The sequence below is a fragment of the Photobacterium sp. R1 genome, assembly GCF_054600795.1.
Genome location: NZ_BAAHZP010000004.1, coordinates 1 through 115,343, shown reverse-complemented (window position 1 = coordinate 115,343; position 115,343 = coordinate 1). Strand labels below are relative to the sequence as shown.

At 53.2% G+C, this 115,343-nt stretch carries 95 protein-coding genes and 2 tRNA genes (1 of these 97 running past the window's edge); 50 read left to right on the top strand and 47 right to left on the bottom strand.

From position 1 onward, the window contains the following. From gltB to ACYP03_RS08420, 6 genes are all read left to right on the top strand, one after another. Positions 1 to 1,979 carry the end of a glutamate synthase large subunit gene (gene gltB / locus ACYP03_RS08445; RefSeq protein ID WP_248141411.1) on the top strand. It extends 2,485 nt beyond the left edge of the window, so the window shows 1,979 of its 4,464 coding nt (coding positions 2,486–4,464); its start codon lies off the left edge, out of view; its stop codon occupies positions 1,977 to 1,979. Between the two features lie 13 nt (positions 1,980 to 1,992). Continuing rightward, entirely contained in the window at positions 1,993 to 3,402 is a 1,410-nt protein-coding gene (locus ACYP03_RS08440) for an FAD-dependent oxidoreductase (RefSeq protein WP_459779231.1), read from the top strand. A gap of 167 nt (positions 3,403 to 3,569) precedes the next feature. Continuing rightward, positions 3,570 to 4,274, top strand: a complete 705-nt coding sequence (gene mtnN, locus ACYP03_RS08435; protein ID WP_248141413.1) for a 5'-methylthioadenosine/S-adenosylhomocysteine nucleosidase — start codon at positions 3,570 to 3,572, stop codon at positions 4,272 to 4,274. Further along, complete coding sequence (locus tag ACYP03_RS08430) at positions 4,271 to 5,227, top strand: cobalamin biosynthesis family protein (RefSeq protein ID WP_459779230.1); 957 nt, start codon at positions 4,271 to 4,273, stop codon at positions 5,225 to 5,227. The genes mtnN and ACYP03_RS08430 overlap by 4 nt, the downstream gene beginning before the upstream one ends. Next, a complete protein-coding gene (gene btuF, locus ACYP03_RS08425; protein ID WP_459779229.1) occupies positions 5,224 to 6,069 on the top strand; it encodes a vitamin B12 ABC transporter substrate-binding protein BtuF in 846 nt (281 codons plus the stop codon). The genes ACYP03_RS08430 and btuF overlap by 4 nt, the downstream gene beginning before the upstream one ends. Positions 6,070 to 6,205: 136 nt before the next feature. Further along, the gene (locus ACYP03_RS08420) at positions 6,206 to 6,820 is read left to right on the top strand and encodes a TRIC cation channel family protein (RefSeq protein ID WP_248141416.1); all 615 of its coding nucleotides are present in this window, start codon (positions 6,206 to 6,208) and stop codon (positions 6,818 to 6,820) included. A gap of 10 nt (positions 6,821 to 6,830) precedes the next feature. Here ACYP03_RS08420 and ACYP03_RS08415 read toward each other — a convergent pair whose 3' ends face one another. Beyond that, positions 6,831 to 7,427 (bottom strand): DedA family protein, encoded by a 597-nt coding sequence (locus ACYP03_RS08415; protein ID WP_248141417.1) that lies wholly within the window; start codon positions 7,425 to 7,427, stop codon positions 6,831 to 6,833. Between the two features lie 172 nt (positions 7,428 to 7,599). Between ACYP03_RS08415 and ACYP03_RS08410 the strand changes: the two genes are divergently transcribed. From ACYP03_RS08410 to ACYP03_RS08400, 3 genes are read left to right on the top strand one after another with little or no spacing between them, the layout of a single operon-like run. Beyond that, on the top strand, positions 7,600 to 8,016 hold the full coding sequence (locus ACYP03_RS08410) for a VOC family protein (RefSeq protein WP_248141418.1): 417 nt from the start codon (positions 7,600 to 7,602) through the stop codon (positions 8,014 to 8,016). 25 nt (positions 8,017 to 8,041) lie between these two features. Further along, positions 8,042 to 9,031 carry a questin oxidase family protein gene (locus ACYP03_RS08405; RefSeq protein WP_459779228.1) on the top strand — a complete coding sequence of 330 codons (990 nt, stop codon included), beginning with the start codon at positions 8,042 to 8,044 and terminating at the stop codon, positions 9,029 to 9,031. A 15-nt stretch (positions 9,032 to 9,046) separates the two neighbouring features. Beyond that, positions 9,047 to 9,640 (top strand): flavodoxin family protein, encoded by a 594-nt coding sequence (locus ACYP03_RS08400; protein ID WP_330960493.1) that lies wholly within the window; start codon positions 9,047 to 9,049, stop codon positions 9,638 to 9,640. Positions 9,641 to 9,692: 52 nt separating this feature from the next. Here ACYP03_RS08400 and tyrS read toward each other — a convergent pair whose 3' ends face one another. Further along, positions 9,693 to 10,880, bottom strand: coding sequence for a tyrosine--tRNA ligase (gene tyrS, locus ACYP03_RS08395; RefSeq protein ID WP_248141421.1), 1,188 nt, complete (start codon positions 10,878 to 10,880; stop codon positions 9,693 to 9,695). Positions 10,881 to 11,018: 138 nt separating this feature from the next. Here tyrS and ACYP03_RS08390 point away from each other — a divergent pair, with 138 nt between their 5' ends. Further along, the gene (locus ACYP03_RS08390; protein ID WP_459779227.1) at positions 11,019 to 12,347 is read left to right on the top strand and encodes a peptidoglycan DD-metalloendopeptidase family protein; all 1,329 of its coding nucleotides are present in this window, start codon (positions 11,019 to 11,021) and stop codon (positions 12,345 to 12,347) included. Positions 12,348 to 12,418: 71 nt separating this feature from the next. Here the strand turns inward: ACYP03_RS08390 and erpA are convergent, their stop codons facing one another. Then, positions 12,419 to 12,760, bottom strand: coding sequence for an iron-sulfur cluster insertion protein ErpA (erpA, locus tag ACYP03_RS08385; RefSeq protein ID WP_248141423.1), 342 nt, complete (start codon positions 12,758 to 12,760; stop codon positions 12,419 to 12,421). Positions 12,761 to 12,951: 191 nt separating this feature from the next. Here erpA and hemL point away from each other — a divergent pair, with 191 nt between their 5' ends. The 12 genes from hemL to ACYP03_RS08325 all read left to right on the top strand — a co-directional run bounded on the left by hemL (position 12,952) and on the right by ACYP03_RS08325 (position 31,524). Next, on the top strand, positions 12,952 to 14,247 hold the full coding sequence (gene hemL / locus ACYP03_RS08380) for a glutamate-1-semialdehyde 2,1-aminomutase (protein WP_459779226.1): 1,296 nt from the start codon (positions 12,952 to 12,954) through the stop codon (positions 14,245 to 14,247). A gap of 204 nt (positions 14,248 to 14,451) precedes the next feature. Then, positions 14,452 to 15,534 carry an AI-2E family transporter gene (locus ACYP03_RS08375; protein WP_459779225.1) on the top strand — a complete coding sequence of 361 codons (1,083 nt, stop codon included), beginning with the start codon at positions 14,452 to 14,454 and terminating at the stop codon, positions 15,532 to 15,534. 75 nt (positions 15,535 to 15,609) lie between these two features. Continuing rightward, positions 15,610 to 16,650, top strand: coding sequence for a 16S rRNA (guanine(1207)-N(2))-methyltransferase RsmC (gene rsmC, locus ACYP03_RS08370; protein WP_459779224.1), 1,041 nt, complete (start codon positions 15,610 to 15,612; stop codon positions 16,648 to 16,650). Positions 16,651 to 16,919: 269 nt separating this feature from the next. Next, the gene (locus tag ACYP03_RS08365) at positions 16,920 to 20,351 is read left to right on the top strand and encodes a response regulator (RefSeq protein WP_459779223.1); all 3,432 of its coding nucleotides are present in this window, start codon (positions 16,920 to 16,922) and stop codon (positions 20,349 to 20,351) included. A gap of 749 nt (positions 20,352 to 21,100) precedes the next feature. Continuing rightward, positions 21,101 to 22,774: an ABC transporter substrate-binding protein gene (locus tag ACYP03_RS08360; RefSeq protein WP_459779222.1), complete on the top strand. Its 1,674-nt coding sequence runs from the start codon at positions 21,101 to 21,103 to the stop codon at positions 22,772 to 22,774. Between the two features lie 142 nt (positions 22,775 to 22,916). Then, complete coding sequence (locus ACYP03_RS08355) at positions 22,917 to 23,906, top strand: ABC transporter permease (RefSeq protein ID WP_330960486.1); 990 nt, start codon at positions 22,917 to 22,919, stop codon at positions 23,904 to 23,906. A 2-nt stretch (positions 23,907 to 23,908) separates the two neighbouring features. Continuing rightward, positions 23,909 to 24,937 carry an ABC transporter permease gene (locus ACYP03_RS08350; protein ID WP_330960485.1) on the top strand — a complete coding sequence of 343 codons (1,029 nt, stop codon included), beginning with the start codon at positions 23,909 to 23,911 and terminating at the stop codon, positions 24,935 to 24,937. Then, positions 24,937 to 25,902, top strand: a complete 966-nt coding sequence (locus ACYP03_RS08345; RefSeq protein WP_248141431.1) for an ABC transporter ATP-binding protein — start codon at positions 24,937 to 24,939, stop codon at positions 25,900 to 25,902. The genes ACYP03_RS08350 and ACYP03_RS08345 overlap by 1 nt, the downstream gene beginning before the upstream one ends. 23 nt (positions 25,903 to 25,925) lie before the next feature. Then, complete coding sequence (locus ACYP03_RS08340; protein ID WP_330960484.1) at positions 25,926 to 26,921, top strand: ABC transporter ATP-binding protein; 996 nt, start codon at positions 25,926 to 25,928, stop codon at positions 26,919 to 26,921. A gap of 54 nt (positions 26,922 to 26,975) precedes the next feature. After that, complete coding sequence (locus ACYP03_RS08335; RefSeq protein ID WP_459779221.1) at positions 26,976 to 28,712, top strand: glycoside hydrolase family 9 protein; 1,737 nt, start codon at positions 26,976 to 26,978, stop codon at positions 28,710 to 28,712. Then, positions 28,705 to 29,592, top strand: coding sequence for a glucosamine kinase nucleotide-binding domain-containing protein (locus ACYP03_RS08330; RefSeq protein WP_459779220.1), 888 nt, complete (start codon positions 28,705 to 28,707; stop codon positions 29,590 to 29,592). Before ACYP03_RS08335 ends, ACYP03_RS08330 begins: the two co-directional genes overlap by 8 nt. A gap of 9 nt (positions 29,593 to 29,601) precedes the next feature. Continuing rightward, complete coding sequence (locus tag ACYP03_RS08325) at positions 29,602 to 31,524, top strand: beta-N-acetylhexosaminidase (RefSeq protein ID WP_459779219.1); 1,923 nt, start codon at positions 29,602 to 29,604, stop codon at positions 31,522 to 31,524. Positions 31,525 to 31,675: 151 nt separating this feature from the next. Here the strand turns inward: ACYP03_RS08325 and gntR are convergent, their stop codons facing one another. The 6 genes from gntR to ACYP03_RS08295 all read right to left on the bottom strand — a co-directional run bounded on the left by gntR (position 31,676) and on the right by ACYP03_RS08295 (position 37,860). Continuing rightward, a complete protein-coding gene (gntR, locus tag ACYP03_RS08320; protein WP_330960480.1) occupies positions 31,676 to 32,677 on the bottom strand; it encodes a gluconate operon transcriptional repressor GntR in 1,002 nt (333 codons plus the stop codon). A 122-nt stretch (positions 32,678 to 32,799) separates the two neighbouring features. Beyond that, a complete protein-coding gene (gene gndA / locus ACYP03_RS08315; RefSeq protein ID WP_459779218.1) occupies positions 32,800 to 34,287 on the bottom strand; it encodes an NADP-dependent phosphogluconate dehydrogenase in 1,488 nt (495 codons plus the stop codon). A gap of 26 nt (positions 34,288 to 34,313) precedes the next feature. Continuing rightward, a complete protein-coding gene (locus tag ACYP03_RS08310; protein ID WP_248141438.1) occupies positions 34,314 to 34,820 on the bottom strand; it encodes a gluconokinase in 507 nt (168 codons plus the stop codon). Positions 34,821 to 34,880: 60 nt separating this feature from the next. Further along, positions 34,881 to 36,203, bottom strand: a complete 1,323-nt coding sequence (locus ACYP03_RS08305) for a TRAP transporter large permease (RefSeq protein WP_330960477.1) — start codon at positions 36,201 to 36,203, stop codon at positions 34,881 to 34,883. Then, a complete protein-coding gene (locus tag ACYP03_RS08300; protein ID WP_330960476.1) occupies positions 36,196 to 36,747 on the bottom strand; it encodes a TRAP transporter small permease subunit in 552 nt (183 codons plus the stop codon). The genes ACYP03_RS08305 and ACYP03_RS08300 overlap by 8 nt, the downstream gene beginning before the upstream one ends. Positions 36,748 to 36,843: 96 nt before the next feature. Continuing rightward, positions 36,844 to 37,860 carry a TRAP transporter substrate-binding protein gene (locus ACYP03_RS08295; protein ID WP_248141441.1) on the bottom strand — a complete coding sequence of 339 codons (1,017 nt, stop codon included), beginning with the start codon at positions 37,858 to 37,860 and terminating at the stop codon, positions 36,844 to 36,846. Positions 37,861 to 38,180: 320 nt separating this feature from the next. On the opposite strand from ACYP03_RS08295, the gene ACYP03_RS08290 reads away from it, so the two are divergent. Next, positions 38,181 to 39,092 (top strand): D-alanine--D-alanine ligase, encoded by a 912-nt coding sequence (locus ACYP03_RS08290; protein ID WP_459779217.1) that lies wholly within the window; start codon positions 38,181 to 38,183, stop codon positions 39,090 to 39,092. A gap of 43 nt (positions 39,093 to 39,135) precedes the next feature. Here the strand turns inward: ACYP03_RS08290 and ACYP03_RS08285 are convergent, their stop codons facing one another. Next, a complete protein-coding gene (locus ACYP03_RS08285) occupies positions 39,136 to 39,315 on the bottom strand; it encodes a hypothetical protein (RefSeq protein WP_248141443.1) in 180 nt (59 codons plus the stop codon). A gap of 327 nt (positions 39,316 to 39,642) precedes the next feature. Between ACYP03_RS08285 and ACYP03_RS08280 the strand changes: the two genes are divergently transcribed. Then, on the top strand, positions 39,643 to 41,859 hold the full coding sequence (locus ACYP03_RS08280) for a methyl-accepting chemotaxis protein (RefSeq protein ID WP_459779216.1): 2,217 nt from the start codon (positions 39,643 to 39,645) through the stop codon (positions 41,857 to 41,859). A 73-nt stretch (positions 41,860 to 41,932) separates the two neighbouring features. Here the strand turns inward: ACYP03_RS08280 and ACYP03_RS08275 are convergent, their stop codons facing one another. The 3 genes from ACYP03_RS08275 to ACYP03_RS08265 all read right to left on the bottom strand — a co-directional run bounded on the left by ACYP03_RS08275 (position 41,933) and on the right by ACYP03_RS08265 (position 44,181). Then, on the bottom strand, positions 41,933 to 42,340 hold the full coding sequence (locus ACYP03_RS08275; protein WP_248141720.1) for a GFA family protein: 408 nt from the start codon (positions 42,338 to 42,340) through the stop codon (positions 41,933 to 41,935). A gap of 5 nt (positions 42,341 to 42,345) precedes the next feature. Then, the gene (locus ACYP03_RS08270; RefSeq protein ID WP_459779215.1) at positions 42,346 to 42,921 is read right to left on the bottom strand and encodes a GNAT family N-acetyltransferase; all 576 of its coding nucleotides are present in this window, start codon (positions 42,919 to 42,921) and stop codon (positions 42,346 to 42,348) included. Positions 42,922 to 43,296: 375 nt separating this feature from the next. Beyond that, positions 43,297 to 44,181, bottom strand: a complete 885-nt coding sequence (locus ACYP03_RS08265; protein ID WP_248141721.1) for a mechanosensitive ion channel family protein — start codon at positions 44,179 to 44,181, stop codon at positions 43,297 to 43,299. 264 nt (positions 44,182 to 44,445) lie between these two features. On the opposite strand from ACYP03_RS08265, the gene ACYP03_RS08260 reads away from it, so the two are divergent. After that, complete coding sequence (locus ACYP03_RS08260) at positions 44,446 to 45,669, top strand: hypothetical protein (RefSeq protein ID WP_248141446.1); 1,224 nt, start codon at positions 44,446 to 44,448, stop codon at positions 45,667 to 45,669. Positions 45,670 to 45,695: 26 nt separating this feature from the next. Here the strand turns inward: ACYP03_RS08260 and ACYP03_RS08255 are convergent, their stop codons facing one another. From ACYP03_RS08255 to ACYP03_RS08235, 5 genes are all read right to left on the bottom strand, one after another. Next, entirely contained in the window at positions 45,696 to 46,145 is a 450-nt protein-coding gene (locus tag ACYP03_RS08255) for a cytochrome C (protein ID WP_248141447.1), read from the bottom strand. 96 nt (positions 46,146 to 46,241) lie between these two features. Further along, positions 46,242 to 46,688: an Hsp20/alpha crystallin family protein gene (locus ACYP03_RS08250; protein ID WP_459779214.1), complete on the bottom strand. Its 447-nt coding sequence runs from the start codon at positions 46,686 to 46,688 to the stop codon at positions 46,242 to 46,244. Between the two features lie 184 nt (positions 46,689 to 46,872). Further along, positions 46,873 to 47,508, bottom strand: coding sequence for a MarC family protein (locus tag ACYP03_RS08245; protein ID WP_248141449.1), 636 nt, complete (start codon positions 47,506 to 47,508; stop codon positions 46,873 to 46,875). A 136-nt stretch (positions 47,509 to 47,644) separates the two neighbouring features. Then, a complete protein-coding gene (locus ACYP03_RS08240) occupies positions 47,645 to 48,853 on the bottom strand; it encodes a NupC/NupG family nucleoside CNT transporter (RefSeq protein WP_459779213.1) in 1,209 nt (402 codons plus the stop codon). 365 nt (positions 48,854 to 49,218) lie between these two features. Further along, positions 49,219 to 50,247, bottom strand: coding sequence for an MBL fold metallo-hydrolase (locus tag ACYP03_RS08235; protein ID WP_459779212.1), 1,029 nt, complete (start codon positions 50,245 to 50,247; stop codon positions 49,219 to 49,221). Between the two features lie 179 nt (positions 50,248 to 50,426). Here ACYP03_RS08235 and ACYP03_RS08230 point away from each other — a divergent pair, with 179 nt between their 5' ends. Then, on the top strand, positions 50,427 to 51,020 hold the full coding sequence (locus tag ACYP03_RS08230; protein WP_459779211.1) for a TetR/AcrR family transcriptional regulator: 594 nt from the start codon (positions 50,427 to 50,429) through the stop codon (positions 51,018 to 51,020). Between the two features lie 95 nt (positions 51,021 to 51,115). On the opposite strand, the gene ACYP03_RS08225 is transcribed toward ACYP03_RS08230, so the two are convergent. Further along, positions 51,116 to 51,457, bottom strand: coding sequence for a hypothetical protein (locus ACYP03_RS08225; protein ID WP_248141453.1), 342 nt, complete (start codon positions 51,455 to 51,457; stop codon positions 51,116 to 51,118). Positions 51,458 to 51,867: 410 nt separating this feature from the next. Further along, positions 51,868 to 51,954 (bottom strand) — tRNA-Leu (locus tag ACYP03_RS08220). Positions 51,955 to 52,218: 264 nt separating this feature from the next. Here ACYP03_RS08220 and ACYP03_RS08215 point away from each other — a divergent pair. After that, positions 52,219 to 52,713, top strand: a complete 495-nt coding sequence (locus ACYP03_RS08215; protein WP_459779210.1) for an RDD family protein — start codon at positions 52,219 to 52,221, stop codon at positions 52,711 to 52,713. Positions 52,714 to 52,802: 89 nt separating this feature from the next. Here the strand turns inward: ACYP03_RS08215 and lptG are convergent, their stop codons facing one another. Both lptG and lptF read right to left on the bottom strand, forming a co-directional pair. Further along, positions 52,803 to 53,873, bottom strand: coding sequence for an LPS export ABC transporter permease LptG (gene lptG, locus ACYP03_RS08210; RefSeq protein WP_459779209.1), 1,071 nt, complete (start codon positions 53,871 to 53,873; stop codon positions 52,803 to 52,805). Next, the gene (gene lptF, locus ACYP03_RS08205) at positions 53,873 to 54,973 is read right to left on the bottom strand and encodes an LPS export ABC transporter permease LptF (protein WP_248141456.1); all 1,101 of its coding nucleotides are present in this window, start codon (positions 54,971 to 54,973) and stop codon (positions 53,873 to 53,875) included. The genes lptG and lptF overlap by 1 nt, the downstream gene beginning before the upstream one ends. A gap of 193 nt (positions 54,974 to 55,166) precedes the next feature. Between lptF and pepA the strand changes: the two genes are divergently transcribed. The 3 genes from pepA to ACYP03_RS08190 are packed head-to-tail and all read left to right on the top strand — an operon-like array spanning position 55,167 to position 60,053. Then, complete coding sequence (gene pepA / locus ACYP03_RS08200; protein ID WP_459779208.1) at positions 55,167 to 56,675, top strand: leucyl aminopeptidase; 1,509 nt, start codon at positions 55,167 to 55,169, stop codon at positions 56,673 to 56,675. 49 nt (positions 56,676 to 56,724) lie between these two features. Further along, the gene (locus ACYP03_RS08195) at positions 56,725 to 57,165 is read left to right on the top strand and encodes a DNA polymerase III subunit chi (RefSeq protein ID WP_248141458.1); all 441 of its coding nucleotides are present in this window, start codon (positions 56,725 to 56,727) and stop codon (positions 57,163 to 57,165) included. A 26-nt stretch (positions 57,166 to 57,191) separates the two neighbouring features. After that, a complete protein-coding gene (locus tag ACYP03_RS08190; protein ID WP_459779207.1) occupies positions 57,192 to 60,053 on the top strand; it encodes a valine--tRNA ligase in 2,862 nt (953 codons plus the stop codon). Between the two features lie 106 nt (positions 60,054 to 60,159). Here ACYP03_RS08190 and ACYP03_RS08185 read toward each other — a convergent pair whose 3' ends face one another. From ACYP03_RS08185 to ACYP03_RS08170, 4 genes are all read right to left on the bottom strand, one after another. Further along, positions 60,160 to 63,108, bottom strand: a complete 2,949-nt coding sequence (locus ACYP03_RS08185) for a leucine-rich repeat domain-containing protein (protein WP_459779206.1) — start codon at positions 63,106 to 63,108, stop codon at positions 60,160 to 60,162. A 503-nt stretch (positions 63,109 to 63,611) separates the two neighbouring features. Beyond that, positions 63,612 to 66,662: a leucine-rich repeat domain-containing protein gene (locus tag ACYP03_RS08180; RefSeq protein WP_459779205.1), complete on the bottom strand. Its 3,051-nt coding sequence runs from the start codon at positions 66,660 to 66,662 to the stop codon at positions 63,612 to 63,614. A 313-nt stretch (positions 66,663 to 66,975) separates the two neighbouring features. Then, the gene (locus tag ACYP03_RS08175) at positions 66,976 to 68,004 is read right to left on the bottom strand and encodes a M48 family metallopeptidase (RefSeq protein ID WP_459779204.1); all 1,029 of its coding nucleotides are present in this window, start codon (positions 68,002 to 68,004) and stop codon (positions 66,976 to 66,978) included. Further along, the gene (locus ACYP03_RS08170; protein WP_459779203.1) at positions 68,001 to 69,149 is read right to left on the bottom strand and encodes a YjgN family protein; all 1,149 of its coding nucleotides are present in this window, start codon (positions 69,147 to 69,149) and stop codon (positions 68,001 to 68,003) included. Before ACYP03_RS08170 ends, ACYP03_RS08175 begins: the two co-directional genes overlap by 4 nt. A 273-nt stretch (positions 69,150 to 69,422) precedes the next feature. Here ACYP03_RS08170 and ACYP03_RS08165 point away from each other — a divergent pair, with 273 nt between their 5' ends. Both ACYP03_RS08165 and ACYP03_RS08160 read left to right on the top strand, forming a co-directional pair. Then, on the top strand, positions 69,423 to 69,833 hold the full coding sequence (locus ACYP03_RS08165; protein WP_248141464.1) for a DUF2061 domain-containing protein: 411 nt from the start codon (positions 69,423 to 69,425) through the stop codon (positions 69,831 to 69,833). Positions 69,834 to 69,892: 59 nt separating this feature from the next. After that, a complete protein-coding gene (locus ACYP03_RS08160; protein WP_459779202.1) occupies positions 69,893 to 70,798 on the top strand; it encodes a bifunctional helix-turn-helix transcriptional regulator/GNAT family N-acetyltransferase in 906 nt (301 codons plus the stop codon). A 90-nt stretch (positions 70,799 to 70,888) separates the two neighbouring features. On the opposite strand, the gene ACYP03_RS08155 is transcribed toward ACYP03_RS08160, so the two are convergent. From ACYP03_RS08155 to prs, 3 genes are all read right to left on the bottom strand, one after another. Further along, positions 70,889 to 71,944: a DUF898 family protein gene (locus tag ACYP03_RS08155; protein WP_459779201.1), complete on the bottom strand. Its 1,056-nt coding sequence runs from the start codon at positions 71,942 to 71,944 to the stop codon at positions 70,889 to 70,891. 227 nt (positions 71,945 to 72,171) lie between these two features. Next, a complete protein-coding gene (locus tag ACYP03_RS08150; protein WP_459779200.1) occupies positions 72,172 to 73,767 on the bottom strand; it encodes a nicotinate phosphoribosyltransferase in 1,596 nt (531 codons plus the stop codon). Positions 73,768 to 73,777: 10 nt separating this feature from the next. After that, positions 73,778 to 74,632: a ribose-phosphate diphosphokinase gene (gene prs / locus ACYP03_RS08145; protein ID WP_459779199.1), complete on the bottom strand. Its 855-nt coding sequence runs from the start codon at positions 74,630 to 74,632 to the stop codon at positions 73,778 to 73,780. A gap of 233 nt (positions 74,633 to 74,865) precedes the next feature. Between prs and ACYP03_RS08140 the strand changes: the two genes are divergently transcribed. Then, complete coding sequence (locus ACYP03_RS08140; protein WP_459779198.1) at positions 74,866 to 75,507, top strand: NUDIX hydrolase; 642 nt, start codon at positions 74,866 to 74,868, stop codon at positions 75,505 to 75,507. A 116-nt stretch (positions 75,508 to 75,623) separates the two neighbouring features. Here ACYP03_RS08140 and rraB read toward each other — a convergent pair whose 3' ends face one another. Further along, a complete protein-coding gene (gene rraB, locus ACYP03_RS08135) occupies positions 75,624 to 76,004 on the bottom strand; it encodes a ribonuclease E inhibitor RraB (RefSeq protein ID WP_459779197.1) in 381 nt (126 codons plus the stop codon). 303 nt (positions 76,005 to 76,307) lie between these two features. On the opposite strand from rraB, the gene argF reads away from it, so the two are divergent. From argF to ACYP03_RS08110, 5 genes are all read left to right on the top strand, one after another. Continuing rightward, entirely contained in the window at positions 76,308 to 77,312 is a 1,005-nt protein-coding gene (gene argF / locus ACYP03_RS08130; RefSeq protein WP_330960455.1) for an ornithine carbamoyltransferase, read from the top strand. A gap of 261 nt (positions 77,313 to 77,573) precedes the next feature. Continuing rightward, positions 77,574 to 78,503, top strand: coding sequence for an aspartate carbamoyltransferase (gene pyrB, locus ACYP03_RS08125; protein ID WP_330960454.1), 930 nt, complete (start codon positions 77,574 to 77,576; stop codon positions 78,501 to 78,503). Between the two features lie 15 nt (positions 78,504 to 78,518). After that, the gene (gene pyrI / locus ACYP03_RS08120; protein WP_248141473.1) at positions 78,519 to 78,983 is read left to right on the top strand and encodes an aspartate carbamoyltransferase regulatory subunit; all 465 of its coding nucleotides are present in this window, start codon (positions 78,519 to 78,521) and stop codon (positions 78,981 to 78,983) included. A gap of 248 nt (positions 78,984 to 79,231) precedes the next feature. Then, the gene (locus ACYP03_RS08115) at positions 79,232 to 80,212 is read left to right on the top strand and encodes a trypsin-like peptidase domain-containing protein (RefSeq protein WP_459779196.1); all 981 of its coding nucleotides are present in this window, start codon (positions 79,232 to 79,234) and stop codon (positions 80,210 to 80,212) included. Positions 80,213 to 80,295: 83 nt separating this feature from the next. Next, complete coding sequence (locus ACYP03_RS08110; RefSeq protein WP_211647082.1) at positions 80,296 to 80,685, top strand: RidA family protein; 390 nt, start codon at positions 80,296 to 80,298, stop codon at positions 80,683 to 80,685. Between the two features lie 97 nt (positions 80,686 to 80,782). Here ACYP03_RS08110 and idi read toward each other — a convergent pair whose 3' ends face one another. From idi to nudF, 8 genes are all read right to left on the bottom strand, one after another. Further along, positions 80,783 to 81,319, bottom strand: a complete 537-nt coding sequence (idi, locus tag ACYP03_RS08105) for an isopentenyl-diphosphate Delta-isomerase (RefSeq protein WP_459779195.1) — start codon at positions 81,317 to 81,319, stop codon at positions 80,783 to 80,785. Between the two features lie 76 nt (positions 81,320 to 81,395). After that, positions 81,396 to 82,121 (bottom strand): 1-acylglycerol-3-phosphate O-acyltransferase, encoded by a 726-nt coding sequence (locus ACYP03_RS08100; protein WP_459779194.1) that lies wholly within the window; start codon positions 82,119 to 82,121, stop codon positions 81,396 to 81,398. A gap of 168 nt (positions 82,122 to 82,289) precedes the next feature. Continuing rightward, the gene (gene parC / locus ACYP03_RS08095) at positions 82,290 to 84,557 is read right to left on the bottom strand and encodes a DNA topoisomerase IV subunit A (protein WP_459779193.1); all 2,268 of its coding nucleotides are present in this window, start codon (positions 84,555 to 84,557) and stop codon (positions 82,290 to 82,292) included. Positions 84,558 to 84,630: 73 nt separating this feature from the next. Then, positions 84,631 to 86,520 carry a DNA topoisomerase IV subunit B gene (gene parE / locus ACYP03_RS08090; RefSeq protein ID WP_459779192.1) on the bottom strand — a complete coding sequence of 630 codons (1,890 nt, stop codon included), beginning with the start codon at positions 86,518 to 86,520 and terminating at the stop codon, positions 84,631 to 84,633. 120 nt (positions 86,521 to 86,640) lie between these two features. Next, positions 86,641 to 87,219, bottom strand: coding sequence for an esterase YqiA (yqiA, locus tag ACYP03_RS08085; RefSeq protein ID WP_330960449.1), 579 nt, complete (start codon positions 87,217 to 87,219; stop codon positions 86,641 to 86,643). Next, the gene (gene cpdA / locus ACYP03_RS08080; RefSeq protein WP_459779191.1) at positions 87,219 to 88,043 is read right to left on the bottom strand and encodes a 3',5'-cyclic-AMP phosphodiesterase; all 825 of its coding nucleotides are present in this window, start codon (positions 88,041 to 88,043) and stop codon (positions 87,219 to 87,221) included. The genes yqiA and cpdA overlap by 1 nt, the downstream gene beginning before the upstream one ends. 28 nt (positions 88,044 to 88,071) lie before the next feature. Next, positions 88,072 to 88,521 carry a DUF1249 family protein gene (locus tag ACYP03_RS08075; protein ID WP_330960447.1) on the bottom strand — a complete coding sequence of 150 codons (450 nt, stop codon included), beginning with the start codon at positions 88,519 to 88,521 and terminating at the stop codon, positions 88,072 to 88,074. Next, on the bottom strand, positions 88,500 to 89,144 hold the full coding sequence (gene nudF / locus ACYP03_RS08070; RefSeq protein WP_459779190.1) for an ADP-ribose diphosphatase: 645 nt from the start codon (positions 89,142 to 89,144) through the stop codon (positions 88,500 to 88,502). The genes ACYP03_RS08075 and nudF overlap by 22 nt, the downstream gene beginning before the upstream one ends. Positions 89,145 to 89,558: 414 nt before the next feature. Here nudF and tolC point away from each other — a divergent pair, with 414 nt between their 5' ends. Beyond that, entirely contained in the window at positions 89,559 to 90,854 is a 1,296-nt protein-coding gene (tolC, locus tag ACYP03_RS08065) for an outer membrane channel protein TolC (protein WP_248141482.1), read from the top strand. A gap of 78 nt (positions 90,855 to 90,932) precedes the next feature. Here tolC and hldE read toward each other — a convergent pair whose 3' ends face one another. From hldE to ACYP03_RS08050, 3 genes are all read right to left on the bottom strand, one after another. Beyond that, positions 90,933 to 92,363, bottom strand: coding sequence for a bifunctional D-glycero-beta-D-manno-heptose-7-phosphate kinase/D-glycero-beta-D-manno-heptose 1-phosphate adenylyltransferase HldE (gene hldE, locus ACYP03_RS08060; RefSeq protein ID WP_248141483.1), 1,431 nt, complete (start codon positions 92,361 to 92,363; stop codon positions 90,933 to 90,935). A gap of 96 nt (positions 92,364 to 92,459) precedes the next feature. Next, complete coding sequence (gene glnE / locus ACYP03_RS08055; protein ID WP_459779189.1) at positions 92,460 to 95,318, bottom strand: bifunctional [glutamate--ammonia ligase]-adenylyl-L-tyrosine phosphorylase/[glutamate--ammonia-ligase] adenylyltransferase; 2,859 nt, start codon at positions 95,316 to 95,318, stop codon at positions 92,460 to 92,462. Positions 95,319 to 95,472: 154 nt separating this feature from the next. Beyond that, a complete protein-coding gene (locus ACYP03_RS08050; protein ID WP_459779188.1) occupies positions 95,473 to 97,068 on the bottom strand; it encodes a methyl-accepting chemotaxis protein in 1,596 nt (531 codons plus the stop codon). A gap of 211 nt (positions 97,069 to 97,279) precedes the next feature. Here ACYP03_RS08050 and ACYP03_RS08045 point away from each other — a divergent pair, with 211 nt between their 5' ends. Beyond that, the gene (locus tag ACYP03_RS08045; RefSeq protein ID WP_459779187.1) at positions 97,280 to 98,137 is read left to right on the top strand and encodes a potassium channel family protein; all 858 of its coding nucleotides are present in this window, start codon (positions 97,280 to 97,282) and stop codon (positions 98,135 to 98,137) included. 23 nt (positions 98,138 to 98,160) lie between these two features. Here ACYP03_RS08045 and ACYP03_RS08040 read toward each other — a convergent pair whose 3' ends face one another. Continuing rightward, positions 98,161 to 99,678, bottom strand: a complete 1,518-nt coding sequence (locus ACYP03_RS08040) for a CYTH and CHAD domain-containing protein (protein ID WP_459779186.1) — start codon at positions 99,676 to 99,678, stop codon at positions 98,161 to 98,163. 440 nt (positions 99,679 to 100,118) lie between these two features. On the opposite strand from ACYP03_RS08040, the gene ACYP03_RS08035 reads away from it, so the two are divergent. The 3 genes from ACYP03_RS08035 (at position 100,119) to ACYP03_RS08025 (ending at position 102,867) form a co-directional block, all read left to right on the top strand. Continuing rightward, the gene (locus ACYP03_RS08035; protein WP_248141487.1) at positions 100,119 to 100,799 is read left to right on the top strand and encodes a TIGR00153 family protein; all 681 of its coding nucleotides are present in this window, start codon (positions 100,119 to 100,121) and stop codon (positions 100,797 to 100,799) included. 31 nt (positions 100,800 to 100,830) lie between these two features. After that, positions 100,831 to 102,099, top strand: a complete 1,269-nt coding sequence (locus tag ACYP03_RS08030) for an inorganic phosphate transporter (RefSeq protein WP_248141488.1) — start codon at positions 100,831 to 100,833, stop codon at positions 102,097 to 102,099. Positions 102,100 to 102,246: 147 nt separating this feature from the next. Further along, positions 102,247 to 102,867, top strand: coding sequence for a TIGR04211 family SH3 domain-containing protein (locus ACYP03_RS08025; protein ID WP_371929351.1), 621 nt, complete (start codon positions 102,247 to 102,249; stop codon positions 102,865 to 102,867). A gap of 90 nt (positions 102,868 to 102,957) precedes the next feature. Here ACYP03_RS08025 and ACYP03_RS08020 read toward each other — a convergent pair whose 3' ends face one another. Beyond that, a complete protein-coding gene (locus ACYP03_RS08020) occupies positions 102,958 to 105,204 on the bottom strand; it encodes an AAA family ATPase (protein ID WP_459779185.1) in 2,247 nt (748 codons plus the stop codon). 103 nt (positions 105,205 to 105,307) lie between these two features. Between ACYP03_RS08020 and ACYP03_RS08015 the strand changes: the two genes are divergently transcribed. Further along, positions 105,308 to 106,528, top strand: coding sequence for a multifunctional CCA addition/repair protein (locus ACYP03_RS08015; protein ID WP_459779184.1), 1,221 nt, complete (start codon positions 105,308 to 105,310; stop codon positions 106,526 to 106,528). A 121-nt stretch (positions 106,529 to 106,649) separates the two neighbouring features. Here ACYP03_RS08015 and ACYP03_RS08010 read toward each other — a convergent pair whose 3' ends face one another. The 3 genes from ACYP03_RS08010 to folB all read right to left on the bottom strand — a co-directional run bounded on the left by ACYP03_RS08010 (position 106,650) and on the right by folB (position 108,392). Further along, positions 106,650 to 107,456: an undecaprenyl-diphosphate phosphatase gene (locus ACYP03_RS08010; protein ID WP_248141491.1), complete on the bottom strand. Its 807-nt coding sequence runs from the start codon at positions 107,454 to 107,456 to the stop codon at positions 106,650 to 106,652. Between the two features lie 104 nt (positions 107,457 to 107,560). Continuing rightward, entirely contained in the window at positions 107,561 to 108,043 is a 483-nt protein-coding gene (gene folK / locus ACYP03_RS08005; protein ID WP_248141492.1) for a 2-amino-4-hydroxy-6-hydroxymethyldihydropteridine diphosphokinase, read from the bottom strand. Then, on the bottom strand, positions 108,036 to 108,392 hold the full coding sequence (gene folB, locus ACYP03_RS08000) for a dihydroneopterin aldolase (RefSeq protein WP_459779183.1): 357 nt from the start codon (positions 108,390 to 108,392) through the stop codon (positions 108,036 to 108,038). Before folB ends, folK begins: the two co-directional genes overlap by 8 nt. A 255-nt stretch (positions 108,393 to 108,647) precedes the next feature. On the opposite strand from folB, the gene plsY reads away from it, so the two are divergent. Next, the gene (gene plsY, locus ACYP03_RS07995; protein WP_459779182.1) at positions 108,648 to 109,256 is read left to right on the top strand and encodes a glycerol-3-phosphate 1-O-acyltransferase PlsY; all 609 of its coding nucleotides are present in this window, start codon (positions 108,648 to 108,650) and stop codon (positions 109,254 to 109,256) included. 54 nt (positions 109,257 to 109,310) lie between these two features. On the opposite strand, the gene tsaD is transcribed toward plsY, so the two are convergent. Next, positions 109,311 to 110,327, bottom strand: a complete 1,017-nt coding sequence (tsaD, locus tag ACYP03_RS07990; RefSeq protein ID WP_459779181.1) for a tRNA (adenosine(37)-N6)-threonylcarbamoyltransferase complex transferase subunit TsaD — start codon at positions 110,325 to 110,327, stop codon at positions 109,311 to 109,313. A 217-nt stretch (positions 110,328 to 110,544) separates the two neighbouring features. Here tsaD and rpsU point away from each other — a divergent pair, with 217 nt between their 5' ends. The 5 genes from rpsU to ACYP03_RS07965 all read left to right on the top strand — a co-directional run bounded on the left by rpsU (position 110,545) and on the right by ACYP03_RS07965 (position 115,311). Continuing rightward, positions 110,545 to 110,760, top strand: a complete 216-nt coding sequence (gene rpsU / locus ACYP03_RS07985; protein WP_002537656.1) for a 30S ribosomal protein S21 — start codon at positions 110,545 to 110,547, stop codon at positions 110,758 to 110,760. A gap of 24 nt (positions 110,761 to 110,784) precedes the next feature. Further along, complete coding sequence (locus ACYP03_RS07980) at positions 110,785 to 111,228, top strand: GatB/YqeY domain-containing protein (RefSeq protein ID WP_248141496.1); 444 nt, start codon at positions 110,785 to 110,787, stop codon at positions 111,226 to 111,228. A gap of 95 nt (positions 111,229 to 111,323) precedes the next feature. Continuing rightward, positions 111,324 to 113,078: a DNA primase gene (gene dnaG / locus ACYP03_RS07975; RefSeq protein ID WP_330960439.1), complete on the top strand. Its 1,755-nt coding sequence runs from the start codon at positions 111,324 to 111,326 to the stop codon at positions 113,076 to 113,078. A gap of 92 nt (positions 113,079 to 113,170) precedes the next feature. Then, positions 113,171 to 115,015: an RNA polymerase sigma factor RpoD gene (rpoD, locus tag ACYP03_RS07970; protein ID WP_248141498.1), complete on the top strand. Its 1,845-nt coding sequence runs from the start codon at positions 113,171 to 113,173 to the stop codon at positions 115,013 to 115,015. Positions 115,016 to 115,235: 220 nt separating this feature from the next. Next, positions 115,236 to 115,311 (top strand) — tRNA-Ile (locus ACYP03_RS07965). Positions 115,312 to 115,343: the final 32 nt, after the last annotated feature.

Genomic DNA, 115,343 nt, shown 5'->3' with positions numbered 1-115,343 from the left:
CAACTTTGCGTGACCTGCTGAAACTGAAAGCCTCGGACAATCCGATCGACGTTGCAAACGTCGAAGCAGCCACGGAACTCTACAAGCGCTTCGACTCTGCGGCGATGTCCATCGGTGCGCTGAGTCCGGAAGCACACGAAGCGCTGGCAATTGCCATGAACCGTCTGGGCGGTTTCTCCAACTCTGGTGAAGGGGGGGAAGATCCTCGCCGTTTCGGCAATGAGCGGAATTCACGCATCAAACAAGTGGCTTCCGGCCGCTTTGGCGTCACCCCGCACTATCTGGTCAACGCCGACGTCATTCAGATTAAAGTCGCGCAAGGGGCAAAACCGGGCGAAGGCGGTCAGCTGCCGGGCCACAAAGTGACCACGGAGATTGCCAAACTGCGTTATGCCGTACCGGGCGTCACGCTGATTTCACCGCCACCGCACCACGATATTTATTCGATTGAGGATCTGGCCCAGCTGATCTTCGACCTCAAACAGGTCAATCCGAAAGCCATGGTTTCCGTCAAACTAGTCTCTGAGCCAGGAGTCGGCACCATTGCCACCGGTGTAGCGAAAGCGTATGCCGATCTGATCACTGTCTCGGGTTATGACGGCGGTACAGGGGCCAGCCCGCTGACGTCCGTGAAATATGCGGGCAGTCCATGGGAACTGGGACTGGCCGAAACACAACAGGCGCTGGTCGCCAACGGTCTGCGTCACAAAATCCGCCTGCAAGTGGATGGTGGTCTGAAAACCGGTCTGGATGTGGTCAAAGCCGCCATTCTGGGCGCCGAAAGTTTCGGTTTCGGGACAGCGCCTATGGTGGCACTGGGCTGTAAATACCTGCGCATCTGCCACCTGAACAACTGCGCCACCGGTGTGGCCACTCAGGATGACACCCTGCGCCGTGACTTCTTTAAAGGTCTGCCGGAGCAGGTCATGAACTACTTCATCGGTCTGGGTGAGGAAGTTCGCGGACTGCTGGCAAAACTTGGGGTTGAAAAGCTGACCGATCTGATTGGCCGGACCGATCTGCTGGAAGTCGTGGCTGGTTTCACGGCCAAGCAAAGCAAGCTGGATCTGAGTGGCCTGCTGCATGCGCCAACACCAGTCGAAGGGAAGACCCTGTATTGCAGTGAACCCAATACACCGTTCGATACCGGCGTGCTGAACCAGAAACTGGTGGACGAAGCCCTGTCTGCGGTTGAAACGCAAAGCGGTGCCGATATTTATCTGGATATCCGCAACACCGACCGTTCGTTCGGTGCCCGCCTGTCCGGTGAAATCGCCCAGCGCTATGGCAACCAGGGCATGGCCGCGAATCCGGTCAATGTGTACCTGTCCGGAACCGCAGGACAGTCTTTCGGCGTCTGGAATGCCGGTGGCCTGAACCTGTATCTGACCGGGGATGCCAATGACTATGTCGGGAAAGGCATGACTGGCGGTGTGATCTCGATTCGTCCGCCTGTGGGCTCAGCCTTTAAGTCGCACGAATCAACAATTATCGGCAACACCTGCCTCTACGGTGCAACCGGCGGGAAGCTGTTTGCAGCCGGTAAAGCCGGTGAACGTTTTGCGGTCCGGAACTCCGGCACCATCGCGGTCGTTGAAGGCGCTGGTGACAACGCCTGTGAATATATGACCGGCGGTATCGTCGCTATTCTGGGCCACACCGGCGTGAACTTTGGCGCCGGGATGACAGGCGGCTTTGCCTACATTCTGGATGAAGTCGGCGATTTCGCCGGCCGGGTCAACCCTGAACTGATCGAGGCCCTGCCGCTGCAGGATCTGGCGATCCATCAGGAGCACCTGCGCGGTCTGATTGACCGTCATCTGGAAGAAACCGGCTCAAGCCGTGCACAGGAAATTCTGGCCAACTTTGATCAATGGATCCCGAAATTCTTCCTGGCTAAACCGAAGTCGGCAGATGTGAATACACTGCTGGGTCACCAAAGCCGCTCAGCTGCTGAGCTACGCGTTCAGGCACAATAAGGGAGGGAATCCAATGAGCCAGAACATTTACCAATTTATCGATGTTGAGCGTGTTGATCCGCCAAAGAAGCCGATCGAAATCCGTAAAATCGAATTTGTCGAAATTTATGAACCCTTTACCCAGCAACAGGCCAGCGCACAAGCGGACCGCTGCCTGGACTGCGGGAACCCGTATTGTGAGTGGAAATGTCCGGTTCACAACTACATTCCGCAGTGGCTGAAGCTGGCGAACGAAGGCCGGATTCTGGAAGCCGTTGAACTGTCGCATCAGACCAATACTTTGCCGGAAGTCTGTGGCCGGGTGTGTCCTCAGGATCGTCTGTGCGAAGGCTCCTGTACCCTGAATGACGACTTTGGTGCGGTGACCATCGGCAATGTCGAAAAATACATTACCGACAAAGCATTTGAGATGGGCTGGAAACCGGATATGTCCGGCGTGGAATGGACCGACAAGAAAGTCGCCATCATCGGGGCTGGGCCTGCGGGTCTGTCTTGTGCTGACATTCTGGTGCGCAATGGGGTGAAACCTGTCGTGTTTGACCGCTATCCGGAAATCGGCGGCCTGCTGACCTTCGGTATCCCGTCGTTCAAACTGGAAAAAGAGGTGATGATCAATCGCCGCCGGATTTTCACCGAAATGGGAGTCGAGTTCCGTCTTAACACCGAAGTCGGTACAGACGTTCAGCTTCAGGATCTGATCAACGAATACGATGCCGTTTTCCTGGGCGTCGGTACTTACAAATATATGCGTGCCGGACTGGCTAACGAAAATGCAGCCGGAGTTTACGACGCCCTGCCTTTCCTGATCTCCAACACCTACCGGGTGATGGATCTGGAAGAAAATGCGCCGGAGTTTATCGACATGGCCGGCAAGCGCGTTGTGGTCCTGGGCGGCGGTGACACCGCCATGGACTGTGTCCGGACCTCCATTCGCCAGGGTGCGAGTGATGTGATCTGTGCCTACCGTCGTGACGAAGCCAATATGCCCGGTTCGCGCCGAGAAGTGAAAAATGCCCGCGAGGAAGGCGTGAACTTTATGTTCAACCTTCAGCCATTGGGTATTGAAGTGAACAGCAGCGGCCAGGTCAGTGGAGTGAGCGTGGTGAAAACAGCACTGGGTGAGCCGGATGAAGCCGGACGTCGCCGTCCGGAGCCGGTGGCAGGCAGTGAACATGTTCTGGAAGCCGATGCGGTCATCATGGCCTTTGGTTTCCAGCCGCATGCCATGCCATGGCTGGAGAGCTTCGACGTGGCACTGGATCAGTGGGGCCGGATCCAAACCAGCGGCAACCATGCGTTCCAGACTACCAACGAGAAAATTTTCGCCGGAGGCGATGCGGTTCGTGGCTCCGATCTGGTGGTCACCGCCATCGACGAAGGCCGACGTGCTGCGGACGGCATTCTCGATTTCCTCGGTCTGTAAGGCTTTCTTCCATGCATACAAGCGAGCGGCCTCCCCGCTCGCTTTTTTATGCCCTTCCTTCACCACCGACACCAACCGGCCGCCTTTTCTCTGATGGCTGGCATTGTTACAATCTCCACCATTCGCCGCACTGCAAGCGGTCCACTCTGAAGAAAGAGATAACATCAATGAAAATCGGCATTATTGGCGCGATGGAACAGGAAGTCGCTTTCCTGAAAGACCAGTTAGACAACTGCGAAGTTCTGAAAAAAGGCGGTTGTACGTTTTACACCGGCAGCCTGAACGGTGCAGACGTTGTCCTGCTGCAATCCGGGATTGGTAAGGTTGCCGCTGCAGTCGGCACCGCAGTACTGCTGGAAATCTTTGAGCCGGATGTCGTGCTCAATACCGGTTCAGCCGGTGGTTTCGATGCCAGCCTGAATGTGGGTGATGTGGTGATCTCCACTGAAGTCCGTTATCACGATGCCGATGTCACGGCATTTGGCTATGAAATCGGCCAGATGGCCCAGCAACCTGCGGCATTCCTGTCCGATGAAAAACTGATGCAGACAGCTGAGCAGGCGCTTGCCCAGCTCGATACAGAAACCCATGCGGTTCGCGGACTGATCTGCACCGGTGATGCTTTCGTGTGCAGCGCTGAGCAACAGCAACGTATCCGCACCCACTTCCCTCAGGTGGTTGCCGTAGAAATGGAAGCCGCGGCTATCGCACAAGCCTGTCACCAGTTCAACGTGCCTTTTGTTGTGGTGCGTGCGATTTCCGATGTCGCGGATAAAGAGTCTCCGATGAGCTTCGAAGAATTCCTGCCACTGGCGGCGAAAAGCTCTTCTGCCATGGTAGTGAAAATGACGGAGCTGCTGAACCGCTCATGAATGAAATGCTCGCGCTCCTCAATCAGCATCCGACCCTGCTGGCGATGTGGGGGGCGCTGGCATTACACTGGCTGCTGCCTGTTCCGGCCAGCATCCATCCCCTTCATACCTGGCAGCAAATTGCAGTTCAGCTCGCACTCCGAGTGAATAAAGACACCGACACGCCCCGCCAGCGCACCTTATCCGGGCTTCTGGCCTGGTCACTGATGTGGATGACGGTGCTGATCCTGCTGATCGCTTTTTATCAACTGGTCTGGTTTGACAGCCTCTTTCATCTGGTGCTGCTTTGGGTGGCACTGGGCTGGAAGGAAAGCCATCGTTTCAGTCAGACATTCATTCAGGCCCACAGCCGGGAAGATAAATCCGTCTGCCGGGAGCAACTGGCACTGGCCCTGAACCGGAAAACCGATAATCTCTCTTTGCTTGGTCTCGGCAAAGCCTGTGCTGAAACCCAATTACTCAGCTATGGCCGTCAGGTGGCTGCCGTGCTGTTCTGGTTCGCGATGGCAGGCGGATTCGGTGCTATTCTCTACCGGCTGGCTGTCAGTCTGGCCCGTAGCTGGTCACCGAGCCGCAGCCAGTATCAGTACTTTGGTTTACCCGCGGTACGGATTCTGGCAGCGCTGGATATCGTCCCGCTGCGTTTGCTGGCCGTAGTTGTCAGCCTGGGCAAGAACAGTCAGGCCGCTTTCCGGGGACTACGTGAACAAGGCGAGAACTGGCAGTTGCCGGGACCGGGCTGGTTACTGACAGCCACCGGCCACAAACTTCAGCTGGCGCTGGGTGGCCCGGCTATCTACGATACCACGAAGCTGGAACGACCGCGTTTGGGTGGCCGTATTGCCCCGGCCGCGCTGCATCTGTCTCAGATTGACCGTCTGCTCCAGCAGCGGCTGTGGTGCTGGGTGGCCGCGCAGAGCCTGATGATGTTTCTGATGGGGAGCCTGCTGTGAAACATCTTGTCCTGATATTGATCGGTCTGATACCGCTCGTGGTTCAGGCTGCCGAGACAAAACCTCAGCGTATTATCAGCCTTGCCCCGCATACCACGGAGCTGGCTTATGCTGCCGGTCTGGGCGATAAACTGATCGCCGCCAGCGATTACAGTGATTACCCGCCTCAGGCACTGGCGCTGGAACGGGTTGCCAATTACCGGGGCATCAAACTGGAACGCATTCTGGCGCTCAAGCCGGATCTGGTACTGGCGTGGAAAGGCGGGAATCCGCCAAGAGAAATGGAAAAACTGGAACAGCTTGGTATCCGGATCTTCTACTCGCATCCAGCCAGTCTCGCCGCGATTGCGGACACACTGGAAACACTGGGACAGTTTGCCGATGACCCGTCTGTAGCGCAGCGTGCCGCCGGCGATTTCCGGCAAACACTGACGCAACTGGAACAGGCGTATCGCCATCAACCGCCGGTGCGTTATTTTTACCAGCTGGCGAGCTCACCGCTGATGTCGATGTCCGGCAACAGCTGGCCCAGCCAGGTTTTCAGCGTCTGTGGCGGAGAGAACATTTTTGCCGACAGCCCGGTCGCTTACCCGCAGGTCTCAAAAGAGCAGGTGATCGTCCGCCAGCCGGAAGCCATGTTTGCCGCCTTCGGCAGTGCCGGTCCGGATCCGCAGGTCTTCAGTCTGTGGCAGTCCTGGCGGAAGCAAATCCCAGCAATGCGACGTCAGCAGCTTTATCAGGTGGAAGTCGACTGGCTCAACAGGCCGACGCCGCGCGCCTTGCTGGCTGCAAAAACCATCTGTAAGCAACTGGATGAAGTGCGTCACCGGGCAACCAAATAGGGTGTGAAAGAGCTCACAAAGCCAGCGTAATCGGTTGTACGTATTACATTAGGCCGTACAATCTCTGCCGCTTTGACTGTGGTGTGGTCAGCCAGAACACCACAGCCTGTTCATACTGGCTATTCGCAGAGGCGTTATGCTGATTTACTCTCTTGATATGTTTGGCACTGCCATTTTTGCCATCTCCGGTGTCCTGCTTGCCGGGCGACTGAGAATGGACCCCTTCGGTGTCGTGGTGCTGGCCAGTGTGACTGCCATCGGCGGCGGGACGATCCGTGACATGGCCCTGGGTGCGACCCCGGTATTCTGGATCACAGACACCAACTATCTGTGGGTGATATTCGGTACCTGCCTGCTGTCAATGCTGGCGATTCAAAACCCGCGGAAAATGCCGTGGTACTTTCTGCCTGTCGCTGATGCCATCGGCCTGGCCGTTTTTGTCGCGATCGGTGTCGAAAAAGCCCTTCGTTTCGGCGCTTCTCCCATGGTCGCCGTGATTATGGGCGTGATCACGGGTTGCGGCGGCGGGGTGATCCGTGACGTTCTGGCCCGCGAAGTGCCCATGGTGCTGAGAACCGAAGTGTATGCCACGGCCTGTATTCTCGGCGGGGTTGTTCACACCCTGGGTCTGTATCTCGGGCTGGAAACCGCTGTTGCCAGTATCGGCGGGATTGTCACGACCCTCTCAATCCGTCTGGCCGCTATTCGCTGGCACCTGTCACTGCCAACCTTTTCGCTCCGGCACAACTGACCTGCAGCAATCAGTTTGCGGGACTGCGCTTGCGAAATAACCAAATCAGCAATGCCAGTCCCGCAATCACCGCAGCCGCCCAGAAGGCATGCTGATGATGATGGTAAAACAGGCCAATTTGCCCGATCTCTTCATGAAAAAAGGCCGGGCCTAAACCAAACACGGTCAGCCAGATCCCAACCGCCAGGGTATTTCCCATCAAAAAGTGATGTCTGGGCATCTGTGCCATCCCGCAGCCCAGGCACATCAATTGTTTCAGCCCCTCAAGAAAACGGCTGAGCACCAGCCCCATCACCCCGTATTTATCAATAAAGCCATGCACTTTCTCCACCGAGGCTGGCTTGAGCCAACCCCGCTGTTCAACAACATGCGAAAATCTTGAGCCGACCAGATATCCCGCAGTATTCCCTAACCAGCTGGCCGCCCCCGCAACCGCAAGCACCGCCGGTAAAGAAAATGTCCCGCTGACTGAGAGATAGCTTGCGACGATCAGTAAAGACTGACCGGGAGCGGGTATCCCCAGGCCTTCGATTGCGATGGCCAATGCCAGCACGGTATAGCCGTACTCCTGCATGAGTGGTGCCAGCTCCTGTACCAGATTCTGCATGCTGTTCTCCGGGAGTTCCTCTGATGAATGCTTTCCATGCTATACCCATTTCCTGACCTGAGAAAGAGACTGATTAATTAAATAAACAAAAAACTTTACTTAAATGGGTTTCATACTATTATGTAAACAAAATGGTTTACATAATAGAGAATAAACCAAGCCAGGAGGCACCATGAAGCCCTACGTTGAACATGCCAATCTCACCGTCCGTCATCTGGAAAACACGATCCAATTTCTGCAAACCGCAATCCCGGAATTTTCCGTCCGCCATCTGGGTCAGCAACCCACACATCGCTGGTGCCATATCGGCACGGATGAAACCTATCTGGCTTTGCAGGAGGTGGTAGATCGGGATCAAATCGACCGTCATCCCTACCTTGATCTGGGGATCAACCATATCGGTCTGGTCGTGGATGACATCTTGCAGGTGCGTACCCGGTTGCTTGAAGCCGGTTACCGGGAAAATGAGATGGAAACCAGCCACCCCTGGCGTGAGCGGGTTTACTTCTATGATAAGGATGGGATCGAGTGGGAATTCATTCAGTATCTGACGGCCGATCCAGCTTTGCGTCACGACTACAGCTTATAAAATCCGCAGAATAGGAGATCCCGACATGTATCATCCCATCCGCCCCGAATGCCTGACCCTGATTCAGCAGGGCCTGCAATTTGATCCGCTGTATGGCCCAGAACTGTCCAACCATTTGCCAATGGCGCTGATCGCGCTGACTCGCTGTGGGGCCAGTCCGCTTCAGCTGCAGCGCTTTTATCAGCACCACACCCCGAACCTGCAACCCGTCCGGCAACAGGGGCACATACAGGAAACACCCCCTGAATTGGGTGATCGCGATAGTTTTCCGGTGTTTCACCAGCAATTTCGCCAGCAGATCGCAGCTCAGGGGGTAACTCCCACACTGCAGGAATGGCTGCCTGTCTTGCTGCCGGGTCTTGCCGCCAGCGCCTTTCATGCACTCATTCGCCTCAGCTATGCCCTGGAAGCGGATGATGCCGATGAAATTGCCATGGCACTGGCCTACTGGGCCAGCGAATATCAGCCGTTGGGAGCACTGACACTGACAGACCGCTATCAGGCTGAAGAACAGCTGGCGCAGGCTTATCAGCGTTTCCACCACGTTCACATTCAGCCATGGATCATTACTGAACGTATCCGCGAAGTGGTCGCTCATCCGGACTATCGCCCTCTGGCAGCCGTGCCGGACACACTGAATGAAGCAGACATGGCCCGGCTGACCATCGGCTATTATCTGGCCAGCAATGACTTCACCCTGCTCCATGGCGTCACAAGTTTTGATGCCCTGCGACAATTGCTGCCTTATGTTCCGGATCGCCAGCTGGCACTGGCTTACTACTGGCAGGCTTATGTGGCTGCTTTTTGCTCGGCACAGACGCTTCATCCGATATCTTCAACGCCCGTGACTGACATCGAAGCAGACTGGCCGTCGTGGTTCAGTGCTGTCACCGAAATGTCAGATGATCACAAGATCAAACTGGCATACAGCTGCAGCCGCCTGTACCAGGCGTTTCCGTTTGAGGAATATCTGACAGCGATCCGGATGCTGCTGGCCCACCCTGAATCATCATGAATAAAGGAATAACAAATGAAAACAATTGCTCTGGTTTACTACTCCGGCTCAGGTGCGACCCACCAGATGGCTCAGGCGATTGCCGAAGGTGCCAAAACGCAGCCAGGCATTCAGGTCATGAGCTACCGGATTTCTGGCGAGGACATTCATCACGGTCGATTCAATGATCCTGAACTCTTCGCCAGCCTCGAACAGGCCGATGCCATTCTCTTTGGCAGTCCGACCTATATGGGTGGCCCTGCCGCTCAGTTCAAGGCGTTTGCCGATGCCAGCAGCGACAGCTGGAGTGAGCAGGGATGGCGCAACAAACTGGCCGCAGGATTTACCGTCGGCGGCAGCCAGGGCGGCGAGCAGGACTGCACCCTGAATTACCTCGTCACTCTGGCCATGCAGCACGGGATGCTGTGGGTGGGAATGGATATGCCCAATGGTTATGATGACAAGCGAATCAACCCGATGGGGCGTCAGTTAGGCGCCAGTGGTCACACCCCGGCCGGAGAACTCAGTACAGCCGATCGGATGACTGCAAGCCATCTCGGCCAGCGGGTTGCCGGGTTGCTGTATGCTCAGTCCGGTGCAACACACACTGTCGTTCCGGCGCTGGCCTGAGCGTATAAAAAAGGCGCCGCAATGGCGCCTTTCCTCATGTTGGTTCAACCAATTACTTCAGGGTAATCCGGGCGAACTTCCGCTTACCGACCTGATACACTGCCGTACCGGCAGCTGGTTCCAGCTTGGTGTCTTCCACTTTTTCGCCGTCGATCTTCACAGCGCCCTGACGAATCATCCGCAGCGCATCCGAAGTCGAGTTCACCAGATCCGCATCTTTCAGCAAATTGGCAATCGCGGCACCGGCTTCGAATTCAAATTCAGGCATCTCATCCGGCATTGCGCCTTTCTGGAAGCGGTTAATGAAATCCTGTTCTGCCGCATCTGCATCCGCCTCAGAGTGGAAACGGGCAATAATTTCTTTCGCCAGCAGGATCTTCACATCACGCGGGTTACGGCCGTTAGCAATGGCTTGCTTCAACTGCTCGATTTCTTCCAGCGGACGGAATGACAGCAATTCATAGTAGTTCCACATCAGATCATCAGAAATCGACATGATCTTACCAAACATTTCTGTCGGCGCTTCGGCGATACCGATGTAGTTGTTGGCTGACTTTGACATCTTCTTCACGCCGTCCAGACCCACCAGCAACGGCATCGTCAGAACGACCTGAGGTTTCTGACCTTCAGCTTTTTGCAGCTCACGGCCCATCAGCAGGTTGAACTTCTGATCCGTGCCGCCCAGCTCAACGTCTGTTTTCATCGCCACAGAATCGTAGCCTTGCAGCAGCGGGTACATGAATTCGTGAATCGCAATCGGGCGGCCTTCGTTATACCGCTTTTTGAAGTCGTCACGTTCCAGCATACGTGCCACCGTCTGACTCGCAGCCAGGCGGATCATGCCTTCAGCACCCAGATTGGCCAGCCAGGTGGAGTTGAACTCGATTTTGGTTTTCGCAGGATCCAGGATCTTGAACACCTGCTCTTTATAGGTTTCAGCATTGCGCAGAACGTCTTCACGCGTCAGCGGCGGACGCGTGGTATTTTTCCCGGTCGGATCACCGACCATTCCGGTGAAATCACCAATCAGGAAAGTAACCTCATGACCCAGCTCCTGGAAGGCACGCAGCTTATTCAGGATCACGGTATGGCCCAGGTGAATATCCGGCGCTGTCGGATCCGCACCCAGTTTGATGCGCAGAGGACGATTTTCCTTCAGTTTGGCAATCAACTCTTCTTCCGGGATCAGTTCGTCGACCCCGCGCTTAATTTCCGCTAACGCTTGTTCAATGCTGGCCATTCTTGTTCACTCCCACAAAATTGGCATAAAAATGATAAAGGGCAATCTTACTTGAATAGCGATGTTTTTTGAAACCAGTTAGACTTAGGCTTGTCTTATTTTTCACTGATACGCAAAAAACATCATAACTATCATCAAATGCTAATATCAAAATTTTCCCGGCTGCCACGGATGCACCAGATTCTTATCTCCGCCATTAGCGCGGTGACTGTGCTGCTGATGCTGCTGCCGGAACCCGAGGACATGGACCAGCCCGAGCGAAAGTTTGAAATCGGCAAACTTTATCCTCTCGAACTCGATCTCAACGGCCCGCAGCTCAAAGCCAGTGGTGTGACGCCTCCTCTGCTGCCACCGCCGCTCACCTGGACAGAACATGAAATTAAGCCCGGCGAAAGCCTGGCACTGGTCTTCGATAAAGTCGGCCTGAGTCCTGCAACCCTGTACCGCCTGATCAATGCCGATGAAGGCACAAAATCACTGATTACCCTGCGTCCGGGCGACAAACTGCGTTTCGGACTTGATGAAAATAAGGATCTGATTCAGCTGATCCAACCAATCAATGCCACCGAAACCCTCTACATCACGCGCAAAGGCGATACCTTCTATTCGAAAAAAGAAGAAAAGAAAGTCGATACCCAACTGAATTTCGCCCAGGCCGTCATCACCTCCAGCTTCTGGAATGCGGCCACCGATGCGGGCCTGACAGCCAACCAAATCATGGAAATTGCCGGCATTTTTGGCTGGGACATCGACTTCGCACTGGATATCCGTGAAGGCGATACGTTTTCAGTGCTGTTTGAAGAGCGCTATGTCGAAGGCGAGCCAATTGGTCGGGGGAACATTCTGGCGGCTTCCTTTACCAACCTGGGACAGACGTTCACTGCGGTAAGAAACAGCCATGACGGGAAATATTACGACCCGAGCGGTCAGGCCATGCAAAAGGCCTTCCTGCGCTCGCCGGTAAACTTCCGTTACGTAAGTTCCAACTTCAACCCGCGTCGCCTGCATCCGGTCACCGGTAAAGTCAAAGCACACCGGGGAACGGATTACGTCGCGCCAGTGGGAACACCGATCTGGGCCGCCGGTGACGGTGTCGTCATGCAGTCCAGCTATAACCAGTTTAACGGTAATTACGTCTTTATCCGGCACAGCTCGACGTATGTCACCAAATATCTGCACCTGAGCAAACGTCTGGTGAAAACCGGGCAGCGAGTCAAACAGGGACAGACTATCGGTAAACTGGGTCGTTCCGGACGGGTGACCGGTGCACACTTGCACTACGAGTTTCTGGTCAACGGGGTTCACAAAAATCCGCGGACGGTTTCCCTGCCGCAGTCTGAGTCGCTGAAAGGAAAGGCCAAAGCCGCTTTCATCCAGCAGGCAAATGAGCGCATCGAACAGCTCACCCAGTTCCGTCATCTGCTGGCAGCCAATACCAATGCCAGTCTGATCCCGTCGCGGGGCTAAGACTCTGCTATTCGTATAAAAAAGCCGTCACATCTGTGACGGCTTTTTACGATTCAGCGAAAAAGAATTTATTACACGCTGAAAGAAGCACCACAGCCACAGGTCGTCGTGGCATTCGGGTTATTCACAAAGAAACGTGAGCCTTCCAGACCTTCCGTGTAATCCACTGTCCCGCCAATCAGATACTGCAGACTCATCGGGTCGACCACCAGGGTCACACCACTGTTTTCAATGGTGGTATCACCTTCGTTCACCTTCTCGTCAAAAGTGAAACCGTACTGGAAGCCGCTACAGCCACCGCCGGTGATATACACTCGCAGCTTCAGATTCGGGTTTTCTTCTTCCGCGATCAGCGCTTTCACCTTACTCGCTGCAACGTCAGAAAAGTTCAGCGGGATACTGGCATCGCTCATTAGCAACCTCTCAATTCATCATCACTTGGTCATCTGACCTTTATCACGATTATCTAATACCTGACTGCTGCGTTCAAGTATTGACCATCAAGTCTCGAATTTGCTGATCTGCGACAGGAATGGCCTCTCGCCATTGAATTCGCATTTACGTACAATAGCGCCCTTATCACCAAGGATTACAGGAAATAACCATGAGCAAATCGGCTGAATTATTTGCCAAAGCACAACACACCATTCCTGGCGGTGTCAACTCTCCGGTCCGCGCATTTGCCGGCGTCGGCGGCGATCCGCTGTTTATTGAACGTGCCGACGGTGCCTATATTTTTGATGCCGATGGCAAAGCATACATCGACTATGTTGGCTCCTGGGGCCCGATGATCCTTGGCCATAACCATGTAGCGATTCGTGATGCCGTCATCGAAGCCGCCCGTCAGGGTTTGAGCTTCGGTGCACCAACCGAAATGGAAATCACCATGGCAGAACTGGTCTCCAGACTGGTCCCTTCCATGGAGATGGTCCGTATGGTGAGTTCAGGCACAGAAGCCACCATGAGTGCCATTCGTCTGGCCCGTGGCTTTACCGGCCGCGACAAAATTATCAAGTTTGAAGGCTGCTACCACGGCCACGCCGACTGTCTGCTGGTCAAAGCCGGTTCCGGTGCCCTGACCCTGGGTCAGCCAAGTTCTCCGGGCGTTCCGGCGGACTTCGCCAAGCACACCCTGACCTGCGTCTTTAACGATCTGGACTCCGTACGTACTGCTTTTGCAGAACATCCGGAGCAAATCGCCTGTATCATCGTCGAGCCTGTGGCAGGCAACATGAACTGCATCCCGCCGGTCCCGGGCTTCTTGCAAGGCCTGCGTGAGATCTGTGACGAATTCGGCGCACTGCTGATCCTGGACGAGGTCATGACCGGCTTCCGCGTCGCACAAGGCGGTGCTCAGGCATACTACGATGTCAAACCGGATCTGACGACGCTGGGTAAAATCATTGGCGGCGGTATGCCTGTCGGCGCATTCGGCGGCCGTCGTGACGTCATGCAATATATCGCACCGACCGGCCCTGTTTACCAGGCTGGAACCCTGTCCGGTAACCCGGTTGCCATGGCTGCTGGCTACGCCTGTCTGTCTGTCCTGACGCAGGAAGGCAACGAAAAACGTCTGGCCCAGACGACCCAGCATCTGGCTGAAGGCTTCCAGGCCCTGGCTGACAAATACGGCATTCCGCTGGTGACCAATCAGGTTGGTGCCATGTTCGGCTTCTTCTTCACCGATCAGGAAAACGTTCACAACTATCAGGACGTCGCGCGCTGTGACGTGGAACGCTTCAAGCGTTTCTTCAATCTGATGCTGGAGAAAGGCGTCTACCTGGCTCCGTCTGCGTTTGAAGCCTGCTTCACGTCGCTGGCTCACGGCGAAAAAGAGATTCACGCTACGCTGGAAGCGGCGGAATACGCCTTTACAACCCTGGCTGAAGAAGCCAAGTAAGGTTTCATCAGAACACATCCACAAAGGGCAGGTTTCTCCTGCCCTTTTTTATTGCTGCGGATACCGCCCCCCCTTCAGCCCCGCCTAAACAGATTCACTGAACTGATGTCTCTGAAATTTCAAAGAAAGATCAGCTCAGAACATTGCCACCTCCGCAAGCTGATGCAATGATGAAAGAAGTCAAAACAGCTTGAGGACAATCCCGTGCCAAAACCGTTTCAACCCCAGTCACGCCACTGGATGCTCGTTGCCGCATTAGTTCTGGCAGCCTATGCCAGTTACCGGCTGATCGAACCGTATCTGGGACCCATCGTGATGGCCTTTATCATTTCCCTGCTGTTTTATCCGCTTCATGCCCGTATTGAAGGGAAACTGGGACGTCCGAACCGCTCAGCCATTCTGTCCTGCATCATCCTGACTTTCATCATCGTGATCCCGGTCCTGATCGTTTTCGCCTCGATTGTGCAACAGGGTTCGACCTTTTCGAAAGACAGCTATGCCTGGCTGACAAGTGGTGGCCCCAAAGACCTTCTGGCTCATCCTTATGCCCAGACCGCGCTGGATACCCTCAATAAATGGTCGCCGTTTGAAAGTCTGGACGTGCAGTCGATTGTTCAGAAACTGGCTACAGCGGCTTCCAAATTTGGCACTCAGTTGCTGAACATCAGCGCCAAACTGCTGGGCGATGCCACCAACTTTATCCTCAGTTTTATGCTGATGCTGTTCGTGCTGTTTTTCCTGTTGCGTGACCATAAAAAGATCGTATCCACCCTGCGCCATGTGCTGCCGCTGTCCCGCAGCCAGGAAGATGCCCTGCTGACAGAAGTCGAGCAGGTGGCAAAGTCAGCTGTCATGGGTTCGTTTCTGACGGCTCTGGCACAGGGTGTCGCCGGTGGCTTTGCCATGTGGCTGGCAGGATTTCCCGGCTTATTCTGGGGTTCCATGATGGCCTTTGCCTCTTTCATTCCGGTATTCGGTACAGCCTTAATCTGGCTGCCCGCAGCCCTGTATCTGCTGCTGATCAATCAGTGGGAATGGGCCGTATTCCTGGTGGCCTGGGGCATCATTGTGGTTGGATCGATCGACAATTTCGTGCGCCCGTTGCTCATGCAGGGCAATTCGGGGATGAATACCCTGCTGATTTTCTTCTCGATCCTCGGCGGTTTACATCTGTTTGGCCTGATTGGTCTGATTTATGGTCCGATTATTTTCTCAGTGACGCTGGTTCTGTTTAAACTCTATGAAGTAGAGTTCAAAGATTTCCTGGAACAACAGGACAATCAATAATCTGGCTGCCTTTCCATCCGGGCGCTTTTGTGGAACAATTCGCGCCCGGATTCAGAATCACCCACAGAGGCTCTCATGTCTGCCAATGCCGCAACGTTCAGCCCTGCCAGTCAGGTAGTGGCCCGTCAAACCGACTTTTTTACCGATCGTCATGTCCTGGTCGCAGGTGAACTGGACGATCTCTATCCGGTCGAACTGGCAAAAGTTGCTGCCAGTGTGCGCGTGTTTACCACCCACTACGGCCAGCACACAGCCCTGAGCCGCAGCAGCAGAATCAGCAGTCATTTTGGTGCTGAACTGTGTGCCGAAGATGCCAAAGGCGTTGACATGATCCTGCTGTACTGGCCGAAGGCCAAGGCAGAAGCCGAATACTTGCTGGCGATGCTGCTGGCCCGGTGCGGCAAGGACACCGAAATCTGCATTGTGGGCGAAAACCGCAGTGGAGTGCGCAGTGCCGAAAAAATGTTTGCCGCGTATGGTCCGATCAACAAATATGATTCAGCCCGCCGCTGCAGTTTCTTCTGGGGACGTTGCCAGAATGAGGCACCAGCCTTCCAGCTTGATGACTGGTTCCGCAGCTACCCGCTGACGATCGGCGAGCAGACCCTGACCATCCGCTCCTTACCGGGTGTGTTCAGTCATGGCGAGTTCGATCAGGGATCCCTGCTGCTGATCGAGAACCTGCCTGCTCTGTCCGGCCGGGTTCTGGACTTTGGCTGTGGCGCCGGTGTGATTGGTGCGGTGCTAAAAGCCCGCTACCCGGAAATCATGCTGGATTTGGCTGACGTCAGCGCACTGGCCATTGCCTCTGCCCGGGAGACATTCCGCGAAAACCATCTGGAAGGTCACTTTGTTGCCACAGATGTTTATTCCTCACTGCCGGAATCCTATGATTTTCTGATCAGCAACCCGCCTTTCCATGCGGGTCTGAAAACGTTCTATGCAGCCACCGAGCAGTTTATCGAACAGGCACCGGCCCATCTGAACGAAGGCGGTGAACTCGTTATCGTCGCAAACAACTTCCTGCAGTATCCGCCTCTGCTCGAACGTTGCCTGGGCGGCTATAACATTCGTGCGAAAAACAATAAGTTCTCAATTTATCACGCGAAAAAATAATCCGTTGCCCTGCCATTCCTGAGACTGGCGGGGCATCATTTCCGCACTTTTTCCCGCTAAATCCGTCAAAAACGCCAAAATTGTGCCTTGGCACACGCTTCGCAGCAGACTTCCTTGATTGTACAAAAAAACTCAGTATAACCGGGTATTCTGGTGCAACCGCCTTATTCAACCGTCAAAAATACGGCTTTCATTTTGACATCCCGAACCGGGCAAACCGGTTGCATCGCAGACAAATTGGTCAACCGCAGGTCAAAGGTCAGTCAGCAATGCAGAATACCACCCGTTTCAAACGCCTCCAGCATACCCTGATGCTGGCGTTTCTTCTGCTCAGCCTGATCCCGCTCACGCTGTCTTCCCTGTTCTTTCTTCACTCCCACACCCGGGATCTGGCAGAACAGAGCACCAGCCACCTGGCGTCATTGCGAGATAATAAAAGCCAACAACTGGATGCTTTTTTCGCAGCAAAAGAATCTGAAATTCAAAGCTTTATCAGCTCTGAGCTGGCCAATGCCAGCGGGGGCCGTTTTTATGGAATCGTCGGGGCTTTTCGCCAGCTGGGGGATATTCAGCGCCTCAGCAAAGGCGCCAGCCGGGGGGAATATTTTAATCAAACCCTGACCACCCGGCCGCTGTCCGGCCATGTCGATAATACCTCACCAGATTTTATCGTTCAGGAACGCTACCGCCTGATTTATAAACGTTATCACTGGGCATACGAAGCGTATCTCAAACGCTCGGATTTCAGCGATATCCTGCTGGTCGATCTGGACGGTAACGTGGTTTATACCTCGCGCAGTCCGGCGCTGTTTGCCGCCAGCCTCAGTACCGAAACCGCACAGTATCCGGCGCTCAGCCAGACGTTCCGCGATATCCGGACCCTGACGCATCAGTACCGGGAACGCCGGCCGGAGAATTCCCGCCAGCCGCTCAGCGAGCAAAAGTCTGAACAACTGCCTATCGCCTACACCGACTTTGCCGCCGATGAAGACACGGGAGAAGCAACCGCCTGGTTCGCTGCTCCGATCATTCAGCATGGCTACCTGCACAGCTATGCTTTTTTCAAGCTGAGCAACCGGGCGATCGCCGCCGTGATGGCGAACAGCAGCGAAGGCAACCAGTTCGTCCAGACGCTGCTGGTTGGCCCGGATCACAATCTGCGCCTGCCAAATGACGGTCAGCTGCCAGCCCGACTTGCCAGTCCGGGCATAGATCAAGCCCTGTCCGGCAAAACAGGTGTCGGCAGCCTGCTGAACTATAAACAAATCCCAGTTCTGAGTGCCTATGCCCCGATTGATGTACTGGGCAATCCATGGGCGCTGGTGGTGGAATTACCCGAGCAGGAAGCCTTTGCACGTATTCACGAGCTTGAGGAATTTTTCCTTCTGGCGATTCTGGCCGCGGTCATGCTGGTGACCCTGACCGCTCACTGGCTGTCCAACTACATTACGGCGCCCTTACTGCGGTTGACCTGGGCCGCGGAACAGGTTTCGGCTGGCGATCTGGATCAGAAAATCACCTCGACCGACCGACGAGATGAAATTGGCCGCCTGGCAATCAGCTTCGCCCGCATGCAGCGATCCATCCGGGAAAAAATCACCCTGATCCGGGAGCAAAATACCGAACTGGAACAGAATCTGGCCGTCATCCGGCAACAAAATGAAGAGTTACAGACAGCCGACAAGCTGAAAGATGAATTTCTGGCCACCACCTCACATGAACTCCGTACGCCGTTGCACGGGATGGTGGGGATTGCGGAGGCCTTACTGGCCGGGGCAAACGGCCCGATGCAACCCAGCCAGCAACACCAGCTGGACATGATCATCAATAGCGGCCAGCGGCTGACCAAACTGGTCGATGACCTGCTCGACTACCACAAAATGCGCTATGGCGACCTCGACATTCGCCCCCATGCTGTCGATCTGGCTGCGGCCAACCGTCTGGTACTGGAGCTGTCCGCCCACCTGCTGGACAACAAACCGGTCCGGATGATTAACCAGATCCAGCCGGATCTGCCACTGGTTCTGGCCGATGAACAGCGGCTGGAACAGGTGCTTTATAATCTGGTGGGGAATGCCATCAAATATACTTCCGAAGGCAAAATCATTCTCTCCGCCACCGTCCTGGAAAATCAGGTCCGGGTTCAGGTGGTTGATACCGGCCAGGGGATCCCTCCGGAGCAGCTGGAACACATTTTTGAGCCCCTGGTACAGGCCAATACCGGGTCTGCCAACTACCGGCAGGGAGCCGGGCTGGGGCTGTCCATCAGTCGCCAGCTGATTGAGTTGATGGGCGGCAGCCTTTATGTCAGCAGCCAGCCCATGATTGGAACAACCTTCAGCTTTACTCTGCCGTTAGCGACGGAAGCCGATATTGCCCGCAGCCAACCTGCAACCCAGACGCATTTTCAGGCTCCCCGTCAGGAACAAAGCATACTGGAGACAGAAAAACTGCCGGAAAATCCGGATGGCGAACTCTTGCTGGTTGTGGATGACGAGCCGGTGAACCTTCAGGTGGTAACCAGCTTCCTGCGGATTGCCGGTTACCGGGTGATCACCGCAGAAAACGGTGCCCAGGCGCTGAACATCATGGAAAATCAGCAACCTTCGCTGATCCTGCTGGATGTCATGATGCCCGGCATGAACGGATACGAAGTCTGTCAGGAACTGCGGACCCGCTACAGTCTGACGGAACTGCCGATCATTATGCTGTCGGCACTGGGACAGGCCCAGGACAGGGTCAAAGGATTTGAGAGCGGTGCCAACGATTATCTCAGTAAACCCTTTCATAAAGATGAACTCTCAGCCCGAATTCGCGCTCACTTGCAGGCAGCACAGACAGAACGCCAGCGACGTGAAAATCAGGCCCTGCAGCAGGAAATCCGCCACCGTGAACAGGTTCAGGCGGCGCTGCTGGACACCCAGACCCGGCTGCTGGGATTGCTGGAATCCACCAGCGAGGCGATCCTCTGCGCCCGGGAAGACGGCCGTATCCGCTATGCCAATAATGCCGCCGGGCAGCTGTTCCAGCGTGCACCGGCACAGCTGGAACGGTTATCCGTGCAGGATCTCCTGCTGACCCAGTTGCCCGACGATATTGAAAATAACCGTCACTACCGCGGCGAACTCGTCTACCGGATCCAGGACCAGAACCAGACGCTGGCCACCGATTTAATCCAGCTGCCGGCGGAATCCGGTCTCAGTCAGATGTTCATCTTTGACCAGCAGGGCCCCAGCTCCAAGGAACGGATTACGCTGCTGGAAAATGCAGTGGATGTCCTGTCCGGCTTTGCCTCAGACGGTGACAAGCATAATCTGCAGCGGCTTCGCGAACTGGGCGACGAGTTCAGCCAGCTGGCCGATCGCCTGGACCTGTCGCAGCCGGACAAAGCTGATCAGCTGCGCCATCTGCTGGTTGAGGTGATGAAAAACAGTCTGCTGTTCTGGGAAAGTAGCACAGGTAAAACCAAATTTGACCTGGCAGAAGAAAGCGGTCTGTGGCGGGTCTATCTCGACCGCAGCACGCTGCAGACACGCACGCTGGATAAGTACCTGCATCTCGAGACCCTGCCGAAAACACCGCGCTGGCGAACGGTCCTGAACACGCTGGATTTTGTTCTGGAACGATGTCCGCAGGCCAGTGCTGAAAGAGATAACATCGTAGAGATGCGAAACCGTCTGCAGCTGATGATCAGCCAGTAACTGAATCACAGTTCCCGGTATCAGCGCATTCGATGTCCTTCTGCTCAGCAGGGCCTTTCCGACGATTGATTTGAACCTGGCTCTGTCTTTCCTGCGCTGTCATTCCAGCGCAGGCATCCATTCATTTCTGTGCCCCAAATGCTGCACACCCCTCTGGAAAACATTTCAAACTGTACCGCAACTTAATTCTCCCGCTGAAAAATAGCCCCGTTTTTGCCACAACAACATGGATAAATAACCACCACTCACTGATGAAGAAATCGACTTTTTCAGGGATGTCATGGCCAACTTAATGACAAAATTCATGATATGAGACGTCAATCACAACAAAACCTTCACAAAAAATTTCCGTTTGAAAATAAGCACTTTTCTCCGGCTAAAAGAGCCTCCCTAAAAAATAGAAAACTTCAAAAAACCTGATAATTAAACACAAAACAGGATAGTAAATACTTACAAACTTCTTATTCTGACCGCGTCATTCTAATGAAAAACAGAAAGACCACAGGTAAAATCAGCGCCGATTTTTACGGTTTTAACGGCACACGACAGCGTTTTGACGTTTTTAACGTGCAATGCAATTGACGAAAATCCGCTGAGGACGTTTCCTTAAGGGCACTGAATGTCCACAGGCCATCTGAACTGGTCGCGTTACTCAACCAGCACAGAGTGGATAAACAGCCTCCGCCACAGAAGGAAGGAGGAACCTAAGTGATGCAAAAACCCTACAAAGCAAAGAGTAAGGAACAGCTATGCTTGCCAACATAAAGAAAACAAAGATAACACTTGCCATCCTGGCTGCCGCTGCAGCTGCTATGACTTCTCCTGCGATGAGTGCAGATCGCAGTGAGCTAACCATCGTCCCGGATTTCTATCCGACGCTGGTTCGTAACTTCAACCCTTATCTGCAAACCAACCTGCGCACCACAACAGACTTCGTTTTCGAGCAACTGGTGGTTTTCAACCAAATGCACGGCAACGAGCCGGTGATGCGTCTGGCAAAAGATTTCTATATGTCTGACGACCTGTTGCAGGTCACTTACGTCATCCGTGACGGCGTGAAATGGTCAGACGGTACTCCGTTTACTGCCAAAGACATTGCCTTCACTTATGACCTGCTGAAGAAGCATCCGGCACTGGATCAGCGCGGTATCATCAAGTGGGTGAAAGACGTCAGGATTAACGGCAATAAAATCACCTTCGATCTGACTGAAGCCAACTCCAACGTACCTTACGAAATGTCTTTCGTACCTGTGGTCCCGGAGCATATCTGGAGCAAGGTGAAAGAGCCGGAGACTTTTGCCAACGAAAACCCGGTCGGTACCGGTCCGTTTACAGAAATCGACACCTTCACGCCACAACTGTACATTCAATGCCGCAACCCGCATTACTGGGATAACGCAAGCCTGAATATCGACTGTATCCGGATGCCGCAGATTGCCAACAACGACCAGTTGCTGAGCAAGGTCATTGCGTCTGAGCTGGACTGGACCTCTTCGTTCATCCCGGATATCGACAGCACCTATGCTGCAGCCAACCCGAACCACAAATACTGGTATCCGGCTGCGGGGACTCAGGCCTACATGCTGAACTTCAAATCGCCAAAAGCGGGCAACAACGAAGCGATCAACAATGTTGATTTCCGCCGCGCCTTCTCCATGGCGATTGACCGTCAGACCATTATTGATATCGCTTTCTACGGCAACGGTACACCAAACCATTATGCTTCTGGCTTGGGTGACGGGTTCAAAGCCTGGTCTGACAAAGCGGTGTATAACCAGTACAAGCAATACAACACCTACAGTCTTGAAGGTTCAAAAGCACTGCTGAAAAAAGCTGGTTTCAAAGACATTGACGGTGACGGTTTTGTCGAAACGCCGACCGGGAAGAAAATTGAGCTGGATATTCAGTCGCCCAATGGCTGGACCGACTTCAACAACACCGTTCAGCTGACTGTCGAGCAGTTACAGGAAGTCGGGATCAAAGCCAATGCGCGTACCCCTGACTTCGCGGTGTATAATGAAGCCATGCTGAAAGGCAGCTACGATGTGGCTTACACCAACTACTTCAACGGTGCCGATCCGCACCTGTACTGGAACAGTGGTTTCAACTCCCGCCTGCAGAGTGAAGGCAACCCGCGCTTTGCGATGCACTTCTACAAGAATGCAGAACTGGACCAGCTGCTGGACGGTTTCTACAAAACTGCGGATAAGAAAAAGCAAATGGCAATGGCACACAAGATCCAGAAAATCATTGCTGAAAATCAGGTGACTATTCCTGTGATGTCCAGTGCTGACATGTTCCAGTACAACACCTCGAATTTCACGGGCTGGTGGAACGAGCAGAATCCAAAAGGCCGTCCAATGGTCTGGGCCGGTATTCCGGAGCGTCTGTTACAAGTGCTAGACCTGAAACCAAAATCATAATTATTGCTTCATTTGCGGTGCGCCTTCTGCGCACCGCCTCTTCCCCCACACTGTTTGAGAGTATGGCGCGAGACGTCAGGGGGTTTTTCGTCCAGAGTTCAGCCCAGGGTCGTTTCGTCACTGGTTGGGAAAGGTGTGAGTTATGGGATTTTTTCTACGTCGTTTATCGTTCTACCTGGTTGCCCTGCTGTTTGCAGCCTCGTTGAACTTCGCAATTCCCCGGGCAATGCCCGGCGATCCGGTGACCATGATGTTCGCCAACGCTTCTGTTCAGGTGACCGCCGAACGGATTGAAGCCATGAAAAAACTGCTGGGCTTTGACGAAGCTCAGACGTGGTACCAGCAATATTTCACCTACATCAAAAGCATTCTGAACTGGGATCTGGGGATCTCAATCAAATTCTATCCGCAGACGGTCAACGACATTTTAGGCGGTGCACTTGGCTGGTCACTGTTCCTGGCCGGTTCCGCCGTGATTCTCGCGTTCTGTATCGGCTCCGTGCTCGGTATCTTCGCCGCATGGAAACGCGGCAGTAAATATGATGCCTTTATTTCACCGGGGATGCTGGTCATTCAGGCGGTCCCGCCTGTGGTCATTGCCATGCTGGTGCTGTTTACCTTCGGCCTGGGCCTGAAATGGTTCCCGACCAGCTATGCCTACACGCCGGGTACCCTGCCAGACTGGACCAGTTGGGCTTTCTATCAGGATGTGCTCTATCACGCCGTTCTTCCCCTGATCTGTGCCACAGCCATTCAGATCGGCGGATTCCTGATCAACATGCGAAACAACATGATCAACCTGCTCAACGAAGACTACATCACCATGGCCAAAGGCAAAGGCCTGAATGAAAACCGCGTGGTCTTCAACTATGCCGCACGAAACGCCATGCTGCCCAGCGTCACGGCCCTGTCGATGGCACTGGGAATGGCCATCGGCGGCCAGCTGATTGTCGAAATCATTTTTAACTATCCGGGGCTGGGGACTGTGATGCTCAATGCCATTCACGCCCGTGACTATCAGGTGCTGCAAGGTCAGCTGCTGATCATGACCCTATTTATGCTGTTCTTTAACTTCATGGCTGATCTGCTGATTGTGGCGCTGGATCCCCGCCTGCGTAAGGGAGGCAAATAATCATGAAAGCCTTTATCAAACTTCTCGCAAACAATAATAAAGCGCTGGCAGGCCTGATCATCATCTGCTGCTTTATTCTGGCCGCAGTGTTTGCACCGCTGATCACCAAACATGAACCGGATCGCCGGACCGGCAACCCGCATGAATACCCGTCTTTTGTCGTGAAAGCAGCGCAGGACAACCCGGATGGCTGGGTGGCTCAGAATCTGGCGGACAACAAACGGACGCTGCGGATGTCGAAGAAGGCAGACCACGTGCTGGGCACATCCCGCATGGGCCGGGATATCTGGTCTCAGCTGGTCTACGGTGCCCGCACGTCTCTGGCAGTCGGGTTTGGTGCCGGTCTGATGGTCTGCTTCCTGGCGACAGTGATCGGCGTCTCTGCCGGTTACTTCGGCGGCCGAGTGGACGATGTGCTGACAGCCGCCATGAATATCATGCTGGTGATGCCTCAGCTCCCGTTGCTGTTCGTCATCGCGGCCTTCATCGGTCAGGCCGGGCCGCTCACGATCACCATTGTGATTGCCATGACTTCCTGGGCCTGGGGTGCGCGGGTGGTGCGGGCTCAAACCCTGTCACTGCGTGAAAAAGAGTTCGTCAAAGCCGCTGAAGTCCTGGGGGAATCGTCCTGGCGCATCATCTTTGTCGAAATTCTGCCAAACCTGATTTCCATCATCGGCGCCAGCTTCATCGGCTCTGTGATGCTGGCCATCATGACGGAAGCCACCCTGTCCTTCCTGGGACTGGGCGACCCGAACTCCATCAGCTGGGGGATCATGCTTTACAACGTCCAAACCTCATCATCCATGCTGGTCGGTGCCTGGTGGGAACTGCTGGCGCCTTGTGTGGCGCTGACTCTGATTGCCATCGGCCTGGCCCTGCTGAACTTTGCCGTCGATGAAATTGCCAACCCGCAGTTGCGTTCTCATAAAGGCCTGCGCCGCTGGCAGAACATGGCGAAGAAAAATCAGGCAGCACAAGCTGCCACCAAAGCAACCGCTCAGCCTGCACTTCAGGGAGGAGAGAAATAATGACGACTCCGCAAATTTCCATCCGTAACCTGTGCGTCGATTACATCACCGACGCCGGGGATGTCCGTGCCGTGAACAATGTCAGTTTTGACATTGGCAAAGGTGAAGTCTTCGGCCTGGCCGGTGAATCCGGCTGCGGTAAATCCACTGTTGCCTTTTCCCTGATGCGGCTGCACAAGCCGCCCGCGTTCATTACCGGCGGTGAAGTGCTGTTTGAAGGTCACGGAGACATCCTGAAGTTCAACGATCAGAAGCTGAGCAGCTTCCGCTGGAGTGAAATCTCCATGGTCTTCCAGAGTGCCATGAATGCACTCAACCCGGTTCTGACCATGGAAGAACAGTTCTGCGATGTGATTATGCACCACACCAACCTGACCCGGGAGCAGGCGGTGCGACGCGCGCAGGGACTGCTGGAGATCGTCGATATCCATCCGGATCGCCTGCAGGACTACCCGCACCAGTTCTCCGGCGGCATGCGTCAGCGCCTGGTGATCGCAATTGCGCTGGCACTGAATCCGAAGCTGATCATCATGGATGAGCCCACCACCGCGCTGGATGTCGTGGTGCAGCGTGAAATCCTGCAAAAGATTTACGCACTGAAAGAAGAATTCGGCTTCGCCATTCTGTTCATCACCCATGACCTGTCACTGATGGTCGAGTTCTCGGACCGCATTGGCATCATGTACTCCGGCGAACTGGTGGAAGTGGCACCGTCCAAGCAAATTCTGGAAACACCGTATCACCCTTATACGGAAGGACTGGGCAGCTCTTTCCCGCCACTGACCGGGCCTAAAACCCGCCTGCAGGGAATTCCGGGCAACCCGCTCAATCTGCTGGATGTCCCGCAGGGCTGCCGTTTTCAGGCTCGGTGCAGCAAAGCCCATGATGCCTGTTTTTCGCAAAGCACTCAGCTTCGCCAACTGGAACCCGGCCGTTTAAGCAACTGCCACCTGTATCAAAAATAAAATTAAGAAGGATCGGAGGCAAGATGAGCAATCCAGTCGGAACCCCAATTATCGAAGGGAAAAATCTGGTCAAAGACTTTGCGGTGAACAGCAATTCACTGGCCAAATCGAAGATGCGGGCACTGAATCAGGTGTCGTTCAAAATGTACAAAAGCCGCGGTCTGGCGGTCGTTGGTGAGTCGGGTTCCGGCAAGTCCACCACCGCCAAGATGATTGCCAAGATGTACGAACCGACAGCAGGCAGCATCGAATACTACGGCCGGGACATTCAGAACATCACCCGAAAATCTGAACTGATGCAGTACCGCCAGGGCGTGCAGATGGTCTGGCAGGACCCGTTCGGTTCCCTGAACCCGACCCACACGATTTTTCACCATATTGCCCGCCCGCTGCTGATCCACAACAAAGTCAGCAAGGGCAATAAAAAAGAACTGGAAGAAAAGGTCTACGCGCTGCTGGAACAAGTCGGCCTGATCCCGCCGAAAGAGACCGCCGCCAAGTACCCGCATCAGCTGTCCGGCGGTCAGCGTCAGCGGGTCAATCTGGCCCGGAACATTGCTGTCGGAGCCGAAGTGGTTCTGGCCGATGAACCTACCTCGATGCTGGATGTTTCCATCCGTGCCGGGGTACTCAACCTGATGGAAGAAATGAAGTTTGAGCGTGAAATGGCGCTGCTCTATATCACGCACGACATCGCCACGGCCCGGTATATCGCTGAGGATCTGGCGGTCATGTATGTCGGCCATATGGTGGAATGGGGAGATACGGAAGAAATTATCCACAACCCGCAACACCCCTATACCCAGTTGCTGATTTCCGCGGTGCCGGATCCGAGTAAGTCGATCCATGAACCGCTGGCCGGCAACAAAGGCGACATTCCGCTCTGGACACCAGAAAGCCTTGGCTGCCCGTTTGCCGGACGTTGCAGTCATGCCACGGAACAGTGCCGCCAGCGACTGCCGGAAGTCACCCAGTTGGCAGAGAACCATTTTGTGCGCTGCTATCTGTACCAAAACTAAGTGCCGTCGATGAGGACAGCAATCCCGGAAAAACAACAGAAAAGAAGGAAAGCTATGCAGCTGTTAATCAATCACCTCGGTTATGAACGTACTGGCAATAAAATTGCCATCGTCCAGCATCAGTCTCCGTTGTCACAAACCGAGGCAACCCTGATCCGCAGCGAGGATCAGCAACCGGTGATGCAGCTGACGCTTTCCCGCAGCCAGCAGACCGATGCGTGGCATACCGGTGCCGCTGCACGGATCGATTTCAGTGACTGGCAGGAAGCGGGCCGGTACCGCCTCCGCCTCGGTGACACGGAATCAGCCGATTTTGAGATTGGTGAAGGCCTGCTGATGCAGCGTACCTTCAGTGATGTGCTGCACTATTTCAAATCCCAGCGCTGCGGCGGCAAGTTCGATCAGTTTGATCGTGCCGTCCCGCTGTTTGGCAGTCAGGAGACCGCCGATGTGCACGGAGGCTGGTATGACGCCTCCGGTGACGTCAGTAAATATCTCAGTCACCTGTCCTATGCCAACTACCTGAATCCCCAGCAGACGCCGATGGTGGTGTGGAACATGCTCACTGCCTTTGAGTCGCTGCAGGATGACCCCGCCTTTGCGGATTTTTCCCGCGTCCGCCTGATTGAAGAGGCACTTTATGGCGCGGATTTTTTACTGCGGATGCATGCACCGCAGGGTTATTTTTATATGACAGTGTTCGATAAGTGGAGTAAATCCACCGGGCAACGGGAGATTTGTAGCTATTCAACACAGGAGGGAATCAAAGCTGACAGTTTTCAGGCTGGCTTCCGTCAGGGCGGCGGTGTCGCCATTGCCGCCCTGGCCGCAGCTTCGCGGCTGGTGCACAGCGAAGCCACCGCCAGACTGGAACTGGGCCAGATGGAAAATGCAGAAACGTATCTGATCGCCGCACAGAACGGATACTGGCATCTGAAAGAGTACAACAGCCGCTATCTGGATGACGGTCAGGAAAATATCATCGATGAATACTGCGCCCTGCTGGCCGCAGTCGAACTGCTCAAAGCCACGGAACAATCCCGCTATCTCACGGAAGCCCGGCACTGGGCAGAACGTCTGGCCGCACGTCAGCAGAGCGACCGGCAGCAGCAGTTTTTCTGGAGTGCCAACGCTGATGGCAGCCGCCCGTATTTCCATGCGGTTGAAGCGGGTCTGCCTGTAATCAGCCTGCTCCAGTACCTTCAGGTGGAGCCAGAGCAGCCTCGCCTGCAGGCCATCCGTCAGGTTGTGGACCATGCATTGCACTTCGAACTGAGTATTACTCAAGCGGCCGCCAATCCCTTTGGCTACCCGCGCCAGTACATCAAAGCCGTGGACGGTGACAAACACAGCAGCTTTTTCATTCCGCACCGCAATGAAAGCGGGTACTGGTGGCAGGGCGAAAACGCCCGTCTGGGATCACTGGCGGCCATGGCATTCATGGCCGCCCCCGTGGTCACTGATGAAGACCTGCGTCAAGCCTTGAAAGCCTACGGCCACCAGTTACTGAACTGGATTCTGGGCCTGAACCCGTTTGACATGTGTATGCTCGACGGCGCAGGCAGAAATACCCCCGGCTACCTGCCGCATCTGGGCTTTTTCAACGCCCGCGGCGGCGTGTGTAACGGGATCACTTCCGGCTTCGACAATGAAGCGGATATCGCATTCGCGCCTGCCGCCCAGGCCGACGATATCTACCAGAACTGGCGTTGGGGAGAACAATGGATCCCGCATGCGGCCTGGTATCTGCTGGCCGTTACCCTGCAATTCAGGGAGCGTAACCATGACTGAGGCTTTCCGTTATCTGGTTGGCGTCGACGGCGGCGGCACTTCCTGCCGGGCCCGTCTGTGCGATGCCCGGGGTAAAGTGCTGGCCGAAGCCAGGACCGGCAGCGCCAACATCCTGCTGGGCGCTGACATCGCGATGGCATCCATTCGGGAAGCGATTGCCATTGCAACTGCGCAGGCCGGACTCAGCGAGCAGAATTACGGTGAGATGGCCGTTGGTCTGGCGCTGGCCGGGGCAGAGCAACGCAAGGCCTGGTATGACTTTATGGCCCAGCCCCACCCGTTTGCCCGCCTCACCCTGAATACTGACGGCTACGGCGCCTGTCTGGGAGCCTGGGGCGGACAAGATGGTGCGATTTTTATTGCCGGGACCGGCTCAGTCGGCCTGCTGCGACGGGGCAAAAATGTCACTGTGGTCGGTGGCCGTGAATTTCCGATCTCTGATCAGGGCAGCGGCGCCGTCATGGGACTCCGCCTGATCCAGCAGGTGCTGTTGAGCGTCGACGGCATCGTGCCTCAGACTGAACTGGCGCGTCTTGTTCTGGCGCACTTTGATCATGATGTGGATGCCATAGTCGAATGGTCGAAAACCGCCCGCCCCTGCGACTATGGTCAGTTTTCACCGGAGATTTTCCGGCTGGCCGAAGACAACGATGCACTGGCAGTGACCATGCTGCAACAGACCGCCGCCGATATTGAAATGTGGCTCAATGCGCTGATTGCTCACGGTGCAGATCGGATCTGCCTGATGGGCGGAATTGCTGAACGCATGGGTCCCTGGCTGACTCCAGCCATTCAGCGCCGGCTGGCAACCCCGCAGGGGGATGCCATGGACGGCGCCATTCTGATCGCCCAGGGCGATCACAACCTGTATCCATTATAAGGGGCTATCATGAGCTATCGCCTTGATTTAACCGTGATCCATCAGACTGATACTGAATCCCGTTTTGCGCTGACCCTGCACAACCTCGGGGAATATGCTTTGAGTGCCTGGTCGCTGGACTTTATCCTCAGCCGCTGGATCGAACCTGCGTCTGTCAGTCATGGTCAGCTGAAGCAACTGGGCAGTTACTGTACGCTGTCCGCTTCAGGTGATGAAGCCCTGTTAGCCAACAGCCATTTTTATACTGAATTTACCATCAGGACACCGCCGCTGACGCTGCACAGCGATGGCGTGACAGAAGCCTGTCTTTATGCCAGCCAGCACGACCAGGCTTTCCCTGTCGATGTCACGCCGCTGGACCTTCGCCGGCCATCGCAGGAAAGACTGAGGATTGATTTGCCGGAGGCCAGAGCCATCAATCTGATCCCGGCCCCCGCCTGTTTGCACAGCCTGCCGGGTGAGTTCTTGTTCCTGCGGGATACAGCGCTGGCAGAAATACCGGCGGCAGCCCGGGGCAGTGTTCACTGGCTGCAGCAGGAACTGGCGCAATGGCTGGACACGCCGCTGGCAGTCCAAACCGACGGCCAGATTCATTATCAGCACAAGCCGGACATGGCAGAAGGCGCCTACCATCTGCTGGTCGAGAGTGACCACATCTGGCTGGAAGCCAGCTCAGCCGCAGGATTCAGCCATGCAACCGCCAGTCTGTTACAGCTGCTGCCGACTCAGCCGCTGCATCAGATCGAAAGTCTGCTGAGCATTCCAATGGTGGAGATTCACGACCAGCCGCATTACGGTCACCGGGGCATGATGCTCGACTGTGCCCGTCATTTCCATTCTGTCGCCCGGATCAAACGGCTGCTTGATCAGCTGGCCCGCTATAAATTCAACACCTTCCACTGGCATCTGACCGATGACGAAGGATGGCGGATTGAAATTGATGCCTACCCGGCCCTGACAGAAATCGGAGCCTGGCGCGGCCCTCAAGAAGTGCTGGCACCGCAGTTCTCGACCGTGGATCGCCGCTACGGCGGTTTCTACACCAAGCAGGACATCCGTGAAATCGTGGCTTACGCGGCTGACCGGGGTATTCAGGTAATCCCCGAGATCGATATTCCCGGTCACTGCCGTGCGGCCATCAAGTCGTTGCCAGACTTACTGATTGATCCCGAAGATCGGTCGAAATACCGCAGTATTCAGAATTACCCGGACAACGTGCTGTCTCCGGCCCTGCCCGGCACCTACACCTTCCTGACCACGGTGCTGAATGAAGTCTGCGAACTCTTCCCGGCGCCTTACCTGCATGTGGGCGCGGACGAAGTTCCCAACGGGGTGTGGACCGACAGTCCGGCCTGCCGGGCACTCATGGATCAGCAGGGTTATGAAGATCCATTCGAATTACAGGGCCATATCCTGCGCTTTGTCGAAGAGTATCTGGCACAGAAAGGCAAGCGTATGCTGGGCTGGCAGGAAGTGGTCAAGGGAGACAAGGTCAGCAAACACACGATTGTCCTGCCCTGGATCAACGAGGACGCGGGTCTGACATGTGCGGGCAATGGCTATGAAGTGATCATGCAACCGGCCCAGTACACCTATCTGGATCTCGCTCAGGGTTATTCAGCCGAAGAAGCAGGGGCCAACTGGGCCGGTTTTCTGCCGCTGGAAACCGTCTACAGCTATCGTCCGCTGGCCGAACTGGCCCCGACAGATCCGAGACTGGATCAGATCCTCGGTATTCAGTGCGCTCTGTGGTGCGAGCATGTGTTCAGTCAGTCCCGTTTTGACTACCTGCTGTTTCCGCGCCTGCTGGCCATCAGTGAAGTCTGCTGGTGTCCGCCGGAACAGCGCGACTGGGAGGATTTCAAAGCCCGCCTGAACGGCCAGCTCCGCTATTTAGACCGGATGGGCGTGAACTACCGTCCGTGTACATAAACATGCCGGGAACCCTGGGGCCAAACCGTGTACAGGCACGGGCAGTCGGTGGCCGGGTTCTCACATGTGTCGTGAAGTGTCATTTGCATCCTTGAAGGTTGTGTTGGCAACATATTCGGGGGCATCAGCCCCCGCTTTTTTTGCCCGGCCGTCAGATGCTCTCACCAAGCTCAATTTTCACATCCAGCGTAATCACCTTCTCTGTCGCCGGTTCCCCGCGCAAACGCTGCAAGATCTGCGCTGCGGCAACTTCACCAATCTGTTCACGGGGAGTCACCACCGTCGCCAGCCGCGGTACCATCACCTGACTGATATCGTGACCATGAAAACCGGCCACCGCGATTTGTTCCGGCACCGGGATCCCCAGTCGCTGACACTCATAAATCGCACCAATCGCCAAATCGTCATTGGTACAGAAAATGCCATCAGTATCCGGATACGCTTTGAGCGTCTGACGCAATAATGCCGCCCCCAGTGTGAACGAAGACGCGGCTTCTGTCTGAAGACTTCTTGGCGTCAGGTCGTGCGCGCGCATCGCCTGTTCATACCCGAGGTAACGCAGATGAGTCCGGGCGTCCATCCGGGCCGCAAAGTACACCACGTTGCGGCGGCCACGGGTGATCATCTGCTCCGTCATGGCTTCAGCAGCCGCCTGATTATCAAACCCCACGGCCTGTGCAATGGCCGGAGAGACTGAGTCCATGATTTCCACCACAGGGATCCCGGCCGTATCCAGCATTTTCCGTGCCCGTTCGGTATGAACGCTTTCGGACAAAATGATCGCGTCAACGTTATAAGAAAGCAGTGAAGCGATGTTCTTCTCTTCCACTTCAGCACTGTAGCCGTAGTGAGCCAGCATGGTCTGATAACCTGCCGGACCGGTCACCTTTTCAATGCCCCGGATCACTTCGGCAAACACCTGGTTGGTCAGCGAAGGCACCAAGACCCCAATCGCGTAACTTTTGGCATTTGAAAGGATATCGGGCGCACGGTTGGGGATATAACCCAGCTGTTCCACCGCCGCAGCAATTTTGGTCTGCAGCGCAGCAGATACCTGATTCGGATCCCGCAGATATCGGCTGACCGTCATCTTGGTCACACCGACCAGATTTGCGACATCCTGCAGGGTCGGACGTTTGTTCTTGGTTGTCATTCGGGTTGTATCTTTCATCAAACAGAGTGGGCTGAAACAGTCCCAAGATTATCACAAGGATGCGGCTGGAATTGGAATCTGGCGCAAAAACAAAACAGGCCCTTCGGAAAGGGCCTGTCGGGTCAGACTTGAACCTGATGACGGGGAGACTGGCTCCAGGTCAGATGAAATTTACTTGCCTCTGGCTGATCCGTCCGGGCATAGCTATGTGCCCCGAAATAGTCGCGCTGAGCCTGTAACAGGCTGGCAGACGACTCGCCGGTGCGAAGTCCGTCAAAGTAGTGCAAAGCTGAACTCAGCCCCGGCATGGCAATGCCGGTCAGGCTGGCATTCGCAACGGCTTTGCGCCAGTTGAGCTGCCGTTCAGTCAAAGCCTGGCGAAAATGATCGGCCAGCAGGAGATTGTCCAAATCCGGCTGCTGTTCAAATGCACGGCTGATATCCTGCAGGAAAATCGCCCGGATAATACAGCCCGCCCGCCAGATTCGTGCAATTTCGGCATAATCCAGCGCCCAGCTCTGCTCCGAAGCCGTGGCCTTCATCAGGGCAAAACCCTGCGCATAAGTACACAGCTTGGCGCAATACAGCGCATCATGCAGTTGCGCGATGATGTCATCCTGAGACATCTGCAAACTGTCATCGGTCACAAGCATCAGTGTCTTTTCTGCCTGCAGGCGCTGAGGTTTCATGCCGCTCATCGCCCGTGCAAACACGGCCTGTGCAATGGTCGGCGCCGGACTGCCCACTTCCAGACTGTTCACTGCCGTCCACAGTCCGGTGCCTTTCTGACCCGCTTTATCCAGAATCATCTCCACCAGCGGCCGACCAGTCTGCGGATCTGCCTGCTGCAAAATATCCGCACTGATTTCCATCAGGTAGCTGTTGAGAACCCCCTGATTCCACTGGGCAAAGATCTGGCCGATTTCCGGCGCTGACATCTTCAGTTGCTGTCTGAGGAACTGATAAACCTCGCAGATCAACTGCATGTCGGCATATTCAATGCCGTTATGCACCATTTTCACATAATGACCGGCACCGTCCGGTCCGAGATACGCCGCGCAGGCTTCTCCCTGACTCAGCGGCGGCAGCGGCATACCGGCAACGTCGACCTGCGCCGCAATCGCCTTCCACATCGGGCCGACCTGACGCCAGGCATCGGCACTGCCGCTAGCCATCAGGGACGGACCGTGCCGGGCTCCCACTTCGCCGCCGGACACCGCGGTACTGAAAAACTGTAATTTGCCCTGGTATGCTTTATCGCGGGCGATGGTGTCCGTCCACAAACTGTTTCCGGTATCAATCACCGTATCCTGCAGCGCCAGACCGGCGTCCAGCAAAGCTGAAATCACCGTATCGACAGCTGGCCCGGCCGGTACGGACAGCGCAATCACGCGCGGCGTCTGAAGATTTGCCAGCACCTGCGCCAGTGAATCACAGGCAACAAAAGCGGCTTTGCCAAGCGCTGCAGCTTCTGCCCCGGCCTGCGTCGTCAGATCCGCCTGTAAGTCATAACCGGCGACTGAAAACCCATGTTCAAGCAGATTCAGTGCCAGATTGCGCCCCATCACGCCTAAGCCAATCATCGCAATATTGCACGGAGTCGATGTCATCCTCGTTCCCTTACAGCAAATGGTAATTAAGTGAGTGAGCCGGTTTGCGGCAGCCGGTTGAGAATGTCATCCAGCACCGCGTCCTGCGGCTGACGTATATCGATGAAGATCGCCTCGTCCTGTGCAGGTTCAACCAGAGTTTCAAACTGACTTTCGAGCATCGCACGCCCGTTGAAGTAATGATCAGCACGCTGCTGATGTCGCTGCCAGATCGTGTCGAAATCCCCCTGCAGATAAACCAGGAGCAGCGGTTCAACACCAGCACGCAACTGTGCCCGGTATTCAGGTTTCAGCGCAGAACAGGCCAGCACCGCATGGGGTTCATCCCGCAGCAGCTGATTCAGACGCGCCAGCCACTCAGCCCGGTCTTCATCCGTCAGCGGAATCCCTTCACTCATCTTTTGCACGTTCTCCGGCGGATGAAAGTCATCGCCGTCAAAGAAATTCATCCCCAGTGCCCGGGCCAGATGACTGCCGATTGAGCTTTTGCCGCAACCGGAAACCCCCATCACAATAATTTTTCTTGGTTTCATCGACTTTATCCCTGCCCTGCGATGTCGCAGGGCAACAGTTCTGTTGTTCTTGTTATTTGCTTACCGCCACCACAGCGCCAACTGCGGAAAGACAATCACCAGGGTCAGCGCGACCAGCTGCAAACCGATAAACGGCAGCAGTGAACGGAAGATTTCGCCCAGACTGATCTCTTTCGGTGCCACGGATTTCAGGTAGAAGGCAGCCGGACCAAAAGGCGGTGACAGGAAAGAAACCTGCATGTTGAGGCAGAAGACAACGCCGAACCAAATCGGATCCATGCCCAGACCGGTGATAATCGGGACAAAGATTGGCATGGTCAGCAGTGCAACGCCGACCCAGTCCAGGAACATCCCCAGCACCAGCAGGATCACCATCATGATCAGCAAGGTCATCGTCGGGCTGCCGCCACTGAAGGCCAGAATGGTTTCTTCAACGAAATCAATGCCGCCCATCAGGTTGTACACGCCCACCAGCGCGCTGGCACCGATACCGATCCACATAATCATGCCGCAGGTACGCATGGTCGCGATAGCGCTGTCTTTCAGCATGCTCCAGTTCATTTCCCCGCGGATCAGTGCGCTGAGCATAATCCCCACCACACCCAGCGCCGAAGCTTCAGTCACCGAAGCCACACCGGTATAAATACTGCCCAGTACAACTCCCACAGACAGCAACGGGAAAAACAGAGCCTTGAAGTAACTGGTTTCACGGGCTGCATCTTCAGCCAGCTCTTCTTCCGTTGGCAACGGCGCTAATGCCGGATTCATCTTGCAGCGGACCAGCACATACCCGATATACATCAGGGCCAGCATCAGGGCCGGCAGGAAGGCAGCCTTGAACAGATCTCCGATCGATACGCTGGCGGTCAGGCCGTAAATAATCAGCACAATACTCGGAGGCAGCATGGTGCCCAGGGCACCACCGGCACAGGTCGTGCCAATTGCCAGACGACGGTCATAGCCCAGACGCAGCATCTGCGGCAACGCCAGAATGCCCAGCAGCACGGTTTCACCGCCGATCACGCCGGACATCGACGCCAGTACTACAGCCACCAGCAGGGTCTGCACCGCGACGCCGCCGCGGACCCGGCGGCCCACCGATTTCATGGCATCAAAGAGATCGCGGGCAATCCCGGAACGATCCAGCAGTGCTGCCATCAGGACAAACATAGGCACGGCCAGGAAAATATAGCCGTCGACAAAGGAATACATCCGGCTGGTGACCAGCGGCATTGCGTCGGGTCCGAACCACCCTAAAGTAAAGATCAGTGCAACCAGACCCGTCACAAAAGCCAGTTGCATCCCGGTCAGCAGCAGGGCAATCATCAGCCCCAGCATCAGCAGGCTGCCGTAGCCGATCCCCATTGACGATAACTCAAACATCTTTTTTCCTCAGGCCACGGATTTCGGCAATCAGGTGCAGCAAAAACTGCACGGACAATACGCACAGGCAGACAAAAATGATCCCTTTCAGTAATGCAGGGAATGGCGGGTTCCAGGCGGAGCCTGACGTTTCCAGCCGCAACTCCCCCCAGGGCGTCAACCAGGCCTCCTGTGCCATGGTGTAAGATGCCCAGGCCATGAGCACTGAAAACAGCAGTCCCATAATGTGATGAAACACATTCAGGTACTGGCGGGTACGCGGTGAGACCATATCGTAGAGCAAGACGACACGCACATGCTTGTCGGTCGCCAGCGCATAAAGACCGCCAACAATGAACAGGGAACCACCGATGAAGGACGCCGTTTCATGCACCCAGATTGTGGGGGCGTCAAAGACGTAGCGCATCAGCACTTCGTAAAAAGAGATGATCACCGTAAAGATGAACAGCAGGCTCAGCAGATTGCCGATTTTCACGATCGCCGCATCTAGGCAGTTTCTCGGCTTCTCAGCGTCCTGACCGGCGGGCGTTGGGTTGGTATTCATGGCAGACAGCTCACAACACTTGCGATATCAGAAACAGAGGGCTGTCAGCAGCCCTCATCAGGGGATGTCAGAGGTTTCTGACGGAGATACGGAAAATTACAACAAGGCGTTATCTTCGAGGAATTTCGTTACAGATTCATACACCTTTTCTGCATTTGGTGATTTTTTCGCGAAGACTTTCCACTGCTCACGTGCAATTTCACGGAACTTCTTCCGTTCTTCATCAGACCAGTTGTGAATCGTGATCTTCGGATTGGCCTGCGCTTCCTTCACCGCTTGCTGATCGGCAATTTTCAGCTGGGTCGTCATGTCATACGCAAAATCACGCACCGAAGTGGTCAGAATTTCCTGCAGATCTGCAGGCAGTTTGTCCCACTTTTTCTGACTCATGGAAATATCGATCAGCGGCAGAGAGTGAAAACCGGGCTGGACCGGATGCGTCGCCACATCATTCATTCCCGCTTTCTGGTTGGTCGAAAAGACTGTGTAGTCTGCCGCATCGATGACGCCTTTGCTCAGGCCGGTAAACACTTCAGAGCCCGGCAGATTGACCGGTGCTGCGCCCGCAGCCGCAAAAACCTGCTGGACCAGACCTTCTGGGGCACGCAGCTTCAGACCTTTCAGATCCGCGACGCCATCCACAGGAACTTTCGAGACAAACGACTCCACACCTGTCGTCGAACCGCCAATAAACTTCACGCCATACGGGGCATAAAGTTCCGTCATCAGCTCATAACCGCCGCCATAGTTGATGTATTGCAACAGCTGCGTGGTATCAGACCAGGCACCGACCATGTTCCCGATCAGGCCAAAAGCTGGATCCTTGCCGGAAAAGTAGCTTGTTGCCGTGATCTGGCCATCCAGGATACCCATTTTGATCGCACCCAGCGTTTCCGTGTGTTTTACCACACTGCCGACCGGCAGCAGGTCGATATCAATCCGGCCGCCGGACATGGTCTCAACTCGCTCAGCCCAGGCTTGCTGAACCTGATAGTTCTTGTCGCCAGACGGATCCGAAGACTGGAATTTGAAGGTATATTCAGCGGCCATGGCCGAAGCCGTAAAGCTGCTGGCCAGAGAAGCGGCAATCAGGGTGCAGGTCAACTTTTTCATTGGGTACTGTCCTTTTGTTTTTAGGTCACGTCGTCAATTGTCCGGATGTTTTGTTGTTATGTTACCGGTAACTTTGTAACGCATGCTAACAGAGTTAAAGCGTCATAGTCTTTGAAGAGCATCACAACAATGCCACGAAAAACACATGCACCGGAACTATAAAACCTTTTTCATATATGCCTGCAAAGCAATGAATTTGATGAAAAAGAATTCATTGAACAAATGTCATGTTTCACTATTACCATATAAATCAATAACTTTGTGCGATGCCTCGCATTGCATTAGTATATGTGCACGTGAACCTATGGAGGGAGTTGTTTATGCGTGTAGGTGTACTCATGGGAGGGGAATCCAGTGAACGCAGTGTGTCACTACGGTCGGGACAAGCCGTAAGCGATGCCATTGCTGAACTGGGTCATGACGTGGTTACTATCGATCCGAACGAACTATATAAAACGCTGGACGCGTTATCATCTGTTGACAAAGTTTTCATCGCGCTTCATGGCAGTCTGGGCGAAAGCGGCCATGTTCAGGGGTTGCTGGACTGGCTGAAAATTCCATATACCGGCAGCGGGCTGGCCTCGTCCGCCCTGTGCCTGAACAAACTACGCACCCGGCAGATCCTGGCTCAGCAGGGGTTCCACTATACCAAGTGGTATGGCGTACATCGCCATCAGCCGATGGAAGAAATCATCGCTGCCGCCGAATCTCTGGGTTATCCGCTGGTCGTCAAACCCAGCTCACAGGGATGTAGTATCGGCGTCAATAAAGTTGAATCCCCGGACGAACTGCCAACCGCCATCCGGCAAGCCTTCGACTATGACGATGATATTCTGCTGGAAAGCTTCATCAGCGGGCGGGAATACACCTGTGGCATCCTGGGCGAGCAAGCCTTGCCAGTCGTACAAATCTGCTCCGATACCTTTTTTGACTGGAGTGCAAAATTTGGCGCACAGACAGCCAGCTATCACTGCCCCAGCGATCTTCCCCCGGAATCCGAACTAGCCATTCAGCAACTGGCAATTCGCGCTTTTCATGCGCTGGGGTGTCGTGGCTGGGGAAGACTGGATGTGATCCTGGGAGATGACGGCAATATCTATCCGATTGAAATGAACACTTCACCGGGCATGACCCCACGCAGTGTTTTTCCAATGGCAACCCGGGAAACCGGACTGGACTTTACACAGACGATCGAGCAGATCCTGGCACTCGCCAGTTTTGATCCGGTCTGAATGAATACGCCCGGCAGCAGGTCATGTGCCGGGCTGCTCAGGCTTAGATCGTTACTTCCGCAAACCGCTGGCCTTCAACCGTAAATTCTACCACCAGCCCGGCCTCATCATCCCGCTGACGAGTCACATTGACCGCTTTTCCCATTCGGGTGGCGATCAACTGCTTCAGCTCATTGACCAGATTTTGTTTGTCTTCTGCACTCAGCCGCGTCTCTTTTGCCATGGGCGATTACCTCCTCACACCGTAAAAACAGGCATCTCTTTGTTTATGCGACACTTTCCAGCAGAACAGAAAACCCGGCGGATCAACTTTATCCCGGGATTGATCAATATTTCCTTCTAAAACAATCAATAAGTTCAAAAAAGGAATCTTCAGCACCTGCTTTAAAAAACATTATTGTTAAATCAATCAATATCAGTCACTTATAGGTCCGTTGACAGGTATCACAAAAACCAATGAATGTGCATTGCAGCTGTGCTGAATGATTCGTCGCAACTCGAAAGCTGAACTAAGTTCGACTGTATCTGTGGGTAGGATCCTGGGGGAGTTATGAAACTGCAACATAAGATCATGAGCTGTCTGTTGTTGGCTGGCCTGCTGCCCGCGGCAGCGATCTCTTTGCTCACAATGTATCAGGCCAGTCAGTCACTGGAACAGCAAGCCTATAACCAGCTGGAGTCCCTGCGCGAAGTAAAACAGGATGCGATTGAAAGATATTTCAATACGCTGACCCAGCAAATTACACTCGAAGCGGTGAACCCGATGACTGTCAGTGCACTCCGCGCGTTTCGTCAGGGCGTCGCCGATCTGCCTGTCACGGCAGACAACCTCAGATCGCAGGTCACCCAGTTTTATGCTCAGCAATTCATGCCGCGTCTGAAAGCCAATGCGCCGGAACAGAACATCACGGCAACATCGCTGGTCAGCCAGCTGTCACCCGTGGCGCTGACACTGCAGTCAGCCTATATTACGAGCAGCCCGTACGGCCTGGGAGAAAAACAGAATCTGCTCAGTGCCGGTAATACCCCTTATGATCAGGCGCATGCCAGCTATCATCCCTTTTTCCGCACTCTGATCGATAAATCGGGCTTTTACGATCTGTTCCTGATCGATGCCAAATCCGGTCAGGTACTCTACAGCGTTTACAAAGAAGTGGATTTTGCCACCTCGCTGCGTGACGGGCCTTTCCGCAACAGTTTGCTCAAGGAAGCCTATCAGGCCGGACTCCGCCTGCCGCAGGGACAGAGTGCGCTGATCGATTTCAATCTCTACCTGCCGTCTTATCAGTCTCCGGCCGGTTTCATCGCGGCACCGGTTTATGATCAAAATACCCTGTCCGGGGTTCTGGTATTCCAGTTTCCGATCGATCGCCTGACAGCCATCATGGGGGTCAGAGCCGGACTGGGACAAAGCGGCGAAACCTATCTGGTCGGCCCGGATAAGCTGATGCGCTCCAACTCATTTATTGACCCGGTTCACCACTCGGTCGCCGCATCATTCCGCCATCCGGACCAAGGGAAAATCGATACCCCGGCCGTTCAGCGGGCGCTGGCAGGTGAAACAGGCATTGCAGAAATCACTGATTATAAAGGGAACACCGTACTTTCTGCCTTTGCCCCCATTGCACTCGGAACAACCAGCTGGGTGATCGTCGCAGAGATCGATCACGCGGAAGCCCTGTCGGCCATTTCTCGCCTCAAAATCAGCGGACTGACGATCATTCTGGTGGTCATTGCACTGATCATCCCGGCGGCCTTATTGGTCAGCCGGAATATTACCCGGCCTATCGGCGGTGAACCCGAGCACATGGAACAAATCGCCAGCGCGATCGCCGAGGGGGATTTGCGTGCCAGCCTGAAAGACAGCGGTCAGGCCACTGGTGTGTATGCATCAATGAAGGCCATGACCGCAAACCTCAGCAATATCATCAATCAGCTCAAGACTGCTGCCAGCCAACAGCGCAACGAAGCAGAAGCCCTGGCTGCCAGTGCCGTGGAAACCGCTCAGGCCGTCTCTCAGCAAGAGCAGGAAACAGCACATCTGGCCGTCGCCATTGATGAAATGAGCGCAACCGCCAAAGACATTTCAGGAAATATTGCTTCTGTTGCCAGCGCCGGTAACGAAGCACAGGACCGGGTCAACGATTGCTCCCACCTGCTGCAGCAAAGTTCAGACAGCCTCAGTCAGATGTCGGTCGATATGCAGGAAGCCAACCACAAACTCAGCCTGCTGAGAAAAAGCTCCGATGACATCACCAAAGTGCTGGAAACCATCCGCGGCATTGCAGAGCAGACCAATCTGCTTGCCCTCAACGCAGCCATTGAAGCCGCCCGGGCCGGCGATCACGGCCGTGGTTTTGCTGTGGTGGCAGAAGAAGTACGTGATCTGGCCCAGCACACTCAGGAAGCCACCAATGACACCGCAGCCATGCTGGAGACCCTGCTCAGCCATGGCCGTGATGTCAGCGATGTGATGACCCAGAGTATCAACCATACCGGCCGGGTTTCCGAACAGTCGATTGCGGCAACCCAGGGCCTGCAACAGGTAGTGGCATCGGTCGAACATATTGCTGCCATGACCAGCCAGATTGCCGCCGCCTCTGAGCAGCAATCGGCGGTCGCCGAGGAAATCAACAATAACATCAATACGATCAATATGATGTCCCGGGATACCAGCAGCGCAGTGGAACAGATTTCTGCCAGCAGCGAAGAGCTGTCCACCCTGTCTGCTCAGCTGGAACAAATCACCAGCCACTTTAAGGTCTAAGCTGCCGGACGGCGGCGTACCGGAAACAAAAAAGCCATCCGGGTCAGGATGGCTTTTGGATCAACGCATCAGATTAAGGCTGTCTTTCCACCTGTTTCACCCCTTCCGGGATCTGATACCAGCTCTGTTTTTCACTGGTCCAGACATGGATGGTCGGTTCAATGATCCGGGTATCTTCCAGATTACTCGGCTTCAGCTTAATGGCTTGCGGATGGTTCGGGTCATAGTGATAAATCCGGTTCCCGCAGGTCGGACAGAGTTTGGCAGCACTGATGTTGCCGCTGTCAGCCGGACGTGACCAGTCTTTCATTTCCCCTTCAAAGATCAGATCGTTTGCATCGACCATTGCCGTGATGCTGAACGCGCTGGTCGACAGTTTCTGGCATTCCTTACAGTGGCAGGCCACCACCATTTTCGGCGGAGCCAGCAGCTGATAAGTCACGCCGCCACACTGGCAGGCACCGCGGATTGGATAAGTAATTTGACTCATGTTCTCTCCTGAACAAGTTTTGATTGGAATTCAGTATTCACAGGCTGCCGATGCAGTGCATAAATTGCATGACTCAGAATGCGGCCATTGAGATTTTCGTTTCGGGAAATCACGCCTTCCAGTGTCATTCCCAACCGTTCCGCAACCGACCGGCTGGCCAGATTCTCAACCGCCGCAGCAATCACGACCTTTTCCATCTCCAGCTGCTCAAAAGCGATACGAATCAGATGACTGCACACCCGGGTGATAATTCCTTTTCCCTGATAATCGGCAGCCAGCCAATAGCCGATATCAACGGTTTTCAGATTGTGGTTAATGCTGTTAAAGCTACAGTTCCCGACGTGGATCCCCTGATAGAAAATGGCACAGACCATCGATTTGCCTTCGGCATAATCCTGAAGTGAACGACGGATAAAGTTCAGAAAATCCGATTCTGTGTTGCAATGCGGCGGCCATGCCAGCCATTGAGACAGATAATCGAAATGCGCGTTCACGAGTTCCACATAGCGGGGGGCAAAAGAAGGCTGAACCAACGCCAGCTGAATATCCTGATCTACGGTCTGGCTAAACATATCGCTATCCTTCCTTGAAAAGCCTATTCATCTGATAGCACAATGCCGAGAACTTTATCAAAATGCAAATACTCTTCACGGTTGCTGCATTTTGAAACGCGAACCGGAAACGGATCGCAAAAACTGGCCTGCTGAAAACTGCACGCTCCGTCATTTTGCTTTGAAATCAGTCCGTTTCCTCAGTCATAGAAATTGGCACCGGAATTGCCTTAATCTGAGTGGTGCTTCACTCACCAAACCGTGTTGTTCTCGCGTGTTGTCTTCGCAAGAGAAACTTCAGGGGGAAAGCTGTCTTTGATTGTAAGGAAACACAGACAGCGGAACATGTTGTGTTTGTGCAAAAGCAAAGCAGCGTCCGAAGACGCTGCTTTTTTGCTAGACGATAAGCTGTTCTTCCTCCGCCTGGGGCAGCGGCTGCAAGGTGCGGGGCAAATATTGATCACAGTAAAGTGTCATGAAATCTTCCCGGATTTTCGCCTCCAGCTCAGCGGCAAGAACCGTAGGACAGAAGAGTTTGAAATGGACCTGCTGCTCCCCGGTCGGCGTTGTCGTGATATACACGTGCGGATCGGCGCCGGGCAGATCAACGCCGGCATGCCGCTCAACCATATGATTATACCGTTGGGCAACATCAATAAAGTCGGCAATATGCAGGTTTATTTTCCCCAGCATGACCGGCACCATGGGATACAGATTAACGGTTTCTTTCACGGTGATGGTGAAGCCGTGGTACACATAACGCTTCATGAAGTTCAGGTTTTTCACTGCCACGGTAAAAAACATACTGTTCGGCAATGTGGTCGTTTTACCTGTGTAGTGATACTGGCCTTGCTGTAAGGCTATTTCCTGAATCACAGTCGCCATCAGGTTATGCTCAATCACCTCGCCGCATACCGGGCCGACCTCAATCCAGTCTCCGATTCTGAATGACCGCGAACTTGCACGCTGGAGTGAGCCGGTCATACAGAGAATAATTTCTTTGGAAGCAACCACCAGCGCGACCGCTATCGCTGTCAGTGACAGCGCAAATTTACTGATTTCCGACTCCCACAGCAGAAACAGCGTCAGCATAATCAGCGTAAATGCGCCGTTCTTGGTCCTTGAAATCCATTTTCGCTGTTCTTCGCTGAGAAAGCTGGCTTCCCCCCGAATCCGCGTAATCGCCACCCGACGGATCAGAATAGCAATCACAACAATACAGGCACTCAGCAAAAGTTTGTGCGTCAGTAAATAGGTCACGACCAGTTCAGTTTTTTCCAGAAAGGGATCCCACATTCTTTGTTCTCATCCTGTTCAGCACAGCCCGCACGCTGTCAGAGACAGTTACTACTTTGACCATAGAATTATCAACAGGCAGTCTCCCCCAATCACCGCGCAAATGTAAAGCAGATCCATCCCGGGATGAGGTATCGCCGCCTAAATCTCCGTATCGGCTCAAATTCCGGACCATGGAACACTATACTCAAACACAACATCCGGCTCACAGCCGCACTGAATTTCAACCCTTCAACCAAGGCATAGTGCGTGGCTTTCTTTCTGAACAGTACCATCCTGATCAGCATGGCCGGCGTCCTGTTCTGGCTGTTCCGGCCGGGTTTGCGCGGCAGCGATACGTGGCGGGCCACCCTCACGCCTCTGGCCTCGATTATCGGCAGCGGCTTTCTGGTTGTCGCCCCGTTACTGAGCTATGCCGTCGGTGACTGGAGCATTGTAGCCATGCTGGGAATTGTGCTGCTGGCCTACGGCATTGGCTGGGTGATTCGCTTCAACATCCGGTCTCTCAGCACGGCTGAACCGAAAACATCTTTTCAGATTCAATGGCTGGAACACGCCAGCAAACTGGCGCTGTCACTGGCTTATTTGATCTCAATTGCCTTTTATATTCGCCTGTTAGCTTCATTTGTCATGCACGCCTTCGGATTGGAGACCCAGGGTTATCTGGCCGACGGGCTGGCTACCCTCTGCCTGCTGGGCATCGGTCTGACCGGACTGATCCACGGACTGAGGGGAATGGAGTTTGCCGAAGAAATCGCGGTCAGTGTGAAGCTGAGTATCATTGCAGGCCTGCTGATCGGGCTGGCGGGATATCAATGGCAACAGCCCGCAGCCATTTTCACCCTGCCGTCCGGCGCCATTGAAGCGCCGATACATACGCTACGGATACTGGCAGGCATGCTGCTGGTTGTGCAAGGCTTTGAAACGTCACGCTATCTGGGCAGTGCCTACTCCCCCGAACACCGGATTCAGACCATGAAACATGCCCAATGGTTGTCCGGCGCGATCTATGTGGTGTTTGTCTGGCTCTCCCATCCGTTACTACCTGACGGCGGCAGGCCGCCATCAGAAACCGCGATTATCACCATGAGTCAGCATGTCAGCCTGATCCTGCCGGTTCTGCTGACAATCGCAGCCGTGATGAGCCAGTTCAGCGCAGCCGTTGCCGATACGGCCGGATTCGGCGGACTGTTTCGGGAAGCACTTCGCCGCCCCCGCGGTGAACAGGCAGGTTATGTCGTTGCCATTTCGATTTCGATTGCTCTGATCTGGAGTATCAACCTGTTTGCCATTATTGCGCTGGCTTCAAGAGCGTTTGCTCTGTACTACCTGAGCCAATGCCTGACCGCCTGGCAACTGGCAGGCCAGATCCGGCACACCACCCGGCGCAGGCTGTTGCGCACAGCCTTTACCGGATTGGCGTTCATCCTGGCTTTGGTGGTGATATTTGCCGTTCCGGCAGAAAGCGTCTGACCGGAAACTGAACCCTCACGAACAACTTAGTGCGGGCTGATATAATCGGTCCGAGGATAAGGTTCCAGCTGATAGTGGGACTCCAGGAAATACACCAGATTGACCAGCTCAGTAACCGTCATGACATCGTTAAAACTGGGCATGACCGATTTGCCGTCGACCTGAATCTCCCGGTAATCATAGCCTTCTGCCAGTTTGTGAGACGGGTTGATGACCGATGTGACCAGTTCCGGATACGTTTTGATCATGCTGACTTCCCCACCCAGTACGACCGGCGTTTCCAGGGAACGGGTCAACTTCGCCGCTTCATCTTCAAAACCGGCCATGTTATGACAAGTCAGGCATTGATACTTCAAAAATACAGCCTTGCCCTGTGCTGCATCCCCGGCAGGCAAACTAAAACTCTGATTGGCATTATCGCATCCTGCCAGACCGGATAACGCACTGATAAGTACAGCAAACGTGTATGGTTTCATTGTTCCACACCTCCGAATTCAGGGCGGATGCCCCAAGACTGAAACGGGTGCAGGTTTCCACCCGCACCCAATGAACAGACTAGAACAATCAGCGTATTAGCGAACTTCAATTTTGCGAACTTCTGGCACATTCGCGACCGTTTTCGGCAGAATCAGGTGCAGTACCCCATCCTGATACGTCGCTTCGATATCGTGTTCCGATACATTTGTACCGAACTGGAAGGTACGCGCATAGCTGCCATAACGACGCTCTTTCAGCACCTCTTCGCCTTCCTGTTTCTGCTCTGTCTCTTCCTGATGTTCCGCTGCAATGGTGAGTTTTCCCTGATGGAATGAGACCTGAATCTCTTCTTTACTGAATCCGGGTAATTCAGCAGTCAGCTCAAAGTTGTCTTTGGTTTCATGAATATCGACGGCAGGCAACCGGCTGGCCTGTTTCGCAAAATCATCTCCCAGAACAGGGCGGAAGAATCCCTGAAACAGGCTGTCAAAATCATTATCCAATAAAGAAGGAAAACCACCTTTTTTCATTTCAGTGCTCATGCTCTCTCTCCTTAACGCATACTGACAACAACCCTTGGTTGATCCGTTTTGAGTATAGTAAGCCACTGAAAATCAGCGTCGCCAGAGTTTGACTCAAATCAAGCTCTGGTTAAAAAAAGTGATCAACGGCCAATCGGCTGGGACAATTACCGGCCTGATCCTCCGGAATGAGTTTGCTCCTGACTCACCCGTTTATCGGTGGTGTGAACAAGTGCAGGGCATCGTGTACGCCCTGAATAAGCATCTGCATGGCAATCACGGTCAACAGCAATCCCATGATCCGGGTGATCACATTCACGCCGTCTTTCCCCAGGAAATTGACCAGCTTTTGGGCATATAAAAAACAGATCAGCGTGACCAGACAAAGCACTGCAAAGGCAGAAATCGTGATCAGGATATGCAGCAGACTTTTCGCTGCCGAGTAGTTCATGGCCGTGGCAATAGTCCCCGGTCCGGCCAGGATTGGGATGGCCAGCGGGGAGATCGAAATATCCTCCACCTCCTTGCTCGGGCTTTGCGTGTGCATGGATGAACTGCTGCCCTGCAGCATGTGGTAGCCCACCACAAACACCAGCAGTCCCCCGGCCAGTCGCAGTGCCGGCAGCGTAATGCCAAAGAGCTGGAAGATCCCTTTCCCAAGCAAACTAAAGGCCGCCACAATGAAAAATGCCGCCGTCAGGGCTTTGATTGCGGTTTGCCGTTTTTCCTGCGCAGACTGATGTGCCGTCAGCCCGGTAAAAACCGCCGTGTTCGCAATCGGGTTCATGATGGCAAAAAAGCCCATAAAGACCGTCACCCCCAGAGTCACCAAATCAATCATGTTGCTGTCCTGAAAAAACATGGATGTGATTCAGTCTAGTCGGAGGAAAGATGATTTGGGGATAAACCGGAGTCAATAGAAGAAGATAGCGCAGAGACAGGCGGAGCCTCAGAACGAGGTCCGCCAGAATTGAAAATCAGAGGGAAATAAACAGACCCGCAAGCGCAGCACTCATCAGGTTGGCAAAGGTGGCAGCCACCACAGCCCGTACACCCAGTGTCGCGACATCCTTACGGCGTTCCGGCACCATAGCACCAATGGACCCCAGCTGAATCGCAATCGAGCCGATGTTGGCAAAACCACACAGCGCAAAAGTTACAATGATCTGACTGTGCGCCGACAGTGACTCTTTGATGCTGGCATAATCCAGAAACGCAACAAATTCATTCATGGCGATTTTCTGTCCCAGCAGACTGCCGACAGCCATCACTTCATCACCCGGTACACCGGCCACAAAAGCCAGCGGCGCAAACAGGTAGCCAAAAATACTTTGTAGGGTCAGCCCGTCGATATGAAACAGACCGCCCAGCCATTCCAGGCCAGTGTTGAGCATGGCAATCACGCTCACGAAGGCGATCAGCATGGTGCCGACGGCGACCGCAACTTTCATCCCGTTCATCGCACCGGAAGCGAGTGCATCAATCGCGTTACTTTGCCCGCTGTCGGACAGATCAATATTGCTCTGATCAACCGGCTGCTGGGTTTCCGGCACCATGATTTTCGCCATCAGCAGACCACCCGGTGCCGCCATAAAGCTTGCTGCGATCAGGTATTTCAGGTCGACGCCCATCGCGGCATAACCACCCAGCACGCTGCCTGCAACTGAGGCCATGCCACCCACCATGACCGCAAAGAGTTCAGAGCGGGTCATAGATGCCAGAAACGGACGCACCACCAGCGGCGATTCGCCCTGAGACAAAAAGATATTACTGGTCGCGACCAGGGATTCCGCGCGGGTCGTCCCCAGCAGGCGTTCCAGCCCGCCACCAATCACTTTAATCACCAGACTCATAATACCCAGGTAATACAACAGGGAGATCAGTGCGCTGATAAAAATGATTAAAGGTAAAACTTTGACAGCAAACACGAACCCGTTCTCGGCCAGCGGACCAAAAACAAAGCTGATCCCCTGATCAGCAAAACCGATCACAGATGCAACGCCGTTGCTCATTTTGCCCAGCAGATATTGTCCCCAGGGAACATAAAGCACCAGAGCGGCCAGCCCCAGCTGCAGACCAAATGCGCCCAGAACGGTGCGCCAGCGAATAGCCTGACGATTGGTGGAGAGTGCATAAGCGCACAAAAAGATTGCGACGATACCTGCCGCACTATAGAGGAACTGCATAAACCTACCTTGCAATGTCGAAGTCCGATGGCCGGTGACTTGGCGCACGCAAAGCTGCCGAAGGCGAGAATATCCGTCATGCGTTGCTGCCCTCAGTCACCAGGAAGCACATCAAAGCCCGGTCCGACATCCTTTGGCAGACAGATAGCTGTTGATAGCTGGCAACTGCATTGCCGAATCTGTATCAGATTCAACACGCAAGCCGGGGGCGCATCATAATGTGATGTAGCTCGTATTTCCAGCACTGATTCTCTGAATGGATGAAGAAAACGTTTGCTTCTCTGAAGTACAAATTTTCCAGTCCCTGAAATACAGAACCCCGGCCAGTGCCGGGGTCCGTAAAAAGTCGAAAATCAGCCTGCCGGTTACCTTTCCCGCCACCAGGCCGACGTCTCCGGGATCTGCTTCGCCGTCACCGGCTGGCCGAATACGGGTGTAGACAGCGCAATCCCCCGAATCCGGGCAGCTTCAGATACCCGCTCCAGCGGCTCATACCAGGCATGAAACGCCAGATCGAAGGTTCCGTTGTGAACCGGCATCATGACCTTACCCTGCACATCCAGATGAGCCTGAGCCGACTCTTCCGGCGTCATATGCACGCTGGCCCAGTCTTTATCGTATGCCCCGGTTTCTATCATGGTGAGATCAAACGGACCGTATTTTTTTCCAATCGCCTGAAAACCATCGAAATAACCCGAGTCACCACTGAAATAAAGACGGGTATCCGGCGTGTGGATCACCCAGGATCCCCAGAGCGTCTGATTGCCATCGGTGAGACTACGTCCGGAAAAATGTTGGGTCGGCGTGAACGCTATCATCGTATCGCCACTCTGATGCTCCTGCCACCAGTCAAAGGTGCGGATCTTTTCTTCTGCCACCCCCCATTGCAACAGGGAACCATCAACACCCAGTGGTACCAGAAACTCCGTCGTTTTCGCGGCCAGCTGCTTCACCGCTGCTTTATCCAGATGGTCATAATGATTGTGTGAGATCAGTACCCGCTCGATAGGCGGCAATGCGTCTATGCTGATCGGGGCCGGATGAAATCGCTTGGGTCCCAGAAAACTGAACGGAGAAGCGCGCTCAGAAAAAACCGGATCCAGCAGCCAGTATTTTCCCTGCACTTTCAGCAGCACTGAAGAGTGCCCCAGTTTGACCACATGGACTTCATCCTCACTCAGCGCGTCAAGCTGTTCACGGCTCAGCGGCATGACTGGCAGTACACCGGACGGCGCAATATCGACGCGTTTTTCCGTCAGATAGCGCCCCAGAATCCCGAGCGTCTTTTTCAGACCAGGCTGCTGCTTTTGCCGGGCGTTATGAAAAACACCGTCGTAAAAATGCTCGGATGTTTCTGCCACTTCTGTCATCTCAGCGGATAAATTGTGATTCATCATCAGCACACCTGCTCCTAAAACTGCCACACCAGCGAGCGTCCATATCAGACCACGCATCTGCATACACCAAAGTAAACTATACGGTGTAGTTTATATCGCAACCTCTAAAAGTAAACTAGTCGGTGCAAGTTTTTTTGATCTTGGTTACAATGCCGGAAAGATGTGCGAGGGCTGACATGAAGTTATCAGAAAAGAAAAAGCTGGCGATTCTGAATGCCGCGGAAAAGCTGTTTCACCAGTATGGGGTGGAACAGACCAGCATGGATCAGGTTGCCGCTGAAGCTGGTGTTTCAAAACGCACCGTCTACAACCACTTCGAGACCAAGCAGGTACTGTTTCAGGCCATCATGACCCGGATGTTCGCTCAGTTAGATCAGGGGACAGAACAGCCTTTTGATACCGAGCGCGAGATTTCGGAACAGCTGACGAATATCGCCCGGCAGGAGGTGACGTTGCTGACTTCCCCGCAATTGCTGCGCATCGGCAAAATCGCCTTTATGCAAATGCTGCAACAGCCGGAACTCATGCGATCGCTCGACAACACAGACATCGGCTGTATGAAAACACTGGTGCGTTTTTTACAGGATGCCCACGCCACTGGCGTACTGACGGTAGACGACTGCGATTTTGCCGCCCGCCAGTTTATCTATCAGCTCAAATCCTTCACGTTTTATCCCAAACTCTATGGATTCAGTGAGCTTGAGAACGCCAGTGAAGAGAAGGTGATTGAAGAAACCGTGAAAATGTTTGTAGCCAGGTACAGAAAATAAAGCACTCGCTTGTCATGAAATGAGCGAGTGCTTTAATCCCTATGTTCCAACAGCAGGTTATTCACCAAGTGAATACTTGCTTTTCAATTTCTGAATCAGAAATTTACCCAAGCAATTCTTTTCGCATCAGCTTGTGCTGGTGCATCTTCAACAACAACTCTGAGTTTTTTGCCTGCCATATAAGCCGAGATCGCCATCGATAACGTACTATCGTAAGCATCATCATTATTTTCCAGATAAGCAAAAGTGAAATCACTGCAAGCGGTTTCTTTACCCGCCCCCATCAGAATAAGCATTTTATTGGCGTGAAAAGACCCATCACCTCGATCAGCCTGCACATAAACAGTTTTCAGATCGACCTTGCCACAGTCTATTGTCTCAGCTGCCTGCGCCGAAACGCCGATAACCATCAGTGCAGCGGTTAAAATATGTTTCATGATTTGCCAACCCACTTTATTAAGAGACCTGATGCGTATATTAAGGGGTATATTAGGCTGATTCAATTCGTATTATCTCACGCCACTGAACATCTCATCATGCGCTGACTAAGCTGCAAGAATGCACGTCTCATCTGACTTCATAACTGAGCGAAACCGGATAATTGAAATAGATGAAACATCTGGCTTTGAAGAAAGCAGCTTCCATAAACAAGCAGCTATGACTTTCGATAAAAACGCACACTCTGCCCTGAAAGCAGGGTCAATCAATTGAATAAATGAAGAGTTGAAAAGAAAATCGCCAGGTTTCCCGCTTTCAGAAGTTGATGACAAGAGAAAGCAGGCATCCATTTTGTAGCAAGCAGAAACAACAAAGCCCCGACTTTCGTCGAGGCTTTGTTGTTTGAAATTGGTGCCCGGGGCCGGACTTGAACCGGCACAGTGTTGCCACCGGCGGATTTTGAATCCGCTGCGTCTACCAATTTCGCCACCCGGGCAATGGCGGTCATTATACGTATACCGTGTTGATGCGCAAGCAACTTTATCAGGGGAACCCTATCGTTTGCTGGTTTTTTCAGCACAGCGTCAGTACTTCAACCAATCTGCCCGTTTACAGTCACGCTTTACCCGTCTGCCGCTGCTGCGACTGTGAGCCAGGCCCGGTGTTGAATCTGGTATCTTCAGGTAACTTGGGTATACACTGAGCGCCGGATTTTTGGATTGGCAGCATTGCCGGTCCCTTTTGATTTTTTGGTGGAACCATGACAACGAAAGTAAGCAAGAATATGACTCAGACAAAACAGTATCCGGGGCTGTTTCGTCGTATTGGCGCCTGGATCTACGACACTCTGGTCGTCGCAGCCGTACTGATGATCGCTGGCGGTCTGGCAATGGCCGTCGTAGCAATCTTACTCAACACCGGTTTGCTGACTCTGGATCCCTATCTCGATGCCAGTGATTACCTCACCAAGCACCCGATTGCAGCGCCACTGTATTCGATTTACCTGGGGTTGTCGGTTGTCGCATTCTTTGGCTATTTCTGGTGCAAGGCCGGACAAACTCTGGGAATGCGTGCCTGGAAGCTCAGAATTCAGAACGCTGACGGTTCGAATATCCGTTTTACGCAGGCTCTGATCCGGATGGCAACCTCAGCATTTGGTCTCGGTAACCTGCTGGTGCCTTTCAGTCACACGAAGCAGTCGCTGCAGGATCTGATGGCAGAGTGCGAGATGATTCTGCTGCCGAAACCGAACTGATTTTGCCGCCCGGCAATAAAGAATAACAATGAAAAAAGGCGCCATCTCGAGGCGCCTTTTTCATTTCATTATCAAACGGACTCTCAGTGCTACAGCTTCCGCTTCAGCAGATACAGCGTGATGAAGAGGAACACCAGACTCGGTCCCAAAGCACCGATCACCGGGTGTAAACTATACACCATACTGAGTGGCCCGAAGACCTCATTCGAAATGTAGAAAGCAAAGCCGAAAATCACTCCGGACAACACCCGTGCCCCCATGGTGACCGAGCGCAACGGACCAAATACGAAGGACAAAGCCAGCAGCATCATCACGGCAATGGAAAACGGCTGCAGGGCTTTGCGCCAGAAAGCCAGTTCATACCGGGATGCATCCTGCTTGGTATCTTTCAGATACTGTACATACTCATACACACCGGAAAGTGCCAGTTCTTCGGGCTTCACCGTCACCACAGCCAGCTTGTCCGGCGTCAGACTGGTCTGCCATAGCTGGGTGTCATACTTGGTATTTTCCTGCTTCGCTTCCCCGATATGTGTGACCGTCACATCTTTCAGTTCCCAGCCTTTCCCTTCAACAAAAGAGGCCGAACGGGCAAACAGGTTCTCTTTCAGCACATCTTTTTCATCAAATTCCCAGATGTTGACAGCGTTCAGATTGCTTTTTTCATGGATCCGGCCAATGTAGATAAAGTCATTATCATCCTTGGCCCAAACCCCGCGCTGTACTGAGAACACATTCCCGCCGGAGGTCCAGACAGCCCGTAGCTCACGCGCAGCTTTCTGAGCTTCCGGTGCACCCCACTGCCCCAGGATCATCACCAGCAGCATCAGCGGTACAGCCGTTTTCAGAACCGACATACCGATATCCAGCTTGGAAAAACCCGCTGCCTGCATGACCACCAGCTCCGAACTGGATGCCAGTGTTCCCAGACCAATCAGCGCGCCGAGCAGTACTGCCATCGGAAAAAACATCTCAATATCTCGCGGGATACTCAGCAGCACGAAGATCAGGGCTTTCCACAGATCGTAATTACCGTCGCCGACTTTACGCAGCTGCTCAACGTATTTGATGATGGCTGACAACCCCACCAGCGTCGACAAGGTCAGCGCGGAAGTGGCAATAATGGTCCGGCCAATGTACCAGTCGAGTATCTTAAACATCAGCCGCGTCTCCGGAATTTTTCTCTGAATTGTCGCATTGCTAAGGAATCCCAGCTGTTCAGTGCGACGGCGACCAGCAGCATCGCAATATTGATACTCCACAAACCAATCCCAACCGGCAGCCCGCCATCTTCAACAGCCGATTTGGCCGCACTGATCGCCAGGAAATAACACAGGTAAATCAGCACTGCCGGCACCAGCTTGGCAAAACGTCCCTGACGCGGGTTCACGGCTGACAGCGGCACGACGACCATCGTCAGCAGCGGAATACAGAGCACCAGCGACATCCGCCACTGGAATTCTGCCTGTGCCGCCAGCTCTGGACGCTGCATCAGCTCCAGCGTTGGCAAGGCATCCCAGTCGCGATTCTTTTCTTTGACGGCCCGCTGACCAATCACGGCCTGATAGTTATCAAATGAAGTAATGCTGTAATCCAGACGAGTCGGCAGCCCTTCATAACGGACGCCGTCCTGCAAATCCAGCACCTGACGACCGTCTTTCAGCTCACTCACCGTGCCGCTGTTGGCAAACATCACACTCGGACGGAGTGTATCGCTGGCAGTCGGCTGCGCCACAAACACCCGGTGAAGCTTACCGCCCTTTTCGGTGATGTCATCGACGAAGACAACGCCACGACCATCCGGTGCGCCCTGGAACTGTCCTTTAACCAGCAGATCCAGACCGGAATCAGCTTCAACCTGCTCCATCACCTGGGTTTCTTTTTCGGCACTCCAGGGCGCCAGCCACAGGGCATTAAACGCGGCGATCGACCCCGTGATGATTGCCAGCCACAAGGCGGCCCGGATCAGAAAAGTATTTCCGATCCCTGTGGCATTCATCACAGTTATTTCACTTTCCGCATATAATCGCCCAAATGTGAGCAAGATCCCGATATACAGGCTCAATGGCAGCATCAACATCGCCATTGAGGGCATGTATAAGCCCATCAGGGTCAGCACCAGGTCGCCGGGAATGGATCCTTCTGTCGCATCGGCCAGGATGCGAATAAACTTCTGACTAATAAAGATAAGAAACAGTACAAAAAGGACCGAAACCTGGCTCTTTATTGTCTCACGTGTCAAATAACGAACAATAATCACGCGTTATATACCCATAGAAAACTTGTTTTTTTGCTGGAATCACTATAATTTTCCGGTAAATCAGTTATTTTTTTATCTTTCGGCTAACTGTCTGCCTGCACTTTGATCTGAACCTGAATTCATGAGCCAACAACTAAGTGCGGCATTATCTAACATTTAGCCTTAATTGTCTTTATAGGATGTAGGAGTACGCATGGAGTTCAGTGTTAAAAGTGGTAGCCCCGAGAAACAGCGCAGCGCCTGTATCGTCGTTGGCGTTTTCGAACCACGCCGCCTCTCTCCGATTGCTGAACAACTGGATAAGATCAGTGAGGGCTACATCAGTTCTCTGCTGCGACGCGGCGACCTGGAAGGCAAGCCAGGCCAGATGCTGTTGCTGCACCACGTCCCGAATGTGTTGTCCGAACGTGTCCTGCTGGTCGGCTGCGGTAAAGAACGTGAGCTGGATGAACGCCAGTATAAGCAAATCATCAAGAAAACCATCAGTACCCTGAATGAAACCGGGTCGATGGAAGCGGTCTGCTTCCTGACGGAACTGCACGTCAAAGGCCGCGATACCTACTGGAAAGTCCGCCAGGCCGTTGAGACCACCAAAGACAGCCTGTACACCTTCAATCAGTTCAAGAGCACCAAGCCTGAAACCCGCCGTCCGCTGCGTAAACTGGTCTTTAATGTCCCGACACGCCGTGAACTGTCGCTGGGTGAACGTGCCATCAACCATGGTCTGGCCGTTGCTTCCGGTGTTCGCGCGGCGAAAGATCTGGGCAACATGCCGCCAAACGTGGCCAACCCAGCTTACCTGGCCTCTCAGGCCCGCCGTCTGGCCGATGATTTCGAAACGGTCAGCACCAAGATCATCGGTGAGCAGGAAATGAAAGAGCTGGGCATGACGTCCTATCTGGCCGTGGGTCAGGGCTCGAAGAATGAAGCTATGATGTCCGTGATCGAATATAAGGGTCACCCGGATCCGAGCGCCAAGCCAATTGTGCTGGTCGGTAAAGGACTGACTTTCGATTCAGGCGGTATCTCAATCAAACCGTCCGCCAACATGGACGAAATGAAATACGACATGTGTGGTGCAGCCTCCGTCTTCGGTGCGATGCGTTCCCTGGCTAAACTGAACCTGCCAATTAACGTGATCGGTATCCTGGCCGGCTGTGAAAACATGCCGGGCGGTGGTGCCTACCGTCCGGGTGATATCCTGACCACCATGTCCGGCCAGACGGTTGAAGTGCTGAACACCGATGCCGAAGGTCGTCTGGTGCTGTGTGATGCGCTGACTTATGTCGAGCGTTTCGAGCCGGAGTGTGTAGTCGATGTCGCGACTCTGACCGGTGCCTGTGTCGTTGCACTGGGCAATCACATCAGTGGTCTGCTTGCCAACCACAACCCGCTGGCACATGAGTTGGTAAACGCTTCTGAGCAAGCTGGTGACCGTGCGTGGCGTCTGCCGATGACCGACGAGTACCAGGAGCAGCTGGCCAGCCCGTTTGCAGATATTGCCAACCTGGGCAGCCCGGGTGCAGGCACCATTACCGCAGGTTGCTTCCTGTCCCGTTTCACCAAGAAATACAACTGGGCCCACCTGGATATCGCAGGGACAGCATGGACAGGCGGAAAAGACAAAGGGGCGACCGGTCGTCCGGTGCCACTGCTGGTCCAGTTCCTGCTCAACCGGGCAGGGCTGGAAAACCTCGATTAATCATCATCGACAGAGGGGCCAGCAGGCCCCTTTTTTCGGATAGACGTTTATGAGCCATGCTACCTTTTATATCATTGATGACGCCGCCCCCGAGGCAAGGCTGAAACTGGCCTGTCAGCAGGCAGCATGGCGCTATCAGCAGGGACAGTCCATTTACTTGCTGGCTGAAAGCCGCCAGCAGGCGGAATGGCTGGATGAATACCTCTGGCAGCAGGACCCGGACAACTTTGTGCCCCATAACCTGATTGGGGAAGGCCCGCGTCAGGGGTCACCGGTCGAGATCGGCTGGCCCGGCATGCGACACAGTGGCCGGCGTGCAGTCCTGATCAATCTTGGTCAGGATGCACCAAATTTTGCCGTGACCTTTGCACAAGTGGTAGACTTCGTCCCTTGCGATGAAAAACTCAAGCAGCAGGCCCGCGAACGCTATAAAGTGTACCGCATGGCTGGCATTCAAATGCAGACATCTGCTGCGCCTGAGTCGCCCTAATTCCACACAGATCCATCAAGAGCGCTATGGAAAAGACATATAACCCACAATCGATTGAACAGGCGCTGTATCAGCGCTGGGAAGAGGCCGGTTACTTCAAGCCTCACGGTGACACGACTAAAGATGCCTACAGCATCATGATCCCACCGCCTAACGTCACGGGCAGCCTGCACATGGGCCACGCGTTCCAGGATTCCATCATGGATACCCTGATCCGCTGTGAGCGTATGAAAGGCAAAAACACCCTGTGGCAGGTCGGTACTGACCATGCTGGTATCGCCACTCAAATGGTTGTGGAGCGCAAGATCGCAGCAGAAGAAGGCAAAACCAAACACGATTACGGTCGTGAAGCCTTCATCGATAAGATCTGGGAATGGAAAGGCGAATCCGGCGGCACCATCACCAAGCAGCTGCGTCGTCTGGGCGCCTCTGTCGACTGGGATCGTGAGCGTTTCACCATGGACGAAGGTCTGTCCAATGCCGTGCGTGAAGTCTTCGTCCGTCTGTATGAAGACGATCTGATCTACCGCGGCAAACGTCTGGTGAACTGGGATCCGAAACTGCACACCGCAATCTCTGATCTGGAAGTTGAGAACAAAGACAAGAAGGGCCACATGTGGCACTTCCGTTATCCGCTGGCTGACGGTGCGACTACCGCAGACGGCAAAGACTACATCGTGGTTGCGACCACCCGTCCGGAAACCATGCTGGGCGATACCGGTGTGGCTGTGAACCCTGAAGATCCACGCTATAAAGATCTGATTGGCCAGCACATCCTGCTGCCAATCGTGAACCGCCGCATTCCAATCGTGGGCGACGAGCACGCGGACATGGAAAAAGGCACCGGCTGTGTGAAGATCACCCCGGCGCACGACTTCAACGACTATGAAGTGGGCAAACGTCACAGCCTGCCGATGATCAACATCCTGACCTTCGATGCCAACATCCGCAACGAAGCCGAGGTGTTCAACAGCAATGGCGAACCAACCGACGTTTACAGCACCGATATTCCTGCCGCTTACCAGGGTATGGAGCGTTTTGAAGCGCGTAAAGCCATTGTGGCTGAATTCGACAAACTGGGCCTGCTGGACGAAATTAAAGATCACGACCTGACTGTGCCTTACGGCGACCGTGGCGGTGTGGTCATCGAGCCGATGCTGACCGACCAGTGGTACGTACGCACTGCACCGCTGGCTGAGCCTGCAGTGAAAGCGGTTGAAGACGGCGACATCAAGTTCGTGCCAAAGCAATACGAGAACATGTACTTCTCCTGGATGCGTGATGTACAGGACTGGTGTATTTCCCGTCAGCTGTGGTGGGGTCACCGCATTCCGGCCTGGTACGACAACGACGGCAAAGTCTATGTTGGCCGTACGGAAGAAGAAATCCGTGAAAAATATGGTCTGGCGCCAGTCATCGTCCTGAAACAGGACAACGACGTGCTGGATACCTGGTTCTCGTCTGCCCTGTGGACATTCGGAACTCAGGGCTGGCCTGAGCAAACCGATGATCTGAAAGTCTTCCACCCGTCAGATGTGCTGGTGACTGGCTTCGATATTATCTTCTTCTGGGTTGCCCGCATGATCATGATGACCATGCACTTCTGTAAAGATGAAAACGGCAAAGCACAGGTACCATTCAAAACCGTATACGTGACCGGTCTAATCCGTGACGAAAACGGCGACAAGATGTCGAAATCGAAAGGGAACGTGCTGGATCCAATCGACATGATCGACGGTATCGATCTGGAGTCTCTGGTTCAGAAACGGACCGGGAACATGATGCAGCCGCAACTGGCCGCGAAGATCGAGAAAAACACCCGCAAGACCTTCGAAAACGGTATTGAACCCTATGGTACCGACGCCCTGCGCTTCACGCTGGCAGCCATGGCTTCAACCGGCCGTGACATTAACTGGGACATGAAGCGTCTGGAAGGTTACCGTAACTTCTGTAACAAGCTGTGGAACGCCAGCCGCTACGTGCTGATGAACACCGAAGATCAGGATTGCGGTTTTGCTGAAGGTGCCGAGCTGGAATACTCCCTGGCGGACAAGTGGATCGAATCTCAGTTCGAGCTGGCCGCGAAAGAATTCAATGCGCACATTGAAAACTTCCGTCTGGATATGGCTGCCAATACCATCTATGAGTTCATCTGGAACCAGTTCTGTGACTGGTATCTGGAGCTGACCAAGCCGGTTCTGTGGAAAGGTACCGAAGCGCAGCAACGTGCAACCCGCCGTACCCTGATCACGGTGCTGGAGAAGACCCTGCGTCTGGCCCACCCAGTAATCCCGTACATCACGGAAACCATCTGGCAGAGCGTGAAGCCACTGGTTGACGGTGTGGAAGGCGATACCATCATGACGCAGGCGCTGCCGCAGTATGATGAAGCAAACTTCAATGCGGACGCACTGGCAGACATCGAGTGGGTGAAAACTTTCATCACCAGCATTCGTAACCTGCGCGCCGAATACGACATCGCACCAAGCAAAGGTCTGGATGTCATGCTGAAAGCCGCAGATGACAAAGACGCGGCCCGACTGCAGGAAAATCAGGCCGTGCTGGTCGCACTGGCGAAACTGGACAGCCTGCGTGTGCTGGCAGCCGGTGAAGAAACACCAGCCTGTGCCACCGCACTGGTGAGCAAGTCGACGCTGATGATCCCAATGGCTGGCCTGATCGACAAAGACGCCGAGCTGGCGCGTCTGGATAAAGAAATGGCGAAGACTCAGGGCGAGATCAAACGCATCGAAGGCAAACTGGGTAACGAAGGTTTTGTGGCGAAAGCCCCGGAAGCCGTCGTAGCCAAAGAGCGTGAGAAGCTGGATGGTTACAAAGAAACCCTGATCAAGCTGGAAGAGCAGAAAGCGACCATCGCGGCGCTGTAAGCAATTTCAGCTGAAATCAATACAAGAAGAAGAGGCCGAATGGCCTCTTTTTTTATCTGCATTTTCTGGCGTTCATACCAAGCCTATATTGATATCCAACGCATCATTAGTTCGCCGTACAGGTTTCGCCTGGCTTCACATCCACAAAAATCTCCACACTCAGTTGCTGTAAAGCCCTCATTTGCGAGCAAGGCACCTGAACCGCGCCCTTTAAAACAACCTGTGACAAAAAGCGGTTAGTTTTCTTCAAGTCAATCAACGGACGGATATCTGTGCCCTTAAAGCCCTGTAAAGAAATAATACTTACAGACTTGAATGACCTGAAAGCCGACAAATCGGTCACTTCCGTGTACGAAGCATCCACCGAAAATAATTCCTTCAAGGATGCGAGAGCCGATAAGTCTGAGACTTTCGTCCCTGAAAGATTCACCCGCTGCAGACGCGTTAATGTCGACAGTACGGAGATATCTGTCAGCGGATTACCCGAAATATCCAACTCACGCAACCTGGGTTGATACGCCAGCTCAATCGATTCAAGCTGGGTGAGTCCTGAGTCAGTCACTCCCAGTGAAATTAGGTCAGTCTTTTCCTGCAAAAAGCTAAAATCAGTGATTTGTGTTTTCCCAAGAGCAATCTTATTTAACGCTTTCATTTGCAGGAAAATACGACCGTCCGTGAGGCCAGTGTCATTCAAATGAATACTGCTCAGCTTAGTGAGCTGAGGCAGTGCACTAAAATCGGTCAGCCATGGACTCTGTATTAAAGACAGTTCAGTCAGGTTTGTCAGATCTTTCAGCACCGCCAAATCGGTGAATACTGTTTGCTGAAGCTCAAAACTTATCAGGTGCTTCAATGGCACCAGTGGCGACACATCAGCGATCTGGTTTTGTGCTAGCACCTCAATGTGCTCCAGATTGATAAATTGCGTTAGTCCATCTAACTGGCTGATCCCCGCATAATCCGGACCACATTTTAGCCAGAGTAAATCCCCGATATCCCGAACTTTTTGAGAACGTTCCTCAATACACCGACGCAGTTGTGAATCAATGATTTTATCAAACTCGACGTCAGGATAAGGCTCGACCTGAACTTTGATGTGAGCTGAACGACTCAAGCCGTCTCTGTTTTTCACCGTGACTGCCAATGTGATCGTTTCTGGTAAATTACCATCAACATTCGGTAGAGCAAAAGATACGCGAGAACTCAACCGATTATGTAGCCACACGTCTGGGCCATCGACCTGAGACCAGGAATAGCTCATGCCCGTCGTGTCTTTTACGTTTACGGTCGCCGAGGCCATTTGCCGCTCAAAATCATCCTTTCCCGTCACCGAAACAATTTCAGGTGGAATTCTTCCGCTGAGTCCTTCATCCAACTTTGTGTCTTCTAGGGTAACGCCAAGTACATTCAACGGTGAGCGGATAAAATCGAGCAGCCCTTGGTGCAGTGCTTTCAGCAAATTGACATCGTCTAACCGTCCATTATCCGATAAGTCTCTGGACGCCTGTTCCAGCCAGTCGGTTAAGCTCTGCGAATGGGTGTTCATCGCCACCATCATGGCTGCAACCGCCAAAGCATGCTCAGTTCTATCGCCTTTCTGTAAAATGCCAGACGGATCCAGTAAGTTGATTGGCGTATAGAGGACAAGACTGCTACGCAGACCAAACACAGACGCAATATCCTGATTCGCCTGCAGGACGTTCTCTTTTGTCAGCATGGCACCGAGCATTTTTGCCCGGCGTAAGGCTAATTCAGTCAACGGAGTGATATTCAATTTCGTATTTTTAGCCGCCGTATAAGTTGCGGCCTGCAAAGGCTGTACTAAGGTGACCGTCTGACCTGTCGCCTCACTCACATAAGTGCCGCTCGTCACTTCAGCAATCACAACGCCTTCATAAAAATCATGATTCTTGATGCGATAGCTACCGTCAGATGCTGTGATCGCTTCTCCGATCACCGTCCCATCAAGCTGTAGAACTGTCACGGTTGCACCCACTAACGGGCCTTTAAAAGCCACCCCTGAAATTACCGGGGCTGGAATCACATCAAAAATATAATACTGTTCAGATGCCAAACCTTCCGAATCTGTGACCGTCAATTTGAACATCATGACAGTACTTGTCTCTGGGGCTGGTGTCTTGAACGAAATCGCAGCGGTTTCTGCCCCTTGAATTTGTACTTCAGGCCCTTTTACCTGCTGCCACTGATAGCTCAATGCACCTTTATTATCCGTAATCTCAGGCGCGATTTGATGTTCCTGACCTTCTCTCAGGCTTGTTCGTGCCAGCCGTTCGATGACAGGTGGTGTATTCCGGTAAAACACCTTATCTTTCGATGTTTTTCCACGCTCCAGTCCAACCCGGTTCAGTGGAGAGTCGAGGAAATCATTGATGCCCTGATTCAGACGATTCAGCAATTGGGGGTCATCCAGTTTGCCATTGTCTGAAAAGTCCTGACGAAAATTGTTGACCAGTCTTCCTAAGCCGATACCTTCGGCCTGTGCAATTTTCGTCATTCCGGCAATGACCAAACCATAGTCAACATTGGCACCGGATTTTCCCTGATGTGCTGCATCCAGCAAATCAACCGGCGCCTCACTCACGATATCAAGATCCAATGCCATTGATTCCGCGATATGGCGGTTTGCCCGTGCAACCTTCTCAGCCGACATCCCCAGACTGACCTCACGCGCAGCCAACTCAGTCAGCAACGTCACGTTCATGACTGCTTCACTTTCTGACAGCGCTTTCACTGCGCTTAATGTTTCAGTGAGCGGCGTTAACTCGCCGGTTGCTTCGTCAATGTAATTCCCCCCGACGGCGGCAATCCGGATCACACCCTGATAAGACATATCCAGTGAGAGCTTATAAAAACCATTCTCATCAGTAACGGTTTCCCCAAGGTAATTTCCAATTGCATCAAAAGCTTGAACCGTCGCATACGCGACTGGCCCTTTAAAAATCTGTCCCTGAATCTGAGTCGATGCGGTTACAGCAGGTTGCTTCTTCGATTGCCCGTCACCGCCATTACAGGCAGTCAGAGCAATCACAGACATAAATATCAATGCTTGTCTGATTTTTGAAAATGAGATCATCATGATTTTCCATTAACTGAAATGATTGGATACAACGTCTGCGCCTGAAAGCAAAACAAAGCACATAAAAAAACATCGTGCACATCATAATGAATCTGAGTATTTATGAAAATGATTACATATAAGTAAATTTACGATACGAAAGAATCATTGGAAATTTGCACTTGTTGCTTGATTATCAACTATTTTCACTACACTTTATTGCAATGCTTCGAAGATGAATCCGCTTTGTAAGCAATAAAATCATTTCATAAAGGAGGCTGCGGGCCTTTCAAAATCGCAACAGCCCCGGAAGCTGTGGTTTCCCAAAAGCGCGAGAAGCTGACAGATTACAAAGAAACCCGGATCAAACATGAAGATCCAAAATCGACCATCGCGGCGCTGTAAGCGGTTTCAGTTGAAATCAAGACATGAAAAAGAGGCCGGATGGCCTCTTTTTTCAGTCATGTTTGGTCAGCACACGGTTAATTCACAGTGCAGGTCTCCCCCGGCTTCACTTCAACAAAAATATTGACACGCAGTTGCTGTAAGGCCGTCATTTGAGAACAAGGCACCTGCACCGCTCCAGTGAGATCAACCCTTCTCGAATACCTGGGGGGTTGCGCTTTCATCATGTCAATCACCGGACTGATATCGGTGCCCTTAAACCCTTGTAAAGAAATTTCACTGACCCCTTTCAATGCCCTGAACACCGACAGATCAGTCACCTCGGTATGAGAAACATCAACCTTTCTTATGCGCTTGAAGGATGCCAGAGGCGACAAGTCTGAGACTTTCGTATGAGACACATTGAGGTTCAGAAACCGATCCAAGGATGCCAGAGGCGACAAGTCTGAAACTTTCGTTCCTGACAAATTCAACCGATTCAATTTCGTTAACGCAGCCAGTTGTGTGATATCAGTCAACGGGTTGCCCGAAAGATCAAGCCCATACAAATCGGATTGATGTTCCAGCTCAAGCAGGTCGAGATGCGTAAGTCCCAAGTCAGAGACCCCGAGAAAACGAATTCGGCCATTTTCTTTTAAGAAACTGAAGTCATGAATCTGCGTTTTTCCGATATTCAGGGAATACAATTGCGGTAACTGATTTATCACGTGACCATCATTCAATCCTGTCCCGTAAAAGTTCAATGACTTCAATGTAGTCAGTTGCGACAGCGCATCAAAATCGATCAGCTGAGAGCTGTCCTTGAGGCTTAAGTCCTCCAGCTTCTTGAGCACTGTGAATGCCGTCAGATCCGTCATCACCGTTTGCTCAACTGCAAGGCCGCTCAGGTTTGGCAGGTCTGCCAAAGGTGTGAGATCCCTAATCTGGTTTTTCGCCAGCACCTCAAAGTTTGTCAGATAGACAAATTGCTCCATGCCGTCCAACTGACTGATCCCCGCGTAATCAGGGCCACATTGAAGGCTCCTTAAGCCCCCGATATCATGAATTTTCGGAGAGTGAGATTCAATGCATTGACGCAGTTGCGGATCGATAATTTTATCCAGAACAATGTCTGGGTAAGGCTGTACTTGAATCGAGAATGTGGCGGAAGCGGTCAGTTCATCCCAGTCTCTGACCGTGAGTTTAAAGGTCAGAGTTTCTGCTTGCTCTCCATTCAGTTCGGGCAATCTTATTTTTAGAGGACTTTCAAATTGCTTCTCTCTGAAATCGGCTGCCGGCCCACTTTGCTGCTCTAAAGAATAAAAACGGATGCCACCAATCCCCGTATCTTGAGCCTGTACAAACACATTGATTTGCGCCCTTTCATGACCATCACTCGGAGAAATTGACACTATTGTAGGTGGTGTACTTCGATAGAAACTCAGATATACGATGCTGTCATGCTCTGTAATTTTGGCTTTATTCTGAGGTGATTTAATAAAGCTGTAGACCCCTCTATACAAAGCATTCAGTGTCTCAATATCATCAATTTTTCCGTTATCAGATAAATCTTCAGACACACGATCCAGCCATTCAGCTAAGCTTTGTGAACTTTTATGCATTGCAACCATAGCAGCAGCCAGAGATAGCGCATAATCAGACTCAGTGCTGAAACTGTTAATCTTGCTCGACGGATCCATGAGATTCAGGGGTTCATTGTTGACAAGACCAAATACGCCAAATGCCCGGGACACATCAAGTGCAGCTTGTTCAACCTTGCTAACGTCCAGGGTTTCCCCTAAATGTTTTGCCCGGCGAAAAGCGAGCTCAGTAAAAGGGGTGATATTCAACGACGTATTTGTAGCTTTCATGTTTGTGACCGCACGCAGGGTCTGTTCTAACGATACAGTCTGTCCCGTCGCTTCGCTGACATAAGTGCCACCAGTAACTTCTGCAATGACTAAACCTTGATAAGCATGGGTGTTCTTGATTTGATACCGGCCATCCGATGCTGTCGTGGTTTCCCCAATCAATGTACCGTCTACCTGAGTAATTTTAACGGTTGCCCCCTGAATAGGTCCTTTGAAAGCAACCCCGGAGATCACAGGAGTCGGCATAACACGGACAACATACTTTTGACTGACACTCAAACCACCAGAGTCTGTGACCGTGAGCTGAAACTCAAATGTCTCTTTTTCCTCAGTTACAGGCGCACGGAACGTAATTGCCGCTGTATTTGTCCCCTCAAACTGAATTTCTGGCCCAAAAGTCTGCTGCCATCGGTAAGTCAATCCCCCTCTGTCATCACTCACCTTTGGTGCAAATCTGAATTCAAAACCTTCAAATACATTTTGCCAGTCCAATTGTTCTAAAACTGGTGGGTTATTCCGGTAATACCGCTTCCGATCCACAATCACTTTGTTCTGCACTGAATCCAGAAAGGCGTTAATTCCTGTATTTAATCGTGTTAATTGCTGCTCATCCTCTACCTGACCATTGCCATTCAGCCTGAAGGCATTTACCAATTTGCCAAAGTCGATCCCTTGCGTCTCTGCCATTTGGGTCATTCCGGCAATCACTAACGCGTAATCCACATTAGCACCAGATTTTCCTCGATGTGCTGTATCCAGCAGATCAACCGGTGTCTCACGAACAATATCAAGATCCAGGCCCATTAAGATTGCGATATGGCGGTTTGCCCATGCAATCTTTCTTGGTGAACGATCAATCCTAGTGGCACGCACAGCCAGCTCTGTCAGCGGCGTCACATTCATGACCGTTTCATTTTCTGATAGCACGCTAAGTGCACTCAAACTTTCTGTCAGTGGGGTCAACACGCCAGTTGCTTCGTCAACATAATTGCCCCCTTTGGCGTCAATCCGGACCACTCCCCGATAAGACGGATTCAGAGACAGCTGATAGAAACCTTTATCGTCAGTAACGGTTTCTCCTAGGTAATTTCCAATTTCATCGAAGGCTCTCACCCTTGCATGCGAAACAGGTCCTTTAAAAATCTGACCGCGTATCTGAGTTGATTCAGTTGCAGCAGGCTGCTTCTTCGATTGACCCTCGCCACTATTACAGGCAGTCAAAGCAATCAGCGACATGAGTATCAAAACTTGTCTGATTTTTGAAAATGAGATCATCATGATTTTCCATTGGCTGAGATGATTGAATCCAAAGTCTGCGCCTGAAAAACAGAAACAAAGCACATACAAAAAAAACACTGTGCATAATATACAGAACATGAATGGTTATACAAGCAGTCACATATCGATATTTTTACGATACGAAAGAATCATTGGGATTTTGAACTTATTGCTTGATGCTCAACTATTTTTAATGCGATTTACTGCATTTATTTCTAAATGAACTCGCTTTGTAAGGGATAAAATCATTTCAGAAAGGAGGCTGCGGGCCTTTTTAAGACCCAACAGCCCTGAATCATCGCGAGAGGAGATTTTATTCAGATAGCATTGAATGATCCTGCGCTTTCACCGCCTCGATCCGTTGGTACAGATCCGGGTGACTTTGCAGCCATTCAGGTATTTCACTGCCGTTGTCATATTCCATAAAACGGCTGAACATCGCAGCCATCGGCTCGGTCGTGCCATATTGCTTGATCATCTGCTCAGCCGCAAAACTATCGGCTTCACGCTCTGCGTCACGGGAATAGCCGGAAGAGGCAATAAAGACACCGGCACCAGTCAGGTTATCTGCCAGCCCGGAGCTTTCGCCGGTCAGCAGAGCTACCGAGACGGATAACAGTGTCGACTGAACCACAGCTTCCATCACATGCTGGTGATACACATGACCCACCTCATGCAGCAGAACACTGTCCAGCTCAGCCGGAGTCGTCGCCAGTTCCACCAGAGAATCCGTCACCACGATGGTACCGTCACTCAGTGCAAAGGCATTCGGCCCTTTTTGCCATGAACGGAAGACAATCTTCGGCTCAAAGGGCAACGGTGGCAGATTATCCTGAAGCAATGCAAATCTGTCCCGGATTTGCCATTGTTCCTGTTCGTCCAGCTGTGATGGCTTAAACAGATACTCATCCAGCGTCTCCAGCACGGCTTTGCCGATATACTCAGGAACCGCCTTGGGCAGCATCCGGGCCATCGTATGGCTGGCAGCCGGAATACCATAACGGTATGTGCCTGCCCCCAATGCCATCAGAAAGACAATACTGACCACAATTGCCAGCCAGTGGCGTTCCAGCTTATGGAGCCACTGACTTTGCTTACCCGTGTGCGCCTGAATCCAATCCGCCAGGATTTTGTTTTCAGCCGCTTTAAACAACCAGCCATCAGGAAATGTAATCTGAGCCGGCAGTCTGCCCAACGGTGCTGACAAGACCAGCGCATCTGCCGACCACTCACCGGTATGTTCACCACATCGCAGTGTCAGTGTGCCATCCGGCATCAGTTCCAGCTCAGCCGCCAGCCGCTCAGCACTGAGCGGCGGATGGCAGGTGCCCGCGATAATCATCCCAGACCCAGTTCAATATCAAAGGCAGCCGCGACTTCATCAGCAATCGCTGCGCCATCGTCGGTCAGCTCACCCTTCGCCTTCAACTGCGACAAGTCACCAATCACCAATGTATGATCAGCAAAGTAGTGTGAGGTTCGGACCATGACCCAAGGACGCGCCAGACCCAGCGAAAAGACCTGAGCCAGGAAATTAGTCACCGTCAACGAGAGGAATCCACCAGTCGTCAGAGTAGAAGAAAAGCCATATTCTGGCTCACCTTCAACCTTCATTTGAGCAAAGGTATAATTCCGGGCCCGAACCTGAATAAATGCAGAAACCAGTACCATCAGCAGAACCATACCAGCCATACCGCCCATGCCACCCACAGCGCCCAAGATTTGACCGAATCCACTGTCCATCTGACCAGAACTGACAGAGACCATCGCGCCCATACCTGCAACAATTGCAATCACACCAAACACCGCGATGAAAATTCCGATTCCCAGCAAAGCAGCAAACAAGACCGTTTTCACAAAGAATCCAGTACTGATTTCCGCGCTGAACTGACGATCACCATACTGATAGCCGTTCGCAAAATAACGGGTAATCGAAGCTGTTACATTCGCAAAAATAAAGATATAAGCAGCAAAAGACAGAATGATAAACAGAACCGAGGCAACAATTGACGTATCCCTCACAGCCCCGGCAGCAATTAACAGAATGACCAGCGGAATCGACGAGAACAAGCCGCAGCCCAGCATCGCCCAATAGGCGCCTTTCAGAGATCCGTTGAAATTAAAGCGCACGTTGCGGTAACTGGTCATCCGGGCATCAAAACGGGCATTGTTACGGGCCAGTAAGGGAGAAAATCCCACAAACACCAGCATCAGAAGCGAAGCGATAACTGGCATAAAATTACTGGCTACCGCCCAAACCAGAACGCAGACTGAAGCAATCAACCGGCCAATCAGAATCTGCTTCGGAGTGGCATGATAATCAAAGCGATCCCCATCCAGCTCCAGGTTCCCGTGAAAATATTTTTTTGTCCTTACTTTCGCCCAGGCTGAATAGATTCCCAGGGTCACGATACTGAGCAAAATATTGACAATCCAGATGCCGAAGAACTCGCCACCCTTGCCATGAAATACAACCTTATTATTCATTATGATGTGTCCTAATTATCTGCAAGCATTAAGAAAAATCAGTTTTTCAAATGCACTGAGAATGTGCAAAATTCACCGGGCCAATATACCGCAGCACAATGCAATCAGCAGCATAAAGTTTTGCCGGTCTCCGGTTAATAAGGCGACATCCTGCTCTTATTCATGTCGGTGAATAATCTAAAATAGGTATCAACGATTGATGATATTGAATTAAACGTTTTTACTGATTGAACAGGTAATCCCATACTGTGATCATCAACCGAGGATCACAGTATGAAAAAAACGATCAGCTTCGCCGTCATCCATTTCACCGTCGCGTTTACCGTCGCCTATCTGCTGACCGGCGACATGATTCTGGGTAGCCTGATTGCCCTGATCGAACCTATGGTCAATACCGTGGCTTTTTACTTTCATGAGAAAGTCTGGCAATGGCCTGCGCTGAAAAACTCACGTTTCGGTAAGCCTGCCAATAAAACCATCAGCTTTGCAGCAGTCCATTTCAGTGTGGCCTTCACGGTTGCTTACCTGATCAGCGGGAACTGGATGGTCGGTGGCATCATGGCACTGATTGAACCAGCCATTAATACACTGGCTTATCTTGCACATGAAACAGTCTGGCAGCGCAGAGAAAAACATCAGGAGAATCTCCGCTTTCAATGCGGACATCATTCGATCCTTCATTGACATAGTTGTGATTCGCAATTAAATTTAGTTGCAAACCACAACAAAATGGATCGTTCTAGATGGATGCACAAACTTTACGCCAGCTCTCCCGGCAACTGGTCCGTCAGCTCGGCATGCTCGACAGCCAGTGTGGCAATATGGAGCTGACACCGGTTCAGGCGCATGTCCTGATTGAACTGGAAACCCAGCCCTGCACGGTCAATGACATGGCGACCCGGCTGAACGTCGACAAATCAAATGCCAGCCGAACCCTGGCCGTTCTCAGTAATGCCGGACTAGTCATCTCCCGCCCGCATCCGGATGACAAACGCAGTCAGATTGCCACCCTGACCCCCGAAGGAGCGGCCCGGCTGGCGGAACTGCATCAACGATTGAATGCTCAGGTGGATGGCTTTCTGGCTCAAATGGATGTGGATGAAATCGAGCAACTGAGTCAAAGTCTGCAACGGTACCAGAAAGCCATGGTGATGGCCGGCAGACAACATGGCTATACCATCCGGCCACTAACCCCGCTGGATAATGCCGCGATTGCGGCTGTGGTGCGACGTGTCTCTGCGGAATATGGCCTCACGGCAGACAAAGGTTATGGTGTGGCGGATCCGACCCTCGACAGCATGAGTGAAGTTTATCAGCCTGCACGGCATGCCTACTGGGTGATTGAACACCAGCACCGGGTGCTGGGCGGCGGCGGTATCGCTGCACTGACCGGCACAGAAGACATCTGCGAGTTACAGAAAATGTACTTCCTGCCGGAGCTCCGCGGACGTGGTCTGGCACGTAAACTCGCAGTAAAAGCATTACGATTTGCCCGTGAACAGGGCTACCGGGCCTGCTATCTGGAAACGACCGCCAATCTTGTGGAAGCCATCGCACTGTACGAGTCCTTGGGATTTCACCATATTCAGGAGCCCATGGGCAGTACCGGCCATGATGCCTGTGAAATCCGAATGGTGAAGTGGTTTTGACCCGGCAGGTTGAGTATTCACTTTTTCTTTCATTCAATGCTGCCACTGTCGGCAGCATTGATGGTGAGCCTGGTTCCAGTGATCTTTTTCTCAGCCAACCGTTTCAATCTGGGCTGCGGATACACGCTCCCTTTCAATTTGTCGCAGTTCTCCGACGATCATAATGTGTTCAAAGTAAAATTTATGTCTGCTCGCGAACAACCAAGGCATGGCAAGCCCAAAAGTAAAGATGAAAGAATATAAACAACTAAAGCAATGCAGAAATATATGCCACCCGCTGGCGGTAGACACAAATTTAAAATCATCGATTCCATCCACTCGAATCTTGTCAAAATAACGACGCCGATAATCTGCTGCATATGAGATACAAAATGACAGAATCAAAACAAACGCAAAGACAAATGACAACATCTTCCAGAAATCATCGCCAGACATCCAATAAATAAACCCACTCAGGGCAATCGCCACAAAAAAATACTTCACGGATATAAATGCACTGAGCACTGATTGAAAGATATCTTTTTCAGAGATTGTAGTCTTCAGGCAATAATTACCGTACTCGTAGTGATTGATAATATAACGTGCTTTTTCCACCACAAAAACGACAATCAACAGTATCATAGACAGGAAAGCACAACCATAAAGACCATAGCTGAGAATTTCATTTGTTCTTTGAATTTGAAAACCTGAGTACATGAACCCACACACCAAAAACAAAAAGAAAACTATCTTCGGATGGAAAAAGAGAAAGTATGCACCCGACTTAGGTCCAGAGAAGTTAAACCTCTGAGAATTTAGACTCTTACCACCGACACTAATCTGTACACACTTATAATAAAAAAGCGGGATGCATAAGATAAATGTGACTGCTGAAATAATAAACAACTCAATCGATTGAACAGCAACAACGAACCAAACAAAAAGAACACCCCCAAGACCCAGCACATATTGTAATAGATCATATGGTGTAACATGATAATCAAACTTGAATGAACCGATTTTTGTCTGAGAATAGGTATATTGCATGATTTTTGGCATTGCCCATACCCAGTAAGCGCCGGAAGATATGAAAGTCAAAAGTATATCTTTAAATAAAATTTTAAGAAATTTCCTTAGCTCAATGTCACATGTTATTTTATGATTCATGAACTACAGCCCTTATCGATGATTTTGTAATAATAAAAAGTCAACAAGGTAATCGGGTCTGAAAGTTCAGTGCAACTCGTTTAATTCACTTCAACTGACTTTAACTCTTTTATCAAACCTTGCTTCAATTTCCTGCTCAAACATAGGATCGCACTGACGTAGAGTCTTCATCGAAAAAAAGCTGGTCATGCCAGCTTTTTTCAATCACAAATTAAATCAAACGTCCGTTAAATCTGCGTACTGATCAGCGCCCTGATATCGTGGAGTGTCGTCTCTTTGAGCAATTTACCGTCTTCAAAGACAACCTGTAATAATCCTTGCTGCTCCTCTGCCTCCGAGACGTTGTCAAAGCACACCAGTTCACCATCAACACGGTCCACTTTGAGCAAGCCTTTTGCCGAGCGCTTTTTGCTGTCGGTTTTTGGTTCTTTGAAAATCGCAACCCGCTGGTTACCTTTGACCACGCTGGTTGCTTTCACAGCTGAGCCATGGGTATCCCGTGTGACATACTGATAGCTGAATGAGCCAATGCCCAGCACCACCTTAGAAGCAAAACCTTTCTCCATGAGCCGTTGTAAAATCTGACGCTGACGGGTCAGCGTAATCGCATCCCCATAAATAGCACCGATATGTTCATCCAGCAGCTTGTAACCTTTGTCGGTGACAGTCCCACCAAACGTGTCCCACAGGCACTCAATTAATCCCTTGATTTCACATGGCTGAAGCGGCAGAGTTTCGCCATCAACAACCCCATAATATTCACCCTGCCAGCGATACGCTTCGAAACCTTCGCGCATTGCCGCTTGCTCAGCTTCCTGTTGTGAATGAACCAGCTCACTATATTCGGATACCGGCGATAAACGATATCCGGTCAGAATTTTCACCGGATCGCCTGAGTCCGGGCGGATCACCACAGTACCATCGCGAGACATAATTTCTTCTTTAAGTTCAGGCAGATATTCCGTGACCAGCTTCCAGAAGTCCCAGGTATCTGAAACCACGCTGAGAATGCCCGTCGGTGACTGTTCACGCATCAGGTAACGGAAAAACTCAATTTCGCCTTCGAGGATCCAGGAACAGGTAACCGAGTGCTCCGTGGCATCGACCGAGCAACCCACCAGCTCTTCGTCTACATTCGCGCCATAGTATTTTTCTGCAAAGAGCACCGCAGGAATGGTGTCGGTTCCCACCAGGCCCGATGCCAGATGCCCAAAGCCGCTCATCGCCGCCGCGTGTTTCCCGAACATACCGCGAAAGCTAAAATCGTGGCCTTGAAATGGCACGATCTCCGCCGGCAGCCCGGTTTTTTCCGCAAATTCCCGAAAGACTTTCAGGTAAGCCACAGAAGTGGTGGCACTGGTCTGAATCGGCCAGTTTTCACAGCTGAGAACGGTCTCAATCATATTGGTGAGCCACTCAAAACCGGGCTTGGTGTTCACAATGGTGATTGGCGGCACCTGATAGGGCACCAGGGTGCCTTCCGGTAAGGCTTTCACTCTTAACGGCAGGTAGCCCAGGTCGTGCAACGCTTCCAGATAACTGACATCCACAGGATAGCCCAGCATGGCACTCATAATCCGTCTGTGGTTTGCCACAGCGCTCTCTTTGTCCGCCTCAAAGAAGGCCTGCCACTCTTCCTGCAGATAACTTTTGATAAAGTATTGCAGGCCGACAAAGGCCACTTTGTCGTTATTTTCCACGTTGCTTAACTTGCCGCTGCGGGACGTATAGTTCGCATAGACTTCTGTGACATCCGGGTGGTAAGCACGGCTGTGAAATTCTTTATAAACATCTTTCTGCATGCTGGCTGCGGTAATCGTCATGGGGTACTCCTTACAGTTCAATCATTTCCAGTTGCACATCGCTGTGCTGAATGAAATCCGCTTTATCACGGCAAGAATTCGTGGTGTAAATGGTGTCGATCAGGCCAGCAAAAACGGCCAGCCCCTGAGAAAAGATGCCGTGGGTCACATAGAGAGCAATGGACTTAGCCCCCTGCGCTTTCAGTACTTTCGCCAGTTCAATAAAGGTTCTGCCCCCATCACAGATGTCATCGGCGATCAGCACATCTTTTCCGCTGACCTCACCCAGCACCTGGGTTTGAAGGATTTCACCGGTTTTCAGATCACGGACTTTTTGCGCTTGAATCACTTCAGGCTCACCGCCAAAGTGCTCCGCGATTTTGACCGTTTTTTTGCTTGCGCCTGCATCCGGCGAAATCAATGTGAGTGCGCCGCTGCTCAGCTGTTGTCGCAGTTGCGGAAACTGTTCAATCAGGTTGACCTGGGCGATATTTTCGACCCTGTCCAGTAACGCCGGCACCACCTCGCTGTGGGCATCCCACACGGTGACTTTATTCAGATTGAGCTGGTTAATCAGGGATGCCATGACTTTCGCGCCGAGCGCTTCACCGGGCACACAGACCCTGTCCTGACGCGCATACGGGAAATACGGGATAAGCAATTCAATTGATATCCGTTCCATACACAGTCTTTTTAATGCATCAACGGCCATCAACAGACGCATTACCTGTGAGGAGTTCGTGACTCTGGCAATCACCTGTACTTTTTCGCTTTGAGCGAAATCCGATGGATTGAAACGGATGTGCTCTTCTCCTCCGGAAAAAGTAAAGGCTTCATATGCCACATCTTTTGTGTTTCCAGCGTGTTCATAACTGATGACTTTCATATCCCTCCACAAATAATGTCCCTAAGACACAAATAAGGTATCAAACAAAATCCCACCAATCAACAACTTTATGTCCTTAAGACACAATATATGATTTCCTTATGTATGACTCCTCTTCATTTGCCTGATTAACAAGATTTCGTTATTGTGTCGAAAAGACACAAAATAAGATTGTCATGGCGCTTGATTACGATTTAAACCAATACAAAAACCCACTGTTCACGGTGGACAGCGTGCTGTTTACAATTTTGCAGGGCAGCCTGAAAGTTCTGCTGGTGAAACGGGCGAACGCCCCTTTTCAGGGACGGTGGGGATTACCGGGCGGATTTGTGGATGTCGACTCAGACGACAATACCGATATGAGTGCGCTGAGGAAAATCAAAGAGAAAACCAGCGTTGCACCACAATATCTGGAGCAGCTGCAGGCATTTTCCGGGATCAACCGCGATCCGAGAGGATTCAGCGTGACGCTGGTGTATTACGCTTTAATTTCCCCGCAACACGCTGCGACACAAATCGACGCCGTCGATGACGTCAAGTGGGTAGATCTGGGTGAACTGCCCGATCTCGCCGTCGCATTTGATCACAAGCACATCATCGAAAAAGCCAAAGAGCGCTTACAGCAAAAGGCCCTGTATTCGATGATTCCCGTCTATTGTCTGCCCGAACAGTTCACCATCGGACAGCTCAAATCGGCCATTGAAGCGATCATTGCCAAGCCAATCCAGCGCAAGAGTCTGGTGAGAAGAATTGAGGCCTCAGGGATGTTCGAAGCCCTGGATGAGAAAGTGAAATCCGGCGGCCGACTGGCACAGCTCTACAAATTAAAACCGGATGTCGATATCGTGCATTTTGAGCGAAATCTCAGCCTGTAGCCTGAGGTGATATCCGTTGGAAGCGGGAAAAAGACTTTCTCCCTGATCTTCATGATGATCGGTCGCACTAAAAAAATCCCCCGACAAATCGGGGGATTTTTTTGCCACAGATGGAATCACTCTTCGTCGTCTTCACCCGACTCGAAATAAGTGCCCCAGCCGTCGTAATCAATGTTGTATTTCTGTGCCAGTTCCACCAGCTTCAGAACCTGCTCATCGATCAGCTCAGCATCCAGTGCAGATTCCATCACGGCATCAAAACAGACTACTTTACCGCCGCCGTCTTCCGGATCCAGCTCAAGCTCTTCAGCATCCATCACTTCGTAGCCCATTTTAAATGCTTCTGCAGCAGCACCTTCCAGTTGCGCAAAGGTATCAGCGGAGAAGTGGTGCTCAATCGAATACAGCGCGTCCGGATCACTGCCATCTTCCAGCAGGGACTCGATAATCTCGCGAGTCTCTTCCTTCTGCTCTTCAATCAGTTCTGCGTAAGACATAGGGTCTCTCCAAGTAGGGTCTGACGACCTGAGTATGTACAAAATCGGCCGCCAATATGGCACGGATCACCATGAATTTCCATCTTCTCCCCGCCCTTTTCTTTCCCGGGTTTCATGACCGTTACCAGACCGGGCAATCCAGCACGGACCGACCGCGCTTTTTTCCGGCTTTTCAGCTGACTTTTACGATTGACACGAGCATATATAATTTCATATTTTATGGGTAATTATTCACAAATAACGTATTTACATACATAACGCAGCGATCAGTGTTCGCTGAAGTCATGAACACGAGGACGAGATATGGCATTTAATCTGCGCAACCGGAATTTTCTCAAGCTGCTGGATTTCACCCCACGCGAAATCGGGCACCTGCTGACACTTTCCGCAGAACTGAAAAAAGCCAAATATACCGGCCACGAGCAGCCGCGCCTGAACGGCAAGAATATTGCCCTGATATTTGAAAAATCCTCGACCCGTACCCGCTGTGCCTTTGAAGTGGCGGCTTTTGATCAGGGCGCCCGTGTCTCCTATCTCGGACCGTCAGGCAGTCAGATTGGTCATAAAGAATCAATGAAAGACACCGCCCGGGTGCTGGGCCGGATGTATGACGGCATCCAGTACCGCGGTTTCGGACAAGATATCGTCGAAGAGTTGGGGCAATACGCTGGTGTACCGGTCTGGAACGGTCTGACCGATGAATTCCACCCGACGCAGATCCTGGCTGACTTTCTGACGATGCAGGAACACATCCCGGAGAAACCGCTGCAGGAAATCAAATTTGCCTATCTGGGCGATGCGCGGAACAACATGGGCAACTCCCTGATGGTGGGTGCGGCAAAAATGGGGATGGATATCCGTCTGGTTGCGCCGGAAGCCTACTGGCCGGAAGAGACACTGGTTAAACAATGCCTTGAAATTGCAAAGGAAACCGGCGCACGTATCACCCTGACCGAATCGGTTGAGGAAGGTGTTCAAGGATGTGACTATCTCTACACGGATGTGTGGGTCTCGATGGGTGAAGCGCCGTCTGCCTGGGATGAACGGGTGAAGGATCTGCTGCCTTACCAGGTGAATTCATCCACGCTCAAAGCAACCGGCAATCCCAGCGTCAAATTCATGCACTGCCTGCCCGCGTTTCATAATGATGAAACCACCGTCGGGAAGGAAGTGGCAGAAAAATACGGCCTGTCCGGGCTGGAAGTAACTGAATCCGTCTTTGAGTCGGCACATTCGATTGTTTTTGATCAGGCAGAAAATCGGATGCACACGATTAAAGCCGTGATGGTAGCAACACTGGGCAGCTAGCGAACATCCAACCGGGCAAACGCTTGCGCCCCAGAAAAATGACGGTATAATCCTCCGCAATTTGTCTGGAGAGAGCAAAAAATGGCCCTGATCGCAATGCAAAATCTGCAGCGACGCCGCCGGTTCACGGCGAGCCGTGCCGTTTTTGTTTCTCCGAAACCGAATCCACAAGCCTCCTGATCTCAGGGGGCTTTTTTTTACCTGTAACTCCGGACCAGACAGAGCTGAAGCAACTTGTTCCAGACCAAAGAGGGAAGCGCCATGGCGAATTCGCTATACCATAAGCACATTATTTCAATCCCCGAGCTTAGCCGCAGTGAACTCGAACTGATCGTTGAAACAGCCGCACAGCTGAAAAAGGAACCCAACCCAGAGCTGCTGAAACATAAAGTCATCGCCAGCTGTTTCTTCGAGCCATCGACCCGTACCCGCCTGTCGTTCGAAACGGCAATTCAGCGCCTGGGCGGCAGTGTGATTGGCTTTGACAGCGGCGGCAATACGTCACTGGCCAAGAAAGGCGAAACCCTGATTGATTCCGTGCAGGTCATCACCTCTTATGTCGATGCCTTCGTGATGCGTCACCCGCAGGAAGGCGCGGCCCGTCTGGCATCCGAGTTTTCCGGAAAAGTTCCGGTCATCAACGCGGGCGACGGAGCGAACCAGCACCCGACCCAAACCCTGCTGGATCTGTTCAGTATTGCTGAAACTCAAGGCCGGCTGGACAATCTCAATGTCGCCTTTGTCGGTGATCTGAAATACGGCCGTACCGTCCACTCTCTGACGCAGGCACTGTCGAAATTCAACAACATCCGCTTCTTCTTTATCGCACCTGAAGCGCTGGCGATGCCGGATTACATTTGCGAAGAGCTGGACGAAGCCGGCATTCAGTACAGCCTGCATACGCAGATGGAAGAAGTGATCCCTGAACTGGACATCCTCTATATGACCCGGGTGCAGAAAGAACGCTTCGATGAGTCGGAATATGCCCACATGAAGGCGGCTTATATTCTGAATGCAGACATGCTTGCCAATGCGCGGGAAAACCTGAAAGTGCTGCATCCGCTGCCACGGGTTGATGAGATCACCACAGATGTGGATACCACCCCGCACGCCTATTATTTCCAGCAGGCAGAAAACGGGGTCTATGCCCGTCAGGCACTGCTGGCACTGGTGCTGAACCCAAATCTTTAAGCAGGAGATACCATCATGACAAAAGATACCCAACTTCAGGTTGAAGCGATCAAAAACGGCACTGTCATCGACCATATCCCTGCCAATATCGGCATCAAGGTCCTGCGTTTGTTCCAGCTGCACGAAGCCAAAGAAAAAGTGACCATTGGTCTGAATCTGCCCTCTTCCGTTCAGGGCACCAAGGATCTGATCAAAATTGAAAATGTCTTCCTGAATGAAGAGCTGGCCAATCAATTGGCGCTGTATGCCCCAAAAGCCACGGTCAATCAGATTGAAAACTATCAGGTGGTGAAGAAGCTGACGCTGTCACTGCCTGCCCAGATCAACGCGATCTTCAAGTGCCCGAACTCAAACTGCATCACCCACAATGAGCCGGTTGACAGCAGTTTCAGAGTTCTGACCAAACATGAAGAAGTCCGTCTGAAGTGCAAATACTGTGAAAAAGTCTTTGCACGCGATATCGTCACCGATTACCACTGATTGTCCGCCCATCTCCGATGACAAAACTGAGAAAGCCGGCTCACCTCTGAGCCGGCTTTACTGTTTTTACAGCCTTTTGACTCCTCAGCCCCGCCATTCTCAGTTCAACAACATTGTCTCGTCAGTCTGCTCCCTAGACTCAGAAAAAACGCCACGCATCGTTGACTTCCATCAGGTCATTCCGCTGCGTTTCTTCTGGGGTTTCACGTTTTCGTCCTGTGTCACAGGCACTGAAGCAGGGACATTCAATGAATTGGAATGCGCAGTATTGTCATCTTTTACTGAAAAAATGGGCAGGTAAACTGTTTGCCGGGGTTCTGGCTCTGGGGCTTGTCAGTTGTATCATGACCAATGGTGAGGTTTCTCAGGCACCGACACATGCTGCCAATCAGCAGGTGGTGATCGGTGTGCCCATCCTGCTTGGCGGATTCGGTTCGTCAGTCCCGATTACACCGCATCTTCAGGTCACGGCCAAACATGTCGCCCGCTATTCCTGGAACCGGGATGTGATTTATCATCCGCTCTGCGATCTGGCGCTGATCCGGACCGATTCCGCCAGCGTGCCAACCTGGGGACTGATTTACCCGGATCAGGATGTCACTCATCTGGGACATTCCCTGCTGGGGAACAGCATTCAGGGCCAGGGCAAATACCTGCAGGACGTCATTGATACCAACACCCAGTGCCTGTACTCACTGAGTGATGCCCCAGTGATGTCCGGTATGAGCGGCGGCCCGGTGCTGAATGACGCCGGCGAGGTCGTCGGGATCACAGTCGCCATCGTGAACAATCCGGAAGATCTGAAAAACCTGCGTCCGGCTCTCCGCTACAGCCAGTTTATCCCGGCCACCCTGATCTTCGACTGGCTGGCCGAGCTAGGGATCACGCCCACATCCGCCAGTCATGACCTCGCCAGTATCGAAGTCTCTCCTTATGTCCGACGCATCAACCGTAACACCGATGTACCGGACGCACTGGGTCTACCTCACAATCCTGAAACCGCAGCATTCCGGCCCGCGCCTGCCCCGGTGTCCGAGTCCCGTCCGACCCCGTCACCGCTCAGCAGCTTCCAGACTCAGGTGACAGGGACCTTCCCCGTAACCACAAATGACAGTAAAGATGTCGCCCTGAAAGCAGACGCACCAGCGGATTATCAGACAAGCGATGCTGACAAGTCTGATCCCGAAGTGATTCAAAACTCCCGGCTGGTCCCTGTTTTTCAGGAGTAAACCTTTTGACCTGCCAGAGAAGGCGTTGCACACTAGGGTTTGGTGACCCTAGCACCTTCACAATGAATCAATAAGGAACAACGATGACTCAAGTACTGCACACAGACAAAGCGCCTGCAGCAATCGGCCCATATGTTCAGGGCGTGGATCTGGGCAACATGGTTCTGACTTCCGGCCAAATTCCAGTGAATCCGGCGACCGGTGAAGTCCCGGAAGATATCGCGGCACAGGCACGTCAGTCTCTGGAAAACGTCAAAGCCGTTGTCGAATCTTCTGGTCTGAAAGTGTCAGATATCGTGAAAATGACCGTGTTTGTGAAAGATCTGAACGACTTCGGCACCGTCAATGAAGTGTATGGTCAATTCTTCGATGAAAACCATGCCCCTTACCCGGCGCGTTCTTGCGTTGAGGTTGCCCGTCTGCCAAAAGACGTGAAAATCGAAATCGAAGCCATTGCTGTACGCAAAGCCTGATTCCGGTCAATCCCCGGGCTCTGATGCAAAAATGCGGATTTAACAATGCAATGAAAGAAAAAGACGGGTCCGGCCCGTCTTTTTTTGTGCGCAAATTTTATGGACGGAGTGATTCCAGCGTATGCTTATAGACTTCACTGAACCAGGCCGTAAAAGTTTCAGGGGATTGCGCCAGGCAAGCGGAGAGTTCCGCCTCTGGCCACCAGCGGTAAGCCATCACTTCATCCGCATTGGGCGCTAGAGCCAGAACCGGCGTTTCTGCAACCAGAACATAATCCAGTTCATGCTCAACTAAATCGTTATCCAGCGCTGCGCGGTAAATAAATCGGGCCACTTCCTCAAAGCTCGTCACGTCCTTGATCCCCAACTCTTCGTCCAGACGCCGTGATGCGGCCTGTTGCAGGCTTTCTCCCTCACGCGGATGAGAGCAACAGGTATTGGTCCACAAGCCGCCACTGTGGTACTTCCCCATCGCCCGCTGCTGCAGCAGAAACTCTCTGCCTGTTGCGGTTTCCCGGTACAAAAGCACCGAGAAAGCAAGATGCAACAAACCGTCCCGGTGAGCCTGCATTTTTTCAGCCAGCCCCAGATGCTCACCGGCCTGATTCACCAATATCACAAATTCCCGGCTCATGACTCACCTTTTCTGACGACAAAAACAAAGACAGGCCCAATGGCCTGTCTTCCTGACAATACAATCCGTGAAACGATTATTTGGCGGATCGGGCCGCAGCTTCAGCATTCAGCTCATCCAGCTTCGCGACCATCAGATCACGGCAACGCTCTGACAGCTCACGAATGTCTTCTTTGGTCATCCCTTCGGTCAAAACCGGTGGCATCACTTCAACAATCACCACACCATTGTTCCAGCGATTAAACTTTACATGGTCTGTGGTGCTGCACACAATCGGGACGACGGGTACGCCGGCACCAATCGCAGCATGAAACGCACCGGTTTTAAATGGCAGCAGACCACGGCCACGGGAGCGGGTTCCTTCCGGAAACATCCACACCGATACCTTTCGTTCTTTAATCTTTTCAACAACCTGTCCGATCGTCCCCATGGCTTTACTGCGGTTCGCGCGGTCAATCAGAATGTTGCCGGTCAGCCAGTACAGCTGGCCAAACAAAGGCATCCACAGCAGGCTCTTTTTACCGACCGTTACGGTACGCGGCAAAACTGCACCGGCAATGGTGAACAGATCGTAGTTATTCTGGTGGTTGCCGATGTGCACGCTCGGGCCGACTTCTTTGGCTGCATCTGCCACACGTAATTCCAGCCGAATGCCTAGGATACGGGACATTTTCGCGAATAAACGGGCAAACGTGTGAACATGTTTCGGGTTACGCGGGCTCAGCAGGCAATAACCACAACCGAACACAAACATGACGATGGCAAACAGCGCAAGTGCCAACAGTCGAAATACAGCAATCATCAAATTCTCCTCAGCGTACAAGCGTGCGCTAGTATACCCAGTCAAAGGGAAATTACATCCATAAAACGGCTTTTTTGTCGGATCCTGACACCAGTTCAAATGCCCCGGAGAAACAAAACAGGCCTCAGAAATGAGGCCTGCTTCATCACTTACAGCTCAGGGTGATCATCAGAGTTGATCATCGTCCTGATCCGGAGAGGTCATTTCATAGCTGGTGACCCGCTGCAGGCCACGCGGCAGCATCGCCCCGCGACGTCCGCGCTCACCGATGAAGTTCTCCAGATCCGCAGCTTTCAGTCCCAGCTTACGCTTACCGGCATACAGCGTCAGCTCACCGCCTGCTGGCAGTACCAGCAGATGCGACAAGAACTCTTCCCGAGATTTGGCTCGGGCAGCCGGAATATTGATGATCTTATTCCCTTTCCCTTTACCCAGCTGTGGCAGATCCTGGATCGGGAAGACCAGCATCCGGCCTTCATTGGTGATTGCCAGCACCTGATCTGATTTCAAATCCGAGATCGGCTGTGGCGGCATCACTTCACATTCAGCCGGAACACTCAGCAGCGCCTTACCATTCCGGTTCTTAGAAATCATGTCGCTGCCTTTACAGACAAAACCATAACCGGCATCAGACGCCATCAGCCAGTATTGCTCATCTTCCGGCATCAGAACCTGCCGTACACTGCTGCCTGGGGTAATGTTGAGACGACCGGTAACCGGCTCACCCTGACTGCGCGCAGACGGCAGCGAATGAGATTCCAGCGCATAACTTCGGCCGTCGCTGCCAATAAAGACGGCTGGCTGATTGCTTTTTCCGCGAGCGTGGCTGAGATAGCTGTCACCCGACTTATAATTCAGCGTGCTCGGATCCACCTCATGGCCTTTGGCATGACGAACCCAGCCCTTGTCAGACAACACCACGGTAATCGCTTCACTCGGAAGCAGATCGCGCTCAGTCATCGCCTTGGCTTCAGCACGCTCGACCAGCGGCGAGCGACGGTCATCACCGTATTTCTCAGCGTCGGCCAGCAGTTCTTTTTTCAGCAGGGTGTTCATGCGACGTTCAGAGCCCAGCAGCTGTTCCAGCTTCTCGCGCTCTTTATTCAGTTCGTCCTGCTCACCACGGATCTTAATCTCTTCCAGTTTGGCTAACTGGCGTAATTTAATCTCAAGAATCGCTTCCGCCTGAGTCGCACTCAGCCCGAAACGGCTCATCAGTTCTGCTTTCGGATCATCCTCAGTACGAATGATCTCAATCACTTCATCGATGTTGAGATAAGCAGCCAGCAAACCTTCCAGAATGTGCAGGCGGGCCAGCACTTTGTCCAGACGGTGCTGCAGACGGCGACGCACCGTCTCACGACGGAAGGTCAGCCATTCAGACAGAATCGTCACCAGACCTTTCACCTGCGGGCGTCCGTCCAGACCCAGCATATTCAGGTTGACCCGGAAACTTTTCTCCAGATCAGTCGACGCAAACAAATGCTCCATCAGTTGATCGCAGTCTACGCGGTTCGAGCGCGGCACGATCACAATCCGGGTCGGGTTCTCATGGTCCGACTCATCACGCAAGTCTTCCACCAGCGGCAATTTCTTCGCCCGCATCATCCCGGCAATCTGCTCCAGCAGTTTCGAACCGGAGACCTGATGCGGCAGCGCGGTGATAATGATTTCACCGTTGTCCTTGCTCCACACCGCACGCATTTTCACGCTGCCTTTCCCGGTGCGGTAAATCTTTTTCAGATCCTCTTTCGAAGACGTAATTTCCGCTTCCGTCGGATAATCCGGACCTTTGACGAACGTCATCAGCTCGTCCAGATCAGCATTCGGATGTTCGATCAGATGCACCACGGCATTGGCGACTTCACGGGCATTATGCGGCGGAATATCGGTTGCCATACCCACGGCAATCCCTGTGACACCATTGAGCAGGATGTGCGGCAGACGGGCCGGCAGCATCAGGGGTTCTTTCATGGTGCCGTCAAAGTTCGGGCCCCACTCGACCGTGCCCTGACCCAGCTCACTGAGCAGCACTTCAGAAAAACGTGACAGGCGCGATTCGGTATAACGCATGGCCGCGAACGATTTCGGGTCATCCGGTGCACCCCAGTTCCCCTGGCCGTCAACCAGCGGATAACGGTACGAGAACGGCTGCGCCATCAAAACCATGGCTTCATAACAGGCCGAGTCACCGTGCGGGTGATACTTACCCAGCACGTCACCCACGGTCCGAGCCGATTTCTTGTATTTGGCTGTGGCACTCAGACCCAGCTCAGACATTGCGTAAATGATCCGGCGCTGTACCGGTTTCAGGCCATCGCCGATAAACGGCAGGGCCCGGTCCATGATTACGTACATGGAGTAATTCAGATAGGCATCTTCAGTAAACTTTCGCAGCGGAAGCTGCTCGATACCTTCCATTGAGACATCAGTCATGGTGCTAAATCCGTGTTGTCCTCATTCCTGCCGGTCTGCCCGGCAGGAGGAAATCAGTCATGGGGTCGTCGGCTTACACGTCGACTTCGGCCAGATCACCTTTGGTCTGCAGCCAGCTGCGGCGGTCTTCAGAACGCTTTTTACACAGCAGCATATCCATCATCTGGTTGGTCTGCTCGTCGTCATCAATCGTCAGTTGCACCAGACGACGGGTATTCGGGTCCATCGTGGTTTCACGCAGCTGCATCGGGTTCATCTCACCCAGACCTTTGAAGCGCTGGACATTGACCTTTCCGCGCTTGCCGCTTAAGCGATCAAGAATGCCTTCTTTTTCAGCTTCATCCAGCGCGTAGTAAACCTCTTTGCCCAGATCGAGCCGGTACAGCGGCGGCATCGCAATATAAACGTGACCGGCGCGCACCAAGGCTTCAAAGTGCTTCATAAACAGCGCACACAGCAGGGTTGCGATGTGCAGACCATCCGAGTCAGCATCCGCCAGCACGCAGATTTTACCGTAGCGCAGGCCACTCAGATCATCACTGTCCGGGTCAATACCCAGCGCGACGGAAATATCGTGTACTTCCTGCGAGGCCAGTACCTGATCAGCAGAAACCTCCCAGGTATTCAGGATTTTACCGCGCAACGGCATGATGGCCTGATATTCACGGTCACGGGCCTGTTTGGCGGAACCGCCGGCCGAGTCCCCCTCCACCAGGAAAAGTTCGGTTCTTCTGAGATCCTGCTGCGAACAGTCAGCCAGTTTACCCGGCAGCGCCGGACCACTGGTGACTTTCTTCCGGACCACCTTTTTACTCGCACGCATCCGGCGATGGGCGTTGGCGATACAGATTTCAGCCAGTTGCTCCGCAATTTGCGGACGCTCATTCAGCCACAGACTGAAGGCATCTTTCACCACTCCGGAAACAAACGCAGCACACTGGCGAGACGAGAGGCGCTCTTTGGTCTGACCGGCAAACTGCGGATCCTGCATCTTCACTGAGAGCACATAAGCACAGCGGTCCCAGATATCTTCTGCCGTCAGCTTCACGCCGCGCGGCAGCAGATTTCGGAATTCACAGAATTCACGCATCGCATCCAGCAGGCCCTGACGCAGCCCGTTCACATGGGTGCCGCCCTGAGCCGTCGGGATCAGGTTGACGTAGCTTTCGGTAAGCAGCTCGCCGCCTTCCGGCAGCCAGACCACCGCCCAGTCAGCCGCTTCATTCTGACCGGAGAACACACCGGTAAACGGCGCTTCCGGCACTAACGGGTATTCTTTGACGGCTTCAAACAGATAATCGTTCAGGCCGTCTTCATAGCACCAGCGCAGTGTTTCGTTGGCAATCTTGTCGGTAAAGACGATTTCAAGACCGGGACACAGCACGGCCTTGGCTTTCAGCACGCTCTTCAGGCGACTGACCGAGAATTTCGGGCTGTCGAAGTATTTGGCATCCGGCCAGAAATGAACCCGGGTACCTTTGGCCCGACGGCCACAGGTATCAATCACTTCCAGTTCACTGACTTTGTCACCGTTCTCAAACGCGATCTGATAGACCTGACCGTCGCGCTTGACCGTGACTTCCACCCGTGTAGACAGGGCGTTCACCACGGAGATACCCACCCCGTGCAGCCCCCCGGAGAACTGGTAGTTTTTATTGGAGAATTTACCCCCGGCATGGAGTTTACACAGGATCAGTTCGACCCCTGATACCCCTTCTTCCGGGTGAATATCCACCGGCATCCCCCGGCCGTCATCGATTACTTCGAGCGACTGATCCTCATGCAGGATCACTTCGACTTTCCTGGCATGGCCAGCCAGTGCCTCGTCGACACTGTTGTCGATTACTTCCTGGCCCAGATGGTTCGGCCGTGCCGTGTCGGTGTACATGCCGGGGCGGCGGCGAACCGGCTCCAGGCCGTTCAGAACCTCAATGGCTCCGGCGTTATAGCTTTGGTCTGTCATAGATTCGGAAAGTTACGAGAAAATGTTGCCACAATAGTCAGTAACCTCAGCCTTGATGTCAAGCTGAGGCTGGCTGAGACCTGATGAATCATGCGTGCCCCAGAGCACGCTGCGAAACAGTTATAAACCTAAAAAGCGGACGATATCGGCGGGATAGCGATTAAATCCGATGAAACTGTGATCCCCTTCCGGTTCTACCGTCTGACGACAGGCTGCGTATTTTTCCACCGCCTGGCGGTAATCGAGCACTTCATCCCCTTCCTGCTGCAGCAACCACAACAGTTCGGGATGACTCAGTTGCCCGATCTCCAGCGCTTTCAGCTCATCCATATGATGCGGCGCCAGGGAATACACTTCGTCAGTATAGGGGTTCATCTGCTCACCCAAGTAATCCATCAACAGTTCAAAAGGCTTCACGGCGGGATTCACCAGCACCGCAGGTAATCCGTGTCGCTGGCTGAGCCAGGTCGCCAGATAGCCGCCCAGAGAACTGCCGACCAACCCAATCCGGTATGTCGGCTTCAGATGAGTAACTAATGTATCAATAAACTGCGCTGCCTGGCTTGGATAGCAGGGCAGTTGTGGGATCTCGACCCGGATGTCCGGGCGCTCAGCCCGGCAGTAATCCGCCATCTGCTGAGCTTTCATCGATTGGGGAGAACTGTTGAAACCGTGAAGATAAAGCAGCAGTGCGTCCATCAGTAACCCGCCGCATCAAACTGGGGTGAGAAAGAACGCTTGCGTACCCGCTCGATCCGGGTGTCAATTTCACCGGTTGGCATCAATGCCAGCCAGCGCCAGCCCGGATTCGACTGGTCCAGTGCAAAATCATGGGAATCAGGCATAAACTGAATACAGGTCGACGGTGTTGCCAGCACGCGGACGCCCTGATGCAGCACATCCAGCTCCTGATGAATATGGCCGCACAACACAGCTTTCACTTGCGGAAAACGCGAAATCACCTGCCAGAACGCCGCATTGTTTTTCAGCTGATGCTGATCCAGCCAGCGGCTGCCGGCCGGCAGCGGATGGTGATGCAACAGAACCAGTGCGTGACGGTCCGGCTCGGCAGTCAGCGCCTGCGCCAGCATCGCCAGCTGCGCCTCGCTCAGTTCACCGTGCGGCACACCAACAACCTGGCTGTCGAGCAAAATGACCTGCCAGTGCTCACCCGCCAGCACCTGATCACAGGCTTTGATCTGCGGGGAAGGCAGCACACTCTTCATACTTGGCTGATAATCATGATTCCCGGGTAACCAGAAGCATGGCTGTGCCCAGCGGCCGATCCCGTCGGCAAAGCGCTGATATGATTCCGGGGTGTGATCCTGAGAGATATCGCCGGTGGCGATAATGGCATCAAACGGACGTGACTGTGCCGCCACTTCATCAAGCACGGCATGAAAACTGTCTTTCGTTGCGACACCCAGCAGACTACCGGTCTCATCCGCAAATAGATGGGTATCGGTCAGTTGCAGCAACAGTACACTATCTGAATTTTTCTGCGGCAGAGAATAGGTCTGCAAAACGTCAAAACCTTGTTGAATAAAGTCGTTAATAAACCGATTGCTTACTCAGGCCATTCCTGAGGCAGTAAGCCAGCCAATCTCCCAAGAAGCGATTGACCTGATGTTTCTCATCTTTCTGGTGCATCCGCAAATTAGGGTAATCATACCTTGGCTTCAAACGCGAAATCTGCTGAATGGAACACACTTCTGCCACCCTGGCGTCATGGTATAAACGGACGGTAAAGGTCGGGATCAGGTAATCCGGCAAACCACTGTCGGTTTCCATTTTCAGCTGGATCAATGTCGTGTAGCGAGTTGACTCCAGAATACGCAGCTTATAATCATGGCTGCCAACCTGATAGGCGCACTCCTCCCCCACTGCCTCACTTTTTGGCAGCAATGGAAGCAGCTTCGCATAATTGGTTTCATATAACCGCATGATGCCTGCAAGATCGACGGTGTACCTTTTGTGACTCACTTCCCTTCCTTCGCCCATTCGGCCTGTAACTGCTGATAGTGTAGCTGCAACCATTGTAGCGCAATGATGCTGGCTGCATTTTCTATTTTACCAGACGTCACCCAGTCATAAGCCTGCTGGCGGCTGACCACATGAACGCGGATATCCTCACCTTCATCTTCCAGCCCGTGAATCCCCTGTGCAAGACGACTGTCGACACAACCGGCATACACACTCAGGGTTTCCGAACAGCCCCCGGAGCTGGACAAATAGCGGGTGATATAGTTCATCTGGCCGACATCCAGCCCGGCTTCCTCAACGGCTTCGCGGCTGACTACGGCTTCTGCGCTCTCACCCGGCTCGATCATGCCCGCAACAATTTCCATCTGCCAGGGCTGACAGTCCCCGGCCAGTGCCCCAATCCGGAACTGTTCAATCAGAACCACCTGATCCCGGACCGGATCATAGGGTAACAAAGCTGCGGCATGGCCCCGGTCCAGCATTTCCCGGGTCAGAGGCTGGCTCCAGCCACCGGCAAAGAGGCGATGGCGAAAATGAAAAGCCTTTAACCGGAAAAAGCCCTGATAACGCACTTCTTCCTCCGTGATTTCCACATCGGTCAGGCCCAGCGTTCCGGGACCATCGGTCAATTGCTCCGGCATTTGTATTCTCCTTCAGCGCAACGTCTTCACCGCTTAGTCGCCAGAAAGGCTCACATTCGGCCAAAACGCCATTTTTTCATTCATCCCAGTGATGAGGCAATGGGTAAACTCAACTTTTTTGATAAATGTTGCAGATTTTTTTAACCTGACGCGAAATTGAGCCATGATTCAGTATGAGACGATGGTAAGCTGTATGAACAACCGTGTCACACTTGTGAAAACTTGCTGAACCATCATAAATTTTTTCGCTATCATTGCGACATCACGTCAAAAAGATTGCAATTACAATCAAGTAAAAGCGTGTTCTATGGTTAGAATTGCGCAAAAAAATCACAATTGATCAGTTTCAAGCAAGGTATCATCAGGTAAACTGAACGTTGCACATTATTTGTCAGGACTTCAGGAAAAGCATTCATGAAAAAATTGCTTCCGCTATATCTCGGCCTAGCACTGGGTGGACTCAGCCCTTTTGCGATGGCTGACGATCTTGCCGATATCTACGAACAGGCCAAACAGAACGACCCTCAGCTGCTCCGGGCCGCGGCTGATAAAGATACCGCTTTCGAAGCGATTAATTCATCCCGCAGTGCACTGTTGCCAGAAATCAATCTGACTGCCGGTTTACAGGCAACCCGTCTGGATTCCAAAGATGAAGGATTCAAAGGCGGCCTGAGTCTGACTCAGTCCCTGTATAACCGTGCAAGCTGGGTCAACCTGGACATCAGCGAAAAGCAGGCCCGTCAGACGGATGCCAGCTATGCTGCAACCAAGCAAAGCCTGATTCTGCGTGTATCCACCGCTTATTTCTCTGTACTGAGAGCCATGGACGATCTGGAATTCGTCCGTGCCGAAAAGGCCGCAGTCGGCCGCCAGCTGGAGCAGACTAAGCAGCGTTTTGAAGTCGGACTTTCCGCGATTACAGACGTGCATGATGCACAGGCTCAGTATGACAGCGTCCTGGCTGATGAAATCCTGAAAGAAAACGCGCTGACCAACAGTTATGAAGACCTGCGTGAAATTACCGGTCAGGCGCATAAAGATCTGCTGGTGCTGGATACCCAGCGTTTCTCGGCCAGCCGCCCGAATAACGCAGTTACAACTCTGCTGACCAATGCAGAAAGTCAGAACCTGAACCTGCTCAATGCCCGTATCGCGCAAGATGTTGCCCGCGATCAGATTGCACTGGCAGAATCAGGACATCTGCCAACCCTGAGCTTTGATGCGGGTTACAGCTACGACGAGATGCAGCAGGGCGGCAACATTGATCAGGGCATCCTGAGTGCCGGTATTAACCTGAAACTGCCGGTTTACACCGGCGGCCGGGTTACATCTGAAGTAAAACAGGCTCAGTACTCCTATGTTTCAATCAGCGAAACGCTGGAAGAAACCTATCGTGGTGTGGTGAAAAATGTCCGCGCTTCCTATAACAACATCAATGCTTCGATTGGTGCCCTGAAGGCCTACGAACAGTCTGTCGTTTCAGCCCGTTCAGCCCTGGAAGCGACTGAAGCCGGTTTTGACGTGGGTACACGGACGATCGTTGACGTACTGGATGCAACCCGCCGTCTGTACGATGCCAACCGGCAGTTGTCCAATGCCCGTTATGATTACATCCTGAGCCAGCTGCAACTGAAGCAGGCTGTCGGTTCTCTGAATGAACAGGACATTCTGGATGTCAATCAGGGTCTGATCCCGGCCAAGAAGAAATAATTCGGAACTCCGATATCCGATACAAAAAAAGCGCCTTGAGGGCGCTTTTTTATTGTGTGCACAATGCGTTGGCGGCAGTTAACCTTTACCGCCGCGGATCGCTTCAATGATTTCCGTGGTTGAGCAACCGTCCTCGAAATTGAGTACACGGACTTCGCCACCATTCGCAATCACTTCACGGCCACCGGCAATCTGCTCTGGTTTGTAATCACCACCTTTCACCAGCAGGTCCGGCAGGATTTCGCTGATCAGACGCTGTGGCGTTTCCTCGGTAAAAGGCACCACCCAGTCCACCGCAGCCAGACCCGCCAGCACGGCCATCCGGCGATCTTCCGGATTCACCGGACGTCCCGGACCTTTCAGCGCACGGACAGAACTGTCAGCATTCACCGCGACAATCAGACGATCTCCCAGCTTGGCCGCTTCGTTCAGATAAGCAACATGACCGGCATGCAGGATATCGAAGCAGCCATTCGTCATGACCACTTTCTCCCCCCGTGCCTTCGCTGCATTCATCGCCAGCTTCAGCTGACTCTCGGTCATCACACCAAAGCCACTGTCCTGACTGCCGTGAATTGCATTGGTCAGTTCAATTGTCGACAGTGTGGAGGTTCCCAGTTTACCCACCACAACACCTGCTGCGGCATTCGCCAGCTTACAGGCATCCGACAGGGATTTGCCCGCCGCCAGCGAGGCAGCCAGGACCGAAATCACGGTATCACCGGCACCGGTCACATCATAAACTTCTTTTGCCTGCGTCGGCATGTGCAGCGGTTCCTGACCTTTTTGCAGTAAGGTCATTCCATGCTCGCTGCGCGTCACCAGCAGTGCTTCAAGTTCGTACTGGTCGATCAGGGCAAAACCTTTTTCCACCAGCGCTTCATCTGTGCTTGCCTTTCCGGCAACGGCTTCAAACTCAGACAGGTTTGGCGTCAGCATGGTCGCACCACGGTAACGCTCAAAGTCTGTGCCTTTCGGATCGATCAGCACAGGAACGCCGCTGCGACGACCCAGCTCAATCATGGCACGGACATGCTCCAGTGCACCCTTGGCATAATCAGACAGAATCATCGCTTTAACATTCGGCAGCGACTGCTCCAGACGCGGCAGGATCAGATCCGCATCCACATCATGGAAACCTTCTTCAAAATCGAGGCGGATCAACTGCTGACCACGGCTCATCACCCGCAGCTTGGTGATCGTCGGGTAATCCGGCAGGGAGACAAAGTCACAACGGACTTTCAGCGAGGACAGCTTTTCATTCAATGCACGCGCAGCATCATCAATGCCGGTCAGACCGACCAGACGCGCCTTGCCGCCCAGCGCTGCAATATTCATAGCCACGTTGGCCGCGCCGCCCGGACGTTCTTCAATCTGGTCCACTTTCACAACCGGAACCGGCGCTTCAGGTGAAATCCGTCCTGTCGGGCCAGTCCAGTAGCGATCGAGCATCACATCACCCACAACCAGCACACTGGCTTGGTCATAATCAGGCAGTGTCAGTTTCATTCTTCTCTCCGGAACGGTAAAAACTGCGAAATACTATCATAAAAGCCTGTACGGCATACACCGGGGGAATACCGCCGGGATCAGGTTAACACTCGATTACACCTGCGATGAAACCTCAAAAATTTGCTGCCACAGATGGGTGACCACATCGCGTTCCGCCGCGAATTCTCCCTCATCCACATAAGCATCCTGCCCCAGGAGGTTCAGACGATGAATTTCATCCCGCAGCGTACAGTACGCCTGAATCAGCGCCTGCGCCTGTTCGGGTGCCATCACGCCTTTGGCTGCCATCGTTTCAAACAGACGGATATTGTCAGACCAGCGGGTCAGCGCAGGCTGCTGGGCACAGTGACACAGCACCAGATACTGCGTGATGAACTCAATATCGGTGATCCCGCCCGGGTCTTGTTTCAAGCCAAACTGGCCCGCCTTTCTCCGGCCGAGATGCTGCCGCATTTTCTCACGCATCTCCACCACAGCCTGACGCAGCGTCTCAGCATCCCTGGGCTGAGAGAGGATCCCGGCTCGAACCTGATCGAAACCCGGTCTGAGCACATCGTCACCGTATACCATCCGGGCACGCACCAGTGCCTGATGTTCCCAGGTCCAGGCTTCGTTAGCCTGATATTCGGCAAATGCATCCAGCGGACTGACCAGCAGCCCGGAAGCGCCGGAAGGACGCAGCCGGATATCAACTTCATACAGCACACCGGATGCTGTCCGGGTTGAAAACAGGTGGACGATTCGCTGGGTCAGACGCAGATAGAACTGGCGGCCATCAATAGCCTTCTCACCAGTGGTATATACATCCGCCGGACAGTCGTGCAGGAACACCAGATCCAGATCAGAGCCGTACCCCAGCTCAATCCCGCCGAGTTTGCCGTAACCGATCACGCCGAATCCCGTGCCGCGACGCTCCGCCAGGTGCGACGGCTCACCATATTTGGCCACCATCTGCAGCCAGGCCTGTTTCACCACAGCGCCGATGATCGCCTCAGCCAGATAAGTCAGGTGATCACTCACTTTCATCAGCGGCAGCACCCCCGCGATATCCGCTGCAGCAATGCGCAAGAGCTGCGCCTGCTTGAACTGGCGGATCGCTTCCATCTGCTGCTCCATATCTTCTTCCGGGATCCGTGCCAGATATTCCTGCAGCTCAGCCTGATACTGATCCAGCGGCACCGGATGATAAAGGTGCTGCGGATCCAGCAGTTCATCGAGCAGAATCGGATACTGAGCCAGCTGCTCAGCCACCATTGAGCTGGCCGCACAAAGACGGACCAGATGATCCAGTGCGCCCGGATGTTCACTCAGCAGTTCCAGATACGTGGTCCGGGTCGCGATCCGGACTATCAACTGGCTAATCCGCGACAGCACCAGCGCGGCATCGTCCCGGGTGACGATACGGGCGAAGACTTCCGGCATCAGGCGTGCCAGTACCTCACGGCCACGCGGTCCGATCGTCCGCTTCGACAGTTCCTCTTTCAACCGGGTCAGCACTGCCACCTGATCTTCAATGTCTGGTGCTGCGACATCACTGAGTACCGCAACGAGCATTTCCTCATCTTCAATCAGAGTCCAGAGCTCGTGATAAGGCTGCGCCGCCGCATCATGACTGTCTTCCTCATCCGCGCCGACAATATCCTCAAACACCCGGTGAATGGCTGCCATGTGCCGGTGTATCTCTGCCGAGAGTGCCACCCAGTCGGCATAACCCATCGCCGTTGCCAGCCGGATCTGATCCAATTCCGTGTCCGGCAACGTTTGAGTCTGTTTGTCGTGAATGGCTTGCAGCAGATTTTCCAGACGGCGAAGGAAAGCATACCCCTGTGTCAGTTGCTCAACCTGTGTTTCAGGCAGCAACGTCAGCGCATTCACCGCCGCCAGCGTTTCTCTCAGCCCGCGCTGCCGCAATGAAGGCTCCCGCCCTCCCCGGATCAGCTGAAATGACTGCGCGATAAACTCCACTTCCCGGATCCCGCCGGGCCCCAGCTTGATATTGTTGGTCAGGCCGCGACGGCGGACTTCCGAACTGATCATAGACTTCATCCGCCGCAGCGACTGAATGGCACTGAAATCGATATAGCGGCGAAACACGAATGGCCGCAGCATCTGGCGGAGCGTCTGATAATGTTCAGCACTTTCGTCACCCATCACCTTCGCTTTGATCATGGCGTAACGCTCCCAGTCACGTCCCTGTTCCTGATAGTAATCTTCAAGAGCAGCGTAACTCATGACCAGAGGGCCGCTGTCGCCGAACGGGCGCAGGCGCATGTCGACCCGGTAACAGAATCCGTCGACCGTCTGCTGATCCAGCGCCTTGATCAACCGCTGACCGAGACGGGTAAAGAACTGGGCATTCGCCAGGCTGCGTCGTCCGCCCTGCGTTTCACCGTTTTCCGGATAGGTAAAGATCAGATCAATGTCAGATGAAAAATTCAGCTCGCCGCCACCCAGTTTGCCCATCCCCAGGATCAGCATCGGCTGAGGGACACCGTCCGCGCTGCATGGCGTTCCGAATTCCTGACAGCACTGGGCATAGAGCCAGTGATAAGCTTCCATAATCAGCGCTTCTGCCAGACGGGAAAGATGCGACAGGCTCTGATCCAGCGTTTCCCGCTGAGTAAAATCCCGCCAGGCAATCCAGACCATTTCGCGACGCCGGAAACCACGCAGCACCCGTAATAAAGCGGCCTCATCGGTTACAGCAGACAACAGTTCCCGCAGCGCTTCACGATAGCAGTCGGCACGCTCCGCCTGCTCCAGCTGTTGCGCCAGCCAGGGCAACAACGTGGGATCCTGAATCAACGAAGCCTGTATGAAATCGCTCAGCCCCAATACCTGATTCAGTTCGTCCTGCCATGTTGATGGCCATTGTGCCAGTTGATCAGGGTGCGCTTGCTGTAGCTTTTCCATCGCCCTTTCAGTGGCGTGTTGAAGGCGTGCGTGTGTCATATTCATTCCTTGGCAAGTGGTAAGGGCTGTCCACCCAACGTCGCAGTATTTGACATCTTCCGACTAAGATAACGGATCAGGGCATTGAGGCCCATCAAAAGAACGCCCACCAAATTGGCGGGCGCTGTCAGTCGAGTCAGAGGGGTTAGGTCCGTCAGATCCGAAAGGCCTGAATTTTTTGTTCCAGATCTGCCGAGTGCCCCTTCATCGTATCCGCGGTCTCCGTCAGTTCGGTCACCACCACGACAGAAGCTTCAACCAGCTCTCTGACATTATTCAGGTTCTGATTCATTTCCTCGGCAACCGCACTCTGCTGTTCAGACGCAGATGCAATCTGGAAATTCATGTCATTGATCCGCTGAACCTGTTCGACAATCTTATCGAGTTCACCGCCGGCACTGGTCACCAGATCGACCCCTTCGGCCGCCTCAACCACACTTTGCTCCATCAGGCCGACCGCCTGTTTGGCGCTGTCCTGCAGCTGACCAATCATCTCCTGAATTTCCACCGTCGCTGTCTGGGTCCGCTGTGCCAGATTCCGGACTTCATCGGCCACGACCGCAAAGCCGCGTCCGGCATCACCGGCGCGGGCAGCTTCAATCGCCGCATTCAGTGCCAGCAGGTTCGTCTGTTCGGAAATGCCCTGAATGGTGACAATCACAGTGCCAATTTGCTCCACCCGGGTTTCAACCTGGCTGACGGCCTCGGCCGATGCCCGGATATCGGTCGACAGCTGATCAATCGTGGTAATGGTTTTCGCCACAAACTGCTGTCCCTGATTGGCCTGAGCGGCAGTACCTTCCGTGGCTCCTGAAGCTTCGCGGGCATTTTCTGCCACGGTCTGAACCGTAGAGGTCATCTCGCTCATAGCCGAGGCCAGTTGGTCTATTTCGTGGAATTCTTCCTGCGCTGATTCTTTGGTTTCCTGCATGCTGACAGACATCATATCGGCCAGTTCAGTCAGCTCTGTGGAAGCGGCGCGCTGATTCCGGATTACCTCACTGAGCTGAATCCGTGTCCGTTCCAGTTCACGGGCCAGATCGCCGTATTCATCCTGACAATCCATCACCACCGGCTGAGAAAAGTCCCGGTTTGCCATACGCTTGATTGCTTCGGCCAGATAACCGGTCTGGCGCAACATGAGGCTGGCAGCCCCCAGCAACAGCACCATGAAAGCCACAATCATTGCGGCGGTCTGCCAGGCAATCTGCACCATGTAAGCACTGTAATAACTGTCGGCTTCTGCACCGGACTGTGACGCAACGATCAGCCAGCGGGTCCCGGCCACCGGCACGGCATATTCAAAACGCTTGCCGTCCCCGAGTGTCAGCGCCTGTGCGGCAGTCAGCCGCGCCAGTTGCGCCCCCAGCGCCTGACCACTGTCTGTCTGCGCCGTTAAACCGTTGAGCTGCTTTGTGGCCGGATGTCCGTTCACCTGACCATTAGCGGTATTCACCAGATAGGTATAAGCACCGTCCTGCCCCTTTTGCGCTTCAATGACCGACACAGCCTGCTGCAGTCCCGCATCCCCCTGAGCGAATAAAACCGACAGCATCGCAGCCTGATTCAGCGCCTGCTCTCTGGCCTGCTCTTTCTGAATGTCGACAACCGACTGATAAAACGTCCGGGCATCCCACAACTGTTTCCCTATCAGTAAAACCGTACTGAACACCATGAGTAAAACCAGTTTGGGGACGAGTCTGATGTTGCTGATTCCCTTTTCCCAGGGCTTGAAAACCATTTCAACCATATTGGATGGATCTCCTTTGTCTTAGCCAGCGGTTCGATCCTCGAACGCTTGATGCCTGCCTGGCTGCAAGGAGCCAGTGTTATTTTTAGTGAAGACAGGCCTGAATCTGCTCAAAACAAACTTGCAATTCACTCGGCAACACCAGTAAATTCAACTTGCTAGCGGTACCGAATATCATAATATGCCTGCTATAAATAACTAAAATTGAATGATGAAAAAGATCGATGGCGTCAAACATGAACTGAATCCGATGAGCCTGGTTGCGCTCATCTTGTCTTTCGTGTCTCTTGCACTGGTCTCCAGTCTGTTTTTTATTCCGCGCAATGACAGGATATATACCCTGTTTGTCACCATAGATACCCTGATTTGTCTGTTTTTCTGGCTCCAGCTCACCGCCGATCTGGTGAGAAGCCAAAGTAAAAGCGACTATCTGAAAAAACACTGGCCCGATTTCCTTGCCAGTATTCCCATCATTGAGCCGTTACGCTTTATGCGGGTCATCCAGATTTTCAGGGTCCTCCGGCTGCTTCGATCCGGTCAGCAGATCCTGCAGCACATCATGGCTTATCGCCGGGAAGCCACCCTCGCAACTATTTTTCTGTTGCTCACTGTACTAGTTACCGTTGGTTCCTCTTTGATCCTCATCATTGAAAGCAAAGATCCGAACGCCAATATACTCAGTGCAGATGATGCCCTGTGGTGGGTGTTTGTGACGATTTCAACCGTGGGATACGGCGACCACTATCCGGTTACCACGCTGGGAAAACTGCTGGCCACCGTCATTATTACCTGTGGTGTCGGTTTATTTGGTATGGTCGCCGGTCTGATCAGCTCTTTCGTTTCAGAACCGGGAAAGCACGCACCGCCCAGACATCCGCATGATCAGGTTCACTGGGATAAAGTGTTACATAACCAGAAAGTCTTACTGGATCGCATCAGTTCGCTAGAAAGCAGGCTTGCCGAAGCCACAAGGCAGGCAGAACGCAGGCAACAAAAAACGCCTTCCCCTCTCACCGACACGAATCTGTCGGATGAAAAGACAAGGCGTTCGTCACCGGACACGGACTGAGCCGGGTCGGACAGGAAAAAAGATTAAGGCCAGTAAGGCTGCTGTGCCAGCCCGATTTGCCGGCTCTGATCCATGGCATGCAGCAGGGAGTCTTCCTTGCGGTGCAGCCATTTATCAATTTGCTTGCGGTCCTCTTCTTCCTCAAACTCAGGCTGCAGCACCCGAATCGGTTCAAGCTGACGCAAATCTTCCATCCCCTGAAGCACATCCAGCCACGGGCTTCGGAACACATCGCGACGTTCCGCATCATATAAAGATGCAAAACACAATCCACCAACCAGATTCCGAAGCAGACGGGGCTGTTGATCGAGATAGTCCGCCCGGCTGAGCGCCCGCTGGGCACCAAAGGCGTCGCCCAGCTCTTCCCAGGCTTTTGCCAAAGCTGAATCAGCAAACGCTTTTGCAGATGCCGCCAGCCGCTCTCTGGCCTTTTCATCCAGAAACGGCTGCCAGCCCCGGCTCAGCAGCCAGCTGCTGAGATTCAGAAGCAAATTACAGTACCGTGATGAGTGCAGCAGACGCAGGACATCATCGGGTTCAGGCAATTCTTCCTGCCGCTCTTTCAGCTGTTTCACCAAAGCTTTACGGGCATTGAGCTTTTTCAGGGCATGGCCTTTCTCGGCGAGCCAGCGATCCAGCGCTCCGGCTTCTTCCAGCCAGTCCAGCTCGCCTTCCAGCCAGCTCAGCTCCTGACGCAACTGCGCACTGGCACGACGGGGGATCATACTGCCGAACACCACCAAAGTCTGACGGATCAGCGAAATCGCCTGACTGATCTGAGTCAGTGCCGCCAGTTCCTGGCGCTCAACATAAATCTGTTCGTGGTAATGCCACTGTTCTAAGGCATGCTCCAGCGAAATCATCAGTGCCTGCTCAGCACTGGCATCCGCGTGAAGCGGGACGTAGGACAAAGGTTTCACCGCATCGCCGGCATAATCTGCCGCCAGACGGTAACCCCGGGCAGCTTTGCTCAGGTTACCCAGCCGGATTCCGCCGACATCACACAGCTCACGGGCCAGCGTGAACAATGCATCGGTCTGGCCGGATTTCAGCTCCAGCTCGACTTCACAAATCGGTTCACTGCGATCACCGGCGCGGACTTCGCCCTGATCAAAAGCCAGCTCGATCTGGCTGCCGTCCGGCATCGCGACCAGCCACTGCTGCCGCTCAAAGTCGGTCGAGAATAAAGGCGCGATCTGTTCAGAAATGGCGGCAATCTCGAAATGTGCCGGCCAGGCATCGGCAGGGTGTAAAGATAAGTCCGGCTGCGGGCCGTTCAGTTCAGCATTATACTCAGGCCGCTGGTGCAGTCCGGCAACAACACGTCCTGCTGTCTTGAGGGTCTGAATGTAGACATCATCAATCCGGCGAACCCGCAGGCCGATGTCATGCTGACGAAGAATTTGCTCAGGGGTATCGAAATAAATGTTACCCAGTCGCTTACTGCTTTGCTGCAAGATTTTGGCTTTGGCAATTTTTCGCAGTAGATGACTCGAAAATTCCGCTGAGACGAAAAACTTCAGTTCTATCTCGGTTTCCATAATTGTCCCTATAAACGGTAGCCAGCCAAGGATATTTGCTAATCTTGCCGGGAGCAAGCAGGAAATCTCCCCAAATAGCAGCACAAAATGTGTTTCCCTGTACTACGTTATACGTTACCATGCGCGCCACAGGGCCTGTTGACCTTTGGATTATTTGTTCTGTTCAGTGCTGAAATAAGCGCTAATCAAGGCACGAATCATGGAGTTTAGTGCGCTAAATAAATGATGAGTAACGCAGTGAAGCGCTTGTTCAGCTCAGAAAGAGCTGAGACAACTATTCCGCTTCATTCCGTGAATCAGGTTTATCCGGCAGCACCTCCTTTCAGCCTTAACCGACGCGACATCTGATCGCTTACGGAACGGGAGTCCAAACCTCAGCAGGCTCAGATTCATCGCTCAAGATTTCGCCTTTATCACAGGTATCTTTAGGTTGATCGGCTATGCCAGTAAATACAATCATGGGGCTCTTTGCTAAATCCCCAATCAAACCGTTGCAACGCCATATCACGCGTGTCAACGAATGTTGTGAATTGCTTGTTCCGTTTTTTGAAGCGTGCCACGCCAAGGAATGGGAAAAAGCCGGACAGTACCGTGAGCAAATCTCGCAGCTTGAAAAAGATGCGGACGTGCTGAAACGTGAAATCCGTCTCAAGCTCCCGCGCGGCCTCTTCATGCCAGTCGACCGGACTGACATGCTGGACCTGCTGACTCAGCAGGATAAACTCGCTAACCTCGCCAAGGATATCGCAGGGCGCGTCTACGGACGTCAGCTAGACATCCCTGAGAACCTTTACGCAAACTTTCTCGCCTATGTTCAACGCTGCCTTGATGCCGCCAATCAGGCCAGTCGCGTCATCCATGAACTGGATGAACTGCTGGAAACCGGTTTCAAAGGCCGTGAAGTCACGCTGGTTGCTGAAATGATTAACCAGCTTGATGTCATCGAAGACGATACCGACAGTATGCAGGTCACCCTGCGTCAGCAATTACGCAAGGTTGAAGACCAGTACAATCCTGTCGATGTCATGTTCATGTACAAGATCCTCGAATGGGTCGGCGGCATTGCCGATCAGGCTCAACGCGTCGGATCTCGTCTCGAAATTATGCTATCCCGCTCATAACGAGCAACGGTAATAAAAACAAGGTTTTACAATGGAAATCCTGGCTAATTATGGCACCGTGATTATCATGGTGGCGGCCCTTTTTGGCTTTCTTATGGCGATTGGTATTGGTGCCAATGACGTCGCAAACGCAATGGGAACCTCGGTTGGTTCCAAAGCGCTGACGGTCAAACAGGCGATTTTTATCGCGATGATCTTTGAGTTTGCCGGTGCCTACCTGGCAGGCGGCGAAGTCACAGACACAATCCGGAAAGGGGTGATTGAAACCTCTCACTATGCGGCCCAGCCTGAAATCCTGGTTTACGGGATGATGTCAGCGCTGCTGGCAGCCGGTTCATGGCTGCTGTTGGCGTCCTACATGGGCTGGCCGGTCTCGACCACTCACTCCATCATCGGTGCCATCATCGGTTTTGCGTGTGTGTCAGTCGGCACTGAAGCCGTTGACTGGGCTTCAGTCCAGGGCATCGTCGGCAGCTGGATCGTGACCCCGCTGATCTCGGGTATTTTCGCATACGTGATTTTCATCAGTGCCCAGCGTCTGATCTTTGATACCGATAATCCGCTGATCAACGCCAAGCGTTTTGTGCCTGTCTATATGTTCATTACCGCGATGGTGATCGCGCTGGTGACCATCAAGAAAGGTCTGAAGCACGTGGGTCTGCATCTGAGCACCACAGAAGCCTGGCTGGCGTCTGTTGCAGTCTCTCTGGTCGTTATGGCCTTTGGTTACCTGTACATCCGCCGTAACTATCAGGATGCAGAGCAATCTTCCGGCACCAATGGCTATGCGGGTGTAGAGCGTGTATTCAGCCTGCTGATGGTCGTGACGGCCTGTGCCATGGCCTTTGCGCACGGTTCAAACGACGTAGCAAACGCAATTGGCCCGCTGTCTGCGGTTGTTTCAACCGTTGAGCACATGGGTCAACTGTCTGAGAAAAGTGCCATTGCATGGTGGATCCTACCGCTGGGTGGTTTTGGTATCGTTGTCGGTCTGGCAACCCTGGGCCACAAAGTTATGGCTACCGTAGGTACCGGGATTACCGAACTGACGCCAAGCCGTGGTTTCGCTGCACAGCTGGCAACCGCTTCAACGGTTGTCCTGGCATCGGGCACCGGCCTGCCGATTTCAACCACCCAAACACTGGTGGGTGCAGTCCTGGGTGTTGGCTTTGCCCGTGGTATTGCTGCACTGAATCTGGGCGTGGTCCGTAATATCGTGGCCTCCTGGATCATCACCCTGCCTGCGGGTGCGCTGCTGTCAGTCATTTTCTTCTACGTAATGCAAGCGGCTTTTGGCTGATTTCAGTCAACCTTCGGTAAACTTTGCCAAAAAGTAGCACAAGGTCAAAAGAGGGAGGCAATGCCTCCCTCTTCGCTTGCGCCATTGGCGCAAAATTCTTAGTATCTGTGCTCCATCGATTAACCAAGCTCCTTCAAGGATCTCAGTGTGAAGCAACTTATCCGCTTAGTTTTTGCCGCTGTCACTGTGCTGATGACAGCGCAGGTACACGCTCAGCAGGTGCGTTATATCTCCGATGACTTGTTTACTTACATGCATCGCGGACCAAGCACGCAATATAAAATTTTAGGCAGCGTGAACTCCGGTACGAAAGTGACCGTGCTGGAAACAAACCGGGAAACTGGGTTTGTCAAAGTGACTGATGATCGCGGCCGTACCGGTTGGGTCAGCAGTGATTACATTTCCAATCAGGTTGGTTTGAAAGAGCGCTTACCGAAGCTCGAAAAAGAGCTGAGCGAAGTGAAAAAAGCGCTGGCGAACGCCAGAAAATCCAGCGATGAACGCAATGCAACCCTTCAGTCTTCACTGGAAAGCCGCAGTACGCAAATCTCCGAGCTGGAAGAACGCAATACCAAGCTGAATGAACAACTGTCTACCTCTCAGTCAGAAATCCGCGAACTACGCGCCAAACTGGATACTCAGGCAGATGACCTGCTGATGAAGTGGTTTACCTACGGCGGTATGGTTGCCGGTGGTGGTCTGCTGTTCGGCCTGATCCTGCCGCACCTGATCCCGCGTCGTAAAAAGCGCAATAACGGCTGGGCGTAATCCCCGACGGTTCCCCCGAATCAAAAAAGGCAGCCCCGGCTGCCTTTTTTCTGTCTGCGATAATGTGCCTGAGATGCGTTGTTTTCTATTTTAACCTGCCGGCCACTGCGACAGTGCTGCCATCTCAAATCGTGTATTCTCAAAGTTCAGTACCACCTTCCGGGACTCAATCCGCTCCAGCGTCACACCAGGGGCAATTTCATCCCCTTCATAGGCTTCACGGCCATTCACTTTGATCCAGCGGCTGTTGGCACTTGAAGAGTAGATATGCGTCTGCAGGTCAATGGCCGGCAAACGTTTCTGGACCTGTCGCGGCAGATCGGCGACGGTCATGACGTCTTCATCCGGCGCTGCAGAGACTTCCGGCTGAGCTGCGCGATTGGCAACGGCCCGTTCATCAATCAGCGATGGTTGCTTGTCTTCCTGATCCGTGGCCTCAATCGCCTGGTGCAGCCGACTGGCCAGCTCAGGAGACAGCCCGGAAAGATCCAGTTTATCCAGATCCCAGCTGTTTTGCTGACGGTCTGCAATATCACCTTCCGGCGAAACCTCGTGGACGACCGGCTCCGACGGCACCGGAGACGGACCAGTCGCCACTGTATATCCGGCTGACGTCAGATCCGGCAAAGATTCCGTGACCAGCCGGGGCATCGGCAGAAAAGTCACCGCATAGGTGCTGTCATCCGGTCCGGCATCAGTCCGGTATTGCTGATAGAGCGTCGGTCCAGGCAAGGCCAGTGCGGTATCCAGCACCATCAGGGTCATCGGCCCGGCAATCCCGTCCGGATACAGTCCCTGTGCGCGCTGGAAGCGACGAAGCTTATCCAGCACCCCCTGATCGAACTGACGGCTGGCCGTTCCCGGCTCGCCCAGCAGGCGATTGAGCTGCTGATCCAACCAGGCAACGCGTGTGCCCTGCTGCCCGTAACGAATACTGCTGCTTTCTCCCATCGGAGCCCGCCACATCAGGGTGTAATCCTGCTGCCAATGCGTCTGTAACCATTCGCGGCTGACCCGAATCCGCTCACCGCCCAGCATCAGCTCAGCTTCTCCCGGCCACAGTGCGTACAGCACAGCATAAAATGTCTCACCGTTCTCCCCGGTCAGAGGCAGAACGGCAGGACGGTTAATCAGGCCCAGTTGCGCCAGATCGCCTTTGTTTTGCTGACAGGTCAGCCCGATCCGCTGACTGCTGAGACAGTTGGCCTGATTCGGTGTCACCTCATACCCCCAGAGCCGGTAAAGCGTCTGCATTGCCTCTCTTTCGTCCGGCTGAAGTGCCACTAACTGCTGCCAGCGTTGTTCCAGAGCTGTCTGCGCAGCGGCCGCTTTTGCTTCGGCGGAGACGGGTTCAGACGAGCGCTTCACAGCAACTACTGCTGGCTCCTGCGGGGTGATTCCCAATTGCTCCCGAGCCAGCCACCCGCCGCCGAAGTAACCGGCAGCGACCAGCGAAGGCGCGAGGATCCCGGCAATGACCCAGCCCGGTTTCACCTTACCTGTTCTGCTGCCAGCGACAGGCTGCGGCACGGCCCAGCCCAGCGCCAGTTCACTGGCCTGTTTGATGTGTTCCGGCGTAATCTGATACCGGCTGTCCCGGCAGGCCATCTGCATGGCCTTATCACACACCAGATTGATCTGGCGGGGGATCCCATGACAGACCTTCGCAACGGCTTTCAGCGCCGGAGGGGTAAATACCGGATGGGCACAGCCAACCTGATCCAGCCGGAACCGGACATACGCAGCAACCTCAGTTTCGGTCAGCGGCAACAGGTGATAGCGGGAGGTAATCCGCTGGGCAAGTTGCCGCAGCCCCGGCTGCTGCAGTAATTGTTGCAGTTCCGGCTGCCCCACCAGCACCACCTTGAGTAACTTACGCTGATCTGTTTCGAGATTGGTCAGCAACCGTAACTGCTCCAGCACATCCGGCAGCAGGTGTTGCGCCTCATCAATCAGCAGCAGTGTATGCTTTCCGGCCGAGTCGTTGGCTTTAAGATGATCATAAAGGCGGTCGGTTAATATCTTGTAGCTGTCTTCAGGCGATGCGGGCAGCCCCAGCTCATCACAGATACTTTCGAGCAGTTCATGGGCCGACAAGGCCGGATTGAGCACCACGGCAACCTGGGTATCATCGCCCAGCTTTGAGAGCAGCGCGCGCAGGACCGTGGTTTTACCCGTGCCGACTTCGCCGGTCAGCAGGCCAAACCCGCCGCCGTCGGCCAGTCCGGCCAGCAGATGATTGAGCGCTTCACGATGGCGGTCACTGAGATAGAGAAACCGTGCACTGGGCACGATAGAAAACGGGGCTTCTGTCAGGCCAAAAAATGCCGTGTACATGTCTTCGTCCGGGATGAAGTAAAATAACTGAGATACATTAGCGTTCGTGACACCGATTGTATACCCTTCGGGGGCAAGACTGACAAAAGACTAGGAGAGAAAAGTGGAGATTTATCTGGTTGGTGGTGCTGTACGGGACAAGCTGTTAGGCCTGCCCGTCAAAGACAAAGACTGGGTTGTTGTCGGCACCACCCCGCAGCAAATGCTGGATCAGGGTTTCAGCCAGGTAGGTAGTGACTTTCCCGTCTTTCTGCACCCGAAAACCAAAGAAGAATATGCGCTGGCCCGTACCGAGCGAAAAGCAGGCAGAGGCTACACCGGCTTTACATGCTATGCCGCGCCGGATGTCACGCTGGAACAGGATCTGATGCGTCGGGATCTGACGATCAATGCCATCGCCGAAGCGGAAGACGGATCGCTGATCGATCCTTATCAGGGTCAGCATGATCTGGAAAAACGCCAGCTCCGCCATGTTTCTCCGGCATTTGTGGAAGACCCGCTGCGGGTACTGCGGGTCGCCCGCTTTGCTGCCCGGTTTGCGCCGCAGGGCTTTACCGTGGCTCCGGAAACCCTGTCCCTGATGCAAGAAATGGTGGTTGAAGGAGAGCTGGAAGCCCTGACCCCGGAACGGGTCTGGCAGGAATGGGAACGTGCGCTGTCGACGGAACGTCCGAACATCTTCCTGACCGTGCTTCGCCAGTGTGGTGCGCTGGGTGTGGTGATGCCGGAAATTGATGCCCTCTTCGGCGTGCCGCAGCCTGCCAAATGGCATCCGGAAATAGATACCGGCATTCATACCCTGATGGTGTCTTATCAGGCAGCTTTGCTGAGTAAGGACCCGGTGATCCGGTTCTGCGCTCAGGTCCATGACCTCGGTAAAGCCCTCTCTCCGGTGGCTGAGCTGCCGAGCCATAAACTGCACTGTCAGCTCGGGCTGGATGTGATCCGCAGTCTGTGCCAGCGACTGAGAATCCCGAATCATTACCGCGATGCGGCGTTAATGGTGTGTGCCCAGCACACCAAAGTCCACAATGCGAATGCGCTGCGCCCTGCCACCTTCATTAAGATTTTTGACCAGATTGACGCGTGGCGAAAACCAGAGCGGGTGGAACAGCTGGCGCTGTGCTGCCGGGCTGATGTGCGCGGCCGGACAGGCTTTGAGGATGATCCTTATCCGCAGGCCGATGTATTACTGACAGTATTTGCAGCCGCACAGGCAGTCGAAGTCAAACCAATCGTTGCTGCGGGTTACAAGGGTGCCGAGATTAAAGAGCAGCTGGCCGCACGTCGCTGCGAAGCCGCAGCTCTGGTGCTGGGACGATAGACAACCCAGGCAGACGGTTCTGTGAGGTTGCAAGACTTCGAAACGTGCCTCTTCGCATTCAGCCGCACATAAAAAAGCCGGACGAAAAGTCCGGCTTCATTTCATTCAAACCACATCTCGATTACTGCTGGCTCATCAGGAAGGCAATCAATCCGGCCCCCAGCAGCAGACGGTAAATGACGAATGGGAACATGCCCAAACGCGTGACCAGCTTCAGAAAGACGTGAATACAGGCATAGGCGCTGACAAACGAGACGGCCAAACCAATCCCCAGTCCGCCGAAATCAACCGGCACCGGACTCTCCGCCAGTTTCGTGCCCAGATAAGTGCCCGCCAGGACAATAATCGGAATAGACATTAAAAATGAAAATCGTGCCGCCGCTTCACGGGTGAATCCCAGATACAGGGCTGCAGTCATAGTGGCACCAGAACGGGACGTACCCGGGATCATCGCGGCAGCCTGCGCCAGACCAATATAAAGTGAGCGCTTCGGATCGGCCGCATATTCATCGATATTCTGTGGTGCCCGACGATCCACCCACCACAGCAGCAGACCAAACACGATGGTCGTCACCGCAATCACCCACGCAGAGCGCAGGTAGTGTTCGATGATATCCGCCATAAAGAAACCAAAAACACAGGCAGGAATGGTTGCCAGCACAATCATCCAGGCCAGAGTGGCTTCCCGGCAGCACTTCCGGGTGAAAATGGAGTTCACCCAAGCCGACAGCAATGAAACCACTTCTTTGCGGAAGTAGAGCACCACGGCAGCCAGTGTGCCAACATGTACCGCAACATCGAATGCCAGTCCCTGATCGGCCCAGCCAAAGACCTGAGATGGCAAAATCAGGTGCGCCGAACTGGAGATGGGCAAAAACTCCGTCAGTCCCTGGATCAATGCCAACATGAATGCTTCAAAATGACTCATTGCTTTCCTTTACTTTTTGCGGTCTGCCGACCTTGTTATTTAAATTCACCAACAGATTGACCGCAGGATTCTGCGTCGGTTCCTGCGGATCCGGCAAATTCAGGTCAAATTTCCATGACGACCGGTCTGAGCACCTGCGGCTGATCAAAAGCCTGCCACAACTCTGCCACGGTTCTGCCATCTCCCGGTACAACCTGCTGCGGGCAAAGCTCCATCAGCGGCTGTAACACGAAAGCAAACTTATAAATATCATCACGAGGTAAGACGGGCGACTGCGCACGGATCAGATCACCGTAAAGCAGCAGATCCAAATCCAGCGTCCGGCTCTGGTTTTTTTTCGCATCCGGCTGACGGCCGTACTGCAGCTCCAGCGTTTTCAATTGTGTTTGCAGGGCAGACGGCGAGAGCTCGGTGTTAAATGCCACCACACAATTGAAAAAATTCGGTCCTTCAAAACCAACCGGCTCCGCTTCATAAATGCGCGACACACGAAATCCGGTTCCCAGTTGTCTGAGCTCAGACACTGCTGCACGCACAGAGCGCTCCCGGTCGATATTACTGCCGATACTGATGTAAACCTCAGTCACGGCATCCCCGTTGAATTACCACACCGACGCCACGGGCATTCGGTACCGCACCCGGTTTGGTCACTCTGACCTGAATCCATTGCACCTGGAATTGTGTCATGATCAAGCTGGCAACTTCTTCTGCGACTCGCTCGACCAGCAGAAAACGTCCCTGCTCTACAAACTCGGTGACGACCTGGCTGACGGCAGCATAATCCAGAGCCAGGGCAACATCATCAGCCCGGGCGGCTGGCTGATTGTCATGGGCCATTTCCAGATCCAACACCAGTTTCTGCTTAATTTCCTGTTCCCAATCGTACACGCCAATTGAGGCGATCACGTCAAGATGTTCGATAAATACTGAATCCATGTTCCATCGCTAAATTATTTAGGGATAATTTACCCCAGAGGTCGGATACCCAATGTGAGCAAAAGTGCGTATTATCGGGACTGAACTGTCACTTTTGATGACTGAATGCGGGTTTCCCGTCGCAATCATGCAGCGGGCCCCTGCAAGTGGAGGCACTATACCACAGCTGTCAGGAAGAATGTCATCAGACGTGGTATGAGGTGAACCCCCAATTTATCCGAACGACGATGCCGTCACGAATCAACAGGAGCCGCTATGACGCCACTGGTGTTGCTGATCATCATTGCCGCTTATCTGCTGGGCTCGATCTCCAGTGCGGTGCTGATCTGCCGCCTGTTCCGCCTGCCGGATCCGCGCGACAGCGGTTCAGGCAACCCGGGAGCCACCAACGTGCTTCGTCTTGGCGGCCGGGGCGCCGCTGCGCTAGTGTTGGTATGCGATATCCTCAAAGGGATGCTGCCGGTGTGGCTCAGCTACTTTTTAGGAATCAATCCGTTTTTGCTGGGCGTCATCGGTATCGCGGCCTGTCTGGGGCATATCTACCCTATTTTCTTCCATTTCCGGGGCGGTAAAGGCGTGGCCACTGCACTGGGGGCACTGGCACCGATTGGCTGGGATCTCAGCGGTATGCTGATTGCGACCTGGGTGATTGTGGCACTCATCGGCGGCTATTCATCACTGGCATCTATGATTACAGCACTGCTGGCCCCCATGTTTACCTGGTGGGTCAAGCCTCAGTACACCATGCCGGTAGCCATGCTGTCCTGCCTGATTATTCTCCGTCACCACGAGAATGTCCGCCGCCTGCTCGACGGCAAAGAATATAAGATCTGGCATAAATTTAACCGCCAGCCGAAATCCTGAGTTCTTCTGGCGGTTCATCGGAGTTCACGGCCCCGGTTGGTACCGTGAAAGGGATCAGCGCAATGGCTTGAGGGTATCAATCGGCCAGCGCGGATGGGCTTTCACGCCGAGGTCCATGATTTCCTGATTTTTCAGACGCTGCATGCCCGCATATGCAATCATGGCGCCGTTATCCGTACAGAACTCAGTCCGCGGATAGAACACTTCCCCGCCCAGACTTTCCATCAGTTTCGCCAGTTCGGAACGCAGGTGCCTGTTGGCACTGACGCCCCCGGCAATCACCAGACGCTTAAAGCCGGTTTCTTTGAGAGCACGCTTACATTTAATCGCCAGCGTATCCACCACCGCTTCCTGGAAAGCACAGGCAATATCCGCCCGGGTCTGTTCATCATCGTCATTGGCGCGAATGGTATTCGCCGCAAAGGTCTTCAGACCGGAAAAACTGAAATCCATCCCCGGACGATCCGTCATCGGACGCGGAAACGTAAAACGACCCGACGTGCCCTGATCGGCCAGTTTCGACAGCAGCGGTCCGCCCGGATAATCCAGTCCCATCAGTTTGGCCGTTTTATCAAAGGCTTCACCGGCCGCATCGTCAATCGACTCGCCCAGAATGCGGTATTCACCGATGCCCTTCACTTCCACCATCATGGTGTGGCCGCCGGACACCAGCAACGCGACAAACGGAAATTCCGGCGGATTATCTTCAAGCATCGGCGCCAGCAGGTGGCCTTCCATATGATGGACCGCCACAGCCGGCAGGTTCCAGGCATAGGCCAGACTGCGGCCAATCGTTGCACCAACCAGCAATGCGCCCACCAGACCCGGTCCGGCAGTATAAGCCACACCGTCGAGGTCGGCCGGTGTCAGACCGGCATCCGCCAGTGCCTGTTTTACCAGCGGAATAGTCTTTTTGACATGGTCCCTTGAGGCCAGCTCAGGCACGACACCACCATAGTCGGCGTGCAGCTTGACTTGGCTGTACAACTCATGAGCCAGCAGGCCTTTCTCATCATCGTAAATCGCCACGCCTGTCTCATCACAGGACGTTTCGATGCCCAGGATACGCATATCAACCTCTATACTTATATATACTTACTAACGAAAGCCGTTAGCCGGTGCGGAACGTCGGAGGGGCATGTTACCGCTGTTGACAGAATTTCACCAGTTCTGGCTTGCAGAATACTTTACAAATGGCCCCGGATCAGATTAGAATTTCGCACCATTTTTAATCAGCTGATAATTTAGATCATCAGCGTTAACCGAATCACTCTGAGGTGAGTATTACATGCCAGTAGTCAAAGTACGTGAAAACGAACCGTTCGACGTAGCTCTACGTCGTTTCAAGCGCTCTTGCGAAAAAGCAGGTATCCTTTCTGAAGTTCGTCGTCGTGAGCACTTCGAAAAGCCAACAACTGTACGTAAGCGCGCTAAAGCAGCGGCAGTTAAGCGTCACCTGAAAAAATTGGCTCGCGAAAACGCACGTCGCGTTCGTCTGTACTAATTTACAGAGAACAAGGACAGCGTAATGGCCCTGATCGAAAGTATTAAGAACGAACAGAAAGCCGCCATGAAGGCAAAGGATAAAGCCCGCCTGGGTGCTATCCGTCTGGTTCTGGCTGCTATCAAACAACGTGAAGTCGACGAGAAGATCACTCTGACCGACGACGACATCGTGGCAGTACTGACGAAAATGGTAAAACAGCGTCGTGACTCTGTAGCTCAGTATGAGGCTGCAGGCCGTCAGGATCTGGCCGATGTCGAGCTTGCTGAAATTACCGTGCTTGAGGAATTTATGCCTCAGCCACTGAGCGACGACGAAGTTGCCGCTCTGCTGGATGAAGCAATTGCCAGCACTGGTGCCAGCACGATGCAAGACATGGGTAAACTGATGGCTGTGCTCAAACCACAGCTTCAGGGTCGTGCCGATATGGGGAAAGTTAGCCAACTGGTGAAAGCCAAACTCGGTTAATACTGCCCCAGCTCTACAGCAAGCCGTGCTATCCTCCAAGGAACGCGCGGCTTGTTTGTATCTCTCCCGGACAAATTTCAGGTAACACTCATTGTATGGCAGGCAAAATCCCCCGTTCGTTTATTGACGATCTCATCGCACGACATGACATTGTGGATGTCATTGATGCGCGGGTGAAACTCAAGAAACAGGGGAAGAACTACGGCGCCTGTTGTCCGTTCCATAATGAGAAAACCCCTTCTTTTTCTGTCAGCCCGGACAAACAGTTCTATTATTGCTTCGGCTGTGGTGCCAAAGGCAACGTCCTCGATTTCGTGATGGAGTTTGACCGCCTCGATTTTGTTGAAGCGGTGGAAGATCTGGCGTCTCAGCTTGGCCTTGAAGTGCCCCGTGAACAGGGCAGCGGCCAGAGCCCGGCGAAACGACAGGAAAAACAAAGTCTTTATGACCTGATGGGTCAGGTCGCCCAATATTATCAGTCCCAGCTTCGACAGCATGAAGCACAGGTTGCAATTGACTACCTGAAAGGGCGTGGCCTGTCGGGCGAAATCGTCAAGCAGTTTGGCATTGGCTATATCCCGGATCAGTGGGATCTGGTGCGCCAGCGCTTCGGCCGGACCGAGCAGGCTCAGAAAGATCTGGTCAGTGCCGGTATGCTGATTGAAAACGATCAGGGCCGACGTTATGACCGCTTCCGTGGCCGGATTATGTTTCCGATCCACGACCGCCGCGGCCGAGTCATTGGTTTTGGCGGCCGGGTTCTGGGTGACGGGACACCCAAATATCTGAACTCGCCGGAAACACCGATTTTCCACAAAGGACGCGAGCTCTATGGTCTGTATCAGGTGATGCAGACCTACCGGGAACCTGAGCGAATTTTAGTCGTCGAAGGTTACATGGATGTGGTCGCACTGGCGCAGTACGGCGTCGACTATGCGGTTGCCTCTCTGGGCACCTCAACCACCGGCGATCATATGCAGAATTTGTTCCGGCAAACCGGTACCGTGGTCTGTTGTTATGACGGTGACCGTGCCGGACGGGATGCCGCCTGGCGGGCGATGGAGCAGGCACTGCCCTATCTCTCCGACGGCCGCCAACTGAAATTTATGTTCCTGCCCGATGGCGAAGACCCGGACAGTTATGTTCGCCAGTACGGGAAAGAAGCATTTGAGCAGCAAATCAGTGAAGCGATGACGCTGTCTGATTTCCTGTTCTCAACACTGTTGCAGCAGGTCGATACCAGCAGCCGGGAAGGCAAAGCCAAGCTAAGTACGCTGGCTGTGCCCCTGATTGACAAGGTCCCGGGCGGTACCCTGCGGCTATACTTAAGGAAAGTTCTGGGTCAAAGACTCGGTCTTCCGGATGAGGAGCAGCTCAGGCAACTCATCAGCGAACACGGCGACAACAAACCGGTTCGCATCGCGCAACCTGCAATCAAGCGTACCCCGATGCGGGTGGCGATTGCCCTGTTGCTGCAGAACCCAGGCTTTGCTTCTGAGCTGGAGCTGAACACCGGGGACTTTGTCGGCATTGAACTGGCCGGCCTAAAATTATTGCTGACAATAGTTGATAAATGTCGACTTCGTCCCAATATCACAACTGGACAGTTACTTGAAGATTGGCGAGAAACGGAACAAGAACAGCTGATGGCGCGGCTCGCCACCTGGGATATTCCTCTCGGCAACGACGAAAGCAGTTTACATACTGTATTTTTTGACGCGATGGATAAAGTTATCGATCAGTGCGTCACCCAACAAATTGAGAAGTTGCAGGCTAAATCGAACACCGTCGGCTTATCAGTCGAAGAGAAGCGGGAGCTCCAGCTATTGCTGTTGAATCGCCCCGACTAAAAAGTAGTCAACAATTCTGACATTTGTTATAATTACTGGTTTGCATTTCTGCATTCTTTTTTCTCACTCAGACCCTAAGTTGGATATCGTCTATGGAGCAAAATCCGCAGTCACAGCTAAAGTTGCTTGTTGCCAAGGGCAAAGAGCAAGGCTATCTGACCTATGCCGAAGTTAATGACCACCTGCCAGAAGACATTGTTGACTCTGATCAGGTTGAAGACATTATTCAGATGATCAACGACATGGGTATTAAGGTGGTGGAAACCGCCCCTGATGCCGATGAACTCATGATGACTGAAGATAATGCCGACGAAGACGCCATTGAAGCGGCGGCTCAGGCACTATCGAGCGTAGAAAGTGAAATTGGCCGTACCACCGACCCGGTTCGCATGTATATGCGCGAAATGGGTACGGTTGAGCTGCTGACCCGCGAAGGCGAAATCGACATCGCCAAGCGTATCGAAGATGGTATCAATCAGGTTCAGTGTTCTGTTGCTGAGTACCCGTCTGCCATCTCGCACCTGCTGGAGCAGTTTGACAAGGTCGAAGCAGAAGAACTGCGTCTGACTGATATCATTTCAGGCTTCGTGGACCCTAACGAAGAAGAGACGACTGCACCGACAGCAACGCACATCGGTTCTGAGCTCAGCGAATCAGATCTGGAAGACGAAGACAAAGATCTGGAAGACGATGACGACGATAGCTCCGCCGATGAAGATGACGGCAGCATCGATCCGGAAGTTGCACGCGAGAAGTTCAAAGAGCTGCGTGTGTCTTATGAAAAAATGGCCATTGCGATCAACAAAAATGGCCGTCATCATGCAGATACCGAAGTCGCCATTGAAGAACTGTCCGAAGTCTTCAAACAGTTCCGTCTGATCCCGAAACAGTTTGACCGCCTGGTCAGCTCACTGCGTGATTCCATGGATAAAGTGCGCACCAATGAGCGCCTGATCATGCGTATGTGTGTCGACAACAGCAAGATGCCGAAGAAAACCTTCGTTCAGCTGTTCAGCGGTAATGAATCTTCTTCTGCGTGGATTGATGAAGCACTGAACTCCGGCAAGCCTTATGCTGAGCGTCTGAAGAACTATGAAGAAGATCTTCGTCGTGCGACCACCAAACTGCGCATGCTGGAAGACGAAACCGGCCTGTCCATTGAGCGAATCAAAGACATCAGCCGTCGTATGTCGATTGGTGAAGCCAAGGCCCGTCGCGCCAAGAAAGAAATGGTTGAGGCGAACCTGCGTCTGGTCATTTCGATTGCCAAGAAATACACCAACCGCGGCCTGCAGTTCCTGGATCTGATTCAGGAAGGGAACATCGGTCTGATGAAAGCGGTCGACAAGTTCGAATACCGCCGTGGTTACAAGTTCTCGACGTATGCGACCTGGTGGATCCGTCAGGCCATCACCCGTTCGATTGCTGACCAGGCGCGGACCATCCGTATCCCGGTTCACATGATCGAAACCATCAACAAACTGAACCGTATCTCTCGTCAGATGCTGCAGGAGATGGGCCGTGAACCACTGCCGGAAGAACTGGCTGAACGCATGCAGATGCCGGAAGACAAGATCCGCAAAGTGCTGAAGATTGCCAAAGAGCCAATCTCAATGGAAACGCCAATCGGTGATGATGAAGATTCACATCTGGGCGACTTCATTGAAGATACCACACTGCAGCTGCCGATGGATTCAGCCACCGCAACTAACCTGCGTGCGGCAACCAACGAAGTGCTGGCTGGCCTGACGCCTCGTGAAGCCAAGGTACTGCGGATGCGTTTTGGTATCGACATGAACACGGACCACACACTGGAAGAAGTCGGCAAGCAGTTCGACGTTACCCGTGAGCGTATCCGTCAGATTGAAGCCAAAGCTCTGCGTAAACTGCGCCACCCAAGCCGTTCCGACGTGCTGCGTAGCTTCCTCGACGAGTAAGCAGATTAGTTTCTACGCCAGACGTTGAAACCGAAAAATAAAACGACAAAGCGGGCCATTTCAGCCCGCTTTTACTTTGCTTGCAACACAGCGTGACCTGCCTCACATCCCTTGCCGCACAAGGGCTGAGCGATGATTTAACTGCCTAAGAAACAAACAAAACCTCCCTCAGGTCCGGTGGACTTTACTCTACCCTTCCCATATAATCACCTGCACATTTGGCCCCTTAGCTCAGTGGTTAGAGCAGGCGACTCATAATCGCTTGGTCGACAGTTCAAGTCTGTCAGGGGCCACCAGATTCTTGATAAGGCTTATGGAGAAATCCGTA

Excerpts from the sequence above, each read along its gene's own strand:
- ACYP03_RS08290 (WP_459779217.1), top strand. The coding sequence starts at position 38,181 with ATGCGTGTAGGTGTACTCATGGGAGGGGAATCCAGTGAACGCAGTGTG.
- ACYP03_RS08100 (WP_459779194.1), bottom strand. The coding sequence starts at position 82,121 with ATGATTGCTGTATTTCGACTGTTGGCACTTGCGCTGTTTGCCATCGTC.
- pepA (WP_459779208.1), top strand. The coding sequence starts at position 55,167 with ATGGAGTTCAGTGTTAAAAGTGGTAGCCCCGAGAAACAGCGCAGCGCC.
- hldE (WP_248141483.1), bottom strand. The coding sequence starts at position 92,363 with ATGAAACTGACACTGCCTGATTATGACCAAGCCAGTGTGCTGGTTGTG.
- tsaD (WP_459779181.1), bottom strand. The coding sequence starts at position 110,327 with ATGCGTATCCTGGGCATCGAAACGTCCTGTGATGAGACAGGCGTGGCG.
- rsmC (WP_459779224.1), top strand. The coding sequence starts at position 15,610 with ATGTCTGCCAATGCCGCAACGTTCAGCCCTGCCAGTCAGGTAGTGGCC.
- ACYP03_RS08340 (WP_330960484.1), top strand. The coding sequence starts at position 25,926 with ATGAGCAATCCAGTCGGAACCCCAATTATCGAAGGGAAAAATCTGGTC.
- ACYP03_RS08420 (WP_248141416.1), top strand. The coding sequence starts at position 6,206 with ATGCTGATTTACTCTCTTGATATGTTTGGCACTGCCATTTTTGCCATC.
- ACYP03_RS08175 (WP_459779204.1), bottom strand. The coding sequence starts at position 68,004 with ATGATTATCGCGGGCACCTGCCATCCGCCGCTCAGTGCTGAGCGGCTG.
- ACYP03_RS08410 (WP_248141418.1), top strand. The coding sequence starts at position 7,600 with ATGAAGCCCTACGTTGAACATGCCAATCTCACCGTCCGTCATCTGGAA.
- ACYP03_RS08035 (WP_248141487.1), top strand. The coding sequence starts at position 100,119 with ATGCCAGTAAATACAATCATGGGGCTCTTTGCTAAATCCCCAATCAAA.
- ACYP03_RS08305 (WP_330960477.1), bottom strand. The coding sequence starts at position 36,203 with ATGTTTGAGTTATCGTCAATGGGGATCGGCTACGGCAGCCTGCTGATG.
- ACYP03_RS08415 (WP_248141417.1), bottom strand. The coding sequence starts at position 7,427 with ATGCAGAATCTGGTACAGGAGCTGGCACCACTCATGCAGGAGTACGGC.
- ACYP03_RS08225 (WP_248141453.1), bottom strand. The coding sequence starts at position 51,457 with ATGAAACATATTTTAACCGCTGCACTGATGGTTATCGGCGTTTCGGCG.
- nudF (WP_459779190.1), bottom strand. The coding sequence starts at position 89,144 with ATGCCGGAGCAATTGACCGATGGTCCCGGAACGCTGGGCCTGACCGAT.
- pyrB (WP_330960454.1), top strand. The coding sequence starts at position 77,574 with ATGGCGAATTCGCTATACCATAAGCACATTATTTCAATCCCCGAGCTT.
- ACYP03_RS08250 (WP_459779214.1), bottom strand. The coding sequence starts at position 46,688 with ATGAGCACTGAAATGAAAAAAGGTGGTTTTCCTTCTTTATTGGATAAT.
- parC (WP_459779193.1), bottom strand. The coding sequence starts at position 84,557 with ATGACTGATGTCTCAATGGAAGGTATCGAGCAGCTTCCGCTGCGAAAG.
- ACYP03_RS08030 (WP_248141488.1), top strand. The coding sequence starts at position 100,831 with ATGGAAATCCTGGCTAATTATGGCACCGTGATTATCATGGTGGCGGCC.
- ACYP03_RS08115 (WP_459779196.1), top strand. The coding sequence starts at position 79,232 with ATGAATTGGAATGCGCAGTATTGTCATCTTTTACTGAAAAAATGGGCA.
- tolC (WP_248141482.1), top strand. The coding sequence starts at position 89,559 with ATGAAAAAATTGCTTCCGCTATATCTCGGCCTAGCACTGGGTGGACTC.
- ACYP03_RS08345 (WP_248141431.1), top strand. The coding sequence starts at position 24,937 with ATGACGACTCCGCAAATTTCCATCCGTAACCTGTGCGTCGATTACATC.
- ACYP03_RS08010 (WP_248141491.1), bottom strand. The coding sequence starts at position 107,456 with ATGAGTCATTTTGAAGCATTCATGTTGGCATTGATCCAGGGACTGACG.
- pyrI (WP_248141473.1), top strand. The coding sequence starts at position 78,519 with ATGACAAAAGATACCCAACTTCAGGTTGAAGCGATCAAAAACGGCACT.
- ACYP03_RS08215 (WP_459779210.1), top strand. The coding sequence starts at position 52,219 with ATGACAACGAAAGTAAGCAAGAATATGACTCAGACAAAACAGTATCCG.
- ACYP03_RS08300 (WP_330960476.1), bottom strand. The coding sequence starts at position 36,747 with ATGAATACCAACCCAACGCCCGCCGGTCAGGACGCTGAGAAGCCGAGA.
- yqiA (WP_330960449.1), bottom strand. The coding sequence starts at position 87,219 with ATGGACGCACTGCTGCTTTATCTTCACGGTTTCAACAGTTCTCCCCAA.
- ACYP03_RS08230 (WP_459779211.1), top strand. The coding sequence starts at position 50,427 with ATGAAGTTATCAGAAAAGAAAAAGCTGGCGATTCTGAATGCCGCGGAA.
- ACYP03_RS08240 (WP_459779213.1), bottom strand. The coding sequence starts at position 48,853 with ATGCAGTTCCTCTATAGTGCGGCAGGTATCGTCGCAATCTTTTTGTGC.
- ACYP03_RS08245 (WP_248141449.1), bottom strand. The coding sequence starts at position 47,508 with ATGATTGATTTGGTGACTCTGGGGGTGACGGTCTTTATGGGCTTTTTT.
- ACYP03_RS08255 (WP_248141447.1), bottom strand. The coding sequence starts at position 46,145 with ATGAAACCATACACGTTTGCTGTACTTATCAGTGCGTTATCCGGTCTG.
- idi (WP_459779195.1), bottom strand. The coding sequence starts at position 81,319 with ATGAGCCGGGAATTTGTGATATTGGTGAATCAGGCCGGTGAGCATCTG.
- ACYP03_RS08045 (WP_459779187.1), top strand. The coding sequence starts at position 97,280 with ATGAAAAAGATCGATGGCGTCAAACATGAACTGAATCCGATGAGCCTG.
- hemL (WP_459779226.1), top strand. The coding sequence starts at position 12,952 with ATGAGCAAATCGGCTGAATTATTTGCCAAAGCACAACACACCATTCCT.
- ACYP03_RS08285 (WP_248141443.1), bottom strand. The coding sequence starts at position 39,315 with ATGGCAAAAGAGACGCGGCTGAGTGCAGAAGACAAACAAAATCTGGTC.
- parE (WP_459779192.1), bottom strand. The coding sequence starts at position 86,520 with ATGACAGACCAAAGCTATAACGCCGGAGCCATTGAGGTTCTGAACGGC.
- gndA (WP_459779218.1), bottom strand. The coding sequence starts at position 34,287 with ATGACATCGACTCCGTGCAATATTGCGATGATTGGCTTAGGCGTGATG.
- ACYP03_RS08050 (WP_459779188.1), bottom strand. The coding sequence starts at position 97,068 with ATGGTTGAAATGGTTTTCAAGCCCTGGGAAAAGGGAATCAGCAACATC.
- folB (WP_459779183.1), bottom strand. The coding sequence starts at position 108,392 with ATGGATTCAGTATTTATCGAACATCTTGACGTGATCGCCTCAATTGGC.
- gntR (WP_330960480.1), bottom strand. The coding sequence starts at position 32,677 with ATGACAACCAAGAACAAACGTCCGACCCTGCAGGATGTCGCAAATCTG.
- lptG (WP_459779209.1), bottom strand. The coding sequence starts at position 53,873 with ATGTTTAAGATACTCGACTGGTACATTGGCCGGACCATTATTGCCACT.
- glnE (WP_459779189.1), bottom strand. The coding sequence starts at position 95,318 with ATGACACACGCACGCCTTCAACACGCCACTGAAAGGGCGATGGAAAAG.
- ACYP03_RS08360 (WP_459779222.1), top strand. The coding sequence starts at position 21,101 with ATGCTTGCCAACATAAAGAAAACAAAGATAACACTTGCCATCCTGGCT.
- ACYP03_RS08440 (WP_459779231.1), top strand. The coding sequence starts at position 1,993 with ATGAGCCAGAACATTTACCAATTTATCGATGTTGAGCGTGTTGATCCG.
- ACYP03_RS08150 (WP_459779200.1), bottom strand. The coding sequence starts at position 73,767 with ATGACGATTACCGCAGCCAGCATGCAGAAAGATGTTTATAAAGAATTT.
- ACYP03_RS08365 (WP_459779223.1), top strand. The coding sequence starts at position 16,920 with ATGCAGAATACCACCCGTTTCAAACGCCTCCAGCATACCCTGATGCTG.
- ACYP03_RS08330 (WP_459779220.1), top strand. The coding sequence starts at position 28,705 with ATGACTGAGGCTTTCCGTTATCTGGTTGGCGTCGACGGCGGCGGCACT.
- ACYP03_RS08190 (WP_459779207.1), top strand. The coding sequence starts at position 57,192 with ATGGAAAAGACATATAACCCACAATCGATTGAACAGGCGCTGTATCAG.
- rpoD (WP_248141498.1), top strand. The coding sequence starts at position 113,171 with ATGGAGCAAAATCCGCAGTCACAGCTAAAGTTGCTTGTTGCCAAGGGC.
- ACYP03_RS08390 (WP_459779227.1), top strand. The coding sequence starts at position 11,019 with ATGCTAATATCAAAATTTTCCCGGCTGCCACGGATGCACCAGATTCTT.
- ACYP03_RS08020 (WP_459779185.1), bottom strand. The coding sequence starts at position 105,204 with ATGTACACGGCATTTTTTGGCCTGACAGAAGCCCCGTTTTCTATCGTG.
- ACYP03_RS08195 (WP_248141458.1), top strand. The coding sequence starts at position 56,725 with ATGAGCCATGCTACCTTTTATATCATTGATGACGCCGCCCCCGAGGCA.
- ACYP03_RS08355 (WP_330960486.1), top strand. The coding sequence starts at position 22,917 with ATGGGATTTTTTCTACGTCGTTTATCGTTCTACCTGGTTGCCCTGCTG.
- ACYP03_RS08110 (WP_211647082.1), top strand. The coding sequence starts at position 80,296 with ATGACTCAAGTACTGCACACAGACAAAGCGCCTGCAGCAATCGGCCCA.
- ACYP03_RS08325 (WP_459779219.1), top strand. The coding sequence starts at position 29,602 with ATGAGCTATCGCCTTGATTTAACCGTGATCCATCAGACTGATACTGAA.
- ACYP03_RS08235 (WP_459779212.1), bottom strand. The coding sequence starts at position 50,247 with ATGAATCACAATTTATCCGCTGAGATGACAGAAGTGGCAGAAACATCC.
- ACYP03_RS08350 (WP_330960485.1), top strand. The coding sequence starts at position 23,909 with ATGAAAGCCTTTATCAAACTTCTCGCAAACAATAATAAAGCGCTGGCA.
- mtnN (WP_248141413.1), top strand. The coding sequence starts at position 3,570 with ATGAAAATCGGCATTATTGGCGCGATGGAACAGGAAGTCGCTTTCCTG.
- ACYP03_RS08075 (WP_330960447.1), bottom strand. The coding sequence starts at position 88,521 with ATGGGCGAAGGAAGGGAAGTGAGTCACAAAAGGTACACCGTCGATCTT.
- ACYP03_RS08155 (WP_459779201.1), bottom strand. The coding sequence starts at position 71,944 with ATGAATCATAAAATAACATGTGACATTGAGCTAAGGAAATTTCTTAAA.
- ACYP03_RS07980 (WP_248141496.1), top strand. The coding sequence starts at position 110,785 with ATGGCCCTGATCGAAAGTATTAAGAACGAACAGAAAGCCGCCATGAAG.
- prs (WP_459779199.1), bottom strand. The coding sequence starts at position 74,632 with ATGAAAGTCATCAGTTATGAACACGCTGGAAACACAAAAGATGTGGCA.
- ACYP03_RS08180 (WP_459779205.1), bottom strand. The coding sequence starts at position 66,662 with ATGATGATCTCATTTTCAAAAATCAGACAAGTTTTGATACTCATGTCG.
- plsY (WP_459779182.1), top strand. The coding sequence starts at position 108,648 with ATGACGCCACTGGTGTTGCTGATCATCATTGCCGCTTATCTGCTGGGC.
- ACYP03_RS08280 (WP_459779216.1), top strand. The coding sequence starts at position 39,643 with ATGAAACTGCAACATAAGATCATGAGCTGTCTGTTGTTGGCTGGCCTG.
- ACYP03_RS08270 (WP_459779215.1), bottom strand. The coding sequence starts at position 42,921 with ATGTTTAGCCAGACCGTAGATCAGGATATTCAGCTGGCGTTGGTTCAG.
- ACYP03_RS08185 (WP_459779206.1), bottom strand. The coding sequence starts at position 63,108 with ATGTCTGTGATTGCTCTGACTGCCTGTAATGGCGGTGACGGGCAATCG.
- ACYP03_RS08405 (WP_459779228.1), top strand. The coding sequence starts at position 8,042 with ATGTATCATCCCATCCGCCCCGAATGCCTGACCCTGATTCAGCAGGGC.
- ACYP03_RS08310 (WP_248141438.1), bottom strand. The coding sequence starts at position 34,820 with ATGAAACCAAGAAAAATTATTGTGATGGGGGTTTCCGGTTGCGGCAAA.
- tyrS (WP_248141421.1), bottom strand. The coding sequence starts at position 10,880 with ATGGCCAGCATTGAACAAGCGTTAGCGGAAATTAAGCGCGGGGTCGAC.
- ACYP03_RS08040 (WP_459779186.1), bottom strand. The coding sequence starts at position 99,678 with ATGGAAACCGAGATAGAACTGAAGTTTTTCGTCTCAGCGGAATTTTCG.
- ACYP03_RS08295 (WP_248141441.1), bottom strand. The coding sequence starts at position 37,860 with ATGAAAAAGTTGACCTGCACCCTGATTGCCGCTTCTCTGGCCAGCAGC.
- argF (WP_330960455.1), top strand. The coding sequence starts at position 76,308 with ATGGCATTTAATCTGCGCAACCGGAATTTTCTCAAGCTGCTGGATTTC.
- ACYP03_RS08430 (WP_459779230.1), top strand. The coding sequence starts at position 4,271 with ATGAATGAAATGCTCGCGCTCCTCAATCAGCATCCGACCCTGCTGGCG.
- rraB (WP_459779197.1), bottom strand. The coding sequence starts at position 76,004 with ATGTCTTACGCAGAACTGATTGAAGAGCAGAAGGAAGAGACTCGCGAG.
- rpsU (WP_002537656.1), top strand. The coding sequence starts at position 110,545 with ATGCCAGTAGTCAAAGTACGTGAAAACGAACCGTTCGACGTAGCTCTA.
- ACYP03_RS08165 (WP_248141464.1), top strand. The coding sequence starts at position 69,423 with ATGAAAAAAACGATCAGCTTCGCCGTCATCCATTTCACCGTCGCGTTT.
- ACYP03_RS08170 (WP_459779203.1), bottom strand. The coding sequence starts at position 69,149 with ATGAATAATAAGGTTGTATTTCATGGCAAGGGTGGCGAGTTCTTCGGC.
- ACYP03_RS08160 (WP_459779202.1), top strand. The coding sequence starts at position 69,893 with ATGGATGCACAAACTTTACGCCAGCTCTCCCGGCAACTGGTCCGTCAG.
- dnaG (WP_330960439.1), top strand. The coding sequence starts at position 111,324 with ATGGCAGGCAAAATCCCCCGTTCGTTTATTGACGATCTCATCGCACGA.
- erpA (WP_248141423.1), bottom strand. The coding sequence starts at position 12,760 with ATGAGCGATGCCAGTATCCCGCTGAACTTTTCTGACGTTGCAGCGAGT.
- ACYP03_RS08335 (WP_459779221.1), top strand. The coding sequence starts at position 26,976 with ATGCAGCTGTTAATCAATCACCTCGGTTATGAACGTACTGGCAATAAA.
- ACYP03_RS08400 (WP_330960493.1), top strand. The coding sequence starts at position 9,047 with ATGAAAACAATTGCTCTGGTTTACTACTCCGGCTCAGGTGCGACCCAC.